This window comes from Burkholderia sp. BKH01 (genome assembly GCF_025685725.1).
Taxonomy (GTDB): Bacteria; Pseudomonadota; Gammaproteobacteria; order Burkholderiales; family Burkholderiaceae; genus Burkholderia; species Burkholderia pyrrocinia_C.
In genome coordinates this window covers 1-96,600 of record NZ_JAOTQT010000029.1, presented here as the reverse complement: position 1 = coordinate 96,600, position 96,600 = coordinate 1, and the positions used below count along the sequence as shown (strand labels likewise).

Annotated in this window: 99 protein-coding genes and 3 pseudogenes; 52 read left to right on the top strand and 50 right to left on the bottom strand. The window is 67.7% G+C overall.

The genetic code is table 11. The features are described from left to right. Positions 1–135 precede the first annotated feature (135 nt). From OEJ37_RS30095 to OEJ37_RS30075, 5 genes and pseudogenes are all read left to right on the top strand, one after another. Positions 136–483 (top strand): annotated as a pseudogene (locus tag OEJ37_RS30095) (superoxide dismutase); the annotation flags it as partial. 163 nt (positions 484–646) lie between these two features. Next, positions 647–1,075 (top strand): chromate resistance protein, encoded by a 429-nt coding sequence (locus tag OEJ37_RS30090; protein ID WP_263348239.1) that lies wholly within the window; start codon positions 647–649, stop codon positions 1,073–1,075. Then, the gene (locus OEJ37_RS30085) at positions 1,062–2,330 is read left to right on the top strand and encodes an MFS transporter (RefSeq protein ID WP_263348236.1); all 1,269 of its coding nucleotides are present in this window, start codon (positions 1,062–1,064) and stop codon (positions 2,328–2,330) included. Before OEJ37_RS30090 ends, OEJ37_RS30085 begins: the two co-directional genes overlap by 14 nt. 104 nt (positions 2,331–2,434) lie before the next feature. After that, complete coding sequence (locus tag OEJ37_RS30080; RefSeq protein WP_263348234.1) at positions 2,435–3,358, top strand: DUF1259 domain-containing protein; 924 nt, start codon at positions 2,435–2,437, stop codon at positions 3,356–3,358. A 75-nt stretch (positions 3,359–3,433) separates the two neighbouring features. Next, entirely contained in the window at positions 3,434–4,474 is a 1,041-nt protein-coding gene (locus tag OEJ37_RS30075; protein ID WP_263348231.1) for a YncE family protein, read from the top strand. A gap of 18 nt (positions 4,475–4,492) precedes the next feature. Here OEJ37_RS30075 and OEJ37_RS30070 read toward each other — a convergent pair whose 3' ends face one another. From OEJ37_RS30070 to OEJ37_RS30035, 8 genes are all read right to left on the bottom strand, one after another. Beyond that, entirely contained in the window at positions 4,493–4,669 is a 177-nt protein-coding gene (locus tag OEJ37_RS30070; protein WP_263348279.1) for a hypothetical protein, read from the bottom strand. Beyond that, positions 4,636–4,842: a GDCCVxC domain-containing (seleno)protein gene (locus OEJ37_RS30065; RefSeq protein WP_263348230.1), complete on the bottom strand. Its 207-nt coding sequence runs from the start codon at positions 4,840–4,842 to the stop codon at positions 4,636–4,638. Before OEJ37_RS30065 ends, OEJ37_RS30070 begins: the two co-directional genes overlap by 34 nt. Positions 4,843–4,849: 7 nt before the next feature. After that, a complete protein-coding gene (merP, locus tag OEJ37_RS30060; RefSeq protein ID WP_263348227.1) occupies positions 4,850–5,125 on the bottom strand; it encodes a mercury resistance system periplasmic binding protein MerP in 276 nt (91 codons plus the stop codon). A gap of 11 nt (positions 5,126–5,136) precedes the next feature. Continuing rightward, positions 5,137–5,484 (bottom strand): mercuric transporter MerT family protein, encoded by a 348-nt coding sequence (locus tag OEJ37_RS30055; RefSeq protein ID WP_263348224.1) that lies wholly within the window; start codon positions 5,482–5,484, stop codon positions 5,137–5,139. A 193-nt stretch (positions 5,485–5,677) separates the two neighbouring features. After that, the gene (locus tag OEJ37_RS30050; protein ID WP_263348221.1) at positions 5,678–6,160 is read right to left on the bottom strand and encodes a DoxX family protein; all 483 of its coding nucleotides are present in this window, start codon (positions 6,158–6,160) and stop codon (positions 5,678–5,680) included. Continuing rightward, positions 6,157–6,981, bottom strand: coding sequence for a DUF2063 domain-containing protein (locus tag OEJ37_RS30045; protein WP_263348220.1), 825 nt, complete (start codon positions 6,979–6,981; stop codon positions 6,157–6,159). Before OEJ37_RS30045 ends, OEJ37_RS30050 begins: the two co-directional genes overlap by 4 nt. Then, positions 6,953–7,840, bottom strand: a complete 888-nt coding sequence (locus tag OEJ37_RS30040) for a DUF692 domain-containing protein (protein ID WP_263348216.1) — start codon at positions 7,838–7,840, stop codon at positions 6,953–6,955. The genes OEJ37_RS30045 and OEJ37_RS30040 overlap by 29 nt, the downstream gene beginning before the upstream one ends. A 14-nt stretch (positions 7,841–7,854) precedes the next feature. After that, entirely contained in the window at positions 7,855–8,175 is a 321-nt protein-coding gene (locus OEJ37_RS30035; protein WP_151047665.1) for a DUF2282 domain-containing protein, read from the bottom strand. Between the two features lie 132 nt (positions 8,176–8,307). Here OEJ37_RS30035 and OEJ37_RS30030 point away from each other — a divergent pair, with 132 nt between their 5' ends. Then, on the top strand, positions 8,308–8,958 hold the full coding sequence (locus OEJ37_RS30030) for a sigma-70 family RNA polymerase sigma factor (protein WP_263348212.1): 651 nt from the start codon (positions 8,308–8,310) through the stop codon (positions 8,956–8,958). Further along, positions 8,955–9,614: an NrsF family protein gene (locus OEJ37_RS30025; protein ID WP_151047660.1), complete on the top strand. Its 660-nt coding sequence runs from the start codon at positions 8,955–8,957 to the stop codon at positions 9,612–9,614. The genes OEJ37_RS30030 and OEJ37_RS30025 overlap by 4 nt, the downstream gene beginning before the upstream one ends. Before the next feature lie 107 nt (positions 9,615–9,721). Here OEJ37_RS30025 and OEJ37_RS30020 read toward each other — a convergent pair whose 3' ends face one another. Together OEJ37_RS30020 and OEJ37_RS30015 are read right to left on the bottom strand one after the other, a co-directional pair. Beyond that, positions 9,722–10,594 carry an SDR family NAD(P)-dependent oxidoreductase gene (locus OEJ37_RS30020; RefSeq protein WP_263348206.1) on the bottom strand — a complete coding sequence of 291 codons (873 nt, stop codon included), beginning with the start codon at positions 10,592–10,594 and terminating at the stop codon, positions 9,722–9,724. A gap of 188 nt (positions 10,595–10,782) precedes the next feature. Next, positions 10,783–11,361 carry a TetR/AcrR family transcriptional regulator gene (locus tag OEJ37_RS30015; protein ID WP_174419132.1) on the bottom strand — a complete coding sequence of 193 codons (579 nt, stop codon included), beginning with the start codon at positions 11,359–11,361 and terminating at the stop codon, positions 10,783–10,785. A 202-nt stretch (positions 11,362–11,563) separates the two neighbouring features. Between OEJ37_RS30015 and zwf the strand changes: the two genes are divergently transcribed. Then, positions 11,564–13,039 (top strand): glucose-6-phosphate dehydrogenase, encoded by a 1,476-nt coding sequence (gene zwf, locus OEJ37_RS30010; RefSeq protein WP_174419133.1) that lies wholly within the window; start codon positions 11,564–11,566, stop codon positions 13,037–13,039. Between the two features lie 112 nt (positions 13,040–13,151). Here zwf and OEJ37_RS30005 read toward each other — a convergent pair whose 3' ends face one another. Further along, positions 13,152–14,096 (bottom strand): LysR family transcriptional regulator, encoded by a 945-nt coding sequence (locus OEJ37_RS30005; RefSeq protein ID WP_263348203.1) that lies wholly within the window; start codon positions 14,094–14,096, stop codon positions 13,152–13,154. Between the two features lie 101 nt (positions 14,097–14,197). On the opposite strand from OEJ37_RS30005, the gene OEJ37_RS30000 reads away from it, so the two are divergent. From OEJ37_RS30000 to OEJ37_RS29970, 7 genes are all read left to right on the top strand, one after another. Next, positions 14,198–15,400, top strand: coding sequence for an MFS transporter (locus OEJ37_RS30000; RefSeq protein WP_175947992.1), 1,203 nt, complete (start codon positions 14,198–14,200; stop codon positions 15,398–15,400). Positions 15,401–15,432: 32 nt separating this feature from the next. Next, the gene (locus OEJ37_RS29995; protein WP_263348201.1) at positions 15,433–15,756 is read left to right on the top strand and encodes a MoaF-related domain-containing protein; all 324 of its coding nucleotides are present in this window, start codon (positions 15,433–15,435) and stop codon (positions 15,754–15,756) included. Between the two features lie 13 nt (positions 15,757–15,769). Beyond that, on the top strand, positions 15,770–16,738 hold the full coding sequence (locus OEJ37_RS29990; RefSeq protein WP_263348199.1) for an LLM class oxidoreductase: 969 nt from the start codon (positions 15,770–15,772) through the stop codon (positions 16,736–16,738). A 140-nt stretch (positions 16,739–16,878) separates the two neighbouring features. Further along, positions 16,879–17,685 carry a 2,5-didehydrogluconate reductase DkgB gene (gene dkgB / locus OEJ37_RS29985; protein WP_263348197.1) on the top strand — a complete coding sequence of 269 codons (807 nt, stop codon included), beginning with the start codon at positions 16,879–16,881 and terminating at the stop codon, positions 17,683–17,685. A gap of 64 nt (positions 17,686–17,749) precedes the next feature. Next, entirely contained in the window at positions 17,750–18,865 is a 1,116-nt protein-coding gene (locus OEJ37_RS29980; protein ID WP_175917088.1) for an alkene reductase, read from the top strand. 20 nt (positions 18,866–18,885) lie between these two features. Next, positions 18,886–19,890 carry an aldo/keto reductase gene (locus tag OEJ37_RS29975; protein WP_263348195.1) on the top strand — a complete coding sequence of 335 codons (1,005 nt, stop codon included), beginning with the start codon at positions 18,886–18,888 and terminating at the stop codon, positions 19,888–19,890. A gap of 171 nt (positions 19,891–20,061) precedes the next feature. Continuing rightward, positions 20,062–20,580 (top strand): DUF3455 domain-containing protein, encoded by a 519-nt coding sequence (locus OEJ37_RS29970; protein WP_174419141.1) that lies wholly within the window; start codon positions 20,062–20,064, stop codon positions 20,578–20,580. 140 nt (positions 20,581–20,720) lie between these two features. Here OEJ37_RS29970 and OEJ37_RS29965 read toward each other — a convergent pair whose 3' ends face one another. After that, the gene (locus tag OEJ37_RS29965) at positions 20,721–21,386 is read right to left on the bottom strand and encodes an O-methyltransferase (RefSeq protein ID WP_175917091.1); all 666 of its coding nucleotides are present in this window, start codon (positions 21,384–21,386) and stop codon (positions 20,721–20,723) included. Between the two features lie 93 nt (positions 21,387–21,479). On the opposite strand from OEJ37_RS29965, the gene OEJ37_RS29960 reads away from it, so the two are divergent. The 3 genes from OEJ37_RS29960 to OEJ37_RS29950 all read left to right on the top strand — a co-directional run bounded on the left by OEJ37_RS29960 (position 21,480) and on the right by OEJ37_RS29950 (position 24,839). Beyond that, positions 21,480–22,112: a TetR family transcriptional regulator gene (locus tag OEJ37_RS29960; protein ID WP_263348192.1), complete on the top strand. Its 633-nt coding sequence runs from the start codon at positions 21,480–21,482 to the stop codon at positions 22,110–22,112. A gap of 531 nt (positions 22,113–22,643) precedes the next feature. Continuing rightward, positions 22,644–24,032, top strand: coding sequence for an NCS2 family permease (locus OEJ37_RS29955; RefSeq protein ID WP_105391069.1), 1,389 nt, complete (start codon positions 22,644–22,646; stop codon positions 24,030–24,032). Positions 24,033–24,245: 213 nt separating this feature from the next. Beyond that, positions 24,246–24,839, top strand: a complete 594-nt coding sequence (locus tag OEJ37_RS29950) for a hypothetical protein (protein WP_263348277.1) — start codon at positions 24,246–24,248, stop codon at positions 24,837–24,839. Positions 24,840–24,847: 8 nt separating this feature from the next. Here OEJ37_RS29950 and OEJ37_RS29945 read toward each other — a convergent pair whose 3' ends face one another. Beyond that, positions 24,848–25,249, bottom strand: a complete 402-nt coding sequence (locus OEJ37_RS29945; RefSeq protein WP_175749562.1) for a CopD family protein — start codon at positions 25,247–25,249, stop codon at positions 24,848–24,850. Further along, the gene (locus OEJ37_RS29940; protein WP_111019019.1) at positions 25,246–25,554 is read right to left on the bottom strand and encodes a DUF3817 domain-containing protein; all 309 of its coding nucleotides are present in this window, start codon (positions 25,552–25,554) and stop codon (positions 25,246–25,248) included. The genes OEJ37_RS29945 and OEJ37_RS29940 overlap by 4 nt, the downstream gene beginning before the upstream one ends. A 107-nt stretch (positions 25,555–25,661) precedes the next feature. On the opposite strand from OEJ37_RS29940, the gene OEJ37_RS29935 reads away from it, so the two are divergent. The 4 genes from OEJ37_RS29935 to OEJ37_RS29920 all read left to right on the top strand — a co-directional run bounded on the left by OEJ37_RS29935 (position 25,662) and on the right by OEJ37_RS29920 (position 29,995). Continuing rightward, positions 25,662–26,609, top strand: a complete 948-nt coding sequence (locus OEJ37_RS29935) for a GlxA family transcriptional regulator (RefSeq protein ID WP_263348187.1) — start codon at positions 25,662–25,664, stop codon at positions 26,607–26,609. A 143-nt stretch (positions 26,610–26,752) separates the two neighbouring features. Then, a complete protein-coding gene (locus OEJ37_RS29930) occupies positions 26,753–27,673 on the top strand; it encodes a LysR substrate-binding domain-containing protein (protein WP_172902964.1) in 921 nt (306 codons plus the stop codon). A 226-nt stretch (positions 27,674–27,899) separates the two neighbouring features. Further along, positions 27,900–28,682 carry an ABC transporter substrate-binding protein gene (locus OEJ37_RS29925; protein ID WP_175917094.1) on the top strand — a complete coding sequence of 261 codons (783 nt, stop codon included), beginning with the start codon at positions 27,900–27,902 and terminating at the stop codon, positions 28,680–28,682. A gap of 197 nt (positions 28,683–28,879) precedes the next feature. After that, positions 28,880–29,995: a succinylglutamate desuccinylase/aspartoacylase family protein gene (locus tag OEJ37_RS29920; protein ID WP_174419148.1), complete on the top strand. Its 1,116-nt coding sequence runs from the start codon at positions 28,880–28,882 to the stop codon at positions 29,993–29,995. Positions 29,996–30,129: 134 nt separating this feature from the next. On the opposite strand, the gene OEJ37_RS29915 is transcribed toward OEJ37_RS29920, so the two are convergent. After that, positions 30,130–30,936, bottom strand: coding sequence for a MetQ/NlpA family ABC transporter substrate-binding protein (locus tag OEJ37_RS29915; protein ID WP_263348179.1), 807 nt, complete (start codon positions 30,934–30,936; stop codon positions 30,130–30,132). A 307-nt stretch (positions 30,937–31,243) separates the two neighbouring features. On the opposite strand from OEJ37_RS29915, the gene OEJ37_RS29910 reads away from it, so the two are divergent. The 9 genes from OEJ37_RS29910 (at position 31,244) to OEJ37_RS29870 (ending at position 40,350) form a co-directional block, all read left to right on the top strand. Next, positions 31,244–32,404 (top strand): porin, encoded by a 1,161-nt coding sequence (locus OEJ37_RS29910; protein ID WP_034181707.1) that lies wholly within the window; start codon positions 31,244–31,246, stop codon positions 32,402–32,404. A gap of 207 nt (positions 32,405–32,611) precedes the next feature. Then, the gene (locus OEJ37_RS29905) at positions 32,612–32,872 is read left to right on the top strand and encodes a DUF2866 domain-containing protein (RefSeq protein WP_011548992.1); all 261 of its coding nucleotides are present in this window, start codon (positions 32,612–32,614) and stop codon (positions 32,870–32,872) included. Between the two features lie 124 nt (positions 32,873–32,996). Further along, positions 32,997–33,380, top strand: a complete 384-nt coding sequence (locus OEJ37_RS29900; protein ID WP_263348172.1) for a DUF6232 family protein — start codon at positions 32,997–32,999, stop codon at positions 33,378–33,380. A 217-nt stretch (positions 33,381–33,597) separates the two neighbouring features. Further along, the gene (locus tag OEJ37_RS29895) at positions 33,598–33,825 is read left to right on the top strand and encodes a hypothetical protein (protein ID WP_034181704.1); all 228 of its coding nucleotides are present in this window, start codon (positions 33,598–33,600) and stop codon (positions 33,823–33,825) included. A gap of 245 nt (positions 33,826–34,070) precedes the next feature. After that, a complete protein-coding gene (locus OEJ37_RS29890) occupies positions 34,071–36,341 on the top strand; it encodes a TonB-dependent hemoglobin/transferrin/lactoferrin family receptor (protein ID WP_263348169.1) in 2,271 nt (756 codons plus the stop codon). Positions 36,342–36,390: 49 nt separating this feature from the next. Beyond that, positions 36,391–37,482: a hemin-degrading factor gene (locus OEJ37_RS29885; RefSeq protein WP_263348166.1), complete on the top strand. Its 1,092-nt coding sequence runs from the start codon at positions 36,391–36,393 to the stop codon at positions 37,480–37,482. Continuing rightward, positions 37,479–38,396: a hemin ABC transporter substrate-binding protein gene (locus OEJ37_RS29880; RefSeq protein WP_175917099.1), complete on the top strand. Its 918-nt coding sequence runs from the start codon at positions 37,479–37,481 to the stop codon at positions 38,394–38,396. Before OEJ37_RS29885 ends, OEJ37_RS29880 begins: the two co-directional genes overlap by 4 nt. 15 nt (positions 38,397–38,411) lie before the next feature. Beyond that, positions 38,412–39,500 (top strand): FecCD family ABC transporter permease, encoded by a 1,089-nt coding sequence (locus OEJ37_RS29875; RefSeq protein ID WP_175917100.1) that lies wholly within the window; start codon positions 38,412–38,414, stop codon positions 39,498–39,500. A 19-nt stretch (positions 39,501–39,519) separates the two neighbouring features. Further along, positions 39,520–40,350, top strand: coding sequence for a heme ABC transporter ATP-binding protein (locus OEJ37_RS29870; RefSeq protein ID WP_175917101.1), 831 nt, complete (start codon positions 39,520–39,522; stop codon positions 40,348–40,350). A 131-nt stretch (positions 40,351–40,481) separates the two neighbouring features. On the opposite strand, the gene OEJ37_RS29865 is transcribed toward OEJ37_RS29870, so the two are convergent. The 3 genes and pseudogenes from OEJ37_RS29865 to OEJ37_RS29855 all read right to left on the bottom strand — a co-directional run. Then, on the bottom strand, positions 40,482–41,093 hold the full coding sequence (locus OEJ37_RS29865) for a trimeric intracellular cation channel family protein (protein WP_175917102.1): 612 nt from the start codon (positions 41,091–41,093) through the stop codon (positions 40,482–40,484). Between the two features lie 8 nt (positions 41,094–41,101). Next, a complete protein-coding gene (locus OEJ37_RS29860; RefSeq protein ID WP_263348158.1) occupies positions 41,102–43,219 on the bottom strand; it encodes a penicillin-binding protein 1A in 2,118 nt (705 codons plus the stop codon). 196 nt (positions 43,220–43,415) lie between these two features. Beyond that, positions 43,416–43,532, bottom strand: a pseudogene (locus tag OEJ37_RS29855) (Inward rectifier potassium channel); the annotation flags it as partial. 244 nt (positions 43,533–43,776) lie between these two features. Between OEJ37_RS29855 and OEJ37_RS29850 the strand changes: the two are divergent. Both OEJ37_RS29850 and OEJ37_RS29845 read left to right on the top strand, forming a co-directional pair. Beyond that, positions 43,777–45,009 carry a molybdopterin-dependent oxidoreductase gene (locus OEJ37_RS29850; RefSeq protein WP_263348155.1) on the top strand — a complete coding sequence of 411 codons (1,233 nt, stop codon included), beginning with the start codon at positions 43,777–43,779 and terminating at the stop codon, positions 45,007–45,009. 10 nt (positions 45,010–45,019) lie between these two features. Next, positions 45,020–45,364 carry a cytochrome c gene (locus tag OEJ37_RS29845; RefSeq protein WP_174419156.1) on the top strand — a complete coding sequence of 115 codons (345 nt, stop codon included), beginning with the start codon at positions 45,020–45,022 and terminating at the stop codon, positions 45,362–45,364. Positions 45,365–45,491: 127 nt separating this feature from the next. Here OEJ37_RS29845 and OEJ37_RS29840 read toward each other — a convergent pair whose 3' ends face one another. The 5 genes from OEJ37_RS29840 to OEJ37_RS29820 form a co-directional block, all read right to left on the bottom strand. Continuing rightward, on the bottom strand, positions 45,492–46,328 hold the full coding sequence (locus tag OEJ37_RS29840) for a bifunctional allantoicase/(S)-ureidoglycine aminohydrolase (protein WP_048023509.1): 837 nt from the start codon (positions 46,326–46,328) through the stop codon (positions 45,492–45,494). Positions 46,329–47,205: 877 nt separating this feature from the next. After that, positions 47,206–47,661 (bottom strand): hypothetical protein, encoded by a 456-nt coding sequence (locus OEJ37_RS29835; RefSeq protein WP_034181694.1) that lies wholly within the window; start codon positions 47,659–47,661, stop codon positions 47,206–47,208. Positions 47,662–48,038: 377 nt separating this feature from the next. Continuing rightward, positions 48,039–48,698: a methyltransferase family protein gene (locus OEJ37_RS29830; RefSeq protein ID WP_175917104.1), complete on the bottom strand. Its 660-nt coding sequence runs from the start codon at positions 48,696–48,698 to the stop codon at positions 48,039–48,041. A gap of 151 nt (positions 48,699–48,849) precedes the next feature. Beyond that, positions 48,850–49,014: a hypothetical protein gene (locus tag OEJ37_RS29825; protein WP_174419159.1), complete on the bottom strand. Its 165-nt coding sequence runs from the start codon at positions 49,012–49,014 to the stop codon at positions 48,850–48,852. A 262-nt stretch (positions 49,015–49,276) separates the two neighbouring features. Continuing rightward, on the bottom strand, positions 49,277–49,696 hold the full coding sequence (locus OEJ37_RS29820; protein WP_174419160.1) for an HIT family protein: 420 nt from the start codon (positions 49,694–49,696) through the stop codon (positions 49,277–49,279). Between the two features lie 285 nt (positions 49,697–49,981). Here OEJ37_RS29820 and OEJ37_RS29815 point away from each other — a divergent pair, with 285 nt between their 5' ends. Together OEJ37_RS29815 and OEJ37_RS29810 are read left to right on the top strand one after the other, a co-directional pair. After that, a complete protein-coding gene (locus tag OEJ37_RS29815; RefSeq protein WP_263348146.1) occupies positions 49,982–51,160 on the top strand; it encodes a hypothetical protein in 1,179 nt (392 codons plus the stop codon). Between the two features lie 191 nt (positions 51,161–51,351). Further along, positions 51,352–52,752 carry a serine hydrolase domain-containing protein gene (locus OEJ37_RS29810; protein ID WP_263348143.1) on the top strand — a complete coding sequence of 467 codons (1,401 nt, stop codon included), beginning with the start codon at positions 51,352–51,354 and terminating at the stop codon, positions 52,750–52,752. Positions 52,753–52,842: 90 nt separating this feature from the next. On the opposite strand, the gene OEJ37_RS29805 is transcribed toward OEJ37_RS29810, so the two are convergent. From OEJ37_RS29805 to OEJ37_RS29780, 6 genes and pseudogenes are all read right to left on the bottom strand, one after another. Continuing rightward, a complete protein-coding gene (locus OEJ37_RS29805; RefSeq protein ID WP_174419163.1) occupies positions 52,843–53,466 on the bottom strand; it encodes a glutathione S-transferase family protein in 624 nt (207 codons plus the stop codon). 84 nt (positions 53,467–53,550) lie between these two features. After that, the gene (locus OEJ37_RS29800) at positions 53,551–55,038 is read right to left on the bottom strand and encodes a TIGR01777 family oxidoreductase (protein ID WP_263348140.1); all 1,488 of its coding nucleotides are present in this window, start codon (positions 55,036–55,038) and stop codon (positions 53,551–53,553) included. Next, positions 55,035–55,481: pseudogene (locus OEJ37_RS29795) on the bottom strand (DUF393 domain-containing protein); the annotation flags it as partial. The gene OEJ37_RS29800 and the pseudogene OEJ37_RS29795, both read right to left, overlap by 4 nt. A gap of 120 nt (positions 55,482–55,601) precedes the next feature. Next, positions 55,602–56,072, bottom strand: coding sequence for a DUF2269 family protein (locus OEJ37_RS29790; protein WP_263348137.1), 471 nt, complete (start codon positions 56,070–56,072; stop codon positions 55,602–55,604). Next, positions 56,069–57,388 carry an SDR family oxidoreductase gene (locus OEJ37_RS29785; RefSeq protein ID WP_263348136.1) on the bottom strand — a complete coding sequence of 440 codons (1,320 nt, stop codon included), beginning with the start codon at positions 57,386–57,388 and terminating at the stop codon, positions 56,069–56,071. Before OEJ37_RS29785 ends, OEJ37_RS29790 begins: the two co-directional genes overlap by 4 nt. 87 nt (positions 57,389–57,475) lie before the next feature. Further along, positions 57,476–58,009, bottom strand: coding sequence for a GbsR/MarR family transcriptional regulator (locus tag OEJ37_RS29780; protein WP_047902276.1), 534 nt, complete (start codon positions 58,007–58,009; stop codon positions 57,476–57,478). A gap of 160 nt (positions 58,010–58,169) precedes the next feature. Here OEJ37_RS29780 and fabV point away from each other — a divergent pair, with 160 nt between their 5' ends. Further along, entirely contained in the window at positions 58,170–59,372 is a 1,203-nt protein-coding gene (fabV, locus tag OEJ37_RS29775) for an enoyl-ACP reductase FabV (protein ID WP_174419167.1), read from the top strand. 62 nt (positions 59,373–59,434) lie between these two features. Here the strand turns inward: fabV and OEJ37_RS29770 are convergent, their stop codons facing one another. Then, complete coding sequence (locus OEJ37_RS29770) at positions 59,435–60,139, bottom strand: SDR family oxidoreductase (protein WP_263348131.1); 705 nt, start codon at positions 60,137–60,139, stop codon at positions 59,435–59,437. 339 nt (positions 60,140–60,478) lie between these two features. Here OEJ37_RS29770 and OEJ37_RS29765 point away from each other — a divergent pair, with 339 nt between their 5' ends. Next, the gene (locus tag OEJ37_RS29765; protein WP_263348129.1) at positions 60,479–61,063 is read left to right on the top strand and encodes a TetR/AcrR family transcriptional regulator; all 585 of its coding nucleotides are present in this window, start codon (positions 60,479–60,481) and stop codon (positions 61,061–61,063) included. A gap of 108 nt (positions 61,064–61,171) precedes the next feature. On the opposite strand, the gene OEJ37_RS29760 is transcribed toward OEJ37_RS29765, so the two are convergent. The 3 genes from OEJ37_RS29760 to OEJ37_RS29750 all read right to left on the bottom strand — a co-directional run bounded on the left by OEJ37_RS29760 (position 61,172) and on the right by OEJ37_RS29750 (position 63,376). Beyond that, positions 61,172–61,750: a hypothetical protein gene (locus tag OEJ37_RS29760; protein ID WP_263348128.1), complete on the bottom strand. Its 579-nt coding sequence runs from the start codon at positions 61,748–61,750 to the stop codon at positions 61,172–61,174. 281 nt (positions 61,751–62,031) lie between these two features. After that, on the bottom strand, positions 62,032–62,811 hold the full coding sequence (locus OEJ37_RS29755; protein ID WP_263348126.1) for a YhfC family intramembrane metalloprotease: 780 nt from the start codon (positions 62,809–62,811) through the stop codon (positions 62,032–62,034). Between the two features lie 34 nt (positions 62,812–62,845). Then, positions 62,846–63,376 (bottom strand): GNAT family N-acetyltransferase, encoded by a 531-nt coding sequence (locus OEJ37_RS29750; RefSeq protein WP_174419172.1) that lies wholly within the window; start codon positions 63,374–63,376, stop codon positions 62,846–62,848. A gap of 191 nt (positions 63,377–63,567) precedes the next feature. Between OEJ37_RS29750 and OEJ37_RS29745 the strand changes: the two genes are divergently transcribed. From OEJ37_RS29745 to OEJ37_RS29730, 4 genes are all read left to right on the top strand, one after another. Continuing rightward, the gene (locus OEJ37_RS29745; protein WP_072440154.1) at positions 63,568–63,933 is read left to right on the top strand and encodes an ArsR/SmtB family transcription factor; all 366 of its coding nucleotides are present in this window, start codon (positions 63,568–63,570) and stop codon (positions 63,931–63,933) included. Next, positions 63,905–64,390, top strand: coding sequence for an SRPBCC family protein (locus OEJ37_RS29740; protein WP_174419173.1), 486 nt, complete (start codon positions 63,905–63,907; stop codon positions 64,388–64,390). Before OEJ37_RS29745 ends, OEJ37_RS29740 begins: the two co-directional genes overlap by 29 nt. A 127-nt stretch (positions 64,391–64,517) precedes the next feature. Further along, positions 64,518–64,994 (top strand): SRPBCC family protein, encoded by a 477-nt coding sequence (locus tag OEJ37_RS29735; RefSeq protein ID WP_174419174.1) that lies wholly within the window; start codon positions 64,518–64,520, stop codon positions 64,992–64,994. Positions 64,995–65,103: 109 nt separating this feature from the next. Further along, positions 65,104–65,742 carry a 2-hydroxychromene-2-carboxylate isomerase gene (locus tag OEJ37_RS29730; RefSeq protein ID WP_263348117.1) on the top strand — a complete coding sequence of 213 codons (639 nt, stop codon included), beginning with the start codon at positions 65,104–65,106 and terminating at the stop codon, positions 65,740–65,742. Between the two features lie 23 nt (positions 65,743–65,765). Here OEJ37_RS29730 and OEJ37_RS29725 read toward each other — a convergent pair whose 3' ends face one another. Then, positions 65,766–66,749 (bottom strand): LysR family transcriptional regulator, encoded by a 984-nt coding sequence (locus OEJ37_RS29725; RefSeq protein ID WP_175917111.1) that lies wholly within the window; start codon positions 66,747–66,749, stop codon positions 65,766–65,768. Between the two features lie 100 nt (positions 66,750–66,849). On the opposite strand from OEJ37_RS29725, the gene OEJ37_RS29720 reads away from it, so the two are divergent. Next, a complete protein-coding gene (locus OEJ37_RS29720; protein ID WP_263348116.1) occupies positions 66,850–68,082 on the top strand; it encodes an MFS transporter in 1,233 nt (410 codons plus the stop codon). 171 nt (positions 68,083–68,253) lie between these two features. On the opposite strand, the gene OEJ37_RS29715 is transcribed toward OEJ37_RS29720, so the two are convergent. Beyond that, positions 68,254–68,532 (bottom strand): hypothetical protein, encoded by a 279-nt coding sequence (locus OEJ37_RS29715; protein ID WP_174419178.1) that lies wholly within the window; start codon positions 68,530–68,532, stop codon positions 68,254–68,256. Between OEJ37_RS29715 and OEJ37_RS29710 the strand changes: the two genes are divergently transcribed. Next, positions 68,513–69,205, top strand: coding sequence for a phosphatase PAP2 family protein (locus tag OEJ37_RS29710; protein ID WP_174419179.1), 693 nt, complete (start codon positions 68,513–68,515; stop codon positions 69,203–69,205). The two genes, OEJ37_RS29715 and OEJ37_RS29710, sit on opposite strands and share 20 nt — an antisense overlap. A gap of 100 nt (positions 69,206–69,305) precedes the next feature. Here the strand turns inward: OEJ37_RS29710 and OEJ37_RS29705 are convergent, their stop codons facing one another. Both OEJ37_RS29705 and OEJ37_RS29700 read right to left on the bottom strand, forming a co-directional pair. Continuing rightward, a complete protein-coding gene (locus OEJ37_RS29705) occupies positions 69,306–69,965 on the bottom strand; it encodes a glutathione S-transferase family protein (RefSeq protein ID WP_175943059.1) in 660 nt (219 codons plus the stop codon). A gap of 125 nt (positions 69,966–70,090) precedes the next feature. Then, a complete protein-coding gene (locus OEJ37_RS29700; protein WP_263348112.1) occupies positions 70,091–71,161 on the bottom strand; it encodes an MBL fold metallo-hydrolase in 1,071 nt (356 codons plus the stop codon). Positions 71,162–71,565: 404 nt separating this feature from the next. Between OEJ37_RS29700 and OEJ37_RS29695 the strand changes: the two genes are divergently transcribed. Then, a complete protein-coding gene (locus OEJ37_RS29695; RefSeq protein WP_411859296.1) occupies positions 71,566–72,468 on the top strand; it encodes an HTH-type transcriptional regulator ArgP in 903 nt (300 codons plus the stop codon). A gap of 39 nt (positions 72,469–72,507) precedes the next feature. Here OEJ37_RS29695 and ltaE read toward each other — a convergent pair whose 3' ends face one another. The 3 genes from ltaE to OEJ37_RS29680 all read right to left on the bottom strand — a co-directional run bounded on the left by ltaE (position 72,508) and on the right by OEJ37_RS29680 (position 74,572). Then, positions 72,508–73,521 carry a low-specificity L-threonine aldolase gene (gene ltaE, locus OEJ37_RS29690; RefSeq protein WP_175917116.1) on the bottom strand — a complete coding sequence of 338 codons (1,014 nt, stop codon included), beginning with the start codon at positions 73,519–73,521 and terminating at the stop codon, positions 72,508–72,510. Positions 73,522–73,695: 174 nt separating this feature from the next. Continuing rightward, a complete protein-coding gene (locus tag OEJ37_RS29685) occupies positions 73,696–74,232 on the bottom strand; it encodes a YMGG-like glycine zipper-containing protein (RefSeq protein WP_174419184.1) in 537 nt (178 codons plus the stop codon). 13 nt (positions 74,233–74,245) lie between these two features. Continuing rightward, on the bottom strand, positions 74,246–74,572 hold the full coding sequence (locus OEJ37_RS29680) for a hypothetical protein (RefSeq protein ID WP_175943053.1): 327 nt from the start codon (positions 74,570–74,572) through the stop codon (positions 74,246–74,248). 501 nt (positions 74,573–75,073) lie between these two features. Here OEJ37_RS29680 and OEJ37_RS29675 point away from each other — a divergent pair. The 3 genes from OEJ37_RS29675 to OEJ37_RS29665 are packed head-to-tail and all read left to right on the top strand — an operon-like array spanning position 75,074 to position 77,674. After that, a complete protein-coding gene (locus OEJ37_RS29675; protein ID WP_263348105.1) occupies positions 75,074–76,486 on the top strand; it encodes a cytochrome ubiquinol oxidase subunit I in 1,413 nt (470 codons plus the stop codon). Between the two features lie 29 nt (positions 76,487–76,515). Next, positions 76,516–77,523: a cytochrome d ubiquinol oxidase subunit II gene (cydB, locus tag OEJ37_RS29670; protein WP_174419187.1), complete on the top strand. Its 1,008-nt coding sequence runs from the start codon at positions 76,516–76,518 to the stop codon at positions 77,521–77,523. Beyond that, positions 77,495–77,674: a hypothetical protein gene (locus tag OEJ37_RS29665; RefSeq protein ID WP_263348101.1), complete on the top strand. Its 180-nt coding sequence runs from the start codon at positions 77,495–77,497 to the stop codon at positions 77,672–77,674. Before cydB ends, OEJ37_RS29665 begins: the two co-directional genes overlap by 29 nt. 127 nt (positions 77,675–77,801) lie before the next feature. Here OEJ37_RS29665 and OEJ37_RS29660 read toward each other — a convergent pair whose 3' ends face one another. The 7 genes from OEJ37_RS29660 to OEJ37_RS29630 all read right to left on the bottom strand — a co-directional run bounded on the left by OEJ37_RS29660 (position 77,802) and on the right by OEJ37_RS29630 (position 83,817). Next, positions 77,802–77,996, bottom strand: a complete 195-nt coding sequence (locus OEJ37_RS29660) for a YqaE/Pmp3 family membrane protein (RefSeq protein WP_044848494.1) — start codon at positions 77,994–77,996, stop codon at positions 77,802–77,804. Between the two features lie 170 nt (positions 77,997–78,166). Beyond that, on the bottom strand, positions 78,167–79,366 hold the full coding sequence (locus OEJ37_RS29655; protein WP_263348074.1) for a porin: 1,200 nt from the start codon (positions 79,364–79,366) through the stop codon (positions 78,167–78,169). A gap of 68 nt (positions 79,367–79,434) precedes the next feature. Next, positions 79,435–79,983, bottom strand: a complete 549-nt coding sequence (locus OEJ37_RS29650; RefSeq protein WP_263348071.1) for a DNA-processing protein DprA — start codon at positions 79,981–79,983, stop codon at positions 79,435–79,437. Then, positions 79,961–80,791 carry an ABC transporter permease gene (locus tag OEJ37_RS29645; RefSeq protein WP_263348070.1) on the bottom strand — a complete coding sequence of 277 codons (831 nt, stop codon included), beginning with the start codon at positions 80,789–80,791 and terminating at the stop codon, positions 79,961–79,963. Before OEJ37_RS29645 ends, OEJ37_RS29650 begins: the two co-directional genes overlap by 23 nt. 10 nt (positions 80,792–80,801) lie before the next feature. Continuing rightward, positions 80,802–81,890 carry an extracellular solute-binding protein gene (locus OEJ37_RS29640; protein WP_174419190.1) on the bottom strand — a complete coding sequence of 363 codons (1,089 nt, stop codon included), beginning with the start codon at positions 81,888–81,890 and terminating at the stop codon, positions 80,802–80,804. A gap of 36 nt (positions 81,891–81,926) precedes the next feature. Further along, positions 81,927–82,958 carry an ABC transporter ATP-binding protein gene (locus tag OEJ37_RS29635; protein WP_175917121.1) on the bottom strand — a complete coding sequence of 344 codons (1,032 nt, stop codon included), beginning with the start codon at positions 82,956–82,958 and terminating at the stop codon, positions 81,927–81,929. Between the two features lie 7 nt (positions 82,959–82,965). After that, the gene (locus OEJ37_RS29630) at positions 82,966–83,817 is read right to left on the bottom strand and encodes an ABC transporter permease (RefSeq protein WP_263348067.1); all 852 of its coding nucleotides are present in this window, start codon (positions 83,815–83,817) and stop codon (positions 82,966–82,968) included. Between the two features lie 162 nt (positions 83,818–83,979). On the opposite strand from OEJ37_RS29630, the gene OEJ37_RS29625 reads away from it, so the two are divergent. Continuing rightward, the gene (locus OEJ37_RS29625; RefSeq protein WP_174419193.1) at positions 83,980–84,876 is read left to right on the top strand and encodes a LysR family transcriptional regulator; all 897 of its coding nucleotides are present in this window, start codon (positions 83,980–83,982) and stop codon (positions 84,874–84,876) included. Positions 84,877–84,994: 118 nt separating this feature from the next. Here OEJ37_RS29625 and OEJ37_RS29620 read toward each other — a convergent pair whose 3' ends face one another. Next, on the bottom strand, positions 84,995–86,671 hold the full coding sequence (locus OEJ37_RS29620; RefSeq protein WP_175943044.1) for an alkaline phosphatase family protein: 1,677 nt from the start codon (positions 86,669–86,671) through the stop codon (positions 84,995–84,997). Positions 86,672–86,921: 250 nt separating this feature from the next. Here OEJ37_RS29620 and OEJ37_RS29615 point away from each other — a divergent pair, with 250 nt between their 5' ends. Further along, on the top strand, positions 86,922–87,143 hold the full coding sequence (locus OEJ37_RS29615) for a hypothetical protein (protein WP_059238606.1): 222 nt from the start codon (positions 86,922–86,924) through the stop codon (positions 87,141–87,143). Between the two features lie 56 nt (positions 87,144–87,199). Here the strand turns inward: OEJ37_RS29615 and OEJ37_RS29610 are convergent, their stop codons facing one another. After that, positions 87,200–91,012: a DUF748 domain-containing protein gene (locus tag OEJ37_RS29610; RefSeq protein WP_263348061.1), complete on the bottom strand. Its 3,813-nt coding sequence runs from the start codon at positions 91,010–91,012 to the stop codon at positions 87,200–87,202. Positions 91,013–91,163: 151 nt separating this feature from the next. Further along, complete coding sequence (locus OEJ37_RS29605; RefSeq protein WP_263348059.1) at positions 91,164–92,600, bottom strand: DUF1254 domain-containing protein; 1,437 nt, start codon at positions 92,598–92,600, stop codon at positions 91,164–91,166. Positions 92,601–92,926: 326 nt separating this feature from the next. Between OEJ37_RS29605 and OEJ37_RS29600 the strand changes: the two genes are divergently transcribed. From OEJ37_RS29600 to OEJ37_RS29590, 3 genes are all read left to right on the top strand, one after another. After that, entirely contained in the window at positions 92,927–93,178 is a 252-nt protein-coding gene (locus OEJ37_RS29600; protein WP_263348057.1) for a toxin HicA, read from the top strand. After that, positions 93,175–93,498, top strand: coding sequence for a type II toxin-antitoxin system HicB family antitoxin (locus OEJ37_RS29595; protein ID WP_263348054.1), 324 nt, complete (start codon positions 93,175–93,177; stop codon positions 93,496–93,498). Before OEJ37_RS29600 ends, OEJ37_RS29595 begins: the two co-directional genes overlap by 4 nt. A 183-nt stretch (positions 93,499–93,681) precedes the next feature. Then, a complete protein-coding gene (locus tag OEJ37_RS29590) occupies positions 93,682–96,510 on the top strand; it encodes a heavy metal translocating P-type ATPase (protein ID WP_263348051.1) in 2,829 nt (942 codons plus the stop codon). Positions 96,511–96,600: the final 90 nt, after the last annotated feature.

Here is a 96,600-nt window from a genome sequence, read left to right as displayed (position 1 = left end):
TTGCCGTGGCGACCATTCTGCTGCTGTGGCACGTCAAGAAGCTCCAGGAACCGGTAATCGTCACCGCTGCGGCGCTTTTCGGTTTGGTGGCCTACCCGTTACTCCACCATTGACTCGCGTCTCCAGGAGACGATCATGACGTACCAGATGAAAACGTTGTCCTGTGACCCGACCGGGCTGCCGGGCCTGTCCGAATGGCTGATCCGCAGCCACTACGAGAACAACTACGACGGGGCCGTCAAACGCCTGAGCGCGATCACCGACCAGTTGGCCGGGATCGACCCGGCGAGCACGCCCGTGTTCGTGTTGAACGGTCTGAAGCGCGAGGAACTGATCGCCGCGAATTCGATGATCCTGCATGAGATCTACTTCGACAGCCTTGGCCCGAGCGGGCGGATGGGCGGTGTACTTCAGGCAGCGATCGAACGCGATTTCGGCAGCGTCGAGAAAATCCAGCGACGCACGAAAGACGGCAAGTCGCTCTATGTCGTTTCGGTCGCAGCCAACGGTGCGGAGCAGAGATTGCTTGTGGCTGACGACGGCAGGCTGATTGTCAGTCGCCCGGCCGGTGACGAGGACGAAGACGACGACTGACCGTTCGGGCGCATCGCTTATGTCCTCCGCACCGCCAGACTGGAGAAGTGCCATGAAATGGATTACGCGTGAACGGCCGAAGATAGATCGAATCGCCTGCCCATGGCTGATCGCCCGGTTTATCGACAAGGCCCCCGAGTTTCTCTACGTCCCGGGCCCCGACGTGTTGCGCATGGCAGAGGAAACCGGCGCAATTCCTTACGACGTGCCTGACGTCGAACTGGGGCACCACGACGACCGTTGCAGCTTCGATGCGTTTCTCGACAAGTACCAGCCGAATGACCCGGCCTTACTCAAACTCGCCGAGATCGTGCGCGGCGCGGATACAGGGCGGCTCGATCTCGCGCCGGAAGCGACCGGCCTGTACGCCATCTCGATCGGCCTCTCCGAGAACTTTGCCGATGATCATGAGCAACTACGGCACGGGATGGTGATGTACGACGCGCTCTACGCTTGGTGTCGACGCGATGCGCGTGCCTAGCGGCCGCGTGGCCGTCTCATGCGCGATCCGTCTCTCGCACCGGTTCCTTCCGGCCGGTGTCGAGCCTGCCGCGTGGATCATCCTCGTGAGCCGCGGTCTGCGCGGGTTTTGTGATGGCTTCGTCGCAGTGCTACTCCCCGCGTACTTGCTCTTGCTCGGTTTCGCGCAAATCGATGTCGGGTTGGTCAGCACCGCGACGTTGATGGGTTCGGCTGTCGCGACGATCGCGGTCGGCATGGCCGCCAGCCGCTTCCCGCACCGTCGGATGTTGGCGCTCGCAGCCGTCCTGATGGTCGCCACCGGCATCGGTTTTGCCGGCCTGTCGACCATATGGCCGTTGCTTGTCGTCGCCTTCGTCGGCACGCTCAACCCGAGCTCCGGCGACGTCAGCCTCTTCTTGCCACTCGAGCAGGCGCGTCTGGCCGAAGCGACGACCGGCGACGCGCGAACCGCGCTGTTTGCCCGCTACAGCCTGGTCGGCGCCGTGTCGGCCGCATTGGGCTCGCTTGCCGCGGGCCTGCCCCTTTGGCTTGCCTCGCACACCGGGATTTCGCTGTTGGCTGCGATGCGCATGATGTTTCTCGTCTATGCGTCGACAGGCCTCGCGGTCTGCGTGCTGTACACCCGATTGCCGCGTACAGGATCGCACGCGGCGACGGCCGCTCCTCCGCTCGGGCCATCGCGGCGCATCGTCACGCGGCTTGCGCTGCTGTTCAGCGTCGACGCGTTCGCGGGTGGCCTCGTCGTGAACTCGCTGCTGTCGCTCTGGCTGATGCAGCGGTTCGGATTCTCCGTCAGCGCGGCGGGCCAGTTCTTTTTCTGCGCGGGGCTGCTTGCCGCAGGCTCACAACTCGCGGCGGGGCCGCTCTCACGCAAGATCGGCCTGCTCAACACCATGGTCTTCACACACATCCCCTCGAGCGTTTGCCTGATCGGTGCGGCGCTGGCGCCGTCGCTGCCGGTGACGTTGACGCTCCTACTCATGCGCAGCGCGATGTCGCAGATGGATGTGCCGACTCGAACCGCCTATGTGATGGCCCTCGTCACGCCGGCGGAGCGCCCGGCTGCGGCCAGCTTCACGTCCGTGCCGCGTAGCCTCGCGGCCGCGGTCGCGCCAACGCTGGCTGGTGGCCTGTTCAGCCTTGGCTGGCTCGGTGCGCCGCTGGTCGCATGCGGCGCGCTGAAGATCGCGTATGACCTTTCGCTACTGGCCGCTTTCCGCCACGTCAAACCGGACGAAGAGGCCAAGCCATAGAGGGATCCGCGATCTTGCCGCGAGGAACCAAGACGAAGCGAAGCATCACCGCATCTCAAGAATGCGCACTGCTCACTTACCTACCGTCAATGGAGTCATGACCCATGTCACGTCCAGGGAAACTCACGCAAGCGGCCGCCACCGCGTTGGTTGTCTTCGTTATCGCCGGCCAGGCCGACGCGCAGCAGCATGCCGGGATCGACACCGCGCAAATCGAGCAGATCACCGGCATGAAGGGGGACTATTCGGCGAAAGAGAACGTCTTCAAGGTCACGAAGCCGCGCAACGATGTCAAAGTACAGGTCGATGAGTGGGCGATGCCGCCGTTCATGGGACTGACGTCGTGGGCCGCGTTCACGCCGGGGCATCACGGACAGGCGATGATGATGGGCGACACCGTGCTGTTCGAGGACGAGGTCAATCCCGTGATGAGTGCGGCGCTCGATGCCGGACTCGAAATCACGGCGCTGCACAACCATTTCTTCTTTGATCGCCCCAAAGTCTATTTCATGCACATCGCCGGTACGGGCGACCCGGCGGAGCTTGCCGGAGGTGTGAAACAGATCTACGACAAGATCGAGGAGGTCCGCGCCGCGCACCCGACTCCCGAAAATGTCTTCCCCGGCCACATCGCCGAGCCGAACGCCATCACGGCTGCGCCGCTAGAGGCGATCTTTGGATCAAAGGGGCAGACGAACCATGGCATGTTCAAGATCGTGATCGGCAAGCCGTCGAGCATGCACGGCGTCAAGATCGGCAATGCGATGGGTGTCAATACGTGGGCGGCATTCGCTGGGTCGGACGATGAAGCCGTAGTTGATGGCGACTTCGCAATGCGCGAAAGCGAACTGCAGGCCGTGCTGAAGAGCATGCGCGCGTCAGGGATCAACATCGCTGCAATCCACCAGCACATGGCGGATGAATCGCCACGCATCCTGTTCCTGCATTTCTGGGGCAAGGGCAAAGCCGTCGATCTGGCGAAGGACGTCAAACTTGCTCTGGATGCACAGGCGGCCGTGACGCGCTGACGTTCGCGGCATAGCGTTGCAGCCGCACTCGGCTCGCAACCAGTGCGGCGGAAACGGTCCACAGGAAATTGAAACATGGGACACCTCCGAAACCGGCGCGTCCGCCTTCTCGTGCTTGCCGCGCTTTTGATCGTGGTTGCGATAGCGAGCCTTGTCGCTCATCGGGATGACGCCATTGGGGGCGATCTCCCGCTCGGCAGCCTTCCATTGAAGCACGTCGCGGATATTCCGCTACCCGGACGCACGACACGACTCGACTATGCGAGCCTGGACACGAACCGCAATCTGCTCTTTATCGCGCACCTCGGCGACGGGGAAGTGATCGTATTCGATACAAAGGCGTCGCGCGTGACTGCGCGGATTGCGGACGTATCATCGGTGCACGGCATCCTCGCCGTTCCGGAACTGTCGCGCGTGTACGCATCCGCAACCGGTACCAACGAGATCGTCGCGATCGACGCCGCGACGCTGAAAGTCGTCGCGCGCATGCCCGGCGGACATTACCCGGACGGGATGGCCTACGCGCCCGACGTGCGCAAGCTGTACGTATCTGATGAGTATGGGAACACGGAAACGGTCATCGATGTCCGCAGCAACCGGCGCGTCGCCACGATCCCGCTCGACGGCGAAGCCGGCAACACGCAATACGACCCGATCTCCCGCCACATCTTCGTGAATGTCCAAACGCGGCGTCAACTCGTCGAGATCGACCCGGCAACGGACCGTGTCGTCGGCCGCTTCGATCTGCCGGGAGCCAAAGGCAATCACGGCCTGTTGATTGATGCGCGCGAGCGTCTCGCCTTCATCGCATGCGAGGGCAATGACAAACTTCTGGTTCTCGACATGCGCGCGATGCGTGTCATCCAGTCGTTCGCTGTCGGTGGGGAACCCGACGTGCTGGCATCCGATCCGTCCCTATCGACGCTCTATGTGGCAGGCGAGGACGGTGTCGTTTCACTATTTCGCTTCAAGGCGGGTACGGGTGACAAAATCGGGGAAGGCAGCCTCGGAGCGAATGCGCATGTCGTCGCAGTCGATCCGGCCACGCACCGCTCATACTTCCCACTGAAGGATGTTGGCGGCCGGCCGGTGCTGCGTGTGATGGAACCCAGATAAACGCAGTGGTCCGCTTGATCACGCTACCCCGGTAAAAGTCCAGACTCGTCCTCGAACCAACTCGTCGTCGATCTGCACCATTGCCATGCACGCGGAATTGGAGAGCGGATCGCTGGCATGATGGCTCCTGTTCCAGGCGATGGCCGGCCCGATCAGCCCTGTCAGCAGCAGGTGCGCAACTGCTTCGACGGACATTTGACCGTGCCAAATGAGCAGAACACGCAACAGTCGCCTCGTACCGGACGCAGCAATGCCCCGCAGCGGGAACACTCGTAATAGAACTGGCAGGCGTCCGCGGGCATGGTCTCCTGTTTGGCGAACCCACAGTGCGGGCACGTCAGCACGGATTCGAGCACGAGATTGTTCATCGCCGCCTCACTGATGAACCGTCGAAGGATACCCGGCATCCGCGGTCGCATGGGTCAGGCTGTCCGGCCGGACTTTGTCAGGGTCGTAGATGACCGTCGCCGTCTTTCTGCCGAAATCGACCTTGACAGCACTCACGCCAGGCACCTTCTCAAGCGACTTCCTGACCGTGATTGGACAGAGTTCGCAAGTCATGTTCCGGACGTCGAGCGTCACGGTTTGCGGCGCTGCGGCGAACCCCGCGATCGGCAGCGCGACGAGCGTTGCGGTCAGCAGTTTGCGCATGGACATCCCCCTCAGTAAAACAGCCGCCCCAACGGCGGCACCGCAAGCAGACCAATCAGCGAGATGGCGACGATCCAGAACGTAACTCGCTGACGTCTGACCGTGCGCGGATCTTCACAGGCTGAACCTGGCGCACACACCCGCGGTGCGAGATAAAGCCTCCGAAACGCCAGTCCCAAAAACAGCAGCGTCAGGCCGACGAATACGGGCCGGTACGGCTCCATGGCGGTGAGGCTCGCAATCCACGACCCGCCGATGCCAAGCGCCACCAATACCAGCGGCACGACACAACATACGGAGGCGCCGAGCGCGGCCAGCGCTCCCGCAATCAGGCTGGTTGTTTCACCTTTTCGTGCCATGGTCTTTCCCGGAAATACGGGCTTCGATGCCCCAATCCAGCAGGCCTGTCTCCACCTCGCCCCCCGCGTCTTCCAGTACTGCCGGAATCGCCCCCTTGATCCGATCACGATGTCGGGAAGACGGTCCATTGAATCCCCACCCGTACACTTCACGATAGACCCTGGAGCGCACTCTCGGGTCAAGGCCTACGGCTCACTTTTCTGCTGAAGTCCGCTGCAGCCAGCGCGTGCGCACCACATGATCAATCGATAACCATCCGGCGCCGCGACATAACAGCACGAACAGCATCGCCGCCCATTGAATGTGTATGGGCCACGCCTGCGGATAGACAAAGATTTCAATCACCGAGGTCATCCCGAGCAGGACCAGCGCGGCGGGCCGGACTGCCAGGCCGACTACAAGCAGCACCGGCATGCTCAGTTCGATCGAGACAGCCATGTATGCGGCGATTTCGGGCGGCAGCACCGGCAACCGGTATTCTTCCGAAAAGAGTTGCAGTGCCGCGTCCCAGTTCGCAAGCTTGGTCATCGCCGAGTTCCAGAAGACGGTCGCCACCGCGATCCGCAGCGGAATGGCGAGCAGCCAGTAAGGAACACGCTCGAGCGTCTGCGCGACGCGCAGCAGCGCGTCGCCCGCGCTCGCCCGGGTATGGGCGGTTTGGGACAGGCGAGTCATGTCCGTGATCCTCCGTCGAACGAGCAGTCGTTCGCCGACTGCGACGCTTCAGCAAAACATCCGCGTGCAAGACAGGTTGCGAGCAGTGCGTATCCGTGCGCTTCGGGAGCTTTCGCGAGTGCGACGCTCACCGCCTCGCCTGCAAAAAGCGCCGTGGCGATCTGCCATTCGGCGACACTCAAGCGGAGCGTCTCCACATCTTCGGCCGTGCGCTGCACGAGCAGGTGGGCGGGCGCGTCGTCGAGCCGGATCTCGCGTACGGCCGAATCGTCGTTCTCGAGCACTGCGCGCCAGATCGCGTCGGCGGGAGAGTTGCAGCACAGCAGCCGCGCAGCTGGATGGGGCCGCAGCCGCAACTCGCCCAGCGCGACGTCGTCGAGTCGTGCCAGGCGGGCAAGATCGAGTATCGGATCGTCCGGTGCGTGAAGCACGAGATTGACCTGCCATTCGAAGCGTGCGACGTCGCCGAGGTACGGCAGCGACGCGGTCTGCGGCATCTGCGCGAGGAAGTCGGGAAACTGCGCACCGTATTCGTCCAGCCACGCGCGATGCGGCGGCGCCGTGCTGCAGAACCGGCGCGCGGCATCGTCGAAGAATTCGGGGCCGACCAGACGCTGCACAGCCGGAAAGCTCAGGCGCAGCGCATTGGCCAGCACGCTCATCGCCGTGTTCCGGTAGATGTTCAAGCGCGCGCGTGGCTCCAGCCCATCGCCGAGCACCATGGCTGCAACGTCGTCATTCGCATCGTGATCGGCATCGCACAGCAGGTTGCGGCTGAAAGCCTGTTGCACGTCAGCAAGCGAATGCGTTTGCGGTTTCATTTCGAATCGCCTCCCGTACGGCATCCGCGATGGCCGCTTCCTGAATCAGAACCTCGAGCGTGGGCACGTCGTTGTCCCATTCGATCAGCGTCGGCACCGGGCCAAAACGCCGTAGCGCCGCTTCATAGAGTGTCCACACCGCGGGCGCGACGCGCGAGCCATGATCGTCGATGCGCAGTGTTCGGCCGTTCTCGAGTTGCATCGTGCTATGGCCGGCGAGATGGATTTCGCCGATCGCAGCCGGCGGCAGCGTAGCGAGATAGGTATGCGGATCCCAGCCATGATTGCAAGCGCTGACGAAAATGTTGTTCACGTCGCAAAGCAGGCCGCATCCCGTGCGCCGCGCGATTTCCGAAAGAAATTCCCACTCTGGAATGGTCGAGTGGACGTAGCGCAAATAGGTGGACGGGTTCTCCACCAGAATCTGCCGCCCGAGCACGGTCTGCACCTGGTCCACATGCCGGCATACGACCTCCAGTGCCTCCTCGGTCATCGGCAAGGGCAGCAGGTCCGCCAAATAGGTTCCGCCTACCGCGCTCCACGACATATGCTCGGAAACCAGGTCGGGCTCGAAACGCAGCACCGCTGCACGCACCCGTGCGAGATGCACGGCGTCCAGCCCGTCCGCGCTGCCGAGGGACAATCCCACGCCATGCAGCGACAGCGGGTAATCGCGACGAATCGCATCCAGACATCGCGACACCGTGCCGCCGCCCAGGTAGTTCTCGGTGTGCACCTCGAACCATGCGACAGCCGGCCGCTCGTCAATGACCGTCCGATGGTGCCGGAAGCGCAACCCGACGCCCGCCCGGGCCGGAATCGGGCGCGGCGCCGGGCGATGCGGCGCGGATACGCTCATGATGGGGCGGCCCGTCAACCGGCCTTGAGCTTGCCGCCGGCGATCTTGCCGCAATCGCCGGACGGCAACAGCACGAACGACTTCGAATCACGAGCCTGCGTGGCCTGCCCCGCGCACGAATGTGCGCCCTCGGCGCAGTCGTTCTTGGCGACCGCGTTCACGCCATAGCATTTTTCCAGATGGTTCTGCGCCATCTTCGCCATGTTGTCCTTGACGACCTGGGGCATATTGCTCATATCCTTCATACCCTGCGCCTGTCCCGGAGCGGCTTGCATGGCAAGCGCAAGTCCGATCGCGGCTGACAGGGAGGAAACGGCTAAGGCGGATTTGCTCATGGTGTCTTCTCCTGAAGATCGGGGGATCGCCGGTGCGCGACCTTGTCAGAAAATTCGCTCCGCGGCGACTAAAGGTTACGCAGCGCGCCGGAAAATTTTCTGCGCCGGACCTTGTAGCGGGATACCTTGGAAATGACCGACGACGAAAGCCATCGTGCAAAGCGTATCCGCCTGGTCCGGCCGGCAGCCGGGCCCGAGGCAGGTAGCGGACGGGCGGCGATTCGGGAGGACGGATCGCCTGACTGGTCGATGCTGATGGCGTGCGCACAGATCGGCGACCGGGACGCCTACCGCCGGCTGCTCGAGAGCGTCACCCCGTACTTGAGGCGACTTGCTGCACGCCACGGCGTCCACCCCGATGCCATCGAGGATGTGGTGCAGGACATACTGATCACCCTTCATCAAGTGCGCCACACCTACGCGCCCGCGCGGCCATTCGGGCCGTGGCTGGTATCGATAGCGAGTCGCCGCATCGTTGACGCGCTGCGTCGCCAGGGCCGTGCGGCATCACGCGAGATGTCGCTCGACCTCGACCACGAAACCTTGGCCGGCGACGGAGCGAATCTTATGGAGGAGGCAGCCGATGCGCGGGTGTTGCGCGACGCGCTTGCCCGGTTACCCCAGGGCCAGCGCGACGCGATCCGGATGCTCAAACTCGAGGAAATGTCGTTGAAGGAAGCGGCCGTCGCGAGCGGCATGACGGTTGCCGCCCTGAAGGTCGCGGTCCATCGCGGGATCAAGACATTACGTAAATTGTTGGCGAGAAACGGGACAGCTGAATGAAACGGCCGACCTCCGAACTGATCGAATCGCTGGTAGCGGACAGCACGCCGGTCCGCCCGCTGCGCCGGCCGCTGTGGCGGGCAACCGGCTGGCTGACGTTCGCGGCGCTGCTGCTCTTTGCCATTGCCGTCGCGCACGGCTTGCGGCCGGATCTGTCGTTGAAGCTGCACGAGCGAGCGTTCGTCACCGGCATCGCAGCGGCGGCGGCAACAGGAATTCTGGCCGCCATCGGCGCGTTCATCGCGAGCGTGCCGGGGCGCTCGCTGCGATGGCTTCTGTTGCCGTCGCCGGCTCTGTTCGTCTGGATCTCGACGATCGGCTACGGTTGCCTGACGAATTGGGTCGAAATCGGCCCCGACGGCCTGTCGCCGGGCGAAACAGCCCGCTGTTTTGCGACGCTCGTGCTCACCGGCGTGCCGCTTTCGTTGACGCTGCTGATCATGCTGCGCCATGCCGCACGTCTCGCGCCGGTGCCTGTGGTCATGGCGGGAAGCGTTGCCGTCTCCGCGATGACGGCGGTCGCGCTATCGCTCTATCATCCGCTCGACGCCACGATGATGATTCTCGCGTGGAACGTCGGACTGACAATTGTCCTGCTGATCGCAAGTGCGTCGTACGGTGCGCGGCTGCTCCGTTGGGTCGGGGCGGGGGTGTGATCGACGGATGGCCGGCAGCCGATTGCCCGGCCGCTCGCGTCGAGCCTGCCGTTACGCACGGCCCGACCCAACGGAGCAGCCGCGCAAGCGGCGCATGGCCGCGCTCGTTACACGCGCTTCAACGCGTCCAGCCCCTCCGGCAGCTTTGCATCCGGAAACTGCGTGGACAGCGTCGCGTCGCGCCACAGCGCGGCCTCTTCCGCGCGCTGCGTTTCCGCCTGCTCGCACACGAACAGCGCATCGCCGCCGAGCAGAAGGCGCATCGGCACGTCGTCGCGACGCGACAGCTCGACGATCAGCTTCGCGATCCGCACCGGATCGCCGACCTCGTGGCCGCCATACGCGCCGAGCAATTCGAGAATCTTCCCGACCGACGGCTGGTAGTCGGGCAGCAGGTCATCGACACTGCGCTTCGCCTGCGCGGCCCATTCGGTGCGCATCCCGCCCGGCTCCAGCGTGCACACGCGCACGCCGAACGGCGCGACTTCCTTCGACAGCACGTCGCTGAACCCGCCGACCGCCCACTTCGCCGCCTGGTACGCGGACAAACCGGCCGTCGACGTGCGCCCGCCGACCGACGACACCTGGAAGATGTGCCCGGCGCGCTGCGCGCGCATCGTCGGCAACACCGCGCGCGTCAGGTTAATCACGCCGAACAGGTTCGTTTCGATCTGGTCGCGGAAATCATCGGCGCCCATCTGCTCGAACGGCGCCGTATGGCCGTAACCCGCGTTGTTCACCAGCACGTCGATGCGGCCGAACGCTTCGCGTGCCGCCGCGACGGCCCGCGCGGCCGCCGCTTCGTCGGTGACGTCGAGCGCGACCGGCAGCAGCCGGTCGCCATGACGCTCGGCCAGATCGGCCAGCCGCGCGGGATCGCGCGCGCCGGCCACCAACCGGTCGCCCGCCGCCAGCACAGCTTCCGAAATCGCTCGCCCCAGGCCGCGCGCGGCCCCTGTTACCAGCCAGACCTTCGACATTTTTCCACTCCTCGAAAAGATGAAACCACGAAAATGAATGATTACTCACTCATTAATATCGGCGATGCATCGATGATTCGCGCGATGCTTCGCCCTGCCTGAAACCGTCCCGCCTTCCGTCGTACGGCGCACACACCGCCGGTGCCGTCGCGACGGCCACCCCTTCCGTCACACCGTTCGTCTCACGCTCACACCGCGTGCAGCACAGCCCACAACGCACGAAACCCGGCTTCCCGGTACGCATCGGCCCGCGCCGGATCTCGCGCGACCGACTCCATCGCCGTTTCCGCGATCGACGTAAACAGCGCCGCGCAGAACGCATGCGCCTCGTCGGGTTTCAGCCCGCTCGACGCGACGATCTGCTCCCGCAGCAGCGAGCGGATCGTGCCGAAGCCTTCGGCGCCGGCCGCGCGATGCGCGTCGTCGATACGCCCGCTCACGCCGAGCTGCTGCAGCGCGCGCCGCCCGTCCGGATTCGCGACGCCCCACGACACATAGCCGTTCCACGCATGCCGCACGGCCTGCTCGGCCGGCGCACCCTCCGGAAACCCGGTCATCATCGCTTCACGCATGTCGGCCTTCAGGCTCAGGTACAGCGCGTTCAGCAACGCATCCTTGGTCTCGAAGTACGTGAACACCGTGCCTTCCGCCACGCCGGCGAGCCGCGCAATGCGCGCGGTCGTCGCGGTCGCGCCGTCCTCGGCGAGCGCGCGGGCAGCGGCGGCAAGGATGGCTTCGTGCTTGTCGGGACTGCGCGGTCGGGCCACGTTCGATTCCTTTAATGAGTGAGTGCTCAATCATAATCAGGCCGCCCGACGGAACGCAAGCCCTGTTACATCTTGGGGGAACGCACACGCAATCCATCAAAACCGTGCACTATTATCGTTTTGCCGTACCGGTGCCGACACATCGGCGCCCGATGCCTTCGACGTTCGTTTCACGTTCCCCGTTTCAAACCGCGAACCACTCATGACGAATCAGCCTACCCAGACCGCGGCCGACCGGCCCGTCGACATGATCATCTTCGGCGGCGGCGGCGACCTGGCCGCCCGCAAGCTGTTGCCCGCGCTGTACATGGCGCACCTGCACTGCAACCTTCCGCCCGAGACGCGCATCATCGCCGTCGGCCGCCGCGACTGGGGCATCGACGGCTATCGCAAGTTCATGGACGAGCAGTCGCGCCCGTTCATCGACGAGAAGGCGTTCAACGCCGATGCATGGAGCCGTTTCCTCGACCTGTTCAAGTACGTGCTGATCGACGTGAACGCGCCGGACGACTACCTGCGGCTCGCCGAAGCGGCGCGCGGCGATGCGATCCGCGTGTTCTACCTGTCGACGTCGCCGGAGCTGTTCACGACGATCTGCGACAACCTGTCGGCCGCGCACCTCGTCGACGCGCGCTCGCGCGTCGTCCTCGAAAAGCCGCTGGGCCACGATCTTGCATCCGCGAAGGCGATCAACGATGCGGTCGGCAAGCACTTCGAGGAATCGCAGATCTATCGGATCGACCATTATCTCGGCAAGGAAACCGTGCAGAACCTGATGGTGCTGCGCTTCGGCAATCCGATCTTCGGGCCGCTGTGGCAGGCACCGAACATCCGCAGCGTGCAGATCACCGTCGCGGAAACGGTCGGTGTCGGCAGCCGCGCGGGCTTCTACGACCATACCGGCGCGCTGCGCGACATGGTGCAGAACCACCTGCTGCAGCTGCTGTGCATCGTCGCGATGGAGCCGCCCGTGTCGCTCGACCCGGACGCGGTGCGCGACGAGAAGCTGAAGGTGCTTCGGTCGTTGCGGCCGATGGCGCTGTCGGACGTCGCGCGCGACACGGTGCGCGGCCAGTACACGGCCGGCGCGGTCGACGGCCAGCCGGTCAAGGGTTATCTCGAGGAAGACAACGTGCCGGCGGACAGCCGCGCGGAAACCTTCGTCGCGCTGCGCGCGCACCTCAACAACTGGCGCTGGGCGAACGTGCCGTTCTTCCTGCGCACGGGCAAGCGGCTGCAGCGCCGCCAGTCGGAAATCGTGATCGAGTTCGCGGACATGCCGTTCTCGATCATCCCGACCGGCCCGCGCCACTACGGCAACCGCCTCGTGATCCAGCTCCAGCCGGAAGAATCGATCCAGTTGCAGATGCTCGCGAAGGAACCGGGCAGCGGGATGAACATGGTGCCCGTGAGCCTGAACCTCGACCTGCAGCAGGCGATTCCGGAACGGCGCGCGGAAGCGTACGAACGGCTGCTGATCGACGTGATCCGCGGCCGCCTCACGCACTTCATGCGCCGCGACGAGCTCGAAGCCGCATGGTCGTGGGTCGAACCGATCCTCGACGGCTGGAAGCAGCTCGGCGACCGGCCGCGCCTGTACACGTCCGGCACGTTCGGGCCCGCGGCCTCGTCAGCGCTGCTCGCGCGCGACGGCATGTCCTGGTCCGAAGAGGCGTAACCGCAACACGACGCGCAGCACGACGGCGTGCCGCCACGCGGCACGCCGGACCGATCGGGGCGTGTGCCCGCCCCGCCTTCCCCCGCCTTCCCCCGCAAGCCGCCCGCCGCCGCTAGCGCGACTCCAGCCACACGGCCTTGCGGCGCGCCGGCGCATCGCTGCCGCTACTGCCGCCACCCAGCACCTCGATCATGTAGTCGACGAACGACGCGATCCGCGCCGAAATCGCGGTATTGCGGTAGTACACCGCATGGATCGGCTGCTCGACGTCGAGCGTCTGGCGCGCGAGCACCTGCACGAGCCGCCCCGCTTCGCGATCCTGCGCGGTCATGAAATCCGACAGGCAGACCATGCCCGTGCCGTCCAGCGCGAGCTGCCGCAGCGTTTCGCCGCTCGACGACCAGATGCCCGGCTCGATCCGGCACGGCTCGCCGTCGGTGCCGAGGATCGGCCACACGTTCAGCGATTCGGGCTGCGTGAAGCCGAGCAGCGTGTGCTTGTCGAGATCCTCGACCTTGCGCGGCTGGCCGTGCGCTTCGACATACGCGGGGCTCGCGAGGATGCGCAGCCGGCTGTTGCCGATGCGCCGGCTGTGCAGCGTCGAATCCTTTAACCGGCCGATCCGGATCGCGACGTCGGTGCGCCGCTCCAGCAGGTCGATGATTCCTTCGTTGCTGTTCAGCTCCAGCTCGACTTTCGGGAAGCGTTCGCGATAGCCGCGCACGAGCGGCACGATCACGTGCAGCATGAACGGCGTCGCGGCGTCGACGCGCAGGCGCCCCGACGGCATCTCGCGGCGCGCGAGCATCTGCTCCTCCGCGTTCTCGACCGATTCGATGATCGCGCGCGCGTCCTGCAGGAATGCGCGCCCTTCCTCGGTCAGTTCGAGCCGGCGCGTGGTCCGGCGCAGCAGCGTGGTCTTCAGCTTCTCCTCGAGTCGCGCGAGCGTGCGGCTCGCCGCCGATACCGTGAGGTCGAGCTGCTGCGCGGCGGCGGTGATCGAACCGGTGTCGACCACGGCGGCAAAGGCCTGGAGTTCGTCGAGCGTGACTTTCATTATTGATCTGAAATCAAAACAATTTGGTTTATAGACCAGTTTTTCAGCAAAAGTAAAGGCGGCACACTGCGATCCATCCTTACTGGAACCAGGATCCCATCATGCCACTCGCCCTGCTAGCGCTGACCATCAGCGCGTTTGCCATCGGCACCACCGAATTCGTGATCGTCGGGCTGATCCCGACGATCGGCGCCGACCTCGGCGTCAGCCTGCCGTCGGCCGGCCTGCTCGTCAGCCTGTACGCGCTGAGCGTCGCCATCGGCGCGCCGCTCCTGACCGCGCTCACCGGCCGCGTGCCGCGCAAGACGCTGCTCGCCGCGCTGATGGCGCTGTTCACCGTCGGCAACCTCGTCGCATGGCAGGCGCCCGGCTACGAATCGCTGATCGTCGCGCGCATCCTCACCGGCCTCGCGCATGGCGTGTTCTTCTCGGTCGGCTCGATCATCGCGACCACGCTCGTGCCGAAGGACAAGGCGGCCAGCGCGATCGCGACGATGTTCAGCGGGATGACCGTCGCGTTCGTCGCCGGCATTCCGCTCGGCACCTTCATCGGCCAGCACTTCGGCTGGCGCGCGACGTTCCTGATCGTCGCGCTGTTCGGCCTCGTCGCGTTCCTTGGCGCGGTTGCGTTCGTGCCGCGCGCCCTGCCGCAAACGCCGCCGGCGCCGCTCGCCCGCCAGCTGCGCGTGCTCGGAGAGCCGCGCCTGCTGCTCGTCTTTGCGATGACGGCCGTCGGCTACGGCGGCTCGCTGATCGCGTTCACGTACATGGCGCCGCTGCTCGAACAGATCGCCGGCTTCACGCCGTCGCAGGTCAGCCTCGTGCTCGTCGGCTACGGCCTGTCGGTCGCGGTCGGCAACGTGTGGGGCGGCAAGCTCGCGGACGCCGTCGGCCCCGTGAAGGCGCTCAAGCGGATCTTCCTGCTGCTCGCGATCGTGCTGCTCGCGCTGACCTTCACGATCCACGTCAAATGGCTCGCGGTGCTGACGATGCTCGCGTGGGGTGCGGTCGCGTTCGGCAACGTGCCGGGGTTGCAGGTGTACGTCGTCAAGCAGGCGCGCCACTTCGCGCCGGACGCCACCGACGTCGCATCGGGCTTCAACATCGCCGCGTTCAATCTCGGCGTCGCCGGCGGCTCGTCGCTCGGCGGCCTGATCGTCGCGAACGTCGGCCTCGGCCACACGCCGTGGATCGCCGCCGTCGTCACGCTCGGCGCCTTTGCGCTCACCGCGCTGAGCGGCCGTCTCGACCGCCACCACGGGCTGCCGGAACGCACGGCAGAACCCGTCGAACTCGCCCATTGAACGTCACACCCTTTTTGCAGGAGCTGATCAGCATGAACGCATCGACCCAGCGTCCGCCGTTCGCCGGCAAGACCTTCGAAGTCCGTTACGACGGCCTCGCCGCGCTCAACACGTATGACGAGGACGGCCGCCGCATGCGCTACGAGATCACCGAAGGCGCATACGCCGGCGCGAAGGGCGAAGTCGCCTGCACGTGGCAGCACGTCGCCGGCGAGACCTACGCGATCTCGTGGCAGGAAGCCGACCGCGCGACGGTCGTGCACATCGACGATTTCGCCGCCGGCACGTCGCGCTCGTTCTTCACCGCGTCGTCGCTCGATTTCCACCGCCTCGAAGGCAGCCTGCGCGCGGTCTGAACGGAGCTAGACCATGTCCACTTCACTCGACAAACTCGCCGACGGCGGCTTCAGCATCGGCATCGAACTGCCGCTCGACAACGACTGGTCGCCGGCCGGCGACGCGAAGCGCCAGCACGACGGCCGCCGCCCCGGCGTGCCGGACCTCGCCATCCACGCGGAGCTCGCGCAACTGGCCGACACGCTCGGCTTCCGCGCGCTCTGGGTGCGCGACGTGCCGGTGTACGACCCGTCGTTCGGCGACGCCGCGCAGGTGTTCGAAACGTTCTCGTATCTTGGCTACCTCGCCGGCATCACGCGCGACATCCTGCTCGGCACGGCGGCCGTCGTGCTGCCGCTGCGCGAACCGCTGCTGACGCTGAAATCGGCCGCGACGATCCAGGAACTGAGCGGCGGTCGCCTGCTGCTCGGCGTCGCGAGCGGCGACCGTCCCGTCGAATATCCGCTGTTCGGCCGCGACTTCGCATCGCGCGGCGCGAATTTCCGCGACCAGATCGCACTGTTACGCGACGGCGCGCGCGGGCACCTGCCGCCCGGCCTGGAGGTGCTGCCCGCCGCCCGTTCGCCGGTGCCGCTGCTCGTCGCGGGCCTCGCGCAGCAGACGCCCGCATGGATCGGCGAGCACATGGACGGCTGTCTCGCGTATCCGGGCACGCCGGCCGACCACGCGCAGCGCGCCGCGAACTGGCGCGCCGTGGCGGGCGACAAGCCGTACGTGAGCTTCATCCACCTCGACCTCGCGGAAGACCCGCACGAACCGCTGCAGCGGCACCGCTTCGGCGCCCGCGCGGGACGCATCGCGCTGACCGAAAAACTCGCTGCGATGCGCGACGCCGGCGTGCGGCACATCGGCCTGCATTTCCGCCGCAACCGTCGTCCGCTCGACGAGACGATGGCCGAGATCGCAGCGGACGTGCTGCCGGCGTTCCATGCGAATGCGCATGCGAACACGAGCGCGAGCGCGCAAACACGCGTCGCATAAGGCCCGCAGCGGGCCCGATTCACGGCCGATACTTGAATTCAAATCAAATATTTTTGACCTCTAAAGGCGTTTATCTCATCAGTTTCAAACGCCAGAATGACTCGCATACCGCAACCGTTCCCCCCTCCCAGGAGCACACGATGAGCAAGATTCCCGCATTCGGCCTCGGCACTTTCCGCCTGCAAGGCCAGGTCGTGATCGACTCGGTCCGCAACGGCCTCGAGGTCGGCTACCGCGCGATCGACACCGCACAGATCTATGGCAACGAAGCCGAGGTCGGCGCAGCGATCGCCGCATCGGGCGTGCGCCGCGAGGACCTGTTCCTGACCACCAAGATCTGGGTCGACAACTACGCGCCGGAAAAGCTCGTGCCGAGCCTCGAAGAAAGCCTGCGCAAGCTGCGCACCGACCATGTCGACCTGACGCTGATCCACTGGCCGGCCCCGGACAACGGCGTCGCGCTCGACACGTTCATGACCGCGCTGGCCGATGCGAAGGAAAAGGGCCTCACGCGCCGGATCGGCATCTCGAACTTCAACATCGAACTGACGAAGGAAGCGATCGCGGCCGTCGGCAAGGAAGCGATCGCGACGAACCAGATCGAACTGAGCCCGTACCTGCAGAACCGCAAGCTCGTCGATTTCCTGAACCGCGAAGGCATCCACGTGACGTCGTACATGACGCTCGCGTACGGCAAGGTGCTCGGCGACCCGGTGATCGGCGCGATCGCGCAACGTCACGACGCGACGCCCGCACAGGTCGCTCTCGCGTGGGCGCTGCAACTCGGCTACTCGGTCATTCCGTCGTCGACGAAGCGCGAGAACCTCGCGAGCAACCTGCTCGCGCAGACGCTGCGCCTGACCGCTGACGACATGGCGCAGATCACCGCGCTCGAACGCAACGGCCGCGAAGTCGACCCGGCCGGCCTCGCGCCGAAGTGGGACTAAGCGCGCCGCACCCTCAATCGACCCGTCCGCGGCCAGCCGGCCGCGGCACCGACAGGAATTCACCATGACCCAGGACCCGCTTTTCCAACCGCTGCGACTCGGCGCGCTGACGCTGCCGAACCGCATCGTGATGCCGCCGATGACGCGTTCGCGCGCGAGCCAGCCCGGCGACGAAGCCAACGAACTGATGGCCGCGTATTACGCGCAGCGCGCGAGCGCGGGCCTGATCGTCAGCGAAGGCACCTATATCGCGCCGCTCGGCAAGGGCTACGCGTGGACACCCGGCATTCACACGCCGTCGCAGGTCGCCGGCTGGCGCAAGGTGACGGACGCCGTGCATGCCGCGCACGGCCGCATCTTCGCGCAGCTGTGGCACGTCGGCCGGCTGAGCCACACGAGCCTGCTCGGCGGCCGGCAACCCGTGTCGTCGTCGCCGATCCAGGCGAAGGGCGTGAACGTGTTCATCGCCGGTGAAGACGGCAGCACGCCGGGTTTCGTGCAGGCGTCCGAGCCGCGCGCGCTGACGATCGACGAGATCCGCGAGATCGTCGGCCAGTACCGCGCCGCCGCACGCCACGCGATCGAAGCCGGCTTCGACGGCGTCGAGCTGCACGGCGCGAACGGCTATCTCGTGAACCAGTTCATCGACTCGAACGCGAACACGCGCACCGACGCGTACGGCGGCTCGCTGGAAAACCGGCTGCGCTTCCTGCGCGAAGTCGTGCAGGCGCTGATCGAAGGCACCGGCGACGCATCGCGCGTCGGCATCCGCCTCGCGCCGCTGACCACGCTGAACGGCTGCGTCGACGACGATCCGGAAACGACCTACCTCGCCGCCGCGAAGCTGCTCGGCGAACTCGGCGTCGGTTACCTGCACATCGCGGAAGCCGACTGGGACGACGCACCGCTGATGCCGGTCGAATTCAAGCGGCAACTGCGTGCCGCGTACCCGGGCGTGCTGATCTACGCCGGTGCATACACCGCCGAGCGTGCGCGCGAAGCGATCGCCGCCGGCTGGGCCGACCTCGTCGCATTCGGCCGCCCGTTCGTCGCGAACCCCGACCTGCCCGAGCGCCTGCGAACCGGCGCCGCGCTCACGCCGCACGACCGCAACACGCTGTTCGGCGGCGGCGCACCGGGCCTGACCGACTATCCGACGCTCGCGCAAGCCGCCGCGTGAACGATCCTCAGGAATCCGACATGAGAATCATGCTCCCTTCCCGCCTGGGTTTCGGCACGGCGCCGCTGGGCAACATGTATCGCGATATCCCGAACGAAGAAGCACTGGCCACGGTCGACGCGGCCTGGGAAAGCGGTATCCGCTACTTCGACGCGGCGCCGCTGTACGGCGCCGGCCTCGCCGAGCTGCGTCTCGGCGAAGCGCTCGCCGGCCGTCCGCGCGACGAATATTCGCTAGGCACCAAGGTCGGCCGGCTGGTCCTCGACGAACACGAGGACGCGTCGCAGCGCGATCTCGGCGAAAAGGGCGGCCTGTTCCGCCATGGCCTGCCGAACAAGATCGTCTACGACTACACCGAGGACGGCACGCTCCGCTCGATCGAAGCGAGCCTCGAGCGGCTGCGCACCGACCGGCTCGACACCGTGTGGATCCACGATCCGGCCATCGACTTCCACGGCGAGCGCTGGCTCGACGTATTCGACGTCGCGATGTCGGGTGCGGCGAAAGCGCTCACGCGGCTGCGCGACGAGAAGGTCATCAAGGGCTGGGGCCTCGGCGTGAACCGCGTCGAGCCGTGCGAGCTCGCACTCGAACGCTCGGATCCCGACGGCTTCCTGCTGGCCGGCCGCTACACGCTGCTCGACCATGCGGGCGCGCTCGAACGGCTGATGCCGGAAAGCCTCGCACGCGGGCTCGGCATCATCGTCGGTGGTCCGTACAACTCCGGCGTGCTCGCCGGCGGCACCCACTTCGAGTATCAGCCGGCGACGCAGGACATGCTCGATCGCGTCGCGCGCATCCGGCAGATCAGCGAACGCTTCGGCGTCGATGTTCGTGCGGTGGCGCTGCAGTTCTCGCTCGCGCACCCGGCCGTCGCCGCCGTGATCCCCGGCGCGAGCCGGCCCGATCGCATCGACGAGAACCTGCGGCTCGCCGCGGCGCCGATTCCGTCCGAACTGTGGGACGCGCTGAAGGCCGAGCGCCTGATCGCCGAGCACGCGCCGACGCCGGCCGGCGCGGCCTGAGCCGCTTCCGCGCGACCGCCGCGACGGGCGGCCGCGCACAGCCATTCCGTCACAATCGCGGCGACTATCGCCGCGATTGTCATTTCCGAATTGCAGCATGCGCATTCGGCGTCTAGCGTTTACGGGATCGACTCCGCACGACCGTCACCCGACCTGAAAGGACGCCCCGCCATGCCAAGCCGTTCCCCGAAACGCGACATGCTGCTGGCCCTCGCGGCCGGCCTTTCCTTCTCGGCTTTCACGTTGCCGGCTTACGCCGACGATGCGGCCGGACTCGCGCCGCCCGAGCCTGCGACGCCCGTGCTGTCGACGACCGCGACCGGCGTGCAGATCTACGCATGCGAATACGACAATGAACACCGGCTCGCGTGGGCGTTCCAGCGCCCGGAGGCGACGCTGTTCGACGCTGGCGGCACGCTCGTCGTCCGGCACGGCGCCGGGCCGTCGTGGGAAGCGCTCGACGGCAGCCGCATTACCGGCAAGAAACTCGCGGAAGCGCCGAGCGCACGCCCGAACAGCATTCCGCAACTGCTGCTCGCCGCGACGCCGGCCGCAACCGGCACGCTGGCCGGCGTGCGCTTCGTGCAACGGCTCGATACCGCGGGCGGTACGCCGCCGGCCGCGACGTGTGCGACCGAGCATGCGATCGGCCGCTTTCCGTATTTCGCGCGATACGTGTTCCTGAAGTAACGCACGGCGGCGTCCCCAAGCGCGGACGCCGCCTTCAGATTGCTCGCCGCCCATCCATTTGATCAGTTATCCTGCATTTATGGATCGGATACGCGGCATCTTCATCGTCGTCGTTCCGGCTACGAAATGATGCGCGCGCGTCAGCGTATCCGCATCGACAGCTCGACATCGCCGCCGAACGGCACCGACAGATAGCCGTTTTCCGGCGCGCGCACGTAGGCGAGATAGTCAGGGCTGTATTCCGCGTTGTCGGCAACGACGAACGCACGCGCCCCAAGCCGCGGTTCGACCAGCGCGAGTATCTCGGGATACAGCGCCTTCGCGCCGTCGAGCAGCAGCAGGTCGACCGTATCCGGAAGATCGGCCGCCAGCGTGCGCAGCGCATCGCCTTCGCGAATCTCCACGAGATCGGCGAGCCCGGCGGCCGTCAGGTTCGCCCGCGCGCGTACGACCTTCGACGGCTCGAACTCGCTCGTGATCAACCGGCCGCCGCCGTTGTCGCGCAGCGCGGCCGCGAGATGCAGCGTCGAAATGCCGAACGACGTGCCGAATTCGACGATCGCCCGCGCGCCGCTGCTGCGCGCGAGCATGTACAGCAGCGTGCCCGTGTCGCGCGATACGGCAAGCGGATAGTCCTTCAGGCGCGCATAGAAATCGACGTAGTCGGTCTTGCTGCGCATCAGCCGCGCATGCTCGTCGTGCGACAGGTCGGCAAAGTCCGGGCTCGTCGCGGGTGACGACGCGTCGGCCTCGTCGAACAAGCGGTCCAGCAGCGCAGCAAGCGGGTCGAGAATCAGGGTGGTCATGCGAATCTCCGGTATCGGGTTGAGTGCGTCGTTGCACCCGATTAGAATATGACGAACTATTCAGGTTTTACTATTCGCATTGGCAGAACGCTCATGACCAACCGCCGGAACGCCCGGATCGCCACGCGCAAACAGCCCCAGCAGGCCCGCTCGACGCGTCTCGTCGAAGACGTCCTCCAGGCCGCTGTTCAGGTTTTGGCGAGCGAAGGCGCGCAGCGCTTCACGATGGCGCGGGTCGCCGAGCGCGCCGGCGTCAGCGTCGGCTCGCTGTACCAGTACTTCCCGAACAAGGCGGCCGTGCTGTTCAGGCTGCAGCACGACGAATGGCGGCAGACGTCCGAGATGCTGCGCGCAATGCTGGAGGACGCGCGTCAAACGCCACTCGAGCGGCTGCGCACGGCCGTCCACGCGTTCATCCGCTCGGAATGCGACGAGGCGCGCATGCGCATCGCGCTCGACGACGCCGCGCCGCTCTATCGCGACGCGCCCGAGGCTCAGGAAGCGAAGGCGGCCGGCAACCGCATCTTCCAGGCGTTCATGCGGGAGGCGCTGCCCGATGCGCCGGATGCCGCACGTGCGCTCGCGTGCGACCTGATCACCACCACGCTCGCCACGGCCGGCAAGGCGTTTTCGGAAAGCGAGCGCACGCCCGCGGAAATCGACGCGTATTCGGCGGCCATGGGCGACATGTTTTGCGCGTACCTCGAGCGTCTCGCGCACGACTGATGCCTGGACGGGAGCAAGATCCGCACACGCGCGACGCGCGTTATCGTCCCGATGCAGGTTGCGCGCAGCGCGCGAACCGCCACGTGCGCAGCCGCTTCCGCCAGCCCTCCCGGTCACGACGAAAGACTTTCGTAATATTCGATGCACCACCCGCTTCTGCCCTGCCCGCCGACCCCGCACTCAAATAGTCGCGTTAACGGATTCGAACTAGGCGTATACACGCGTTCCGGCACGACGAAGCCCCGTTTCACGCCGATATAAGCGCTGCGACATGCGCTGCATGCTTTTCCCCCAATGGGACGTGATGGGCGGTTCGCCTAACCTTCGCTACGGCAAAGCACACGTGACGGGGTCGACCACACCACGCATCGTACGACGCGACACACTCTCGATCGTTTCGATTCGCGCGTAACGGCACGGATCACGCGTCATTCGTCCCCACGACGTTGCCGACAATTCCAACCAGATTCGAGACACCCTGACGACGGCTCGCTACGGGCCGTTTCAGCATGCTGATAAAGGAGCAAGCTCATGAGTGATACCCCGGTGCAGCCGACGGTCGGCGTCGGCGCGGAAGAAACTGACTTTGGCACCACGGGAGTCATCGACCGGTACTTCGGCATTTCGTCGCGCGGCAGCACGCAGCGCCGCGAAATCATTGCCGGCGTGACCACGTTCCTCGCGATGGTCTATTCCGTGTTCGTCGTGCCCGGCATGTTCGGCAAGGCCGGCTTCGACACGAGCGCCGTGTTCGTCGCGGTCTGCCTCACCACCGCGTTCGGCTCGCTGCTGATGGGCCTGTGGGCGAAGCTGCCGATCGCGATCGGCTGCGCGATCTCGCTGACCGCGTTCACCGCGTTCGGCCTCGTGCTCGGCAAGGGGCTGCATCCGACGGTCGCGCTCGGCGCCGTATTCCTGATGGGCCTCGTGTTCACGGGCATCTCGGTCACCGGCGTGCGTTCGTGGATCCTGCGCAACCTGCCCGCGGGCGTCGCGCACGGCACCGGCATCGGCATCGGCCTGTTCCTGCTGCTGATCGCGTCGAACGACGTCGGCCTCGTGATCAAGAACCCGGGCGCCGGCCTGCCGGTCTCGCTCGGCCAGATCACCGCGTTCCCGGTCATCATGTCGGTCGTCGGCCTCGCCGCGATCTTCGGCCTCGAAAAGCGTCGCGTGCCGGGCGGCATCCTGCTCGTCGTGATCGCGATCTCGGTGTTCGGCCTCGTGTTCGACCCGGCCGTGAAGTACCACGGCATCTTCGCGCTGCCGTCGCTGAGCGCACCGGGCCATGCGTCGCTGATCGGCGCGATGGACATCAAGGGCGCGTTGTCGATGGCCGTGCTGCCGAGCGTGCTCGCGCTGGTGATGACTGCCGTGTTCGACGCGACCGGCACGATCCGCGCGGTCGCCGGGCAGGCCGGCCAGCTCGACGAGAACGGCCGCATCATCAACGGCGGCCGCGCGCTGACCGCCGATTCGCTCAGCTCGATCTTCTCCGGCTTCCTCGGCGGTGCACCGGCGGCGGCCTACATCGAGTCGAGCGTCGGCGTGGCCGCGGGCGCGAAGACGGGCCTCGCGGCGGCCGTGGTCGGCCTGCTGTTCCTCGTCGTGATGTTCTTCTCGCCGCTCGCGGGCCTCGTGCCGTCGTACGCCACGGCACCCGCGCTGATGTACGTCGGCCTGCTGATGCTCGGCAGCGTGAGCAAGCTGCACATGGACGATATGGTCGACGCGATGTCGGGCCTCGTGTGCGCCGTGTTCATCGTGCTGACCGCGAACATCGTGACGGGCATCATGCTCGGCTTCTCGACGCTCGTGATCGGCCGCATCGCGAGCGGCGAATTCCGCAAGCTCAACGTCGGCACCGTGCTGATCGCGGCCGTGCTCGTCACGTTCTATCTCGGCGGCTGGGCAATCTGACCGCGGATCATGCGCGACGTCGCCGGCAGAAGGACGGCGCGCATCGGGGCGACAACGTCTCCTCCACCATCATCGTTGATGGTCTCCAGGCCTGGGAACGCGAGTTTCCAGGCCTTTTTTGTCGATGCAGCTCGGTGCGACGCGCATCGCCGAAGCGGCGCGACGCAAACTCGCGGCCGGTGCTACGATCACATTTTGCCTTCAGGAGCCGCCATGAACGCGCTCGGCATCGTCTCCGAATCGAGCACCCGGACCTCGGCGCGCAAGCCGCCGTTCATCCCGTCGTTCGGCTTCCACGAAGTGCATGAATCGCAGCCGATCGATGCCGAGCCGGCCCGTATCATCGACGCGGTCGCGTCGCTCGACATGCGCGCCGATCCGGTCGTCGACGCACTGATGACGGTGCGCGAATTCCCGGCGGCCGTCGTCGACACGCTTCGCAACGGGCCGGCCCGAAATGAACGCGCGCGCTTCGGCTTCCATACGTTCACGCTGCTGCACCGCGACGACACGTCGCTGTCGCTCGGCCTCGTCGGACGCTTCTGGCGCCCCGCGCCCGACGTGCGCGCCATCGCCGATGCAACGGCCTTCGTCCGGCACGACGACCCGCGCGACGCGAAGCTGGTGCTCCGGTTCGAAGTCGTCGGGCTGTCCTCGGGTGCGCACATCCTGCGTACCGAAACCTTCATCCACTGCCCGATCGCACGAACGCGGCGGCTATTCACGCCGTACTGGCTAGCGATCCGGCCGGGGAGCGGCTGGATCCGTCGCCGCTTGCTGGCGGCCGTCGAAACGGCGCTGGCGTAGGCAACGCATCAAAACGGCTTGATCACGACCAGCCCGACGACGATCCCCGTCGCGACCACGACAGCGCCCGCTGCCTGACCGAGCCATTGCGCGGGCACGACGACGAGATCGTCGCGTTCCATGCGCCGCAGCGTGCCGGCCAGCATCCCGTGCAGCGCCGACAGCGCGACGACGACCGCGAGCTTCACCGACAGCCACGCAGCGCCGAACCAGTGCCCGCTCAACGCGATCGCAATCCCCGTGATCCAGACGAGCGCGAGCGCGGGCGCCGTCACCGAACGATCCCAGCGCCGCACCGCGCGATGCACGGCGAGGTTGGCGATACGAACGCCGACGGACAACATCAGCAGCCCGCCGACGAACGTGACGACGGCGACGACATGCGCGGCCTTGAGCAGCAGGTAGATCATTGCGCGTGCCTCCTGCGCGCGATCCATCCGGCGCTCGCCAGCCCCGCGAACGGCACGACGGCCGACAGCACGAGCCGCGCGACGTCGCCCTTGCTCCACAGCCCGCTCGACGCGGTGCCGACGACCGCCCACACGTACATCGCGAAAGCGATGCCGTGAATCGGGCCCATGATCGATACCGCGACCGGATAACCGGCCAGGTGCTTCAGCGGCACGGCGATGCACACCAGCACGACGAGCGTGGTCGCCTCCAGCAGCGACAGGTACTGCAGGTTGCGCAACGCATTACGATCGTCTTGTTTCATCGATGGGCCTCCAGGTTGGTCAGCCGCAATTATGGCGTGTGGTACGGGCCCGATCCATTGGCTAGAATGCCATCTTTAAACGGATTCTGGCCACGGCCTGGAACGCCATGCATACGGTCACCGTCCTCGCTTTGCCCGATGTCGTCCCGTTCGATCTGGGCGTCGCATGCGACACGTTCGCGCGCGTGCGTTCGCCCGGCGTCGAGCATGCGTACCGCGTGCGCGTGTGCAGCGAGCATGCGCGCGTTGCCGGCGACCTGTTCGAACTGCGGCCCGCGTTTCGTCTCGATGCGCTCGCCGACACCGACACGATCGTCGTCCCCGGCACGTCCGTGCCGCTCGCGCCGACGTCGCGCCGCGTGATCGCGGCACTGCGCGCGGCGGCCGCGCGCGGTTGCCGGATCGCGTCGATCTGCAGCGGCGCGTTCGTGCTCGCGGAAGCCGGGCTGCTCGACGGCCTGCGCGCGACAACGCACTGGCTGGCGGCCGGCGAACTCGCGCGCCGCTACCCGAACGTGACGGTCGACCCGAACGTGCTGTTCATCGACAACGGCCGGATCCTGACGTCGGCCGGCGCGGCGGCCGGCCTGGATCTGTGCCTGCACATGATCCAGGCCGACTACGGCGCGGCGGTCGCCGTCGACGCCGCACGCTACGCGGTGGCGCCGCGCGTGCGCGAAGGCGGCCAGGCGCAGTTCATCGCGCCGGAATGGCCGGCCGGCACCGACGGGCTGCAAAGCCTGATGGACTGGCTGCTGGCCAACCTGCGCAAGCCGCTCACGCTCGACGCGATGGCCCGCCAGGCGGCGACGAGCGTGCGCACGCTGACGCGGCGCTTTCAGGAGCAGACGGGCACGTCGCCGCGGCAATGGCTGCAGACCGCGCGCGTCAGGCATGCGCAGCAGTTGCTGGAAGTCACGGAGCTGTCGATCGAACATGTGGCGACGGAAGCCGGATTCGGTTCGGTGACCGCGTTTCGCGAGCGGTTCGCGCGCATCGTCGGCACGTCGCCGCAGCGGTATCGCCACGCGTTCCGCGCGCGGTCCGGCGCATGACGTTCGTGCTGCGCATCGGCACGCGATGCTTCGATCCGACGACGTGAACCCACGCGCATAATCGTCAGGATGGCTACCGGAAGCCGCCGCCCCCGCCACCTCGCCCGCCAAAGGCACCCTTTCGCGCCAACCGGACCCGACCGATGACCCGCATCCGCAATCCCCTGAACATCGCACAGCTCCAGGCATTCGTCTCCGCCGCGCATCACAAGAGCCTGCGCGCCGCCGCACGCGAACTCGGCGTCACGCAGCCCGCGATCACGCACACGATCCGCGAACTCGAAACGGCGCTCAACGCGGAGCTGCTCGCGCGCAGCGTGCGCGGCGTCGAGCTGACCGCCTGCGGCCATGCGCTGCTGCCGCGCGCCGAGCAGTTGCTCGGCGACATCCGCCGTACGGTCGAGGCCGTCGAGCAGGTGAAAGGCGAGATGTCGGGGCGCGTCGCGGTCGGCACGATGCCGTCGATCGCGCTGACCGCGCTGCCGCACGCGGTGACGGCGTTCCGCCGGTCGATGCCGAACGTCAGCCTGCATCTCGAGGAAGTGACGGTGCCCGACGCGCTCGCGCAGTTGCGCAACGGCACGCTCGACATCGCCGCGATGCACCACGTGCCCGCGCTCGACCGCGATTTCACGCAATCGCCGCTGCTGTCGACCGAATTCACCGTCGTGATGCGCGAAGGCCACCCGCTCGCGCATGCGCGCCGATTAGAGGAACTGCTCGACGCCGAGTGGATCGTCACCGTCGGCGCCGAGCAGTTTCCGCACAGCGTGATGGTCGGGATGTTCGAGGCGCGCGGGCTGCCGCTGCCGAAACGCCTGCTGAGATCGCCGATGTCGTTCGCGGTGACGCTCGGGCTCGTCGCGCGCTCGGACGTGATCGGCTGCTTCACGCGCCCGCTCGCCGCGATGGTCGCGCCGCTCGGCATCCGCACGGCCGAACTTGACGAAAGCATGCCGCGCTTCGACCTGTCGATCATCGCGCGGCGCGACATGCTGCCCACGCCCGCCGTTTCGCAATTCGTCACGTGCCTGCAGCGCGCGGTCAACGAAACGCTCGGCTGAATCGTTCCTGTGTCTGAAACGGTCGCGCGCAGCTGCGCGCCGCCGCCGGGCCCGGTATCGGGGCTTGTCCTAGGCGCCCTGCCGGTATTTTGTCTTGATAATCTCCGCACGTCGCGCGCCCGCATCGGGCGGGCGAAACGGACAGTCCGGCGCGAAGCCGTGCCGGACCGAAGGCTTACGGCGCGGCACAACCGCGCACCCATCGAACAAAACGAGGAGTCACCGAGTGAAAAAGATTCTTGCGGCTGTGACCGTTGCCCTGCTCGCCGTATCGGCCGGCAGCGCGTATGCGAAGGACTGGACGACCGTGCGGTTCGGCGTCGACGCAAGCTACCCGCCTTTCGAATCGAAAGGCCCCGACGGCAAGGTGGTCGGCTTCGACGTCGATCTCGGCAACGAAATCTGCCGCCGCATGAACGCGAAGTGCGTGTGGATCGAAAACGACTTCGACGGGATGATCCCGGCGCTGAAGGCCCGCAAGTTCGACGGCGTGCTGTCGTCGATGTCGATGACGCCGGCGCGTGAGGAACAGATCGGCTTCTCGGCGAAGCTGTTCAACACACCGACGCGCCTCGTCGCGAAGAAGGGCGCCGGCCTGCTGCCGACGGCCGAATCGCTGAAGGGCAAGTCGATCGGCGTCGAACAGGGCACGATCCAGGAAACCTACGCAAAGACCTACTGGGCGGCGAAGGGCGTGAAGGTCGTCCCCTACCAGAACCAGGACCAGGTCTATGCCGACCTGATCGCGGGCCGTCTGGACGGCGCGCTGCAGGACGCGGTGCAGGCCGAGATCGGCTTCCTGAAGACGCCGCGCGGCGCGGGCTTCGATTTCGCCGGCAAGGATATCGACGATCCGAAGACGCTCGGCAACGGCGCCGGCATCGGCCTGCGCAAGGAAGACACCGACCTGAAGGCGAAGATCGACGGCGCGATCGCCGGCATGCGCAAGGACGGCACGTACGACAAGATCGCGAAGAAGTACTTCGATTTCGACGTCTACGGCAAGTAATACGGCAAGCAAGCGAGCAATTCGCTTCGAAGCAAACGGGCTCCGCGAGGAGCCCGTTTTTTTTCCGCGCCAACCCCATGATTCTCAAGGAAAAACAGCGTGCTCCGGCACCGGTTTGATGGCGGCGACGCAGGCAACGTACAATCGATCTTCCACGCACACCGGATCATTCGCGGCTGCGCCGCACTCCCCTCATCATGCAAACGCAGACCCATCCGCTGATTTCCCCCGCCGTCGGCACCGAACGCCAGATCACGAGCTTCCACTACGGCCCGCGCGGCGGCAAGAAGGTCTACATCCAGTCGTCGCTGCACGCGGACGAACTGCCCGGCATGCTGGTCGCCGCGCTGCTGCGCCGCAAGATCGCCGCGCTCGAGACGGCCGGCAAGCTGCGCGGCGAAGTCGTCATCGTGCCCGTGCCGAACCCGATCGGCCTGTCGCAACACGTGTTCGGCGATCACCTCGGCCGCTTCGAGCTCGGCTCGATGCAGAACTTCAACCGCAATTTCTACGATCTCGCCGCGCTCGTGCTGCCGCGCGTCGAAAGCCGGCTCACGAACGACGCGCAGCGCAACCTCGTCGCCGTGCGCGCCGCGATGCGCGAAGCGCTCGACGAGCAGAAGCCGCGCACCGAGCTCGACTCGCAGCGCCTCGCGCTGCAGAAGCTGTCGTTCGACGCCGATATCGTGCTCGACCTGCACTGCGACAGCGATGCGGTGATGCACCTCTATACGAATCCCGATCTGTGGCCGGACGTCGAGCCGCTGTCGCGCTACCTCGACGCGCAGGCATCGCTGCTCGCGCTGAATTCGGTCGGCAACCCGTTCGACGAGATCCACAGCTTCTGCTGGTCGGATCTGCGCAGCCGCTTCGGCGACCGCTTCCCGATCCCGAACGGCGCGATTTCCGTCACGGTGGAACTGCGCAGCGAACGCGACGTGTCGTACGAGTTCGCCGAAAAGGATTCTCAGGCGATCGTCGAATACCTGACCGAGCGCGGCGTCGTCGACGGCACGCCGGCGCCGCTGCCGCCGCTCGCGCACCCGGCCACGCCGCTCGCGGGCACCGATCCGCTCGTCGCGCCGGTATCGGGCGTGATCGTGTTCCGCACGCCGGTCGGCGCGATGATCGAGGCCGGCCAGGAAGTGGCCGACATCGTCGATCCGCTGACCGATCGCGTCGTCACGCTGAAGAGCAGCGTGTCGGGCGTGCTGTATGCACGCCAGATCGTGCGCTTCGCGACGGCCGGCATGGAAGTCGCGCGGATTGCCGGCGCAACCGCGATCCGCACGGGCTCGCTGCTGTCGGCCTGAGATCGGCCCGCGCGCCGGGTAACGGCGCGCATCGACGCGTTCCAGCACGCACCAATGAAATCGCCCGCTTGCGCGGGCGATTTGCTTTCCGATAGGCCCGGCGATCCGCGCCGGGCGGCGGCACGCGTGAACGTTCAGAACGCCGGCACGATCGCGCCGCCGAACTTCTGGTCGATGAACTTGCGCACGTCGTCCGATTCATAGGCCGCGACGAGCTTCTTCACCCACGGCTTGTCCTTGTCCTGCGCGCGCACCGCGATCAGGTTCGCGTACGGCCCGCGCAGATCCTCGATCGCGATCGCATCCTTCACCGGCGTGAGCCCCGCCTTCACCGCGTAATCGGTGTTGATCGACGCGGCATCGACATCGGGCAGCGCACGCGGCAGCTGCGCGGCGTCGAGTTCGACGATCTTGATCTTCTTCGGATTCTCGGCCACGTCGAGCGGCGTCGCGTTCACGCCGTTCGTGCCGGCGCCCGGCTTGAGCTTGATCACCCCGTATTTCTGCAGCAGCAGGAGCGCACGGTTGCCGTTCGACGGATCGTTCTGGATCCCGACCTTCGCGCCCACCGGCAAGTCCTTCAGCGACTTGATCTTCTTCGAATAGAAGCCCATCGGCGCCGTATAGGTGAGCCCGACGTTGACGATCCTGTAGCCGCGCTGCTTGATCTGGCTGTCGAGGAACGGCTGGTGCTGGAAGCCGTTCGCGTCGAGGTCGCCCGAATCGAGCGCCGCGTTCGGCTGCACGTAATCGTTGAATTCGATGACCTTGATCGCAAGCCCTTCGCGCGCGGCCACTTTCGTCACTTCGGTCCAGATCTGCGCGTCGGGGCCGCTCATCGTGCCGATCTTCAGCGTTTGCGAGTCGGCGTGCGCGCCGGGCGCCGCGAATGCCAGCGCCGCGGCGAGTGCGCCGAGGCCGGTCAGGATCGAACGTCGCATGGTGTCCTCTTGTCCCGTGTCGTTGTTGAAGCACGGATCGTGGCACGGGGCCCGAACAGCACCAACCAAGCTTATTTCATGTGCATATTCCCGATCCGGATCGAATCTCAGCCGAAATCGGTATAACTCCCTGCTATACAACCGGGCAGAATCCAATGTCGCATCGGCGCCACACATTCTTCATATGACCGTCGCTGTCATATTCATTACGTGGCCCGCCGATAAAGTTGCCGCCGGTCCGTGAAAGCGCCCACAGAGAGCGCCGGAACCGCAACTGGACACGCCATTTATTCGCTCGGAGAATCCTTTGAACAAGAAACTGTTGACCATCGCCGCCCTCGCAGCAACGGCCGGCACGGCACACGCGCAAAGCAGCGTGACCCTGTACGGCGTCATCGATGCCGGTATCAGCTACGTGAACCACAGCAAGACCGCCAACGGCGGCTCGGGCAAGCTGTTCAAGTACGACGACGGCGTTGCCCAGGGCAGCCGTTGGGGCCTGCGCGGCACCGAAGACCTCGGTGGCGGCCTGAAGGCGATCTTCGTGCTCGAAAACGGCTTCAACAGCGGCAACGGCACGATCGGCCAGGGCGGCGCGATCTTCGGTCGCCAGGCTTACGTCGGCCTGAGCCAGTCGCAATACGGCACGGTCACGTTCGGCCGTCAGTACTCGTTCTCGACCGACGTCCTCGGCTCGAACTACTCGACGGGCGGCAACACGGTCGCGGGCAACTACGCGTACCACGTGAACGACGTCGACCAGCTCACGTCCAGCCGCATCAACAACTCGGTGAAGTTCCAGAGCGCGAACTACGCGGGCTTCACGTTCGGCGCGTTGTACGGCTTCTCGAACTCGACCGACTTCGCCGGCGCACCGGCCACGACGTCGGGCACGACGACGACGGCAGGCTCGTCGCGCGCATACAGCTTCGGCCTGAACTACGCGAACGGCCCGTTCGCCCTCGGCGCCGCGTACACGGACATCCGCTTCCCGAGCCAGTCGACGCCGGCGTTCTCGACGACGATCGCGAACATCAGCACGGGCAACATCCGCGACCTGCGCACGTATGGCGTCGGCGGCCGCTACATCTTCGGCCCGGCGACCGCATGGCTGCTGTGGACGCGCACGCAGTTCACCCCGCTCGCGAGCGGCGCATCGGGCACGTTCTACAACGCATACGAAGCAGGCCTGAAGTACGCGATCACGCCGGCCCTGTCGGCAGCCGCCGGCTACACGTATACGAACGCGACGCAGAGCGGCAGCTCGGCGCACTGGAACCAGGGCAACCTGGCGCTCGACTACGCGCTCAGCAAGCGTACGGACGTGTACGGCCTCGTCGTCTACCAGAAGGCGTCGGGCAACAACGTGCAGGCGCAGATCGGTTCGAGCACGAGCTACTTCAACACGTCGGGCAACGGCTCGTCGAACCAGCTCGCCGCTCGCGTCGGCATCCGTCACAAGTTCTAAAGCATCCGCTTAACTCGCGGATCACGACGGCAAGAAGCGCCCCGCTCCATGCGGGGCGCTTTTTTATCTGCTTTTAAGTTTCGCTTAATTCTGGGCTGAGAGGATGCTCTCACCCCCCCTGTTGGCCGCCTGAGCATCGGCGGCTTTTTTTTTTAAATGCCGACGGCGCCGCCATCGATTGCCAACAAGACAGGATCGGAGGCCATGATGATCGAAGATACCGTTTTCAGCCATCTGCACGCGATTCTGACGTGCCAACACTCGCTGCCGGTCCAGAGTTGCCGCGTATCGGTAGAAATGCAGCGCCCGTGGGGCCGCCCGTACCGGCTCGTCGAATGGACGATGCATCTCGACGCGCCCGCGCGGCGCCAGATCGTGCCGGCCGAATCGACCGACGAAGAGATCGCCGAGGTCGTCGCGTCGCACGTGCCGGGCCGGCTTTACGGCGACGGCCGGCTGCAATTCTGAACGGCTCCCTGTTCCACCCGCTTCCCGTGTTTCGGCCGCCCCGCACGCATCGTGCGGCAGTCGGTCTCGTTTGACGCGGCAACGAAACCTGCTACGCTGCGCGTTTTCGTCCACGCAACACACGATGGAAAACGCATTCAACGAACGCGGCGTCATGATCACGCGCAACGGCCTGTCGGCCGCCGGGCAGGTATTCGCACTGCGTGATATCCGCCATGTCGACGTCGTCAAGATTCCGAAAAACCGCGTCGTTCCGGCGCTGATCTCGCTGATCGGCGTGGCCGCCGCCATCGCAGGCGGCATCGGCGCATCGAGCGCCGCACTCGTCGTCGGCGTGATGCTCGCCGTCGTCGGTTATCTCGCCTGGACCACGCAGGACGTCACGTATCGCCTGATGGTCGAGATGCCCGACGGCAAGCGCGAAGCGCTGTCGAGCGTCGATGCCGAATTCGTCGAACGCGTCGCGCAGGTCGTGCGCGATGCGCAAGCCGCGACGGCTGCCGGCTGATTCCGTTCGCATCCCTGCACGCTTCGGCTCGCGGTCCGCGAATGCGCACGGCGCGTGGCGCGTTTCGGCTCGCGCGGTGCATCGCTGCATCGGGCCGAAGCATCATCATCGAATCGCATTCCCACCGCATCCTCGCAAGCCCCGCGCCTGCGCTGCGTACGCCGACCGCCTAGTATGGAAAGAGCGGCCCGCCGCCGCATCGTCCGAGGAGGTCGGCATGAACGTCCAATTGCTGTCCGGCATGCTTCGCGCGCAGGAACTGCTGCTCGTGTCGATGATCCGCGCGCTTCCCCTTGACGAACGCCGTGCGCTCGTCGATCTCTACACCGAACAGATCGCGTTCGCCGAACAGGCGGGCCTCGAAAGCCACAGCGATCGCGCAACGCACGATGCGTTCATCGCGCATGCGCGCAACCTGCTGATCCGCATCGAAGCGCTGGCCTAGCGCTGGCGCGCCTGCGCGTTTCTCCGGAATATCCCGCCGCGGCTCACTCGAGCCGCGCAGGTAAGCGCTCACCCGCATGGGCCGCTTGTCGTCCTTGTATTGATAATGATTCTCATTTACACTGGTGAAATCATCAGTTTCCTTTCAATTCGCCGTTCGCCGCATCCCGCGCGCGGACGGGCCAGCCAGGTGAACGCGTCACCCAGCCAGCCTTCGGGCTTGTTTTCGTCAATGGGAGACCACCTGTGCATTGCTATCCGCTGGCGCGGCGGCCGATCTGCGCCGCGCTGTTCGGCGCGTTCGGCCTGTCCGCCGCCCCGGCTCACGCCGATTCGTCGCCGCAAGGCGCCAACCCGCCTCCTGCTGTCCTCGTCGCCGCGTCCGCGCGCGGCGATGCGGCGCTGCTCGACCCCGTCACCGTCACGGCCACCCGCACCGCCACCGCCGCGAGCCGCACGGCGGCGTCGGTGTCGGTGATCACCGACGAGGATCTCGAGGAACAGCAGGCCACGAACATCAAGGACGCGCTGCGCTACGAGCCGGGCATCACGGTGCGCCGCACCGCTTACCGCCCCGGCAGCGCCGCGCTCGGCGGCGGCCGCGACGGCGATTCGAGCATCAACATCCGCGGCCTCGAAGGCAATCGCGTGCTGCTGATGGAAGACGGCATCCGTCTGCCGAACGCGTTTTCGTTCGGGCCGCTCGAAGCGGGGCGCGGCGACTACGCCGATCTCGACACGCTCAAGCGCATCGAGATCCTGCGCGGGCCGGCCTCGGCGCTCTACGGCAGCGACGGCCTGACCGGCGCCGTGAACTTCATCACGAAGGATCCGCGCGACCTGCTGTCGATCTACCACAAGCCCTATTACTTCTCGTTCCGGCCGAGCTACGACTCGGCCGACCGCAGCATCGGCGCGACCGTGTCGGCCGCGGGCGGCAACGACCGCGTGCAGGGGATGATCATCGCCGACGGCCGGCGCGGCCACGAGGTCGACACGCGCGGCGGCAACAACTCGGCGAGCACGCTGCGTACGACGTCGAACCCGCAGGACGTCTATTCCGAATCGCTGCTCGGCAAGCTCGTGCTGACGCCCACCGCGCGCGACACGATCAAGTTCACCGCGGAAACCGTGCAGCGGCGCGTGAGCACCGACGTGCTGTCCGCGATCAATCCGCCGAATACGCTCGGCCTCACGACGAACGACCGGCTCGAGCGCAACCGCTTCAGCGTCGACTACGACTTCCGCGACGACACGTTCCGCTGGTTCCAGACCGCGCACGTGCAGTTCTACTACCAGGACGCGAAGCAGGATCAATACGCGTTCGAGACGCGCGGCGCGCCGCTGAAGTCGCGCTCGCGCGACAACCAGTACAAGGAACGCACGTTCGGCGGCTCCGCGTTTGCCGAAAGCGGTTTCGCGACGGGCCCGCTCGCGCACAAGCTGCTCTACGGCGTCGACGGCAGCCTGTCGCGCGTGACGAACATGCGCGACGGCACGGTGCCGGGCGTCGGCGAAGCGTTCCCGAACAAGGCGTTCCCCGACACCGACTACACGCTGTTCGGCGCGTTCGTGCAGGACCGGATCGGCTACGGCCGCCTGCTCGTCACGCCGGGCCTGCGCTTCGACACGTACCGGCTGAGCCCGACCGGGAACGATCCGCTGTTCACCGGCAAGGCCGTGTCGACGAGCGCGAACGAACTGTCGCCGCGTGTCGCCGTGCTCTACGAGATCACACCTGCTGTCATTCCGTACGTGCAGTACGCGCACAGCTTCCGTGCGCCGACGCCCGACCAGGTCAACAGCAGCTTTTCGAACCCGGTGTACGGCTATACGTCGATCGGCAATCCGAACCTTAAGCCCGAGACGAGCGACACGTTCGAAGCGGGCCTGCGCGGCAAGGCAGGCACGGGCTACGGCGTCGTGCGCTACAGCGCGGCCGCGTTCACGGGCCGCTACCGCAACTTCATCTCGCGCACGACGATCGCCGGCAGCGGCCGGCCGGCCGACCCGTTCGTATTCCAGTACGTGAACTTCGCCGACGCGCGCATCCACGGCCTCGAGGGCCGCGCCGAATGGGCGATGCCGAACGGCATCACGCTGAAGACGGCGATGGCGTTCACGAAGGGCTCGACGCAGAACGACGGCGCGGCCAGCCAGCCGCTCGACACGGTCAACCCGTTCTCGGCCGTGTTCGGCGTGCGATACGAGCCGGGCGAGCGCTGGTTCGTGCAGACCGACCTGCTGTTCCAGGCCGCGAAACGCGGCAAGGACATCGACAAGTCCGACTGTTCGAACAAGGCGTGCTTCACGCCGCCGTCGTCGTTCGTCGTCGACCTGCGCGGCGGCTACCGCTTCAGCAAGCACGTGAGCGCGACGATCGGCATCCGCAACCTGTTCGACCGCAGGTACTGGAACTGGTCCGACGTGCGCGGCATCGCGGCCGATTCGCAAGTGCTCGATGCGTATACGTCGCCCGGACGCACGGTCGCCGTCAGCATGAAAGTGGATTTCTGATGCGCGACACCCGCGCTGCCACCCCAACCGTTACTTGAAGGAGTCCGTCATGATGCAATCCGCCCTTCCCGGCCAACCGGCCGGTCCGGCCCGCACGGCCGCCGCATTGCGCGACGCGTTCATCAAGCTCAAGACCGAACGCCAGCTTCGCAACCGCGACGTCGCGCAGGCGCTCGGCGTCAGCGAAGGCGAGGCGCTCGCCGCGTTCGTCGGCGAGCACGTCGTGCGGCTCGACGCGCGCTTTCCGGCGATGTTCGAGGAAATGCCGCGCCTCGGCCGCGTGATGGCGCTCACGCGCAACGACACGGCCGTCCACGAAAAGGACGGCGAATATGCGCAGATGAGCCATGACGGTCCCGTCGGCCTCGCGCTCGGCGACATCGACCTGCGGATCTTCTATCGCCACTGGGTGTCGGCGTTCGCGGTGCGCGACGAGACCGCGCACGGCCCGCTGAAGAGCCTGCAGTTCTTCGACGCGCAGGGCCGCGCGATCCACAAGGTCTACCTGCGTGCGCACAGCGACCACGCCGCGTACGACGCCTTCGTCGAACGCTGGCGTGCGCCTTCGCAGGAGCCGGGCCTCGACGTCGCGACCGCCGCGCCGAAGACGCCCGAGCGCGCCGACACCGAGATCGACGTCGCGGGATTCCGCGCCGCGTGGGACACGATGACCGATACGCACCAGTTCTTCGGCATCACGCAGCGCTTCGCCGTGAGCCGCATGCAGGCACTGCGCCTCGCCGATCCGCAATACGCGTATCCGGTCGAAACCGCGCGTGCGCTGCGTCACGTGCTCGAACGGGCCGCGCAAAGCGGCCAGTCGATCATGGTGTTCGTCGGCAATGCGGGGATGATCCAGATCCATACGGGCCCCGTCGCGAACGTGCGTGAGGTCGGCGCGTGGATCACCGTACTCGACCCGGGTTTCAACCTGCACGTGCGCGAGGACCTGATCGCCGCAGCTTGGGTCGTGAAGAAACCGACGAGCGACGGCATCGTCACGTCGCTCGAACTGTTCGACCGGCAGGGCGACCACGTCGCGCTGCTGTTCGGCGAGCGCAAGCCCGGCAAGGTCGAACGCGACGACTGGCGCGCGCTCGTCGCGACGCTGCCGCCGGCCGCACGCGGGGACGCGCGGTGAGCGCGCGATCGTTCGATCCGCGGCGCCGTGCGGTGCTGGCGAGCGCGGCGGCCGGCGCGCTCGCCGGCGCGCTGCCGGGTAGCGTGCTTGCACAGGCTGCGCAGGCCGCGCCGAAACGCGTGGTCGTGATCGGCGGCGCGCTCGCGGAAACCGCGTTCGCGCTCGGCGGCGCCGAAACGCCTCGCTACCGGCTCGTCGGCGCCGATACGACCTGCACGTACCCCGACGCCGCGAAGCGCCTGCCGAAAGTCGGCTACCAGCGCGCGCTGTCGGCCGAGGGGCTGCTGTCGCTACGGCCCGATCTCGTGCTCGCGTCGGCGGAAGCCGGCCCGCCCGCTGCGATCGCGCAGGTGAAAAGCGCCGGCGTCGCGGTGACGACGTTCGACGAACGCCACGACGTCGAGTCGGTGCGCGCGAAGATCACCGGCGTCGCGCAGGCGCTCGACGTGCGCGATGCGGGCGCCGCGCTGCTGCAGCGCTTCGATCGCGACTGGCAGGCCGCGCGCGACGCGATCACCGCGCACGCGCCCGGCGGCGCGCAGCCGCCGCGCGTGCTGTTCGTGCTGAACCATACCGGCAACCAGGCGCTCGTCGCCGGCCAGCGCACGGCCGCCGACGCGATGATCCGCTATGCGGGCGCGCGCAACGCGATGCAGGGCTTCGATCACTACAAGCCGCTGACGACCGAGGCGCTCGCGGCCGCCGCGCCCGACGTCGTGCTGATCTCCGACGAAGGGCTCGCGGCCGTCGGCGGCCGCGCCGCGCTGCTCGCCACGCCCGGCTTCGGTGCGACGCCGGCCGGCCGCGCGCAACGCGTGGTATCGCTCGATGCGCTGTTCCTGCTCGGCTTCGGCCCGCGCCTGCCGCTCGCCGTCACGACCCTGCACCGACGCCTGTCGGATGCGCTCGCCTGATTCCGGACCACCCCGATGCCCGCTCACGCTTCGCCTTTCCACGCGCGGTCGCCCGCCTCGCGCTCCGGCGCCGCGCGCGTCGGCACGTCGCGCCGCTTCGCGCCGTTCGCGCTGGCCGCGCTCGCGTGCCTCGTGTGCGCAATTTCCGTCGTCGCGCTGTGCGTCGGCGCGTACCGCATTCCGCTCGCGGAGGCATGGGCCGCGCTGACCGGCGATGCGGCCGCGCGGCAGGCACGCGCGGTGCTGTTCGACATCCGCGCGCCGCGCGTCGCGCTCGCGCTGCTGGTCGGCGGCGGCTTCGGCGCGACCGGCGCCGCGATGCAGGCGCTGTTCCGCAATCCGCTCGCCGATCCGGGGCTCGTCGGCGTGTCGAGCGGTGCCGCACTCGGCGCGACGACGATGATCGTGCTCGGCCCCGCCCTATTTGCCGCGCACGTGAGCGCGGCCGCATTGCCCGTCGCGGCCTTCGCGGGCGCGCTCGCGGTCGCCGCGCTCGTCTACCGGCTCGCCGCATCGCGCGGCCGGCTCGCGCTGCCGCTGCTGCTGCTCGCCGGCATCGCGATCAATGCGCTGATCGGCGCGGCGATCGGGCTGCTCACGTTCATCGCCGACGACGCGCAACTGCGCTCGCTGACCTTCTGGAGCCTCGGCAGCCTCGGCGGCGCGCAATGGTCCGCGCTGGCGGCCGTCGCGCCGTGCGTCGCGATCGGCTGCGTGCTGCTCGCGCGCGAACGCAATGCGCTGAACGCATTGCAACTCGGCGAAACCGAGGCACTGCATCTCGGCGTGCCGGTGCAGCGACTGAAGCGGCGCGTGCTCGTCGCGGTCGCGCTCGCGGTCGGCGCGCTCGTGTCGTGCGCGGGCATCATCGGCTTCATCGGGCTCGTCGCGCCGCATTGCGTGCGACTCGCGTGCGGCCCCGACCAGCGCGTCGTGCTGCCCGGCGCCGCGCTGCTCGGCGCGCTGCTGACGCTCGCCGCCGATCTCGCCGCGCGCACGGTCGCCGCGCCCGCCGAAATCCCGCTCGGCGTGCTGACCGCGCTGCTCGGCGCGCCGTTCTTCCTCGCGCTGCTGTGGAAGAGCCGCGGCGCGCTCGGCGGGTAACCCTTCCGTCACGACGACCATGCTGACCGCCCACCACCTCGACGTCGCCCGCCGACACACCGCCATCCTTCGCGACCTGTCGCTGTCGATCGAGCCCGGCCGCGTGACCGCGCTGCTCGGTCGCAACGGCGCAGGCAAGAGCACGCTGCTGAAGACCTTCGCCGGCGAACTGACCGGCAGCGTCGCACCGAACGGCGTGCGCGTGACGGGCGACATCACGCTGAACAGCGAACCGCTCGCGCGTATCGACGCGCCAAGGCTCGCATGCCTGCGCGCGGTGCTGCCGCAGGCCGCGCAACCGGCCTTCCCGTTCAGTGTCGACGAAATCGTGCTGCTCGGCCGTTATCCGCATGCGCGGCGCAGCGGTGCGCGGCACGTGATCGCGCACCGCGATCGCGACATCGCGTGGCGCGCGCTCGAACGCGCGGGTGCCGACGCACTCGTCGGCCGCGATGTCACGACGCTGTCGGGTGGTGAACTCGCACGCGTGCAGTTCGCGCGTGTGCTCGCGCAACTGTGGCCCGACGACGATGCGACGAAAAGCGGCCCGCGTTACCTGCTGCTCGACGAGCCGACCGCCGCGCTCGATCTCGCGCATCAGCACCGCTTGCTCGATACCGTGCGTGCGGTCGCACGCGAATGGCGGCTCGGCGTGCTCGCGATCGTGCACGACCCGAACCTCGCCGCGCGACACGCGGATACGATCGCGATGCTCGCCGACGGCACGATCGTCGCGCACGGCACACCACGCGACGTGATGACGCCCGCGCATATCGCGCAGTGCTACGGATTCGCGGTGAAGATGGTGGAAACCGGCGACGGTACGCCGCCGGTGATGGTGCCTGCGTAGCGCGGGCGCTTACTGCACGGCCGTCGTGTCGCTCGACGTCCTGCGCTGCCTTCAACAGCGACTTTCACCCGACATCATTCAGGCATCGCCTTCGAGGAGATCGAGACTGAATTTCTGCGCACGAGCCACGCTCAATGCTCGACATCCGCCGCGCCGAAGGTCCGCATCTTCCACCCGAGCCGCACCGCAAGCATTCGCATCGAGAATCCGGCCGCCAGCGCGACCACCGTCGCGAAGCCCGCATCGATGCCGAGATGCTGCATCCCGACATACAGCGTGCCCGTGACGAACGCGACGCTCGCGTACAGCTCCTCGCGCAGGATCAGCGGCATCTCGTTGCACAGCAGGTCGCGCAGCATCCCGCCGCACACGCCCGTGATCGCACCGGCCAGCACGACGATGATCGGCGCCGTGCCGGTCGACGCGCCGATGTCGCAGCCGATGATCGTGAACGCCGCGAGGCCGATCGCGTCGACGGTGACGAACAGCGTCTTCATTTTCGCGACATGCCGGGCGACCCATGACGCGACGGTCGCCGCAACGAGCGTGATCACGAGGTATTCGGGATGCGCGATCCAGCCGAGCGGATAGTGGCCGAGCAGCACGTCGCGCACGGTGCCGCCGCCGAGCGCCGTCACCGCGCCGACGAGCGCGAGCCCGAAGCGGTCCATCCCGCGCCGCATGCCCATCAGCGCCCCCGACATCGCTTCCGCGACGATCGCAATCAGATAGAGCGTATGCATGGTGCGTGTCAGTCGTCGGTCCGGAACAGGTCGAGCACGCGTTCGCGCTCGGCCGCATCGACCGCGGCGGGCATCGGCTCGTCGGGCCTGCCGTTGTCGCCCGCTGCGTCCGACGCGTCCTGCACCGCCGCGCCGCCGCATGCAAAACGGCTGCGGATGTACGGCGGCACGTCGGCCGTGCACGTGCCGCGCGTGTATTCGGCGTAGACGAAGTCGCCGTCGACGAGCGCGACGTCCTGCGGCGGCGAAGCATCGACCGGCGTGCGTCCGTCGACGGCCGTCTTCATGTAGTCGAGCCAGACCGGCAGCGCCAGCGTCGCGCCGGTCGCGCGCCCTATCGGGCGCGGCGTGTCGTAACCGAGCCACGCGACCGCGACGATGCCCGACGAGTAGCCGGCGAACCATACGTCCTTCGACCCGTTCGACGTGCCCGTCTTGCCGGCCGCGTCGTCGCGGCGCAGCGCGAGCGCGCCGCGCGCGGTGCCGGCCCGCACGACGTCGCGCAGCATGCTGTCCATCACGAACGCGTTGCGCGCCGACACGACACGCTCGCCTGCCGGCGCGGTCGCCTCGTACATCGCGCCGCCGTGACGCTGCTTCACCGACAGGATCAGGCGCGGCTCCATCCGCGTCCCGCCGTTCGCGAACACGCCGTACGCGCTCGCGAGTTCAAGCGGCGTCACGGCGCCCGCGCCGAGCGCGAGCGGCAGCGACGCCGGATTGCGCTGCGCGTCGAAGCCGAAGTGCACCGCGTGCTGCTGTACGTAACGCGCATCGGTGGCCTGCATCAGGCTGACCGCGACCAGGTTCTTCGAGCGCACGAGCCCGCGCCGAACCGGAATGAAGCCCTCGTAGCGGTTGCCGAAATTGCGCGGACGCCACGGCCGTGCGCCGGTTTCGGCATGCGTGAGCGTGCGCTGCGTATCGTCGACGAGCACGCCCGGGAAGTAGCCCTTCTCCAGTGCCGCCGAATAGACGAACGGCTTGAAGCTCGAACCCGGCTGGCGATACGCCTGCAGCGCATGATCGAACACGTTGCGATTGAAATCCGCGCCGCCGACGAGCGCGAGCATGTCGCCGGTGGCCGCATCGAGCGATACGAGCGCGCCTTCGAGCCCGTTGCGCGCATCGCGCTTCGCGCGTGGCTGCCGACTCAGCGTGCGGTCGAGTGCGGCTTCGGCCGCGCGCTGGTCGCGCATCGACACCGTCGTCGTCACGTCGAGGCCGAGCGTATAGGCATCGTCGTGAAAGCGCTCGACCATCATGCGGCGCGCGCGCTCGGCAACGTACGGCGCGGCGACGATCCCGGGCGGCGGCGTGGTCGCCAGCGCGATCGGCGCGTCGACGGCCGCGCGATACGTCGCGTCGTCGAGCTGGCCGAGCGCATGCATCCGGCCGAGCACATAGTTGCGCCGCGCGGTCGCGCGCGCCGGATTGACGACCGGGTTGAACGCGGACGGCGCCTTCGGCAGCCCCGCGAGCACGGCCGCCTCGCCTGCGCTCAGCGCGTCGAGCGGCTTGCCGAAATACACGTTCGCGGCCGCCGCGAAACCGTACGCGCGCTCGCCCAGGTAGATCTCGTTCATGTACAGCTCGAGCAGTTTGTCCTTGCTGTATTCGCGTTCGAGCTTGGCCGCCATCAGGATCTCGGCGAGCTTGCGGCTCAGCACCTTGTCGCGCGTCAGGTAGAAGTTGCGCGCGACCTGCATCGTGATCGTGCTGCCGCCCTGCCCGGGCTGCCCCGTCACGAGGTTCGCGAACGTCGCGCGCGCGAGGCCGCCGAAATCGACCGCGCCGTGTTGGTAGAACTTCGCGTCCTCTGCCGCGAGCAGCGCCTGCCGCATCAGCGGCGGGATACGTTCGAGCGGCACGAACTCGCGCCGCTCGACGCCGTATTCGGCCAGCAAGTCGCCATCGCGCGAGAAGATCCGCAGCGGCAGCGCGGGACGATAGACGGCCAGGTGCTCGACGGACGGCAACTGCGTCCAGATGCGCTGGATCGTCCATGCGCCGATGCCCGCGCACGCGAGCGTCAGGCCGAGCAGCGCGCCCGCGAGCGTGCGCCATACGCGTCGGCGGCGCGGCGGCGCGGGTTGCGGCTGAGGGGAAGCGGTGTGTTCGGTCATGTCGGGCTCCTTCTTCGATGCCGCGACGGCCGGTGCGCGACAGGCGCCTGCCGATCGCAGAAGGCGCGCATTGTCGAAGGGATGACGCGAAACCGGAACATTCTTTAGCCAAAGTTTGGCAGGCTGAATTTTATTTAGGAAAGTGCGCCGGGCCCGTTCGCGCGTCTCGCGTCGGGCGCGTACCTGATCAACGTCGCGCGCTGTGATACAGGTCGCGCCAGCCGAGCGGCGGCATGCCGTAGGCGATCACGTGACGGGTGCCCGACCCGATCTTGCGGCCGCGGGGATGAAGGGAGGCGGGGGAGTCGTTCATGGCGTCGCCACTGACGGGAAGCGACGAGCGAAGCGCGGGGGAACCCGAGCGGGAATGCGCGGCGCGACCGAGGCCCGGCGGCCGTTGCTGCACCGCTTCCACGCGTGAACCCCATCCGGCCCGATATCGCGCCGGATTGCGCCTATTATGAAATCTCGGTTCATCGGCCGCGCATGATCCGGCGTTTTGGCAGCCGCGCGCGATCGCGGGTTCGGCAGACAGATCGGCAAACGAGGGAGTCGTCATGGCAGACCCACATGATCCACAGCGCCGTCGCCTGATGCAGGCCGCCGCCGCTGGCGGCCTGCTGGCCGTCGGCGCAAGCTGGTATCGCCGCGCATGCGCGGCCGACGCGGTCACGCTGCCGTTCGAGAACGGGCTGCGCGAGCTGACCCACGACTTTCCGCAAAAGGGCGAAATGCTGCTGGTGCGCGTCCGCCCCCCGCTGCTCGAAACGCCTTTCTCCGTGTTCGATGACGGCGTGTTCACGCCGAACGACCGGTTCTTCGTGCGATGGCACCTCGCCGACATCCCGGCGCGGATCGACGCCGGCGCGTTCCGGCTCGCCGTGCACGGGCTCGTCGACCGCCCGCTCGAACTGAGCCTGCGCGACCTCATGAGCGGCTTTCCGCGCGTCGAAGTCGCCGCCGTCAATCAGTGCGCCGGCAATTCGCGCGGCTTCTTCAAGCCGCGCGTCGCCGGCGGCGAATGGGGCAACGGTGCAATGGGCAACGCGCGCTGGACCGGCGTGCGGCTCAAGGACATCCTCGATCGGGCGGGCGTGAAGGCGGGCGCGGTGCAGGTCCGCTTCGACGGCCTGGACAAGGGCGTGCTGCCCGCCACGCCGGCCTTCATCAAGGCGCTCGACGTCGACCACGCGCGGGACGGCGAAGTGATCGTCGCGTTCGGGATGAACGGGCAGCCGCTACCGCTGCTCAACGGCTTCCCGCTGCGCCTCGTCGTGCCGGGCTGGTATTCGACGTACTGGGTGAAGATGCTGAACGACATCGAGGTCATCGACCGACGCGACGACAATTTCTGGATGGCGAAGGCCTATCAGATTCCCGACACGCCGCACGCGAGCATTCAGCCCGGGCAGGCCGGCGTCAAGACCGTGCCGATCAGCCGGATGGTGCCGCGATCGTTCATCACCAACCTCGACGACGGCGCCGTGATCGCGCTGGACCGGCCGCAGACGGTCCGGGGCATCGCGTTCGGCGGCGACACGGGTGTGCGCAAGGTGCTGTTCTCCCATGATGGCGGCTCGTCCTGGGCGACGGCGCGCCTCGGGAAGGACTACGGCAAGTACAGCCTGCGCCGCTGGGAAGCGCAGTTCACGCCGCACCGCGCCGGACAGGCCGTGTTGCGGGTCAAGGCGATCAACGACGGCGGCGTCGAGCAGCCGGACACGCCGAACTGGAACCCGGCCGGCTACATGCGCAACGTGGTCGAAACAACGAATGTATTCGTCGCGTGAGGAGCCGATCATGATGAAGACGTGTGCCGCGCTCCTGCTCGCAGCGGTGACCTGCGCGGGAAGCACCGCGCTGGCGGAAACGGGCAAGACGGCGCGCGCCGCGCCGACCGGAACGGTCGAGGTCGCGTTGCCCGGCGATACGCAGAAGTTTCCGCCCGGCCCCGGCGCCGATCTCGCGAACCTGCATTGCCTGATCTGCCATTCGGTCGACATGGTGACCCGGCAACCGCCGCTGTCGTTCCAGGAGTGGAAGGCGGAGGTCGTCAAGATGCGCGCGGTCTATGGCGCGCCGCTGCCACCCGAGGCGATCGACGACCTCGCGCGATATCTGACCGCGATCAACGGGAAGCCGTGACGTGTCGCAACGGGCGTCGCACGCGCACGACGGCACCGACGACGTGCCGAGCCGGTCGGCCGCAACGGCGCGCGCGCTGCTGTCGGCGCGGCCCGTCGACGAAGTCGTCCTGCAGCTGCCGCGGCGCTTAGCGCGCGGGGTTCAGCGTCAGGTTCATGTGACGGTTCACATCCTTGTACAGCAGGTAGCGGAAGCGGCCGGGGCCACCCGAATAACATGCCTGCGGGCAGAACGCGCGCAGCCACATGAAGTCGCCCGCTTCCACCTCGACCCAGTCCTGGTTCAGGCGATAGACGGCCTTGCCTTCGAGCACGTACAGGCCGTGTTCCATCACGTGCGTTTCAGCAAACGGAATCACGCCGCCCGGCTCGAACGTCACGATGTTCACGTGCATGTCGTGGCGCATGTCGCTCATGTCGACGAAGCGCGTCGTCACCCACGCGCCGTTGGTGCCCGGCATCGGGATTGGTTCGACATCCTGCTCGTTGGTCACGAAGGCTTCGGGGAGCGGAATGCCGTCGACGGCCTGGTAATGCTTGCGGACCCAGTGGAAGCGCACCGCGGCATCGCTGACGTTGTGCAGCGTCCAGTCCGCACCCGGCGGAATGAATGCGTAGCCGCCCGGCTTCAGCACGTGCTTCGTGCCCTGCAGCGTCAGCTCGGCTTCGCCTTCGACGACGAACAGCACGGCTTCGGCGTTCTTGTCCTGCTCGGGCTTGTCGCTGCCGCCGCCCGGGTTCACTTCGACGATGTACTGCGAGAAGGTTTCGGCGAAACCCGACAGCGGGCGGGCGATCACCCACAGGCGCGTGTTCGTCCAGAACGGCAGCCAGCTCGTGACGATGTCGCGCATCACACCCTTCGGGATCACCGCGTACGCCTCGGTGAACATTGCTCGATCGGTCAGCAGATCGGTCTGCGGCGGGTGGCCGCCGTGCGGCGCGTAATACGTTGTCTTAGACATATGCATCCAGGCAATGGGTTGGTCCGGCCCCGGGCGCAAACGGCATCGGGCGGCACGCATGCGCATGGGGCACGTAGGCGGCGGCGGGACATCGTTGCCGGGGTGGTTTGAAGGCGCATGCGCCTTCGTTCGGTCGGCCAGGCTTCGCGACGGATCCGTCCGGTCGATCGGACACGGCGACCCATGCCGGTGGGTCCGGCGGCCGGGCCGCGGCGCCGCGGTCATGCAGCGAGGCACGGCGCGGTGGACGGCACGGTTCGATTCCGTACGCGGGCATCGCTGACGATAGCGAAGTCGTTCGCAATCGACCAATTAAATGTTGCGATGCTATCCATTCGATTTCCCACTACTCGCCGGCACCTGCGATGCGTGGTGAATCCGCGTGGCGCGGCAGTCTGCGTATCGGGGAAATCCTGACGGCCGCGGCAATGCGAACCTTCGCCGGGACGATGAATGCGGCGCGTCCGGCCGCAGCAACGCCCATTGCGCAACGCAGGTCGCGATACATCCGGTTACGCGGATTGCAGACGGTCGATGCGCGCTCGGGTACGGGCGGCATCGCTCCCGTCGCGAACCTTCGTCAGGCCGGAACGGCTTGACGCGACGAACGCGAACGGAAAGCGGATGGCGTTCGCCGATTCTGCCCGGACGCATTCAGACGCGGCAGGCGGTAGGGTCGGGAAGCGGGGAAATACGGCAAGGAGGGAAATGGCCGGCCCGTCGATCGGGCGTATGGCAGCGGCTGATGAAGCCGGAAAGGTTGCCGGTCTGGCCGGCGATGGCGGCCCGGCAGGCCGCCGGGCCGATTCTCGCGTCGGGTGCCGACGCCGTCGGCGCGACGGCGCGCAGGTCGCGCACCGTGCCGCGCCAGCGGCGATCAGTCCCAGTCGCGGTGGTGATGATGCTTGTGGCGACGATAGCCGCGATCGCCGCGATAACCGCGATCGCCGTAATCGCGCTCGTACGAGCTGCGCGACATGTTGCCGCCAAGCGCCGCGCCCGCGCCGCCGCCGACCGCCGCGCCCAGCAGGCCGCCCGTGCGGCCGCCCATCGCGTTGCCTGCCGCGGTACCTGCACCGCCGCCGAGTGCGCCGCCGATGATCGCGCCGGTGCGCTCGCGACGGTTCGACGTCACCGCACCACCCGCGCCGCCGCCGATGGCGCCGCCGATTACCGAGCCGGTGCTGCCGCCGACCGCGCCGCCGACCGCTGCGCCGGCGACCCCGCCGAGCGCGCCGCCAAGCGCGTTGTTCAAGTCACCGGCCAATGCCGGCAGTGCAGTCGTGCCGGTCAGCGCGGCGACGACGAGAGCGGGGGCGATTTTCTTCCACATTCCCGTATTCTTCCTTGTTCGCAATCTGGTTATCGAAGGTCCGCTCGGTACGACGATCTGAATCGATCGACGTCGGATCAGGCATTGTGCCGCCCCCCGGACCAATTCATTTCAATGAGCTTGCGGCGAAGAATAGCACCGGTCCCACACCCTTGCCGTGGACATTCTGGTAACAAGTTGTTTGCGAATAACGGACCTCGAACGCGCTCCTCGAAATCGCCCGAAACCCTTGCCGGCGTTAGCTTCGGCAAGGGTCGAGCCGTGCGGAACGGCAGGTCGGCCACGCGCAACGTCGCACGTTCGAGACACACGTGGCAACACATCGGACACGTGTCGTGAGCGCGCGCCGAAACGACGGTCCGGGATGGGATGAGGGGTCAGTACACGCCGGGCAGCAGCCGCCAGGTCCGCGCGCAATACGCGTCGTATTCGGCGCCGAATTGCGAACGCAGCAGCGCTTCCTCTGAGCGGATGCGCGCGACGAGCGGCACCGTCATCAGCGCGACCAGCAGCACGCCAACGCTCGAGCGGAACGCGAGCGCCCAGCCGGCCGAATTGACGAGCAGGCCGAGATAGCTCGGATTGCGGATGCGGCGGTAGATGCCGTCGGTCACGAGCGTATGGCCCGGCTGGATCGCGACGAGCCCGCTGAAGCGCTTGCCGAGCACGAACACGGGCCAGATGCGCAGCGCCCCGCCCGCGATGTACAGCGCGACGCCAAACCATCGCACCGTATCGCCGCCGAAGGTCCAGACATCGAGCCGGTCGGTCAGCGCGGGCAGATACGCGAGCAGCAAGCCGCTCACCGCGAATGCCGCGAGCACCCAGCGGTTATCGCGGCTCTCGCGCTCGCCGGCGCTCAGGTTGCCTTCGGTGAACATCGCGACGACGGCCATCGCGAGCGTCGCGACGACGACGGCGATCAGCGGCGGATGCGAGAAAAAGGCGGCGAACCCGCCGAAACCGAGCACGGCGAGCCCGAGATAGACGAGCGTGGATACGCCCGACAGCACAGCGACCTTGCGTGTGACGGGCATGGTTGCCTCACTGGAGATGCGCTTTCCTGTGAAGTATAGGAACCGCACGCACGATGCGCAGCGCGCCGTCGTCATGCGGCGCTCGAATCCGCGCGAATCGTCCGGTGAAGGCAGCGGACCGGTGCGGGCAAGGCCCGCGCCGGGTGCGCGGTCAGCGGATGCGGAAGTTGCCGCCGATCCCGACGCTGACGGGCGGCGCGTAATACGCCGGCGCGTAGCCGTAGTAGGCCGGCGCGGGCGCATAACCGTACGGCGGCGCGACGTAGCAGCCGGACAGGCCGCCGATCAGGGCAAGCGTGATGAAAAGTCTGGACATGGCTCGATTCCCGGCGCGAAAGACGAATGACACCTTGCGAAGACCACGCCGCCGCGGGAGGCGGCGGCCGGCACGAAGAGGCGATCCGCTCTTCCTGTCGCTCGATGAAGTAATGCGCGGAGTCTAGCGCGCGGCTTGCCGGAACGAGTTTCGCGCGCGGTTACACGTGTTACCTCACGTGACCGCCGAAACGGGCGATGGCGGTGGGGCGGCCGGCCGGTCTCAGCCGCCGTGCCGCACCGCGCCGCCTGCCGTCGATTCGTTATACGAAACGCGCGCGAATGCGCTGCGCGATCGATTCGAGCGTTGCCGCGTCGGCGATGTCGCGCGCATGCATCCGCAACTCGGCGCCTTCCCAGCGCGGGATCACGTGGAAGTGCACATGCGGGACCGTCTGGCCCGCCGCCGCGCCGTTGAACTGGCCGATGAACACGCCGTCCGGCTCGAGCGCCGCGCGCACCGCCGCCGCGATGCGCTGCGTCATCCGGATACCGGCCGCGGCCGCGTCGCCGGACAGCTCGAAGATCTGCGCGGCCGGCTCCTTCGGGATCACGAGCACGTGACCGTCGGCCTGCGGCATCAGATCCATGATCGCGAGAGTCGCGTCGTCTTCCGCGACCTTCACGCACGGCAGTTCGCCGCGCAGGATTCTGGCGAACGGGTTGTTGTTGTCATAGGACATGGTGTTTTCCGATTACGGTTGGATTGGATGAGCGTTCGATGCCCGACGATTATCGGCCGACGGCAGCCGATATTTCAACTTGTCAGGTCGTGTCGACATTGCAGCGAACAATCGATGCCGGCGCGCATGCAACGTGCGTAACCGGATGGAATAAGCAGCCGCCGCCATCCGTTTATTTCGAGCGCGGGTTCGCGCGGCAAGATCGCGAACCCGTGCCGGACACCCGTCGGCTGCGCTGGCCGGCAGCCGGGATGACTGCTCGCGTTCATCAACCGGAGTCATGCCATGGACCCTCTCCCCACCTGTCGTTCCCCCGCCCCGCCCTTCTTCGCCGCGCACCCGCCGGCGTTCGCGCGCGCGTCGCACGTGATCGCGCGCACGTTACGCCGTGCGGCGTGCGCAGCCGGGCTGGCCGCCTTGTCGTCGACGTTCGCGTGGGCCGGCGGCAACGACATCATCCTGCCGCCTTCGTCGGTCACCGCATCGACCGTACCCGCCAACGGCGATCTCAATCCGTACGGCATCGCGTTCGTGCCGCGCGGCGTGCCGACCTGGAGCCCGTTGAAACCGGGTGACGTCGTCGTGTCGAACTTCAATGCGGCGTCGAACCTGCAAGGCACCGGCACGACGATCGTGAAGCTGTCGCCCGGCAATACGCCGGCGACGTTCTTCCACGGCAGCAACGTGGGCCTGACGACCGCGCTCACGGTGCTGCGCAGCGGCTTCGTGCTGGTCGGCAACGTGCCGACGCCGGACGGCAAGACCGTGGTCGCGCCGGGCTCGCTGCTCGTCATCAATCCGGCGGGCAATCTCGTCACGCAACTGGTCAGCGCCACGCTGCTCGACGGGCCGTGGGACATGACCGTGATCGATCGCGGCCAGCGCGTGACCGCGTTCGTGTCGAACGTACTGAACGGCACGGTCGCACGGATCGAACTGGCGATCGGCAACGACGGCGTCACGATGCTGCCGGGCTCGCGCATCATCGCGTCGGGCTACGTGAACCGGAGCGATCCCAACGCGCTCGTCGTCGGCCCGACCGGCCTTGCGTACGACCCGAACATCGACGTCCTGTATGTCGCGTCCACCGGCGACAACGCGGTGTTCGCGATCCAGAACGCCGCGTCGACGAATCGCAACGGCGGCGTCGGGCGGATGATCTACTTCGACACGAAGCACCTGCACGGCCCGCTCGCGCTGGCGCTCGCGCCGAACGGCCATCTCGTGACCGCGAACGGCGACGCAGTCAATCCGGACCCGCTGCAACCGAGCGAGATCGTCGAATTCACGGTGAACGGGCGCTTTGTCGCGCAGATGCAGGTCGATACCGCGCCGGGCTCGGCATTCGGCCTTGCGTTCGGGCTAGGCAGCAAAGGCCAGCTGCAATTCGCGGCCGTCGACGACAACACGAATACCGCGACGGTCTGGACACTGCGTCAGGACAACGACAACAACGCGCAATGACGCACCACGTGGACGGGCCCCATGCGGCCCGTTCACATGCGCGATCGACACATACGATTCACACACGGCGGGCAACCTCCGCCCGACCGACGCCACCTGGCGTCGCAAGCACCCGCGATTGCCACCGCTCGCCCGAACCTGCGACACTGCCGGTTCATCGCCCGCCCGCAGACAACCGAGGACGCTCGCGCATGACGACACCCATCAAGACGTTGATCCGACGGGGCGCCGCCCTCGTGTTGCTGGCCGCGGCCGGCTATGCCGGATACATGCTGTCGCGGCTCGCGCCGATCGCCACCGGCTACGCCGCCAAGGCGCTGTGTTCCGGCGTGTTCGTGTCGGGCCGCCCGGCCGCGTCCGTGATCGACGTCGACATCATGGCCGGCGTGCATCCGCTGCTGAAACTGGTGCGTCCGTCGCTCGATCCCGACCATCATCGCGCTGTGGCAACCTTCGCCGGCTTCGCCGGGCGCGAAGCCGACTTCCGGCCCGGGCTCGGCTGCACGCTCGCGCTCGGACCGTCGTCCGCCGCACTGCCGGCCGCGTTGCCGCTTCTCGCCGATCCGCCGCCCGCGCAGCCGGCACCCGCCGCGCCGCCCGCCGGCATCGACGCGCACCGGCTGCAGACCGCGCTCGACCGCGCATTCGACGAACCCGATCCGGTGCGGCCGCGGCGCACGCGCGCGGTCGTCGTGATGTGGCGCGGCCAGGTGATCGCCGAACGTTATGCACCCGGCTTCACGGCCGACACGCCGCTGCCCGGCTGGTCGATGACGAAGACCGTGACGGCCGCGCTGGTCGGCATGCTCGTCGCGCAGCACAAGCTGTCGCCCGATGCGTCGGCGCTGCTGCCCGAATGGCGCGCCAGCGGCGACCCGCGCGCGGCCATCACGCTCGACGAGCTGCTGCGGATGACGAGTGGCCTGCAATTCAACGAGGACTACGACGACCCGCTGTCCGATGTCGCCGTGATGCTGTTCACGCAGCCCGATACCGCGCGGTTCGCGTCGGCGAAACCGCTCGCTTCGACACCCGGCAAGCAGTGGTACTACTCGAGCGGCACGAGCGCGATCGTCGCTCGCGTGATACGCGAAGCGATGGGCGGCAGCGACGCTGACTACCTCGCGTTTCCGCGCCGCGCGCTGTTCGCGCCGCTCGGGATGCGCAGCGCGGTGTTCGAGCCCGATGCGTCCGGCACGCTCGGCAGCTCGTCGTACATGTATGCGAGCGCGCGCGACTGGGCGCGCTTCGGGCAGCTTCTGCTGCAGGACGGCGAGTGGAACGGGCAGCGGCTGCTGCCGGAAGGCTGGGTGCGCTACCTGACGCGCGCGACGCCGCAGTCGGCGCGCCAGGAATTCGGCGCGCATCTGTGGGTCAAGGTGCCGGAGCCGTTCAACGATCGCAATCCGCATGCGGCCGCGATGCCGGCCGACGCGTTTCATGCGGTCGGCCATGAAGGCCAGTTCGTCAGCGTGGTGCCGAGCCGTCAGCTGGTGGTCGTGCGGCTCGGGCTATCGCGGCCGGAATCCGCGTGGAACCACGAGGCGTTTCTCGCGCGCGTGCTCGACGCGGTGCCGGCGCCCGGCGCGTGACGACAGGCCGGCGGGCCCGGGGCCCGTGCATGCCGGTGGCGACGCGGCCACGATTGCAACGCCGCCGCGCCGCGCGCTACCTGTGATGCGTCACGGATTCGCGCTACCGGCGTAGGTCTTGAAGCCTTCGCGCGTCGCGAGACGCTCGATATAGCGCGACACCGCCGGGAAATCCGGATGCTCGAACGGCGTGCCGAACCAGCGGTTCACCGACAGGCCGATCGGAATGTCCGCGAGCGTGAAAGTGCCGCCGGCCACGAACGCACCGGTCGATTCGAGCTGCGCGTTCAGCACGCGCATGTGTTTCGTCCAGCCCGCGATCGACTGCGCGATGCCGTCCGGATCCTGATGATCGGGCGATTTCCGCACGAGGCCGAGGAACGCGCCGACCCACGAGCGGTTCAGGTCCGCGCCCTGCCAATCGATCCATTGATCGACCCGCGCGCGCGCCCGCGGCTCGGCCGGATAAAGCGCGTCGCCGCCATAGCGGTTTGCGAGGTAGCGGATGATCGTGTTCGATTCCCAGAGCACGAAATCGTCGTCCTTGATGACGGGCACGAGCGCGTTCGGATTCAGCGCGAGATAGGCCGGATCGTTGGTCGTGCGGAAACCCGCGCCCCAGTCTTCCTGCTCGAACGGGAGGTTCAGCTCGGTGCACAGCCACAGCACCTTGCGGACGTTGATGGACGGGATCTTGCCGAGGATGTGCAGCATGCAGTCTCCTTGTGAGGTCGGATGCGGAGCGTTCGGGACGCACGACACGTCCCGAACGCGTTCACGCCGAATTTATACACGACGTTACGGGAAACGGCAGGCCGGACGCGCAAAATCGGCGTGCGGCCGATTCGTCAGGTCACGCAGCGCGCGCTCGGCGGTCGGGAACGTGAACATGAATCCGTCCTGATGCAGCCGGGCCGGCATCACCCGCTGCCCGTCCAGCAGCAGCTCGGCCATCTCGCCCATCGCGCAGCGCAGCGGCGCGGCCGGCACGTGCAGCCATGCGGGGCGGCGCAGCACCTTCGTCACGACCTGCACGAACTCGCGCTGGGTAAATGCACCGGGCGCCACCGCGTTGTAAACGCCGTGCATGTCCGCGTTCGACATCGCGCGCGCGATGATCCGCAGCACGTCGTCCCGGTGAATCCAGCTCATGACCTGCGCGCCGTCGCCGAAGCGTCCGCCCATCCCGAAGTAATGCGGCAGCAGCATCGGGCGCAACGCGCCGCCGGGGCCGAACACGACGCCCAGCCGCAGCACCACCGCGCGCACCCGATGGCGCTCGAGCGGCTGCGCGGACAACTCCCACTGCCGGCACAGCTCGGACATGAAGCCGGTGCCGGCGCTGCTGCGCTCGTCGAGCCGCTCGTCGGCCGGCCGTACGCCGTAATAGCCGATCGCGGATGCCTGGATCCATGCGCGCGGCTTGACCTCGGCGGTCTCGACCCAGCGCATCAGCGACTGCGTGACGCCGACGCGGCTGGCGAGCAGCAGCGCCTGCCGGCGCTTGCTCCAGCGTGCGCCCAGCACCGGCGCCCCCGCGAGATTGACGACCGTATCGAAGCGCTCGTGCGGCTGCAACTGTTCGACGGACGTCACGCTGCGCACGCGGCCCTGGAACTGGTAGGCCGCGCGCAGCGGATCGCGCGTCAGCAACGTGACCGTGTGCCCCGCATCGAGCAATTGGTTCACGAGGGTTTCGCCGATAAAGCCGGTCCCGCCGGTGACGAGCACGTTGCCCGGCGGCTGTCCCGCGAACGGATTGGCGACCGGAGCGTGTCGCGCGATCCGGCAGGCGGCAATCCCGTCGCGGATACCCGATACCGTCACGCCGACGGCGAACAGGCTGAGCAGCCAGCCGCGCCAGCCGAGATCGATCGCGCGCAGCGCGGTCGGTTCGTGCGTCCAGGCAGCTAGTTGCATCGCGAGCATCCCGAACAGCGCGCCTCCGTTGACGGCCAGCAGCGTGTGCAGCACGCGCTCGCTCGCCGGCAGCTTGCGGCTTTGGTCCTCGACGACGAAATCCCACAACGTCAGCACCACTTCGACGAGCACCACCGCCGCGATCGCCGCGACCCAGGCGCCGTGAAACGCGACGTTCGCGATCGATGCGAACACGAGGCCGTAGAGCACGGAACGCACCGCATGAATCGCCAGCTCGAGCCGCGCGCGCGGGCTGTGCGGCAGGTCCTGCGTGAGTTCGTGGTGATAAAGCGTATCGAATGCGCCCATCGCGCCCTGCACGATCAGCAGGTTGAGCGCCCAGTCGAAGGCAGGCAAGGTGTTCATACGGTATCCCTCGTCAACAGCCAGACAAGCGGCGGAACCATCGCGACGAGTGCGGCCGCGTCGATCGCCACGTGGCCCCATACACGGGCCTGCAATGAAAACAGCATGTCCTGCGGCGCCCATATCAGCAGGCCGGCCAGCAGCCATCCCCACACTTCCCGGTTGCGCAACCGGTTACCGAGGTGGACGAGCGCGAGCATCCAGACCGACGCGCACTGCACCGTCGCGCCGATCAGCGACATCCACCATATCTGCTGGGCACGCGCCGGTTCCGGTGCCGCACCGGCCCAGAAATGCAGCTCGATGCCGCGGTGATACGCATCGACGAACGGTGCACCGGCGAGCCACGGAACGGCCATGCCGACGAGCAGGTGGACGATCGCCGCTCCATACATCCAGCTCACGACGATGCGGCGCGCGTTGTCGGGCGCAGGGCGAGATGCAACGCGTCCTGCATCGTCGCCGATGGTCGGCATCACTTCATTGACGTTCATGATCTGCACTCCTTCCTTTATCGAAAACATCATGAATCGATCGATCCACGGTTTTCAGACACGACGCACTTACGCCGGCTTGAGCACCATCAGGAAGTAGACGGACAGCATCGCGAAGAACGCCGGATAACCGAGCAGTTCCCAGCGCTTCGCATAGCGCCAGTAGCGTTCCGGCAATGCGGCGTCGCCGTTCACGTGAGCGAGCTTCGCCATCGCGGCGAGTTCGACCTGCAGCCACACGACCGGCAGCCAGCACGCGCCGGCGATCGCATACAGCACGATCGACGCGACGAGCCACGGTGTATGCCACGGCCAGCCGGCGATATGTGCGAGCCACAATCCGGACGCCGGCTGGAAGATCACGGCCGGTGTCGTGAACCACCAGTCCGCGCGCACCACGAGCCGCGACACTGCCGCGATCGCGGGCACCGAGCGCGTGCGGTTCGCGAAAAACAGGTAGAACGCGGTGCCGAACCCCGTGCCGACCAGCAGCACCGAGGACAGGATATGCAGCGCCTTGACGACGAGATAGGTATTCATGCGTGTTCTTCTTCTGAAAACAGGATCAACAGGATCGCGAGAATCGGTACGTTCTTGAGCACGGGGCCGAACGGTTCGGCCAGCAGGCCCGGCATCGTGACCGCGATGACGGCCGAATACGCGACGATCAGCGCGGCTTGCGCGGCCCACAGGCGGCGCGACGGCGCGGCGACGGTCGCGATGCCGAACGCGAAATCCAGCGCGCTTGCCGCATAGAGCGCGACCAGCGCGGGCAGCCCCGTCAGGTGCGCATGCGCGAGCAATGCGAGGTTCGCGCGCAGCGGATGAATGAACGCGCTTGCGATGGCCGTCCAGATCCACACGATCGCGAGTGCACCCAGCAGCAACGGGCGCCGCCACATCGCGAGCGCGTCGCGACGCAGCGCGGCCGCGTCCGCGCCGATGAAACCGCCGATGCCGCGCGGCGGCCGGCCGAGCACGACCGTGGTGGCCGCCGGATCGCCGGTGTTTCCGCCGCGCAGCATCGTCCACGTGTCGCGCGTCAACATTGCGCCCGGCAGCAAGCCGAGCAGCGCAGCCGCCGCGCCGACCAGCGGGCCCGGCAGCGTCACGCCGGCGGCCGGCGGAAACCCCATCGCGGCGCGGTAGCGGGCCAGCATCTCGCGGTATTCGACCTCGTCGTTGCCGACCACGTCGATCACCGCGCTGCCGTCCGCCGACGAATCGAACGACTGCGCGACGAGCCGCGCGACCAGCTCGGCGAGGTCGTCGACGTGCACGGGGCGCAGCCGCTGACGGCCGCCCGCCGGCAGTACGTGCACGGGCAGGCTCGCGAGCATCCGGAAAAACCGCGCCGACGTGCCGGCCGCGCCGTAGACGAGCGCGGGTCGCACGATCCGGAAGTCGATCGGCAGCGTCTGCAGGAAGCGGTCGGCTGCGTGCTTGCTCGCGAAGTACCGCGTACCGCCGCGCTCGACGCCGAGCGCCGAGATCTGGATCACGCGCCGCACGCGCGCACGACAGCACGCGGTGAAGAGCGCGCACGGCGCGGCGCGATGCACGGCGTCGAGCGTCGCGCCGCGTCGATCGGCGAGGATGCCGACCGCATTGATCACCACGTCGACGCCCTCCAGCCGCGCCAGCCACGCGTCGGGATCGACGTCCTTCGCGAAGTCGATCGCGACGTCGCGCGGGCCGGCCGCATCGCGCACGCCGCGCAGCACGCGATGGCCGCCGGCTTCGAGCTGCGCGCACAGTGCCCGCCCGATGAAGCCGTTCGCGCCGCAGACGAGGACGGTCATGCTGCGTTCCCCGGTGCGGCCGCTCTGGCCGGTCGACGGCAAGACTGCGTTCATCTCCACCTCTCTTTACAGTTATTTCTGTATAGACAGAAATATCAACTCCGAAAAAAGCGGGCTGCCTGCCCGCACTTCCGTTACCGTTTACTTCGACGACTTGCGCCTGACCGTCTGGCTGATCTTCGCGCCGATGCCGAGCGCCTTCATCAGCGTATCGGGCTTGAGCCGCAGCATCTCGTCCGACCAGGTCGTCAGCGTCTCGACGAACTGCAGCGTGTCGCGGATGCGCTGTTCGGTCTCGCGGCTCTCGTTGGCGATCTCCGGGCTCGTCAGGCAATCGCGCAGCACCGTGAGCGTCGGCTCGATCTCGCGCTGCCGCCGCCCTTCGACGATCAGCTTGAACAGTTCCCAGATGTCGGTCGACGTCTCGAAATGGTCGCGGCGATCGCCCAGCACATGCACGACCTTCGCGAGCCGCCACGCCTGCAGTTCCTTCAGGCTCGTGCTGACGTTGGAGCGCGCGACGTTGAGCGTCTCGGCAATCTCGTCGGCCGCGACCGGCCGGCCGGCCAGGTAGAGCAGCGCGTGAATCTGCGAGACGGTTCGGTTGACGCCCCACCGCGAGCCCATTTCGCCCCAGTGGAGAATGAATCGTTCGGCAATCGGTGTGAGTTCCATGTCGGGAAATTTATTCATTTCAGTTATTTCTGTCAAGAGAGAAATAACTGAACGATCCGGCACCTTCCGGCCGCGCCCGCCCGCGATCGGCCGCTTCCTTTACAATGCGCGGGATTTTTCCGATTTCAGGCCGTTTCCGCCTTTCTGACAAGAGGATTCCATGATCATCAAACCGCGCGTGCGTGGCTTCATCTGCGTGACGACTCATCCCGTCGGCTGCGAAGCCAACGTCAAGGAACAGATCGACTACGTGACTTCGCACGGCCCGATCGCCAACGGCCCGAAGAAGGTGCTCGTGATCGGCGCGTCGACCGGCTACGGCCTCGCCGCCCGGATCTCGGCCGCATTCGGCTCGGGCGCGGACACGCTCGGCGTGTTCTTCGAGCGCGCCGGCAGCGAATCGAAGCCCGGCACGGCCGGCTGGTACAACAGCGCCGCGTTCGAGAAATTCGCCGCCGAAAAGGGGCTCCATGCGCGCAGCATCAACGGCGACGCGTTCTCCGACAAGGTCAAGCAGGTCACGATCGACACCATCAAGCAGGATCTCGGCAAGGTCGATCTCGTCGTCTACAGCCTCGCGGCCCCGCGCCGCACGCACCCGAAGACGGGCGAAACGATCAGCTCGACGCTCAAGCCGATCGGCAAATCGGTGTCGTTCCGCGGGATCAATACCGACAAGGAAGTGATCCAGGAGACCGTGCTCGAGGCCGCCACGCAGGAAGAGATCGACGGCACCGTCGCCGTGATGGGCGGCGAGGACTGGCAGATGTGGATCGACGCGCTGGATGAAGCCGGCGTGCTGGCCGACGGCGCGAAGACGACCGCGTTCACGTATCTCGGCGAGCAGATCACGCACGACATCTACTGGAACGGCTCGATCGGCGAAGCGAAGAAGGATCTCGACAAGAAGGTGCTGTCGATCCGCGAAAAGCTGGCCGCGCACGGCGGCGACGCACGCGTGTCGGTGCTGAAGGCCGTCGTCACGCAGGCCAGCTCGGCAATCCCGATGATGCCGCTGTACCTGTCGCTGCTGTTCAAGGTGATGAAGGAAACCGGCACGCACGAAGGCTGCATCGAGCAGGTGTACGGGCTCCTCAAGGACAGCCTGTACGGCACGGCGCCGCACCTCGACGAAGAAGGCCGGCTGCGCGCGGACTACAAGGAGCTCGATCCGCAGGTGCAGGCGAAGGTCGTCGCGCTGTGGGACCAGGTGACGAACGAGAACCTGTACGAGCTGACCGACTTCGCCGGCTACAAGACCGACTTCCTGCGGCTGTTCGGCTTCGAGATCGCCGGCGTCGACTACGACGCGGACGTGAACCCGGACGTGAAGATCCCGGGCATCATCGACACCACGGCCTGACGGCCCAAGGGCCGAGCCCGCCGCGCGCGAACGCGGGCGGCGGGCAGTGCCTCCCGGCGGCGTCAACGCGGCGCCGGTTCCTCCAGATAGACGCCCGACGACAGCGTGGCTTTCACCTGCCGCGTGAACTCGTCGATCGACACTTCCTCCGCACCCCCTTCGATCGCGTCGTAGGCCTGGCGCACGACGTCGTCCGGCGTGGCCTTCGGCACGTCGAGGCCGCGTGTCAGGTCGGTGTCGATGAAACCGGCATGCAGCCCGACGACCTGCGTGCGCTGCTCGCGCAGCGAATGGCGCAGCCCGTTGGTCAGCGCCCATGCGGCCGATTTCGACACGCCGTAGCCCGACAGGATCGGCCGGTTCACCCAGCTCGCGACGGACAGCACGTTCAGGATCGCGCCGCCGCCATGGCCGGCGAGGATTCCCGCAAACGCCCGCGACATCGCCAGCATCCCGAATACATTGGTTTCGAAGTGATCGCGCAGCGCGTCGGGCGCGCCGTCGTCCGTCAGGCTGCCGAGCCGCGCAATGCCTGCGTTGTTGATCAGCAGCGTGACGTCGCGCGCCGAGTCGGCCGCCGCGGCGACGGCCGCCGGATCGGTCACGTCGAGCTTCACGGGCACGACGCCCGGCAGCGTCACGGTGGCCGGATCGCGCGCCGCCGCATAGACCTTGCGCGCCCCTCTTGCGAGCGCCTGCTTCGCAAACTCGAGCCCGAGCCCGCGGTTTGCGCCCGTCACGAAAATGACTGCACCTTCGATCTTCATGATCGTTCCTTTCGCATGATGAATCGCATGCGCGCCGGCTCGTCGCGCGCATGAGATCCGGTGGAAAACGAGGCTGCCATCGCTTACCGAATCGCTGCGCCGCAGGGACAGACGCCGAGCCGTCCGCTGCCCGTCACCCCGCGGCGCCAAAGACCTCGACCGATTTCCATCCGTGTTCCGGCCGTGGCTTCGCACCGCCCGCCAAGTCGGCTACACTCGATATCAATGTCGATCACCATTGTCTTTGCGGTGCATTGTGTTCTCGCGGCCCGGACATGTCAATTGTGATCGCCATTGTGATTTTCAATCGGCGCGATCAGCAGAATCAGGGAGGGATCGATGGGCGTGTCAAGACAGCAGGCTGCCGAGAACCGGAGCGCGATCGTCGCGGCCGCCGAGCGGCTGTTCCGCGTGCGCGGCGTCGACGCCGTGGGGCTGACGGAGCTGATGAAGGAAGCCGGCTTCACGCAGGGCGGCTTCTACAACCACTTCAAGTCGAAAGATGCGCTGGCTGCCGAGGTGATGGAAAAGGCGATGCAGGACCGCGCGGATTCGCCGAATGCCGGCAGTCTCGCCGCGCAGGTGGCGTCGTATCTGTCGGCGGCGCATCGCGACAATGTCGAGGCCGGGTGCCCGCTGTCCGGCTTCGCGGGCGACGCGCCGCGACTGACCGATGCGGCGCGCGCGTGCTACGCGCGCGGCCTCGCCGCGTATCTCGACCGGCTGGAACGGATGGTGGCGACCGAAGGCGCGACGCCGGAGCAGACGCGCCGCGACGCGCTCGCGGTCTTCAGCCAGATGGTCGGGGCGCTCGTGCTGTCGCGCGCGATCGCCGGCACCGATCCCGCGCTGGCCGACGAGATCCTCGACGCGGGACGGGATACGCTCACTGACGGACGCGACGGTCCGGTTGCGCCGGCGTAACGAAGCGCGCGGCGGTGCGCTTCGTGCGTTCCTGCGTTCCTGCGTTCGCGCGTTCGTGCGCTCCTGCGCTCCTGCGCTCCTGCGCTCCTGCGCTCCTGCGTTCGTGCGCTATTCGGCCGCCCGCGCGGCATCCCACAGCGGCTGCCCGCCCAGCGCCGCATGCCACGCATCGAAACGCGCGCGCCACGATTCGAACGGCTCCGTCAGCGGATGACGCGGATCTTCGCTGAGCGAATACGCCATCCCTTCGATCAGCCAGCGCGGCTTGGTCACGACGGCCAGGTTGCCGAGCACTTCCGCCTGGCGGTGATGGATCAGTTCGTGCGCGAGAAAGTACGTCTGCCAGCCGCGCGGCGCGACGACCACGCCGAAATTCCCGAGCGTCAGCGCCGCACGCGTGCCGAGGCCGAATGCGTCCGCGCACGCGCGCGTCGAGCAGAACACGACGCGCGGCGCGGCGCGGAACCCGCCGACGGCCGCCGCCGCGCGCGCATAGCCGTCGCGATAGAGCTGCTGCGCGTCGCCGAGCTTCGCGGCATCGTCCGTGCAGATGTCGGCGCTCGGGCAGGACACGCCGGGGATCAGCGCGGGCGCGACGATGCGCAGCGGCTTGACGAGCGCGTACGCGGCAATCGGCAGCGCGACGAGCAGGCCCGTGAGGGCGAAAGCGACATGGGAACGTTTCATCGAGGCGGCGGTTCCGTGGCGTTTTGTTGGAGTTGTACCTGCGTGAATATATCGGACCGGCACGGTTGCCGACCCTGCTTTTCTTTCTGAACGGCTTCAGGCGCCGCCCGGCTCTCGACTCTCAGCGAGACAGGGGACACGTCCCTGCGCTCGCCGGCATCGCAATCGTCATCGTCACGGCCGGCATGGCCTTGAGCCTCGCCAGCCAGCGGCGAACCGGATAACGGCCGGCGATACGGCGACCGAATCTCGCCGCGCACGACTGAAACGGGCGCCGCGCGTCAGGCGGTGTGCCCGATGTCGCCGGCGCCCGCCCCCCATCGGCTCCAGCGAATGCCCAGCCACAGGAGCGCGACACCGCACGCGAACAGGATCGCCTCGACCAGCACGGTATCGACATGCCAGTACCGCGTCAGCAGCACGGCGACGAGGTCGAACACGAAATGGATCGCGATCGCATACGCGAGCCAGCGCTTCGTGCCGCGCACGAATGCCTGCAGCACGATCAGCGACAGCCCGACATGCGCGGCCAGCGCACTCGTGCGTTCGAGCAGCGCGAGAAACGGCGACGCGAGCGTCATGCCCGCGAACTGCGCCCCGATCAGCGACTGCACGCCCTCAGGCACGACGACGCCCTCGTGCGCGAGCAGGTAGCCCGTGCCGAGCGCGAGAAACCCGATGCCGACCAGCAGCATCGCCTCCAGCCCGCCGTGCCCGAGCCCGAGCATCACGGCCGTCTGCGCGTCGCGCCGCTTCGGCAGCAGATACCGGAACGCGACCCAGCGCCCGCATTCCTCGAAGAGCCCGGCCGTCAACGCCGCGAACACCAGCATCGGCACATGCCAGCGCGGGTCGTGAGCGAGCCAGCGGTACAGCGGAATCTGCCACGACATGCGCAGCACCGGCTGGAACACGAAGAAGGTCAGCATGCCGTAGCAAAACACGCGCAACGGTACCTGCGTGCGGCGTCGCCACGCGACCGCGAGCAACACAGGCGCAAGCAACGCGACGACACCGGCCGCGAGCGCGACGAACAGGAGAGCCGGGGCGACCGGATGCATGGCGGATGCCGATGAGCAGCGCTAACGCGTGCCGCTACGCGAGCTGCTTGTGGAAGAACGTCGTCGCACAGAGCGCGCCGTCGGGCATCAGCGCGTAGTTCGGCACGACGCCGACGCGCTGCCAGCCGGCCCGCTCGTACAGCCGCTCGGCGTCGCCGCCCGTCACGGTGTCGAGCACGAGCACGGTCTTGCCGGCGTCGCGCGCGGCCGTGTCGGCCGCTGCCATCAGCCGCGCGGCGACGCCCTGCCGGCGCGCGTGCCGCGACACGAGCATCTTCGCGATGTCCGCGCGATGCGGCTGGTTCTCGGGCTGCGCGGTCACGACCTGCACGGTGCCCAGGATCCGGCCGGCCGCATCTTCGGCGACGAGCAGGATGCGCTCGCCGTTCTCCACGCCGTCGGCCACGCGCGTCCAGAACGCGACGGCGGTCGGCCGCTCGATCGGCAACATGAAGCTGACGGACGCGCCGCCCTCGACGCAATCGATCAGCACGTCGGCCAGCGCGTCGACGCAGGCCCTCGCGTCGCGCGCGCCGACGCGGCGGACGGTAACAGGTTCGGTCATGCCATCTCCGGTGGTCAGCCAGGCCGCACGCGTTCGTTCGTCATGCGCCCGGATTGGAAAGAACGCCAGTCGGTCGTCGAGGCTTGCGCAACGGCGGCAGGCGTCCGGCAACGCGGCGCAGGTTGGCGCGTGTTACTGCCCCATCATCCTACGCGACGAAAATTTCCGCTGCATCGCCTATACTTAGCCGCATGGCTAACTTTCAACCCGGCATCAGCGACGTGTTCCACGCCCTCGCCGACCCGACGCGCTGCGCGATCGTCAGCGCGCTCGGCCAGGGCGAGCGGACCGTCTCCGCGCTGGCCGCGCCGTTCGACATGGCGCTGCCGTCGTTCATGAAGCATGTCGCCGTGCTCGAGCGCAGCGGCCTCGTCCAGACCCGGAAAACCGGCCGCTCACGCACCTGCGCGCTGGTCGGCAGCCGGTTGACCGAGGCCGAGGAATGGCTCGCCGCGCAGCGCGCGCTGTGGGAAGCGCGATCCGATCGTCTCGTCGAATTCGTCGAACGCCGCCACCAGGAGGAGCAAGATGTCAGCAAGCCACGTCGAACCCGCTGAAGCCCACGATCTCGTCATCACCCGCACGCTGCGCGCGCCGCGCCACGCGCTGTGGCGTGCGTGGACCGACCCCGAACTGCTCAGGCAATGGTGGTGCCCGAAGCCGTGGACCACCGAGGTGCGTGCGTTCGACCTGCGGCCGGGCGGCGCTTTCCACACGTTCATGCGCGGCCCGGATGGCGGCACGAGCGACAATCCCGGCTGCTTCCTCGAAATCGTGCCGGAAGCGCGCATCGCGTTCACGTCGATGCTTACCGGCGGCTGGCGGCCGCAAGTGCCGTGGCTGGGCTTCACGGCGATCATTACGATGGCCGACGACGATGCGGGCAGCCGCTACGAGGCATGCGTGATGCACCCCGATGCCGCGACGCGCGAGCGCCACGAAGCGCTCGGCTTCTTCGAGGGCTGGAACACCTGCATCACGCAGCTCGACGCATTCGCGGCCACGCTGCGCTGAACGGCTGAACGCGGGCGAGCGCGCGGTCATTGCATGCCGCCCCGCCCGCGCCTACGATTCCTGAAGGAAGCGCGACGACACGCCGGTATCCGGCGTGCACCGTCGCGCGCGCTCCGCGGGAGGCCACATGTTGCATACGCACACGCATTCGACCCGGGTCAGCCGGCACCTGAACGCACCGCGCGGGCGCGTCTACCGCGCGCTGCTCGATCCGCACTCGGTCGAACAATGGAAGGTGCCCGACGGCATGACGTGCCGCGTGCATGCGTACGACGCGCGCGAAGGTGGCGCGCTGCGCGTGTCGCTGAGCTACGACGCGCCGTCGGCCGACACCGGCAAGACCACCGCGCGCACCGATACCTACCACGGCCGCTTCGTCACGCTCGTGCCGGACCAGCAGATTGTCGAGATCGACGTGTTCGAGACCGACGATCCGATGCTGCGCGGCGCAATGACGATCACGATCACGCTGTCCGACGAAGCGGACGGCACGCGCGTGGACGCCGTGCAAGACGGGATCCCGCCCGGCGTGCCGGTCGCCGACAACGAGACCGGCTGGCGCATGGCGCTGGCGAAGCTCGCGGCGCTGGTGGAGGCCGGGTAGCGACCGTTCGCGCCGGCGGCGGGCATGGGGTGCGGCAGCGCAAAACGCCGCCGCATGCGACACTGGCGCGCCCCCGATCCATCCGGACCCGCACGAGGAAACGCTCGCCATGAACGCCGCGCGCACCGCCACCTGGTATTTCGATTTCGTTTCGCCGTTCGCCTACCTGCAGCAGGAACAATTCGACCGGTTGCCGCCCGCCGCGGCGTTCGAGCCGCGGCCGATCGTGCTCGGCGCGCTGCTCGCGCACTGGGGCCAGAAAGCGCCGGCGGAGATTGCGGCAAAACGCGTCTTCACCTATCGCCACGCGCAATATCGCGCGGACAAGCTCGGCATCCCGTTCCGGATGCCGCCGGCCCACCCGTTCAACCCGATCAAGCCGCTGCGCCTCGCGATCGCGATGGGCGGTTCGCTCGATGTGATCCGGCGGATCTTCCGGCATATCTGGCGCGACGGCCATGACGTGTCGACGCCGGAAGGCTTCGCCGCGCTGTGCGAAGCCGTCGGCTTTCCCGAGGGCGTAACGGCCGTCGAAGCACAGCCGGTGAAGGACGCGCTGCGCGCGAACACCGATCAAGCGATCGCGCACGGCGTATTCGGCGTGCCGACCTTCGAGCTCGACGGCGACCTGTTCTGGGGCGAGGATGCGACCGACATGTTCGCCGACTGCGCCACGTCGCGCGCGTGGCTCGACTCGCCCGAGGTGCGCCGCATCAGCGCGCTGCCCGAAGGAATCCGGCGCGGCTGACGGCGCGGCCCGCGCCGACCGGGTCAGACTTCGCGCCCTTCGACGAGCCCCGGCACGGCCTCGCGCATCATCGCGACGAACCGCACGAGCCGCGACGGGTAGAACTGCGCATGCGGATAGACCAGGTAGACGGGCAGCGGTGCGGCCTGCCACTCGGGTGCGAGATGCACGAGCTCGCCGCGCGCGAGGTGGTCGGCCAGCATCCATGTCGAACCGACGCACGCGCCGACGCCCAGCAGAGCCGCGCTGCGCAGCGCGTACAGGTTCGCGGTCGTGATGCGCGGGCGGATCGCGATGCGCCGCGTGTCGCCGGTGACGGCGTGCGTCAGCGCCAGCTCGGTGCGGTAATACGTGCGCAACGCGAGCCATGGCAAAGCAGCCAGCGCGTCGGGGTCGGCCGGTGGGTCGGCGCCGTTCAGCACCGACGGCGCGGCAACCACGAAACGCGGCACCTTCGTCAGCCGAATCGCGACGACGGACGGATCGGTCGGCTCGCCGACCAGGATCGCGCAATCGATGCCGCTGCCGACGAAATCCCGCACCTCGTCCTGCAGCAGCCACTCGACCGACACGCGCGGATAGTCGCGCAGGAACTGCGCGAGCGGCCCGATGAAACGCTCCTGCCCGAACGCGTGCGGCACCGCGACCCGCAGCAGGCCGTCGGGCTCCTCCTGCGCACCGCGCAGATCGGCCTCGAACGCAGCCCAGTTTGCCAGCAGCTCCTTCGCGCGCTTGAAACAGCGCTCGCCGTCGACGGTCAGCCGCATCGTGTGCGTCGTCCGTTGCAGCAGCCGCATGCCGAGCGAGCGTTCGAGCGCCTGCAGCCGTCGGCTGATCGTCGGCTGCGTCGTATGCAGTTGCGCGGCAGCGGCCGACAGGCTGCCGGCCTCGACTATGCGCACGAAGGTTTCCATCAGCTCGAAACGATAACCGGCGCCGTCCACCGGCACCGTCTGAATGCGCGGAGAGCCGCCAGCAGCGGGAGAAGCGGAAGATTTTTCATTCATTCGTGAAGCGTATAACAAATCTTCGCGAGGCGGCACTACCGTCGCCGGCCGCGCGCCGCCACACTCGCGTCATCCCGTTATCCAACCCAGGATGCACGCCATGTCCACTCCGACCCGTCTCGACGCCGCGCCCCGCGTGGCGCACACCGCGGCCCGCCCGGCCGCCCATTCGATGCCCGATCGCCGGCTCGTGCTGCTGCTCGCCGCCGCCGCCGGCCTCGGCGTCGCACCGCTCTATTACGCGCAGCCGATGCTCGGCGCGCTCGGGCCAGAGCTCGGCGCGTCGGCGCGCGCGATCGGCTTCGTGCCGACGCTCACGCAGCTCGGCTATGCGCTCGGCATCCTGCTGCTCGCGCCGCTCGGCGACCGCTTCGACCGCCGCCGCGTGATCGTGACCAAGGCCGCCGCGCTGGTCATCGCACTGCTGCTCGCCGCTGTCGCGCCGTCGCTCGGGCTGCTGCTCGCGGCGAGCTTCGCGATCGGCCTCGCCGCGACGATGGCGCAGGACGTCGTGCCGGCCGCCGCGACGCTCGCCCATGACACGCATCGCGGCCGCATCGTCGGCACGGTGATGACGGGGCTGCTGCTCGGTATCCTGCTGTCGCGCGTCGTTGCCGGCTTCGTCGCCGAGACGGCCGGCTGGCGCGCGATGTTCGCGCTCGCGGCCGCCAGCGTCGCCGCGATCGGCATCGTGGCCGCGCGCGGGCTGCCGCGCTTCGAACCGACCACGCGCCTGCCGTATCGCGCGCTGATCGGCTCGCTCGGCGCGTTGTGGCGCGATCATCCGGCACTGCGCCGCGCCGCGCTCGCGCAGGGGCTGCTGTCCATCGGGTTCAGCGCGTTCTGGTCGACGCTCGCGGTGATGCTGCACGGCGCGCCGTTCCACCTCGGCAGCGCAGCCGCAGGCGCGTTCGGCCTCGCGGGTGCCGCCGGTGCGCTGGCTGCACCCATCGCCGGCCGTCTGGCCGACCATCACGGCCCCGAGCGCGTCACGCGCATCGGTATCGGCATCGCAACGCTGTCGTTCGCGTCGATGGCCGCCGCGCCGCTGATGTCGCCGCATGCGCAGCTCGTGCTGCTCGCGGTCGCGACGATCGGCTTCGATCTCGGCGTGCAGGCGACGCTGATTGCGCACCAGGCAATCGTCTACCGGATCGATCCCGCGTCGCGCAGCCGCCTCAACGCGGTGCTGTTCGTCGGCATGTTCATCGGGATGGCGGCCGGTGCCGCGATCGGCAGTTCGTTGCTCGCGCAACTGGGCTGGAACGCGGTGACCGCGCTGGCCGTCGCGACGTCGCTGGCCGCGCTCGCCGTGCGGGTCTGGCGCAACTGAAATTCGACGCCGCGCAGCCGAGGCGGGCAGGCCCACAGGGCTTGCCCGCCTTTTCTTTTATTTTCGACCGGCGCATGCAGCGCGGTGCGTGGCCTGACAGATTCGCACCGGGCGTAACCCGCATTCGTTCATCCGGCGCAAGGTCCGCACCAGCCTGCGGAATTGTCCAGTTCAACCAATTATTTTTCCGGCGATCGCGCGCATCGACGCACAAACATCGGACGATTCGACCGTACCCCGCCGCTCGGCACTCCGCCATCCGGCCCCGCCGCGCGGCCCCCTTTTATCAGGGGATTCCCGGTATTTTTTTGCATTTTCTTCGAAATAACGGGTGACATACTTGCCCCCCGTTGCGCTCCGGTACGAGCGCGCTTCCAGATCCTGCCGGCCGCGCGCCTCGTGCTGCGCGTCCGCCCGGGGGGCACAGAACATGAACAATTTCGACACCACGATCCAGATCTTCCTCACCCACGTGACGTTCGGCCCGCTGATGAATCACGTGATCCGCGTGATCGCAGGCCTGTACACGTTCAAGGGCTTCGTGCTCATTCCCGTCTTGTGCTGGCTGTGGTTCCAGCCTGGCCCGAACCGCGAGCGGCAACGCGAACTGGTTATCGCAACGGTCGCGAGCGGGCTCATCGCGCTCGCGTTCGGCCGGCTGCTCGCACAGGTGCTGCCGTTCCGCGTGCGGCCGATCTACAACCCCGACCTGCACCTGCACTTTCCGTCGGCCGGACTGCGCGCGGCAACGCTGCAGGCATGGAGTTCGTTTCCGAGCGATCACGCGATGCTGTGGATGGCGATCGCGACCGGCATCTTCATCATCGCGCGCCGCGTCGGCGTGTTCGCGCTGTTGTATTCCGTCGTGTTCATCTGCCTGCCGCGCGCGTATCTCGGCTTTCACTACCCGACCGACCTGATCGCGGGCGCCGCGATCGGCATCGCGATCGCGTGGCTGCTGACGCGCGACGCGATCCGGTCGCGCTTCGCGCCGCAGGTGCTGGAGATGATCCGGCGCTTCCCCGCGCCGGCCTATACGCTCGCGTTCCTGCTGTGTTTCGAGTTGATCACGCAGTTCGACGAACTGCTGACGCTCGCGCAGTCGGCCACGCATACGATGTGACGGGCAGGCGCCGCGATGCTGCCGCTGCTTTCCTTCCGTCGCCCCGGTACGCGCTGCCGGCCGTGCGCGGCGGCGGCGCGCCGCGCGACGGCCGCGCCAATCAATCTCGATCGGGCGCGCCGAGCGGAAAGAACGGACGAAACGGCCGCGCCTCGTCGACCGCTCGCGCGAACGACGGCCGCGCAAGCAGACGCTTCCGATACGCGATCACGTTCGCGAACGACGGATCGATCCGGTGCGTCCAGTCCGCGTAGAACAGGAACGGTGCCGCGCCGCAATCGGCGAGGCTGAAGCGCTCGCCCGCCGCCCATTCGCGATCGGCCATCTTCTGGTCCAGCCACGCATACGACGTTTCGAGCATCGCGCGCGCATCGGCGACACCGCGCGCATCGCGCTCGGCTTCCGGCCGCAGCGCGTCGTGCACGACCTTCTGCTGCGGCGTCGACACGTAGTTGTCGAAGAAGCGATCCATCATCCGCACCTCGAGCGCCGCGTGCGGATCGTCGGGCAGCAGGCGCACCGGGCCCGGATGGTTCAGGCCGAGATACTCGATGATGATCGACGCCTCGACCACGGTGCGGCCCGCATCGACCAGCACCGGAAAACGCTTCAGCGGCCACAGCGCGGTCAGTTCCTGCATCGGCTTCGGATCGTCGTGCGCGAGCACGCGATACTCGAACGGCGTGCCGTTCTCGTACAGCGCGGTCAGCACTTTCTGGCAGTAGGACGAAAAGGGATGGGCGTAAAGCGTCGGCATCATCGCGTGGTCTCTCAGGGTTTCGGCGCCGCGTCATGCGGCGCCACATGATCTCGGATACCTTGACGACGAACGGCGCGTGGCCATTTCGACATCGGTCCGGAAATTTTTTTGCGCGGCCTCGGGCGCTACGACCGGCCGTCCATCACGACACGCCCTTCGGCGCGCCAGCGCAGCATCCCGCCGCCTAGATTCGCGACCGCGTCGAAACCGGCCTTCAGCAGGATCACGTTCGCCTGCGCGGATCGCCCGCCGGCCCGGCACACGGTCACGACCGGCCGGTCGCGCGCGATCTCGCCGGTGCGCGCGGCCAGTTCGCCGAGCGGAATCGGCATCGCGCCGGGCAGGTGTCCGAGCGGGCCCGTGAATTCGTCCGGTTCGCGCACATCGACGACCTGTACCGTCGGCAGATGATCCTCGAGCCATTGCGGATCGATTTCCCAGAAGCCGGCGAACGTATAGACGAGCGGCGCCCAGTCGGGCGCCGCCTGTGCATCGGGCGCGTTCGTGGCGACGCCGCAATGCAGGTTCGCCGGCACCGCGACGTCGATCTGGCGCGGGTGCGCAAGACCGAGGTTGCGCATGTAGCCGGCGAAATCGTCTTCGCTGAGATCGCCGCCGAGGCGCGGATTGAAGCGCCGCTCCTCGCCGACGCTCGTCACCGTGAGCCCGCGATAGTCGTGCGCCGGATACAGCAGGCATGCGGCCGGCAGCGTGAAGAGCCGGCCGTGCACCGCGCGATACAGCGCGCGCGGGTCGCCCTGCTGGAAGTCGGTGCGGCCCGTGCCGCGGATCAGCAGGCAATCGCCGGTGAACGCCATCGATTCGTCGTCGAGCACGAGGCTGATGCAGCCGTTCGTGTGGCCGGGCGTCGCGCGCACGGTCAGGTAGCGCGAGCCGAATGCGCAGCGGTCGCCGTCGTTCAGGTAGCGGTCGGCACCCTGCGCACCGCTTGCGGCCGAGATCGCGATCGCGCTGCCCGTGCGCTGCTTCAGCAGCCACGCGCCCGTCACGTGATCGGCATGCACGTGCGTGTCGACGGTCGCGACGAGCCGCAGCCCGAGCTCGTCGAGCAGCGCCGCGTCGCGGCGCACCTGCTCGAACACCGGATCAATCAGCAGCGCTTCGCGCGACGCGCGGTCGGCGAGCAGATACGTGTATGTCGACGATTGCGGGTCGAAAAGTTGCCGGAAGATCATCGCGAAGTCGCTCCGTCGCCTGTTCAGGTTGGTGTTGTGCGGCCCACGTGCCGTGCGTCGCCGACGCGCGGGCAAGCGGGCGCGAGTGCCGCCCCGTCCGTATGCCTGTCGCAGCGCATGATCCGGAAGTTTACGGCTGCGTCTGCTGCGCATCGTCGTCCGGCACCGGCGTCGGCATGATGACATCGACGCCGGGCAACCGGCATCGCACCTGCCGCGCTTCACACATCCATATAGCGTAGATCAAAATGCACGCGCCGCCGGCGTCCCATACGCGGCAACCGATTCCGATGACGAATGACGCGCGGCAGGACGATTCGCCGCGCCCGGACGGCGGCGCGCGCTGCTGCCTTACACTACGGCCTGTTCTCGTCTCCGTTCACAGGAATTCCGTCGACATGTCGCTGACGATCGATCCGAAGCAGGCCGCCGCGCTGCTGGCCGTCGCCGACACCGGCAGCTTCGAGCAGGCGGCCGTGCGCCTGCACGTGACCGCATCCGCCGTCACGCAGCGGGTCCGCGCGCTGGAAGCGAGCCTCGGCACGCCGCTCGTGCTGCGCACGCGACCGTGCCGCCCGACGGTGGCCGGGCAGCGCGTGCTGCAGCACCTGCGCCGCGTCGCGCTGCTGCAGGCCGACCTGCAAAGCACGCTCGAGACCGAGCGCGAATCGCCGATCTCGGTGACGATCGCACTGAATTCCGACAGCCTCGGCACGTGGTTCCTGCCCGTGCTGACGTCCGTGCTCGCGGGCGAGCGGATCCTGTTCGAGCTGATCGTCGAGGATCAGGACCACACGTTCGCGCTGCTCGAAAGCGGGATGGCGGTCGGCTGCGTGACGACCGAGCCGAAGCCGATGCGCGGCTGCATCGCGACGCCGCTCGGCACGATGCGCTACCGGCTGCTCGCGGCCGCCGCGTTCGCGGCGCGCTGGTTTCCGCGCGGGCTGAACCGCACGAGTGCGCGCAACGCGCCCGTCGTCGCGTATTCGCGGCGCGACACGCTGCAGTCGTCGTTCCTGAAGGAGAAGTTCGGATTGCCGGAAGGTGCATACCCGTGCCATTACGTGCCGGGCACCCATTCGCACTTCGCGGCGGTGCGGCACGGGCTCGGCTACGCAATGGTGCCGGAGCCGCTGATCGGCACCGCGCCGCTCGACGCGCAGGCGCTCGTCGATCTCGCGCCCGCGCATCCGACCGACGTCACGCTGTACTGGCATGCGTGGACCGTGCAGTCGCCGACGATGGCGTCGCTGTCCGCGCGGGTGGTCGAAGCGGCGCGCCGGTTGCTCGCGCCGCTGCCGAAATGACATGAGCCGGTGACGGGCCCGGCTCGTGGCCCTCGACCGTTACCCGCGTCGCTGCGCGAAATACGCGCCGACCGCGCCGAGGAACGTGTCGATGTCCGCGCGCGACACGTCGCAGTGGGTGACGAAGCGCGACGCGTACAGCATCTGCGTGAGGATCCCGCGCTCCCTGAGCCACGCCTCGAGCGGCGCGCAATCGGCTTCGGGGAATTGCGCGAACACCATGTTCGTCGCGTGCGACAGCACCTTCACGGATTCGATGCGCGCGAGGCCTGCCGCGAGATGCGCGGCGTTCGCGTGATCGTCCGCGAGCCGCTCGACGTTGTGGTCGAGCGCATACAGGCACGCCGCCGCGAGAATGCCCGACTGCCGCATCCCGCCGCCGAGCACCTTGCGCCAGCGCTGCGCGCGCTCGATCAGCGCACGGTTGCCAACCAGCACCGAGCCGACCGGTGCGCCGAGCCCTTTCGAGAAGCAGATCGATACGGTATCGAACGGCGCGCACAGCTCGGCGATCGGACGCCCCGACGCGACGGCCGCGTTGCACGCGCGCGCGCCGTCGAGGTGCGTGGACAGCCCGCGGCTGCGCGCGAACGCGACGGCTTCCTGCACATAACCTTCCGGCAAGACCTGGCCGCCGATCGTGTTTTCGAGCGCGAGCAGGCGCGTGCGGGCAAAGTGATTGTCGATCGGCTTGATCGCCGCGGCGATCTTCGCGAGCGGCAGCGTGCCGTCCGGCGCGTTCTCGATCGGTTGCGGCTGGATACTGCCCAGCACGGCCGCGCCGCCGCCTTCGTACTTGTAGGTGTGCGCGAGCTGGCCGACGATGTACTCGTCGCCGCGCTCGCAATGGGACATCAGTGCGGCCAGGTTGCTCTGCGTGCCGCTCGGGAAGAACAGGCCGGCTTCCTTGCCGGTCCGCTCGGCCACGGCCGCCTGCAGGCGCAGCACGGTCGGGTCGTCGCCCCATACGTCGTCGCCGACTTCGGCGGCAGTCATCGCGGCCAGCATTGCCTGGCTCGGACGTGTCACGGTATCGCTGCGTAAATCGATCATCGCTTTGCCCTGAATAAACGCGGACCGGAACCGATGCGCCCGGCCCTGCCGAAACGAGATTCAGAGTGTACGCAATTCACGCAGCGCGTGCCGACGGTCGAGCGGCGATCGCGCACCGGCGGCCACCGGCGCGTGCGGTGCGCGGCATGCCGGCGCGACGGGCGAACGCACCCGTCAATACCGCGGCGGCGGCGGCTGGACACCCGCCGGCGGCATCGGCGGCGCCGCACGCGGCGCGCCGCCATATCCGCCGCCCCCGCCGCCGCTCATCCCGCCCGGCACCGGCACGCGGTTGCCCGTCGCATACATGCATTGCAGGTACGCGTAGTCGTAGCGGCGCTGGATGTCGTAGGCCGAGCCCTGCGCGGCGCCCGCGCCGACGACGCTGCCCGCGAGCAGCCCCGCGCCGGCGCCGACGGCCGCACCGGTACCGCCGTTGAACGCGGCGCCGGCCGCCGCACCGAGGGCAGTGCCGACAGCCGCGCTGCCGACCGCGCTCGCGGTCGACGCCTGCCCGGCACTCACGCCGCCCGATTGCTCGAACGCGTACTGGCGGCAGTTTCCATCATCGGCACGGAACTGGTCGAATGACTTGCCGGTGCCGGGCAGCGCCATCACGCTCGGCCCGGTCGGCATGTAGGCGCACGCGCCAACGAGGCCGGCCAGCGCCAGCACGACCGGCACGCGCAAAGGTCGAAATGCGGATTTCATCGTCGCGCCTCCGTCACTGCGGCCGCGCCGGCACCGATCGCCAGCCCGACTTGCAGGTCTTCACATACGGGTAGTAGTGTCGCGACGCGTCGCAGTAGTACCAGAGGTTCGCATCGCCATCGTCCTGCGGCTGCCCCTTCTCGACATACTCGGGTGGCGGGCCGGGAGCGACAGGCACCACGACGACGGGCGGCGGGTAGTAATACGGCGCGGGGGCGACGGGGTAGTAATACGGGTAGCCGGGGCCGATGTAGACCCCCACCCGGGCGGCATGCGCCGCGCCGCCCGTCACGAGCGCCACCGCGGCCGCCGCGCCCAGCGCGAGCTTCGATCCATTCACGTCACGTTCTCCGACAGACCGGTTCGTCGATGCGAACCCGACACCCAGAACGCTACGCCGCACGCCGTTCGGCATCCATCACGGGTGAATACGCGAATGTTGCGCGACGTTACCAATGTGACAGACCCCGCCTGCCACGCCCCTCCCGCGCGTCGCCCGCAATGACGGGCTAACGCGTCGAAACGGATCGGCCACGCACGGCGGCGCGCCGGGGGTTCCGCGCGATACGGGCGCACGCATCGAACCGTTCCGATGACGCGACGCGCCATATTGACGCACGTGCGTCAGACCGCCACGCTACGGTCGCACGCGCCACGAACGGCCTTCTTGATACGAATCAACGATTTATCCCGGAATCGCGCGCGGCGGGCTGGACATCTGCGACGAGTTGGCGCATTTCGCGGTGCAACATCGCGGCACATACTCCAGCCAACCCCGCCGCCTGTCGGCCGGGGTCCGCCGGCACCCGCCGGCGGGTATCGTCAGCTTCGGTCATCTGGTATGGACACCGCTCTTTCGGCCCTCGATCTGGCCCGCCTGCAATTCGCGTTCACCGTCTCGTTTCACATCGTCTTTCCGGCGCTCAGCATCGGCCTCGCCAGCTTCATCGCGGTGCTCGAATACCGCTGGCTCAAGACCGGCAAGCCGTACTACAAGAGTCTCTGCCTGTTCTGGTCGAAGATCTTCGCCGTCGCGTTCGGGATGGGCGTCGTCTCCGGCGTGGTGATGAGCTATCAGTTCGGCACCAACTGGTCAGGCTTCTCGAGCTTCGCCGGCTCGGTCACCGGCCCGCTGCTGATGTACGAGGTGATGACCGCGTTCTTCCTCGAAGCCGGCTTCCTCGGCATCATGCTGTTCGGCTGGAACCGCGTGAGTCCGCGCGCGCACTTCGGCGCGACGCTGATGGTCGCGATCGGCACGCTGATCTCGACGTTCTGGATCCTCGCGTCGAACAGCTGGATGCAGACGCCGCAGGGCTTCGAGATCGTCGACGGCCGCGTCGTGCCGACCGACTGGTTCGCGATCATCTTCAACCCGTCGTTCCCGTACCGCCTGTTCCACATGGCGATCGCCGCGTTCATCGTCGCCGCGCTGGTCGTGGCCGCGACGGGTGCATGGCACCTGCTGAAGGGCCGCCGCGACCAGGGCGTGAAGAAGATGTTCTCGATGGCGCTATGGCTGCTGCTCGTACTCGCGCCGCTGCAGGCCTTGATCGGCGACCAGCACGGCATCAACACGCTGAAGCACCAGCCCGCGAAGATCGCCGCGATCGAAGGGCTGTGGGAAACCGAGAAGGGCGGCACGCCGCTCAACCTGTTCGGCATTCCCGACATGAAGGCGGAAACGACCCGCTATGCGGTGAAGGTGCCGCACCTCGGCAGCCTGATCCTCACGCACAGCTGGGACGGCGAGATTCGCGGGCTGAAGGAATTCCCGCCCGAGGACCGCCCGAACTCGACCGTCGTGTTCTGGAGCTTCCGGATCATGGTCGGCCTCGGCCTCGCGATGATCGGCCTCGCCGCGCTCGCGTGGCTGCTGCGCCGCCGCGGCCGCCTGTATGAATCGAAGTGGTTCCAGCGCTTCGCGCTCGCGATGGGCCCGACCGGCTTCGTGTCGCTGCTCGCGGGCTGGGTGACGACCGAAGCGGGCCGCCAGCCGTGGGTCGTGTATGGCGTGATGCGCACCGCGCAGGCCGTGTCGCCGCTGTCGGTGCAGCAGGTCAGCCTGTCGATGATGACGTTCGTGATCGTGTACTTCCTCGTGTTCGGCACCGGCGTGTACTACATGCTGAAGCTGATGAAGGCCGGCCCCGCGCTGCCCGACGCGAAGCACGACGACACGCCCGACACGCGCCCCGATCACACCGCGCGCCGCCCGATGTCGGCCGTCGACGAGCTGATCGAGACCGTCTGAGCCCACCCCATCCGCAATCGAGAAAACCTATGGACGTCACCGTAATCTGGGCCGCGATCATCGCATTGGGGCTCTTCATGTACGTCGTGCTCGACGGCTTCGACCTCGGCATCGGCATCGTCTTCCCGTTCTTCCCGAACGAGAAGGAACGCGACCTGATGATGAACACGGTCGCGCCCGTGTGGGACGGCAACGAGACGTGGCTCGTGCTCGGCGGCGCCGGGCTGTTCGCGGTGTTCCCGATCGTCTATTCGACCGTGCTGTCGGCGCTGTACCTGCCGCTGATCTTCATGCTGGTCTGCCTGATCTTCCGCGGCGTGTCGTTCGAGATCCGCGCGAAGGCGCGACGCACGAAGCACCTGTGGGATCTCGCGTTCATCGGCGGCTCGGCCGGCGCGACGTTGTTCCAGGGGATCGCGCTCGGCGCGTTCCTGCAGGGCATCACCGTGAAGGACGGTGTGTTCGCGGGCGACGCGTTCGACTGGCTCACCCCGTTCAGCCTGCTGACGGGCCTCGGCCTGATCGTGACCTATGCGCTGCTCGGCTGCTGCTGGCTCGTCGCGAAGACCGAAGGCGACCTGCAACGCCGGCTGCATCGCGTCGTGTGGCCGCTGACCGTCGTGCTGCTCGGCTTCATCGCGGTCGTCAGCCTGTGGACGCCGCTGCAGGATCCGGCCATCGCGCAGCGCTGGTTCGATTCGGGGCTGTTCTGGCGACTGCTGCCGGTGCCGTTCCTGGTCACCGGGTGCGCGGTGTGGATGCGGCGCGCGGTGCGCGACCGGCACGACATGACGCCGTTCGTGCTCGCGCTGGCGCTCGTGCTGCTCGGCTACGTCGGTCTGCTCGTCACGCTGTTCCCGTATGCGATTCCGCAGACGATGACGATCTGGGAAGCGGCCGCGCCGCGGTCCAGCCAGACCTTCACGCTGGTCGGCGCAGCGGTTATCCTCCCGATCATCATCGCCTACACGACGATGGGTTACTGGGTATTCCGAGGCAAGGTGCGCCATGAAGACCAGCATTACTACCACCACTGATTCCGCCGATCGCCCGCGCGTGGCACCTCGGCCGCGGATGCGCGGCTGGATGTGGTTCGTCGTGCTGTGGGCGGGCGGCGTGGCCGGCGCCGTCACGCTCGGTTATGCGTTCAAGATCTTCATGAACCTGACGCTGTTTGCGGTGAAGTAAACGAAGCGGCTGCCTGGATCGAACGACGGTCCGGGCGGCGGCTTTCTCGTCGCCGGGCGATTTCGCCCGTCCGCAACGGCTAACGCCTGCCTAATGCGCGACGCCGCGCCTCCTCCCTCTCCACCGCTTACCGCCGCTCGCGCAGCGCCGCTTCGATCTTGCGATCGGTCTTGTACTGACTCAGCGCATACACCGACCAGATCGCGGCCGGCAGCCAGCCGATGATCGTGAGCTGCAGGATCAGGCAGATCACGCCGGCGATCGGGCGACCGATCGTGAAAAACTGGAACCACGGTAACAGCAGGGCAAGCAGAAGGCGCATCGGGAATCCTCTGGAGGCGTCGTTGAAAGTTCATGCGCTGCCAATATGGCGGGTTGCTCCCCTCATTTCAAGTCCGGGCCCGGCGTGATCCGGGTGATCGACCTGACGAAAAAAAGCCCTCGCGACATGCGAGGGCCAATCGAATTCGCCGGAGTGCGATCGTGCGACGATCAGAACGTATGCCGCATGCCAACCCGCACGAGCGTCTGCGTGTTGCCCGCTGACGAGATGCCGTTGCCGACGTCGCCGACCGACGCCGTCGCGGCGACGACGTTACCGTACGGGTCGAGCGTCTTGCCGCTCGCCTTCTGGTAGCCGACGAGACCGTAGAGCGCGGTCCGCTTCGACAGGTAGTAGTACGACGCCAGGTTCAACTGGTGATACTTCGGCGCGGCTTCACCGCCGACCGAACTGCCGCGCGTGAAGTCGTAGCCGGCCGCGACGCGCAGCGCCGGCGACACCTGCCACGACGCCGTGCCGCCGACCGAGTTGTAGGTCGCGTTGCCCCGGAACGTCGAGAACGCGCCCGCCCGATACTGCGTGTTGCTGTACGACAGGCCCAGCGTCACCGCGCCGATCTGGTAGGTCGACGCGGCCGCGACGATCTGCATGCTCTTCGACGACGCAAAACCCTCGTTGATCGACGACGCGAACGTGCCGTCGTACGAGCCGGTCCATGCGCCGCCGTTCGCCCCGAATGCGTTGGTCGCATACAGGTAGGCCGCGCCGATCGCGAACGGCCCGTTCACGTACTGGCCGCCGACGCTCCACGTGTTCTGGTTCTTCGCGCTGCCCGCCTGGTTGCCGAAGCCGTACAGTCCGCCGAACGTGAAGCCGCCGAACGACGGGCTCACATACTTGACCGAATTGTTCTCCCGCGACTGGTTGTCGATGTTGTCGAGATCGCCCGGATGCGCACCCATGCCGGTCAGGAACGAACCCGGCCCGATCGAGCCGACGAAATCGACGATCGGATCGTACTGGCGGCCCATCGTCAACGTACCGTAGCGCGTGCTCGACAGCCCCATCCACGCCTGGCGGCCGAACATCCGCCCGCCCTGGCCGAGCTGCCCGGTGCCGATGTTGAAGCCGCTCTCGAGCTGGAAGACGGCCGCGAGCCCGTCGCCGAGATCTTCCTTGCCCTTCAGCCCCCAGCGGCTGCCGGACCACGTGCCGCTCGCGAAGCTGTAGCTCGACGCGCCGCGATACGCGACCGGCGAACCGAGCGCCCCCTTGCTCGTCGCGACGCGCTGGTTGCTCGCGTACCCCAAACCTGCGTCAACGATCCCGTAGAGCGTGACGGTGCCTTGCGCATGCGCCGCCGTGCAGAGGCTGCCGGCAACGCAAAGCGCAAAAGTGATCTTCTTCATGTAGAGGATTCCTATTTATTCGATCGATACCACTCGAGACGATGCATCCGGTTACCCGGAATGCCGACCTACGCCGAACCGGACAGCCACTGCGCGACTCGCGCGACAAGCAGGTCCGCTTCGTCGAAGCACTCGACGCCCGCCACCTGCGGCGCGTCGCAAATCGTGAACACCGGCTTGCCCCATTGCAGCCCGAGCGCGATCTCGGACAACGTGCCGAGCCCGCCGCCGACCGCGATCAGGCACAGCGACGCGCGAGCGATCAGCGCGTTGCGCGTGATGCCGAGCCCGGTGGGCAGCGCGACGGTCAGATACGGATTCGCGTGCAGCGCATCGTCCTCGGGCAGCAGCCCGATCGCGCAACCGCCCGCCGCATGCGCGCCGCGCGCGGCCGCCTCCATCACGCCCTGCTTGCCGCCGCCGACAATCGCGACGCCCGCCGCCGCGAGCCCGTGCGCGATTCGCTCGGCGATGGCGAGCTGGGCGTCCGTCGCATCGCGCGGGCCGATCACGCCGACCGGCATCCGGTGCCGGGTCGCACCGCGCTGCCGTTGTGCAAGTTGCTCCAGCGCGTCGCGCGCCTGGTTCGACCATTCAATGATGTCGTTGCCGTGCAAGTCCTTCCCCCAATGCAAGAACGCAGGTGCAGAGCGCCGTCAGCACGATCGACAGCACGGCGGCCTGCGAGAAATCGGTCTGTCCGTCGGACAGCTTCAGGTACATCAGCAGCGGCAGGATGTTGATCTGCGTGCCGGCCAGCGCGAGCGCCGTGCCGTACGTGCCGAGCGCGATCGCGCTGACGAGGCACCACGCCGACGCGATCGACGGCCACAGCTCGCGCCACGCGACGTCGAACCACGCGCGCCACGGCCGAGCGCCGAGCGTCAGCGCCGCCTCGAGCGGTCGCCGGTCGAGATTCGCGAGCGCCGGGTAGAGGATCAGCGCGACGCGCGGGATCAGGTAGTACGCGTACGCGAAAGCGAGCCCCGGCATCGTGTAGATCGCGCCGCCGACCACGGTCGGATCCGCGCCGAGCGACGCCAGCAGCGTCGTCACGAAACCGGCGCGGCCGAACACGAGGATGAAGCCGTACGCGATCACGAGGCCGGAGAACGCAAGCGGCACACCGAGCAGCGCGAGCGACCAGCGGCGGCGCGCCGGCGACTGCCTGGCCAGCACGAACGCGACCGGCACGCCGACCGCGACGGACAGCGTGCCGGCGCCGATCGCGAGCGCCAGCGAACGCACGATTGCGTCGGCGACGAGCGGATCGCCGAATACCGCGGCAAACGCACGACCGCCGCCGTCGAACGCGGCGCCGACGAGCGCGGCGAGCGGCAGCACGAAGCACACCGCGAACAGCCCGGCCGCCGGCACCGCGCCGTAGCGGCGCAGGACGCCGCGCTGCATGGACGAGACCCGCATCCCGTTCCCCTTACTTGCCGAGCGTGGCCTGCGACCAGAGCTGGTCGACCTCGGCCTTGCGCGTCGCGGCCTTCGCGACGTCGAGCGGACGCACCTGCGGCGCATTCGGCAGTTTCGCGGCAACGTCCTGCGCAACCGGCGTGCCGGGTATGGCCGGGCGCACGTAGCCCTGCGCGAACAGCGCCTGGCCGACATCGCTCATCACGAGGTTGAGCCACAACTGCGCGGCGGCCGGGTTCGGGCCGTTCTTCACGAGACTCATCGCGTACGGCGCCGATACGCTGCCGTCCTGCGGAATCACGACTTCGGCCGCGTCGCCCATGCCATCCGTGTACTTGGCCTTGAGCCCGTCGTTCTCGTAGCCGATCAGGATCGGAATCTCGCCCTTGACGAACTTCGCGTACGGCGTCGTCCCCTCGACGCGCAGCACGTTGCCCGCCTGCTTCAGCTTGCCGAAGAAATCCGCGCCCGGCTTCGGGTTGTCGACGCTGCCGCCGTTCGCATAGGCTGCAGCGAACACGGCGACCTGCCCCTGCCCGGTCGAACGCGGGTCGAGATAGACGACCGCATTGCGATATTCGGGCTTCAGCAGGTCGGACCAGCGCTGCGGCACGTTCTTCACGAGCTTCCGGTTGACGAGCAACGCGATGTTCAGCGAGTGCACGGCGAACCAGCGGCCGTCGGCTGCGCGAAACACCGGCGGCAGCTTGTCGAAATTGACCGGCTTGAACGGCGCGACGACGTCCTTGGCTGTCGCATCGAGCGCCGACGCCGCGAAGTAGTACGCGGTGTCGGCCTGCGGGCGACGTCGCGACTTGTCGAGCGCGACGACCGTTGCCGCCGAGCCGATGTCGTTGTACGTGATCTCGACCTTCGGATAGCGCTTGCGGAATTCGGCGAACAGCGATTTCCAGTTCGCCCATTCCGGGCCCGTGTCGAACGACACGACGAGCCCTTCGTCGGCGGCCTTCTCGTACAGCGCGTCCTCGCCGGGATACAGCGGCGCGGCATGGGCCAGCGCCGGCGCGAGGGTCGCGAACGCGCAAAGCGCCAGCAGGCGGCGGCGCGTCGCAAGAAGGAAGTGGCGGCGTGCAGACATCGTGATTCTCCGTTGAATGAATAGGGTCGCCCGCGCTTACGCGGCGGGCAGCACGAGCAGGTGGCGCGGCTCGATCGACACGCAGCGCGCGGGAAGCTCGCGCCCTTCGCCGAGCAGCGTGTCGGTCGCACCGGCCGGCACGAAGTCGAAGCGCTGCGTCGCGCCGAAATAGCGCACCTCGCCGACCCGGCCGTCGATGCGGTTCGCAACGTATTCGGGCGGATCGGGCTGCAGGTGTTCCGGCCGGACCAGCACGTCGACCGTGTCGCCCGGCCGGTGCGCCCCCGTATCCGCGCACAGCGTGGTGAACCGCACGTCGACCGCGCCGTGCGCGAGCACGCGGCCGCGCAGCAGCGTCGAATGGCCGACGAAGCGGGCGACCTGCGCGGTCGCCGGACGCTCGTACAGGTCACGCGGGGTGCCGGCCTGCAACATGCGTCCGCCGTCGACTATCGCCACGCGATCGGCCATGCTGAGCGCCTCGTCCTGGTCGTGCGTGACGAGCAGCGTCGTCGCGCCGCACGCGCGCTGCAGCGCGCGGATCTCGTCGCGCAGCTGGTGGCGAATGCCGGCATCGAGCGCCGCGAGCGGCTCGTCGAGCAGCAGCAGCTTCGGCTCGATCACGAGCGCGCGCGCCAGCGCGACGCGCTGCTGCTGGCCGCCGGACAGCAGCGCCGTACTGCGGTCGGCCTGCGCGGCGAGGCCGACGCGTTCGAGCATCTCGAGCGCGCGGCGGCGGCGCAGTGCCGCCGTCATGCCGCGCATCTTCAGGCCATAACCGACGTTGTCGACGACCGACAGGTTCGGAAACAGCGCGTAGTGCTGGAACACCATCCCGATCTCGCGCTGCCACACCGGCACGCCGGCCATGTCGTGGCCGACGATCGCGATGCGGCCGCGGTAGCCGTCGAGCAGCCCGGCGGCGAGGCGTAGCAGCGTCGATTTGCCGGAGCCGCTGCGGCCCATCACGGCGAGCAGTTCGCCTTGGGCCGCGGACAGCGTGACCGCGTCGACGCCGTGACGGGCGCCCGGATACTGAAAGCTGACGTTTTCGAAATCGAGACTCATGACGGTTTCACTTCAGGCGTTGCACGGTAAAGACGGAGGCGAGCGTCGCGAACACGGCGAGGACGAGCAGCACGACGGTCGCCGCACAGGCCATCCCCGACGCGCCGTAGAACGCCTGCAGCAGCACGATCGGATAGTTGCGATAGCGGAAGCCCGCGATCAGGTTCGAGATCTGGAATTCGCCGATCGACAGCGCGGCGACCATCACGAGGCCGGAAAACAGGCTGTGCCGCAGGTTCGGCACCACGATCGTGAAGAACTGGCGCAGCGGCGTCGCGCCAAGCGTCGCCGCACACGCCTCGAGATGGGCGAGGCCCAGGTGGCGCAGGTCGCTCAGCAGCGTCTGCAGCAAGTACGGAAGCGTCAGCACCGCGTGCGCGGCGATCATCAGCGGCAGCGTGCCGAGCCACGGCAGCGCATCGCCGCTGAAGATCGCGATGTAGCCGAACCCGAGCGTCAGCGCCGGCACCGCGATCGGCATCAGCATCACGACGCGCGCCGCGAAGCCGCAGCCGGCCAGTGCACGGTGATGCAGCGCATACGCGAGCGGCAGCGCCAGCACGGCATTGATCGCACAGCAGGCGAGCGCGACGACGAGGCTCACGCCGAATGCGCGGGTAAAGCTGCGATTCGCGGCCAGATCGGCGAACCAGTGCGACGTGATGCCGGACGGCAGCAGCGTGTTCGTCCACGACTGGCCGACCGAGCCGATCAGCAGCAGCGCGATCGGCAACGCGAGATACAGCGCGAAGGCCGCAACCAGTGCCTGAAGCAGCAGGCGTCCCGCCATCGCGTGCGGCCGTTTGTTACGACGAATCGGAATAGCTTCGGCAAGGGCCGGAGCGGATGGCGGATGCATGGCGAAACTCGCTGACGGACACGGAATGGGTCACGCAACGCCCGCCGGACAGGGTCGGCATGCATTGTCGTGACGGACGCAGTGTGCGGATCCGACATGGCATCGTCATGAAAAAAACGTACAACGCCCGCATCGATCTGTGCGCGCAAGGAATAGTTCGCCGTGAAGCACCTGTTTCCCAACATCGCGGAGCTGCACGCGTTCGCGAGTTCCGTGAAGTACCTGAACTTCTCGTATGCGGCACGCGAGCTCGGCCTGACGCCCAGCGCGGTCAGCCGGCAGATCGCGAATCTCGAGGCACTGTTCGGCGTCAAGCTGTTCGTGCGCGAGGGGCGCAATCTTGCGCTCACGCGGGCCGGACAGGTCTATCACGCGCGCGTGATCGGCCCGCTGCGCGAGATCGGCAACGCGTCGATCGAATTGCTGAGCGCGCGCGAGAACAGCGATCTGCTGACGATCGCGAGCGTGCCGACCTTCACGACGAAGTGGCTGGTGCCGCGGCTCGCGCGCTTTCTGGCCGTCGCGCCGGGCGTCACGCTGAGTTTTCGCCGCCATCTGGCTCACGGCGACGTGTTTCCGTTCGGACTCGACGCGGCGATCCGCTATGGCGACGGCGCATGGGAAGGCGTCCGCTGCGATTACCTGGACGGCCGGACGTTCGTGCCGGTCTGTTCCCGTGAATTCGCGGCGCGGCATGCGCTGCGCACACCGGCCGACGCGGCATCCGCGCCGCGGCTCGTGCACGAGCAGGCGGAGATTGCGTGGTCCATGTGGGCGGAGCGCCATCGCGCGGCCCACATGAACGCGCTGTCAGGGCCGCGCTTCGAACAGTATTCGGTGCTGATCCAGGCCGCGCAGGCCGGGCTCGGGCTCGCGCTCGTGCCGCGCTTCCTGATCGTCGACACGCTTGCGACCGGCGCGCTCGTCGAACCGTTCGACGCCCCCGTCGACGTCGACGCGCAAGGGCACTACCTGTGCTACGCGCCGGAGCGCCTGGAGACGAGCGCTGCGTTGCAGCGCTTCAGGGAATGGATGCTCGACGAATGCGCGAACGGATGAGCCTGTCCGGCATAGCCGGACAGGCTCGGGCGGCATGGACCCGGGCAAGCCCGGGCGGCACGGCCGGACAGGCTCGGACGGCATGGCGGCGCCGGAAGCGCGGCGCCGCCCGTTACGCTCAACGCCCGATACCGAGCCCCGGCAGCACGCGCGTGTTCTCGGCCACGACCGCATGCAGCAGGCGCGGATCGGCGCCGAGCAGCTCGAGGATCGTCGGCGCGACCTGCTTCGTGCCGACGAGATCGTTCACGGTGCGCGCGCGATGGATGCCCGGGTACGACACAAGCAGGCCGAGGTGGCTGTCGTCCGGCGCGTTGCCGCCGTGCTCCTCGTCCTTCTTCGTGCTCGACGTGTAGATCACACCCGGATTCGGCTGGACGATGATGTCCGGCGTACGGCCGTTGGCCGGATCGCCGAAGCGGTCGGCGAGCGCCGCGCCGTACAGGATGTAGGCCTGCGAGCCGTCCGCGCAGATCCCCGGCGCGTTGCAGCCGAGGTTCGCCTTCAGCGTCTGCACGACGGCCGCGCGCTGGCTGCGGTCGCGCAGCCAGATCAGGCCGACGTCGTCGGTCTGCACGAAGCCCGTGCCGACCAGGCCCGACCCGTCGTTCAGGTTGCCCGTCGACGTGTTGTTCTGGCCGAAGTTGCCGTTCGGGTCGAGGTAGTTGTTGGCTTCGATCAGCTTCGTCAGCGTGTCGCCGTTCTTCACGAGCTTCGTGCGGTCGGTCGGCGACTGGCCATGCTTCGCCGTCACGATCACGGCCGTCGACGTGTACAGGTTGGCCTGCTTCAGCGCAGCGACGACGTGGCCGATCGAGTTGTCGACATACGTGATCGCGTTCGCGACTTGACCGTTCGGCGTGAAGTCCGCGTCGAGATACCCGCCGCCCTTCGCGACCGGCGACTTCTGCGCGACGCTCAGCGTCTGGAAGTTGGCGCCGAACAGCGTCGGCACCGGCGCGCTCTTGGTGCCCGTCGAATCGCGGCCTTCGATCTGGTTGATAAGCGCCTGCACGTGCAGGTTGTCGAAGCGCGCGGTGTGCGAATAGACGTCCGTGTAGTCGGTGTTCGTCGCCGGGTCGATCGAGTTGATCTCGGTGCGCATCAGGTCGTCGACGCCGGTGCCCGACGGGCCGTTCAGCCAGTCGTAGCCCCACGCGTGCTTGTCGGCCCACGCGGTGTGCGCATTCGGCACGCCGGCCTTCACGGCTTCGAATACCGTGTTGGTCTTCACGTAGTTGTGCGGATAGACCGGCACGCACTGGCCACCCACGCGCGCGTGCGGGATCGCCTGCGGGTTGAACGCGCCGCCGCCGTCGAGGTGCACGAGCTTGCCGCCATTGATCGCGTCGATGCCGGTCGTTTCGTCGAACACGACGTTCCAGCCCTGCTTGCCCGAGCACGTCGTGTCGCTCGGCGCATACAGGTTGCGATCGTACGACACGTCGTAGAACAGGCCGGCCGTCTTCGGCGAGCCGCCCGTCACGAGCGCCGCGAGGCCCGGGAACGAATCCGACAGGCCGGGCGTGTACGCGTTCGTGTACGTCACGCCGCTCTTGGCGAGCACCGCGATGTTCGGGCACGTGTTCGCGCCGATGCAGCGCGCGAGATCCTGCTCGTGCAGGCCGTCGACGCTGATCAGCAGCACGTGCTTCACGACGCGGCGCGCATTGCCGTGATCCTCGCCCTGAGCGTTGCCGTCCTGCTGCGCCGCATACGCACCCACGCTTGCGAGCGCCAGCGCGCCCGCCACCATCGCGGCCATCTTCCGCTGCTTACCGAAAAACGAAATCATCACCCCACCTCACCGATTGATGTTGAACTGCGTGACTTGCCATCAGGCGCGCAAAATATCGCCGGATCGTGCGGCGGCCGGATGAAGCGGGGCTTTCTGTTCTCTGTCAAACGTAACCAAACGCAAGTGACATGAAGCGGTCGCAATGCGATCCGCTCGGTGCGGCGGCGCGCGCGGCCGGAATTTTTTTCGGCTTGGCCCGCGACTATTGGCGTGTGATAAAGGGTTTTCCCTGACCCGGAGCACGACTATGTCGACCCTGGAAGCTCTCCGGTTCGTGCTGGACGATGCACGCACCCCCGAAATCATTCGCCATCACGTCGTCGACGCGCTGCAGTACGCGCTGCGCAATTACGGACAGGTGTTCACCGCGAAGGAAATCGAATGGCTGACGCAGTGGGACGACGCACGTCTGCCGCTGGCCGCGAGGAAGGAACTGGACAAGCGCGAACCGGCGATCGCCGCGCGCTGAAAAAAACCGCCGCGCCCGGCTTGTGCGGACGCGGCGGCAGCGGATGAAACGACGGCTTACTGGAGCCCGAAATCGACGCGGGTCGTCGCGCCCTTGTCCTCGATGCCCTTCGCATCGAGCTTCGGCGCGACGACGAACACGCGGCTCGAATCGATCTTCCCGTCGAGGTACTGGCGCACGGCCTGCGCGCGCTGCTGCGCGAGCGCACGCAGCGCGTTGTCGTCGGCCGGTGCGTGATCGGCCAGCGCCTGCTTCATGTCCGCATCGGGCAGCGTCTTCTGCAGGCCGACCAGGTTGCGCGGCTTCTTGAAGTCGGCGGCCTTGTACGCACGCGTCAGGTATTTGGAGTATTCGGCCGGGTCGACCTTCACCGACATCGGATCGATGCTCTCGCCCTGGCCGACCACATCCTTCAGCTTCTGCTGGCGCACCAGCCGCTCGACATATGCGTCGCGCAGCCCCGGCGTGTCCTTCGCCGGATCAACGCGGCCGATCAGGTCGAGGCGGATCGACGCCTTCTCGGTCAGCATCTTCACGACGGTGTCGAGCTTCTGCTGCTGCGTGTCGGTCAGCGCGTACGTACCCGGCGCGAACTCGACATAGCCGAGATCCTCGCCGCCGCCGCCGAACGCATTCGCGAGCAGCGTGAACGGCGACGTGACGGCCTTCGCGATCAGGTTCAGCACCGCGTGCCAGATCAGCCCGCCGATGCTGAACTCCGGATTCGACAGCGAACCCGACACCGGCAGGTTCACGTCGATCTGGCCGCGCGTGTTCTTCAGCAGCGAGATCGCGAGCTTCACCGGCAGCTTCGTCGCCGTGTCGTTTTCGACGTGGTCGCCGAACGTGAGCTGGTCGATGAAGATGTGGTTGTTCGCCGACAACTGGTCGTTCGCGAGCTGGTAGTGCAGGTCGACGTTGAGCTTGCCCTTCGTGATCGGATAGCCGGCGTACTTCGCCGAATACGGCGTCAGGTTCGTCAGCTCGATGTCGTGCGCGGTCGCCGTGAGGTCGAGCGCCGGTTTCTCGATCAGCGGGTTCACCGAACCCTTGATCGAGATCGGCCCGTTGCCCGCGAGGTTCGCGGCGACATCGACCGGCGCGGACGTCGTCGAATCCGTGCCGAACGCGCCGACCGTGCCCTTGATCGCGATCAGGTTCGCCGTGTAGTTCGGCTTGATGAAGTTGTCCGTGTACGTCACGCGGCCGTCCTGCAGCACGAGCTGACCGAAGTGCATCCGCACCGGATTCTGCGGCGGCTGCGCGGCCTTCACGACCGCCGGCGCGGACGCGGCCGATGCGGCCTGGGCCACGGCCGGCGTCGACGCGGCCTGCGGCGACAGCGGCACCGGCTCGCCCTTGCTTGCGTCGCGCGTGAGCGACTGCGCGGGGCCCGTCTCCTTCGCGACGACGTCCTTCAGGTTCAGGCGCCCCTGCGCGTCGAGCAGCACGCGGCCGTAGAAGTGCGAGAACGTCACGCGCGCGGCGTCGACGTCGGTGCCCTTCTCATCGTAGTTCGCCTTCAGGTTCGACAGCGCGAGCGAGCGCCAGCCCGCGAACGGGTCGGACGTCGCCTTGTCGAGCATCCGCACGTCGACGAGCGCGACGTCGCCGCGATAGGTCGCGCGCGGCGTGTCCTTCACCTGCGCGAACGTCAGGTTGCCCTGCGCATTGAGCAGCGCGCTCGCGATGGTCGCGTTCAGCACGCTGCCGAAGTACGGCTCGAATGCGGCCGCGTCGAGGCGGTTGCCGTCGATCTTCAGGCCGACCTTCAGCGGCTGCGCGGTCACGTCGCCCGCGACGTTCAGCGAACCCTTGCGGTTCAGCGTCGCCTTCAGCTGCACCGGCAGCGGCTTGGTCAGGTCGTCGCTCAACTTCTGCACCGACAGCTCCAGCGGCTTGATCGCCAGCTTCACCGGGCGCGGCGTCGACAGGTCGGTGAAATTCGCGGACGAATCCTTCACGTTCAGCGCGTCGATCCGGTAATGCCACGACGGCGCGGCGGCTTCGGCCTTGCGCGCGACCGTGCGCTGCGGCACCGATGCCTGCGCGGGTTCGGCCAGCGCCGCGAGATCGATCTTGCCGTCCTTCAGGCGCTTCACGTCGAGCGCGAGCCCGCTCGCGTCGACGCTCGCGATCTCCGCGGTGCGCGCGGCGACGTCGACCTTCGTGATCTTCGCGCTCGCGTCGGGCAGCACGATCGCGGGCGCCTTCGTATCGGGCGTCGCGATCTTCAGCGACTTCAGGCTCACCGTGCTGTCGGCGACCTGCGCGGCGAGCGGCGTCTTGCCCCAGTCGGCCTGTGCGTTGACGGTCGCGCCGAGCGTGCCGTCGAGCACACGCGCGCGTGTCGCCTCGCCGAGGTACGGCTGCAGCGCCGGCAGCGCGAGCGCGGCAATCGTCAGCTTCGTGCCAGCCTGCTTCGCCGCGAGATTGAATGCGCCTTCGGCCGTCACGTCGCCGCCGCGCGACAGCGACGTCGACAGCGTGTACTTCGCGGGCGTCTTGCCCTGCAGCGAGAAACCGTCGAGCGTCGCGGCGAGCTTCGTCAGCGACAGCGCGGTCGGCGTCGCCGGCACGCGGTCGTCGACGTTGACCGTGCCGCCGTCGATCGCGAAATGACGGATCGTCAGGTCGAGCGGCGGCGCCTCCTTCGCGGCGGCGGCGGTTTCGGCTTTCGCACCGCTGGCTGCTGCGGCGGCAGTTTCGGCCTTCGCACCGCTGGCTGCTGCGGCGGCGATTCCGGAAGCGGCTGCGGCACCGGACGTCGCCGGCTTGCCGGCTTCGGCCTTCGGTGCGGCGCCCGGCTGCGCGGCGAGCTTCTCGACGTTCAGCACGCCCTGCTTGTCGCGCGACAGGTCGACCACCGGCTGGTCGATCCGAATCTCGTCGAAGTGCATCGCATTGCGCAGCGGCTCGAGGCCAGCCGCCGCGACATGCACGCCGCGCGCGGCGAACAGCGGCGCGGACGCATGGTCCGTCACCTTCGCGTCGTTCAGGTCGACGGTGCCCGATACACGCAGCGCGGGCGTCGCGCCGTTCATCGCGAAATTGATCGCGAGGTTGCTGCTCAGCAGGCCGCTCGTCACGGCCACCGGCAGCTTCGCCGGCACGTACGAGATCAGCTTCGGCACGTCGAGGCGGTCGAACTTCAGCGCGATCTCCGACTCGCGCGACTGCGCGAACGGCTTGGTCTTGCCGTCGATCGCGATCGGGCTGCCGTCGAAACGCATGCGCAGCTTCGGCTCGACGAAGATGTCGGTCTTCGACGCCAGCGTCGCGATATACGGAATGCCGAGCATCCAGTTGTCGACGACATGCTTTTCGTTCAGCAGGCGATCGTCGAAGTCGATCCGGCCGTCGTTCACCTGGATGTTCGACACCGAGAATTGCGTCGGCTTGCTTTCGGGTTTGGACGGCGTCGAGAACTTCTCGATCAGGTCGGTGAAGTTGAAGCGCTGCGCGTCGTAGCGGACGATGTGAAAGCGCGGCGAATCGACGCGGATTTCGTTGACGATCGGTGCGCCGCGGAACAGCGACGCCCACGACGGCCTCACGACGAGCTTGCCGATGTCGATGAAGTCGCCCTGGCCGCCGCGCTCGCCGAGATGGATGCCGTCGGCTTCGAGATTCAGCGTGTACGGGTTCAGCGCGATGCGCTGGATCGTGGCCGGCCGGTCGAGCTGCTTGCTCAGTTGCTGTTCGGCGACATGGCGGATCAGCGGCGGCGCCGCGAAGAACCCGAGCAGTCCGAATAAAACCAGGAAGATCAGTACGCCGATGCCGATACGCCGGGTCCGGCGCGAGCGTGCAACGCCGCCGAGGGCATGGAGGGTCGAGGATACGGTTTTCTTGTCTGCGCTTGCCATGCTTGAATATCTCGGGAATGGATGCTGGGCCGCACCGGAAAACCGGACGGCCGCGCACGCTATCCCGAAAGTATAGGCTCAGGAGGTGCCGGTACGGAGGTCGGGCGCCGCCGCCGCGCCCGCGGGTCGGACAACGGCGCCGGTCGACCGTTCATTTCCGGACGACGACGGGCGGCATCCACGAGCCGTCGGTCGCCTGCGGCTTCGGCGCGTACAGGCGCAATGCGAGCGCGAAATCGGTACGCGGCGCCGGCAGCCAGTTGCCCGCATACGCGCCGCCCGGCGACGCCGACACGACGATGTCGATCGACCCGTCGTGGTTGCGGCGCAGCCGGTCGCGATCGCCGAGCGAGCGGCGCGCCGACCCGAGGTCGGGCAGCGCGCCGTTCGTCGTGTAGGGCGTGAGCGTCCAGAACGCGCGCGCCGGCGGCAGCGCGCCCGGCGCGAAATGCAGCACGTAGCGGTTCGCGCCGTTCAGCGCATGGCCGTCGCTGTCCACGCGGACGACCGCGAGCGTTTCGTCTTCGCGCGTCGCGGTGCCGAACTGCGTGTAGGCCGCGTACGCGCGCAGCGCGTAATCCTGGCCGTACTTGCCGGCCGTGTCGCCGATCCAGCTCCAGCCGTTCGCGTTCAGCAGGTTCGACGGCGGCGTCGCGAGCCGCGCGCGCGCCTCGGCGACACCCGCCGTCGCGGCCGCGAGGCGGTCGCCCGTCCACAGCACCGGGTAGCCGGCCGACACGCCGATGTCGCCGAGCGATTCCTGCGCGTGCGCGTCGTCGGCCGGCGGCGGGTTGTCCTGCAGCGCCTGCGCGAAGCGCGCGAAGAACGCCTTCGGGTCGAGCGCGGCCACCTGCTCGGCCGGCGTGCCGCCGCCCACCGCCTCGGACGGCGCGCTGCCCGCATGGACCGCAACCGACGCGCCGCGCGCGGCGCCCGTGTAAACAGACAGCGGCACCACGCGGATCGCGCGCTGCAGCTTCTTCACGTTCGTGAGATCGCGTCCGCCGCTCGTCTGCAGCCGCACTTCGAGCCACGCATTGCCCGACGGCACGTCGACGCGCTGCACGCCCTTCGGCAACGTGCCCTGCCAGCTCTTCGCGGCAAAGGCAATCGTTTGCGATCGCGCCGCGCTGCGGGCACCGCGTGCCGGCAAGCTCGACGACGACCACAGCACGTTCGTCCACATGTCGAGCGCGCGCGCGTCCCAGTAGCGGCCGCGCGTGTCGGGCAGCGTGACGATCACGGGTTCGGCGGCGACGTCGAGCCAGCCGGTCGAGTCGAGCGTGTCGACGCCCGGCAGCGGCGGATTGACCGCGCCGACGGGCGGCAGCGCCTGCGCGTGGCGCAGCGTGTTGAGCGGCGCCTGCCCCGGTTGCGCGCCATCGCCGCCCGTCGCCGCTTCCTTCGCGACATCCATCAGCACGAGCGGATACGCATAGATATAGGAGTCGGCGACTTCCGCACGCATCCAGCCGGTTTTCCGCTGGATCGCGTCGGGTTGCGACGCGCATCCCGCAAGCAACGCCGCCATGGCCAGCGACGCGCACGCGCGCCGCAGAGAAACTGATTCTCGTTGGTTTTCAATCATCGATTACTGGCCGAATATCGTTCTTTTCAGTCAACGCCCTGCTCGACTCGCGCATGGCGAAAGCAAGGCACCTCAGCTTGCCCGGACAGCCGTTTCGCGGCGGTCGGCGCTGATGTCAGGCCGGTATCATAGCGCCTCGGGGCAATCCCTAATATGCCGAATAGCGGGGTGAACGCTGGTCGCACTGTCGACGAATTCGAAATAGTTCGAGAGATTCGTCACAAAACCCGAGATATCGGAACGACAGGCGCACGTGCCGAAACAATCGCGGGTGGAAGGGGCGAATTCCGGATTGACAAATGGTGCCAATATTGACACCATTCGGTATGGCTAGCGTATCGAAGATCCTCGAACTGACGAGGCGCGAGCCCGCGAATGTGCGATTCAACGATCGGTTCAAGGTCTGCGAGGCACACTTCGGAGCGGCCCGCCAATCCGGTTCGAGCCACGCTATTTTCAAGACACCGTGGCAAGGCGATCCTCGAGTGAATATCCAGAATGATCGCGGGAAAGCGAAGGCCTATCAGGTGCGGCAGGTTCTCGACGCGATCGATCGACTGAATGAACTGAAATCATGACCCAAGACCACTTTACGTACCGCGTAACGTGGTCCCCGGAGGACGGGGAGCACGTCGGCCTGTGCGCGGAGTTCCCGTCTCTTTCATGGCTCGACGAAACGCCGGAAGGCGCACTGGCCGGCATTCGCCGGCTCGTCGCCGATGTCGTGCGCGACATGGCCGCGAACGGGGAGAAGGTGCCCGAGCCGATCGCCGACCGGAGCTACAGCGGCGAATTCAAGGTTCGCATCCCTCCGCAGGCACACCGCGCGCTGGTGATCCAGGCCGCCGAGCAAGGCGTCAGCCTGAATCGCCTCGCGAGCGCCAAGCTCTGCGCCTGAGCGCTTCGTCGAGCGCAAAAACACGACCTGCCCGGCTGCCCGTCTGGAAGCCGGGTGTTTGCTTTTTCCGCGTTGTGACAACCTGTGTGCTTCAACAGCGTCATCACCGCTTGACCTTACCATCATGGGAATGTTGATACTGGATTCATTCGCGGCACGAACCGCGCTTTTGGGGAATCCGACATGACTGAACCACTTGCCTCCGCAGCGCTGCAAACGATCGAACTGAGCGTCGACGGCATGCATTGCGGCGGCTGCAAGGGCCGCGTGCAGCACGCGCTGGCCACCGTGCCGGGCGTCGTCGAGGCGACGGTCGATCTCGATGCGCACGCGGCGACGGTGACCGCGCAGGAAACGGTCGAGCCCGGCCAGCTCGTTGACGCGGTCCGCGAGGCTGGCTACCGCGCGGCGGTGCGTGACGCGGCGGTCGAAACCGTCGCGGTCGCGCCTGCTGCGCACACGCTGCGCGACGAAGCGCCGCCCGCGGCACCGCTTGCCGCAGCCGCAGCCGCAGCCACGGCCACGATCGAACTCGATATCGACGGGATGACCTGCGCGTCGTGCGTGTCGCGCGTCGAGAAGGCGCTCGCGAAGGTACCGGGCGTCACGCGCGCGTCGGTCAACCTCGCGACCGAACGGGCCACGGTCGACGCCGCGGCCGACGTTTCCGCCGCGCGGCTCGTCGAAGCCGTAAAACAGGCCGGCTATGGCGCAACACCGGTCGCCGGCGCCGTCGCCACCCCGCCGGTAGAATCCGCTGCCTCCGCCGATCTCGAACTCGACATCGGCGGCATGACCTGCGCGTCCTGCGCCGGCCGCGTCGAAAAAGCGCTGGCCGCCGTGCCGGGCGTCACGCGCGCGTCGGTCAATCTCGCGACCGAGCGCGCATCGGTGCACGGCGCCGGCGCACTCGACGCCGCCACGCTGATCGCTGCGGTCACGACGGCCGGCTACCGCGCATCGCTCGCCGCCGCGTCGGCGGCCGGCGCAATGGCCGGCGCAGACGCGCAACCGGCCAGCCCCGCGCAGGATCCCGACGCCCGCAAGCGCCGCGAAGCGGTTCGCGAACGCAACCTCGTGATCTGGTCGGCGGTGCTGAGCGCGCCGCTCGTCGCGCCGATGCTCGTCGCGCCGTTCGGCATCGACCTGATGCTGCCCGGCTGGCTCCAGCTCGCGCTCGCGTCGATCGTGCAGTTCGGCTTCGGCGCGCGCTTCTACCGCGCGGCCTGGCATGCGGTGAAGGCGCGCGCCGGCAACATGGACCTGCTCGTCGCGCTCGGCACGTCGGCCGCATACGGGCTGAGCCTGTGGATGCTGTTGCGCGATCACGCGCATCCCGGCCACCTGTATTTCGAGGCGTCGGCTGTCATCGTCACGCTCGTGCGCTTCGGCAAATGGCTCGAATCGCGCGCGAAGCGCCAGACCACCGAGGCGATCCGCGCGCTGAACGCGCTGCGGCCCGATCGGGCGCGCGTCGTCGAGCACGGCGTCGAACGCGACGTGCCGCTGTCGCAGGTGCGCGTCGGCACGAACGTCAGCATCCGCCCCGGCGAACGCGTGCCGGTCGACGGCCGGATCGTGTCGGGCCGCTCGCATATCGACGAATCGCTGATCACCGGCGAAAGCCTGCCCGTGCCGAAGGACGACGGCGACGCCGTCACCGCCGGCTCGATCAACGGCGAAGGCGCGCTCGTCGTCGAAACCACCGCGATCGGCGCGGAGACGACACTCGCGCGCATCATCCGCCTCGTCGAATCCGCGCAGGCCGAGAAGGCGCCGATCCAGCGGCTCGTCGATCGCGTCAGCGAAGTGTTCGTACCGGCAATCCTCGGCATCGCGCTGCTGACGCTGTCCGGCTGGCTGATCGCCGGCGCCGGGACGGAAACCGCGATTCTCAATGCGGTCGCGGTGCTCGTCATCGCGTGTCCGTGCGCGCTCGGCCTCGCGACGCCCGCCGCGATCATGGCCGGCACGGGCGTCGCGGCCCGGCACGGCGTGCTGATCAAGGACGCGCAGGCGCTCGAGCTCGCGCAGCGCGCCACCGTGATTGCGTTCGACAAGACCGGCACGCTGACCGAAGGCAAGCCGTCCGTGACGGCGTTCGAAGCCGTCGGCATGCCGCGCGACGAAGCGCTCGCGCTCGCGGCGGCGGTGCAGCGCCAGAGCGACCATCCGCTCGCTCGCGCCGTGGTCGCCGCACACGATGCGGACGTGGCCTCGCGCGGTGCTGCAGCGCCGTCGGCCGTCGCAGCCGATGCGCGCGCGGTGGCCGGACGCGGCGTGGAAGCACGCGTCGGCGGGCAGTTGCTCGCGCTCGGCAGCACGCGCTGGCGCGACGAGCTCGGCCTGGTAGTGCCGCCCGCGCTCGACGCGCGCGCGGCGGAGCTCGAACGCGCGGGCAACACGATCTCGTGGCTGATGCGCGCCGATGCGCCGCGCGCGCTGCTCGCGCTGATCGCGTTCGGCGACACCGTGAAGCCGGGCGCCCGCGACGCGATCGCGGCGCTGTCGGCGCGCGGCGTCGCGAGCGTGCTCGTGACGGGCGACAACCGCGGCAGCGCGGCGGCCGTCGCGGCGTCGCTCGGCATCGGCGAAGTGCATGCGCAGGTGCTGCCCGACGACAAGGCGCGCGTCGTCGCCGAACTGAAGCGCACGCACGGCGGGATCGTCGCGATGGTCGGCGACGGGATCAACGATGCACCCGCGCTCGCCGCCGCCGATGTCGGCATCGCGATGGCGACCGGCACGGACGTCGCGATGCACACGGCCGGCATCACGCTGATGCGCGGCGATCCGGCGCTCGTCGCCGACGCGATCGACATCTCCAAACGCACGTACCGGAAGATCCAGCAGAACCTGTTCTGGGCGTTCGTCTACAACCTGATCGGCGTGCCGCTCGCGGCGCTCGGCTGGCTGAACCCGGTGATCGCGGGCGCGGCGATGGCGTTTTCCAGCGTCAGCGTCGTGACCAACGCGCTGCTGCTGCGGAGATGGAAAGGGCGGGCGCGCTGAAGCGTGCCGGTGACATTAGCCCAATGGCCGTTTGGCGTTTGGCGTTTGGCGTTTGGCGTTTGGCGTTTGGCGTTTGGCGTTTGGCGTTTG

What these genes read in the sequence shown, in the direction of transcription:
- OEJ37_RS29815 (WP_263348146.1), top strand. Translation starts at nt 49,982, where the DNA reads ATGGACCCTCTCCCCACCTGTCGTTCCCCCGCCCCGCCCTTCTTCGCC.
- OEJ37_RS29930 (WP_172902964.1), top strand. Translation starts at nt 26,753, where the DNA reads ATGACCCGCATCCGCAATCCCCTGAACATCGCACAGCTCCAGGCATTC.
- OEJ37_RS29900 (WP_263348172.1), top strand. Translation starts at nt 32,997, where the DNA reads ATGGAAAACGCATTCAACGAACGCGGCGTCATGATCACGCGCAACGGC.
- OEJ37_RS29615 (WP_059238606.1), top strand. Translation starts at nt 86,922, where the DNA reads ATGTCGACCCTGGAAGCTCTCCGGTTCGTGCTGGACGATGCACGCACC.
- OEJ37_RS29980 (WP_175917088.1), top strand. Translation starts at nt 17,750, where the DNA reads ATGACCCAGGACCCGCTTTTCCAACCGCTGCGACTCGGCGCGCTGACG.
- OEJ37_RS29605 (WP_263348059.1), bottom strand. Translation starts at nt 92,600, where the DNA reads ATGATTGAAAACCAACGAGAATCAGTTTCTCTGCGGCGCGCGTGCGCG.
- dkgB (WP_263348197.1), top strand. Translation starts at nt 16,879, where the DNA reads ATGAGCAAGATTCCCGCATTCGGCCTCGGCACTTTCCGCCTGCAAGGC.
- OEJ37_RS29865 (WP_175917102.1), bottom strand. Translation starts at nt 41,093, where the DNA reads ATGCATACGCTCTATCTGATTGCGATCGTCGCGGAAGCGATGTCGGGG.
- OEJ37_RS30020 (WP_263348206.1), bottom strand. Translation starts at nt 10,594, where the DNA reads ATGTCGAAGGTCTGGCTGGTAACAGGGGCCGCGCGCGGCCTGGGGCGA.
- OEJ37_RS29945 (WP_175749562.1), bottom strand. Translation starts at nt 25,249, where the DNA reads ATGATCTACCTGCTGCTCAAGGCCGCGCATGTCGTCGCCGTCGTCACG.
- OEJ37_RS30025 (WP_151047660.1), top strand. Translation starts at nt 8,955, where the DNA reads ATGAAACGGCCGACCTCCGAACTGATCGAATCGCTGGTAGCGGACAGC.
- OEJ37_RS29735 (WP_174419174.1), top strand. Translation starts at nt 64,518, where the DNA reads ATGTTGCATACGCACACGCATTCGACCCGGGTCAGCCGGCACCTGAAC.
- OEJ37_RS29595 (WP_263348054.1), top strand. Translation starts at nt 93,175, where the DNA reads ATGACCCAAGACCACTTTACGTACCGCGTAACGTGGTCCCCGGAGGAC.
- OEJ37_RS29640 (WP_174419190.1), bottom strand. Translation starts at nt 81,890, where the DNA reads ATGTCTGCACGCCGCCACTTCCTTCTTGCGACGCGCCGCCGCCTGCTG.
- OEJ37_RS30085 (WP_263348236.1), top strand. Translation starts at nt 1,062, where the DNA reads ATGCGCGTGCCTAGCGGCCGCGTGGCCGTCTCATGCGCGATCCGTCTC.
- OEJ37_RS29620 (WP_175943044.1), bottom strand. Translation starts at nt 86,671, where the DNA reads ATGATTTCGTTTTTCGGTAAGCAGCGGAAGATGGCCGCGATGGTGGCG.
- OEJ37_RS29685 (WP_174419184.1), bottom strand. Translation starts at nt 74,232, where the DNA reads ATGAAATCCGCATTTCGACCTTTGCGCGTGCCGGTCGTGCTGGCGCTG.
- cydB (WP_174419187.1), top strand. Translation starts at nt 76,516, where the DNA reads ATGGACGTCACCGTAATCTGGGCCGCGATCATCGCATTGGGGCTCTTC.
- OEJ37_RS29725 (WP_175917111.1), bottom strand. Translation starts at nt 66,749, where the DNA reads ATGAATGAAAAATCTTCCGCTTCTCCCGCTGCTGGCGGCTCTCCGCGC.
- OEJ37_RS29915 (WP_263348179.1), bottom strand. Translation starts at nt 30,936, where the DNA reads ATGCGACGTTCGATCCTGACCGGCCTCGGCGCACTCGCCGCGGCGCTG.
- OEJ37_RS29675 (WP_263348105.1), top strand. Translation starts at nt 75,074, where the DNA reads ATGGACACCGCTCTTTCGGCCCTCGATCTGGCCCGCCTGCAATTCGCG.
- zwf (WP_174419133.1), top strand. Translation starts at nt 11,564, where the DNA reads ATGACGAATCAGCCTACCCAGACCGCGGCCGACCGGCCCGTCGACATG.
- OEJ37_RS29750 (WP_174419172.1), bottom strand. Translation starts at nt 63,376, where the DNA reads ATGACCGAACCTGTTACCGTCCGCCGCGTCGGCGCGCGCGACGCGAGG.
- OEJ37_RS29870 (WP_175917101.1), top strand. Translation starts at nt 39,520, where the DNA reads ATGCTGACCGCCCACCACCTCGACGTCGCCCGCCGACACACCGCCATC.
- OEJ37_RS29800 (WP_263348140.1), bottom strand. Translation starts at nt 55,038, where the DNA reads ATGAACACCTTGCCTGCCTTCGACTGGGCGCTCAACCTGCTGATCGTG.
- OEJ37_RS30090 (WP_263348239.1), top strand. Translation starts at nt 647, where the DNA reads ATGAAATGGATTACGCGTGAACGGCCGAAGATAGATCGAATCGCCTGC.
- OEJ37_RS29780 (WP_047902276.1), bottom strand. Translation starts at nt 58,009, where the DNA reads ATGGAACTCACACCGATTGCCGAACGATTCATTCTCCACTGGGGCGAA.
- OEJ37_RS30050 (WP_263348221.1), bottom strand. Translation starts at nt 6,160, where the DNA reads ATGACTCGCCTGTCCCAAACCGCCCATACCCGGGCGAGCGCGGGCGAC.
- OEJ37_RS29645 (WP_263348070.1), bottom strand. Translation starts at nt 80,791, where the DNA reads ATGCGGGTCTCGTCCATGCAGCGCGGCGTCCTGCGCCGCTACGGCGCG.
- OEJ37_RS29710 (WP_174419179.1), top strand. Translation starts at nt 68,513, where the DNA reads ATGAACAATTTCGACACCACGATCCAGATCTTCCTCACCCACGTGACG.
- OEJ37_RS29610 (WP_263348061.1), bottom strand. Translation starts at nt 91,012, where the DNA reads ATGGCAAGCGCAGACAAGAAAACCGTATCCTCGACCCTCCATGCCCTC.
- OEJ37_RS30035 (WP_151047665.1), bottom strand. Translation starts at nt 8,175, where the DNA reads ATGAGCAAATCCGCCTTAGCCGTTTCCTCCCTGTCAGCCGCGATCGGA.
- OEJ37_RS30040 (WP_263348216.1), bottom strand. Translation starts at nt 7,840, where the DNA reads ATGAGCGTATCCGCGCCGCATCGCCCGGCGCCGCGCCCGATTCCGGCC.
- OEJ37_RS29660 (WP_044848494.1), bottom strand. Translation starts at nt 77,996, where the DNA reads ATGCGCCTTCTGCTTGCCCTGCTGTTACCGTGGTTCCAGTTTTTCACG.
- OEJ37_RS29860 (WP_263348158.1), bottom strand. Translation starts at nt 43,219, where the DNA reads ATGACCGAACACACCGCTTCCCCTCAGCCGCAACCCGCGCCGCCGCGC.
- OEJ37_RS29895 (WP_034181704.1), top strand. Translation starts at nt 33,598, where the DNA reads ATGAACGTCCAATTGCTGTCCGGCATGCTTCGCGCGCAGGAACTGCTG.
- OEJ37_RS29770 (WP_263348131.1), bottom strand. Translation starts at nt 60,139, where the DNA reads ATGAAGATCGAAGGTGCAGTCATTTTCGTGACGGGCGCAAACCGCGGG.
- OEJ37_RS29720 (WP_263348116.1), top strand. Translation starts at nt 66,850, where the DNA reads ATGTCCACTCCGACCCGTCTCGACGCCGCGCCCCGCGTGGCGCACACC.
- OEJ37_RS29840 (WP_048023509.1), bottom strand. Translation starts at nt 46,328, where the DNA reads ATGTCTAAGACAACGTATTACGCGCCGCACGGCGGCCACCCGCCGCAG.
- OEJ37_RS29955 (WP_105391069.1), top strand. Translation starts at nt 22,644, where the DNA reads ATGAGTGATACCCCGGTGCAGCCGACGGTCGGCGTCGGCGCGGAAGAA.
- OEJ37_RS29665 (WP_263348101.1), top strand. Translation starts at nt 77,495, where the DNA reads ATGAAGACCAGCATTACTACCACCACTGATTCCGCCGATCGCCCGCGC.
- OEJ37_RS29785 (WP_263348136.1), bottom strand. Translation starts at nt 57,388, where the DNA reads ATGAACGCAGTCTTGCCGTCGACCGGCCAGAGCGGCCGCACCGGGGAA.
- OEJ37_RS29965 (WP_175917091.1), bottom strand. Translation starts at nt 21,386, where the DNA reads ATGACCACCCTGATTCTCGACCCGCTTGCTGCGCTGCTGGACCGCTTG.
- OEJ37_RS29730 (WP_263348117.1), top strand. Translation starts at nt 65,104, where the DNA reads ATGAACGCCGCGCGCACCGCCACCTGGTATTTCGATTTCGTTTCGCCG.
- fabV (WP_174419167.1), top strand. Translation starts at nt 58,170, where the DNA reads ATGATCATCAAACCGCGCGTGCGTGGCTTCATCTGCGTGACGACTCAT.
- OEJ37_RS29630 (WP_263348067.1), bottom strand. Translation starts at nt 83,817, where the DNA reads ATGCATCCGCCATCCGCTCCGGCCCTTGCCGAAGCTATTCCGATTCGT.
- ltaE (WP_175917116.1), bottom strand. Translation starts at nt 73,521, where the DNA reads ATGATCGATTTACGCAGCGATACCGTGACACGTCCGAGCCAGGCAATG.
- OEJ37_RS29790 (WP_263348137.1), bottom strand. Translation starts at nt 56,072, where the DNA reads ATGAATACCTATCTCGTCGTCAAGGCGCTGCATATCCTGTCCTCGGTG.
- OEJ37_RS30080 (WP_263348234.1), top strand. Translation starts at nt 2,435, where the DNA reads ATGTCACGTCCAGGGAAACTCACGCAAGCGGCCGCCACCGCGTTGGTT.
- OEJ37_RS29905 (WP_011548992.1), top strand. Translation starts at nt 32,612, where the DNA reads ATGATCGAAGATACCGTTTTCAGCCATCTGCACGCGATTCTGACGTGC.
- OEJ37_RS29820 (WP_174419160.1), bottom strand. Translation starts at nt 49,696, where the DNA reads ATGTCCTATGACAACAACAACCCGTTCGCCAGAATCCTGCGCGGCGAA.
- OEJ37_RS30045 (WP_263348220.1), bottom strand. Translation starts at nt 6,981, where the DNA reads ATGAAACCGCAAACGCATTCGCTTGCTGACGTGCAACAGGCTTTCAGC.
- merP (WP_263348227.1), bottom strand. Translation starts at nt 5,125, where the DNA reads ATGCGCAAACTGCTGACCGCAACGCTCGTCGCGCTGCCGATCGCGGGG.
- OEJ37_RS29850 (WP_263348155.1), top strand. Translation starts at nt 43,777, where the DNA reads ATGGCAGACCCACATGATCCACAGCGCCGTCGCCTGATGCAGGCCGCC.
- OEJ37_RS30000 (WP_175947992.1), top strand. Translation starts at nt 14,198, where the DNA reads ATGCCACTCGCCCTGCTAGCGCTGACCATCAGCGCGTTTGCCATCGGC.
- OEJ37_RS29700 (WP_263348112.1), bottom strand. Translation starts at nt 71,161, where the DNA reads ATGATCTTCCGGCAACTTTTCGACCCGCAATCGTCGACATACACGTAT.
- OEJ37_RS29765 (WP_263348129.1), top strand. Translation starts at nt 60,479, where the DNA reads ATGGGCGTGTCAAGACAGCAGGCTGCCGAGAACCGGAGCGCGATCGTC.
- OEJ37_RS30075 (WP_263348231.1), top strand. Translation starts at nt 3,434, where the DNA reads ATGGGACACCTCCGAAACCGGCGCGTCCGCCTTCTCGTGCTTGCCGCG.
- OEJ37_RS29950 (WP_263348277.1), top strand. Translation starts at nt 24,246, where the DNA reads ATGAACGCGCTCGGCATCGTCTCCGAATCGAGCACCCGGACCTCGGCG.
- OEJ37_RS29920 (WP_174419148.1), top strand. Translation starts at nt 28,880, where the DNA reads ATGCAAACGCAGACCCATCCGCTGATTTCCCCCGCCGTCGGCACCGAA.
- OEJ37_RS29990 (WP_263348199.1), top strand. Translation starts at nt 15,770, where the DNA reads ATGTCCACTTCACTCGACAAACTCGCCGACGGCGGCTTCAGCATCGGC.
- OEJ37_RS30030 (WP_263348212.1), top strand. Translation starts at nt 8,308, where the DNA reads ATGACCGACGACGAAAGCCATCGTGCAAAGCGTATCCGCCTGGTCCGG.
- OEJ37_RS29755 (WP_263348126.1), bottom strand. Translation starts at nt 62,811, where the DNA reads ATGCATCCGGTCGCCCCGGCTCTCCTGTTCGTCGCGCTCGCGGCCGGT.
- OEJ37_RS29885 (WP_263348166.1), top strand. Translation starts at nt 36,391, where the DNA reads ATGATGCAATCCGCCCTTCCCGGCCAACCGGCCGGTCCGGCCCGCACG.
- OEJ37_RS29970 (WP_174419141.1), top strand. Translation starts at nt 20,062, where the DNA reads ATGCCAAGCCGTTCCCCGAAACGCGACATGCTGCTGGCCCTCGCGGCC.
- OEJ37_RS29760 (WP_263348128.1), bottom strand. Translation starts at nt 61,750, where the DNA reads ATGAAACGTTCCCATGTCGCTTTCGCCCTCACGGGCCTGCTCGTCGCG.
- OEJ37_RS29875 (WP_175917100.1), top strand. Translation starts at nt 38,412, where the DNA reads ATGCCCGCTCACGCTTCGCCTTTCCACGCGCGGTCGCCCGCCTCGCGC.
- OEJ37_RS29740 (WP_174419173.1), top strand. Translation starts at nt 63,905, where the DNA reads ATGTCAGCAAGCCACGTCGAACCCGCTGAAGCCCACGATCTCGTCATC.
- OEJ37_RS29635 (WP_175917121.1), bottom strand. Translation starts at nt 82,958, where the DNA reads ATGAGTCTCGATTTCGAAAACGTCAGCTTTCAGTATCCGGGCGCCCGT.
- OEJ37_RS29835 (WP_034181694.1), bottom strand. Translation starts at nt 47,661, where the DNA reads ATGTGGAAGAAAATCGCCCCCGCTCTCGTCGTCGCCGCGCTGACCGGC.
- OEJ37_RS29940 (WP_111019019.1), bottom strand. Translation starts at nt 25,554, where the DNA reads ATGAAACAAGACGATCGTAATGCGTTGCGCAACCTGCAGTACCTGTCG.
- OEJ37_RS30055 (WP_263348224.1), bottom strand. Translation starts at nt 5,484, where the DNA reads ATGGCACGAAAAGGTGAAACAACCAGCCTGATTGCGGGAGCGCTGGCC.
- OEJ37_RS29960 (WP_263348192.1), top strand. Translation starts at nt 21,480, where the DNA reads ATGACCAACCGCCGGAACGCCCGGATCGCCACGCGCAAACAGCCCCAG.
- OEJ37_RS29845 (WP_174419156.1), top strand. Translation starts at nt 45,020, where the DNA reads ATGATGAAGACGTGTGCCGCGCTCCTGCTCGCAGCGGTGACCTGCGCG.
- OEJ37_RS29995 (WP_263348201.1), top strand. Translation starts at nt 15,433, where the DNA reads ATGAACGCATCGACCCAGCGTCCGCCGTTCGCCGGCAAGACCTTCGAA.
- OEJ37_RS29975 (WP_263348195.1), top strand. Translation starts at nt 18,886, where the DNA reads ATGAGAATCATGCTCCCTTCCCGCCTGGGTTTCGGCACGGCGCCGCTG.
- OEJ37_RS29805 (WP_174419163.1), bottom strand. Translation starts at nt 53,466, where the DNA reads ATGCTGCACATCCTCGGCAAGATCCCGTCCATCAACGTCCGCAAGGTG.
- OEJ37_RS30070 (WP_263348279.1), bottom strand. Translation starts at nt 4,669, where the DNA reads ATGTCCGTCGAAGCAGTTGCGCACCTGCTGCTGACAGGGCTGATCGGG.
- OEJ37_RS29590 (WP_263348051.1), top strand. Translation starts at nt 93,682, where the DNA reads ATGACTGAACCACTTGCCTCCGCAGCGCTGCAAACGATCGAACTGAGC.
- OEJ37_RS29600 (WP_263348057.1), top strand. Translation starts at nt 92,927, where the DNA reads ATGGCTAGCGTATCGAAGATCCTCGAACTGACGAGGCGCGAGCCCGCG.
- OEJ37_RS30065 (WP_263348230.1), bottom strand. Translation starts at nt 4,842, where the DNA reads ATGAACAATCTCGTGCTCGAATCCGTGCTGACGTGCCCGCACTGTGGG.
- OEJ37_RS29830 (WP_175917104.1), bottom strand. Translation starts at nt 48,698, where the DNA reads ATGCCCGTCACACGCAAGGTCGCTGTGCTGTCGGGCGTATCCACGCTC.
- OEJ37_RS29745 (WP_072440154.1), top strand. Translation starts at nt 63,568, where the DNA reads ATGGCTAACTTTCAACCCGGCATCAGCGACGTGTTCCACGCCCTCGCC.
- OEJ37_RS29655 (WP_263348074.1), bottom strand. Translation starts at nt 79,366, where the DNA reads ATGAAGAAGATCACTTTTGCGCTTTGCGTTGCCGGCAGCCTCTGCACG.
- OEJ37_RS29705 (WP_175943059.1), bottom strand. Translation starts at nt 69,965, where the DNA reads ATGATGCCGACGCTTTACGCCCATCCCTTTTCGTCCTACTGCCAGAAA.
- OEJ37_RS30005 (WP_263348203.1), bottom strand. Translation starts at nt 14,096, where the DNA reads ATGAAAGTCACGCTCGACGAACTCCAGGCCTTTGCCGCCGTGGTCGAC.
- OEJ37_RS29825 (WP_174419159.1), bottom strand. Translation starts at nt 49,014, where the DNA reads ATGTCCAGACTTTTCATCACGCTTGCCCTGATCGGCGGCCTGTCCGGC.
- OEJ37_RS29935 (WP_263348187.1), top strand. Translation starts at nt 25,662, where the DNA reads ATGCATACGGTCACCGTCCTCGCTTTGCCCGATGTCGTCCCGTTCGAT.
- OEJ37_RS29810 (WP_263348143.1), top strand. Translation starts at nt 51,352, where the DNA reads ATGACGACACCCATCAAGACGTTGATCCGACGGGGCGCCGCCCTCGTG.